This window comes from Agrobacterium sp. a22-2 (assembly GCF_012276985.1).
Classification (GTDB): Bacteria; Pseudomonadota; Alphaproteobacteria; order Rhizobiales; family Rhizobiaceae; genus Allorhizobium.
Genome location: NZ_JAAXMM010000016.1, coordinates 56,310 through 145,750 on the forward strand (window position 1 = coordinate 56,310; position 89,441 = coordinate 145,750).

Annotated in this window: 80 protein-coding genes and 9 pseudogenes (1 of these 89 only partly in view); 53 read left to right on the top strand and 36 right to left on the bottom strand. The window is 59.8% G+C overall.

The window, feature by feature from the left end:
* Both HFC70_RS21970 and HFC70_RS21975 read right to left on the bottom strand, forming a co-directional pair.
* A protein-coding gene (locus HFC70_RS21970; RefSeq protein WP_168475434.1) for a Ku protein crosses the window boundary here: on the bottom strand, positions 1–609 show its 5' portion. It extends 213 nt beyond the left edge of the window; 609 of the gene's 822 nt are visible here — the first part of the coding sequence; the start codon lies at positions 607–609; the stop codon falls past the left edge of the window.
* A gap of 3 nt (positions 610–612) precedes the next feature.
* Positions 613–1,500 (bottom strand): Ku protein, encoded by an 888-nt coding sequence (locus HFC70_RS21975; RefSeq protein ID WP_168475435.1) that lies wholly within the window; start codon positions 1,498–1,500, stop codon positions 613–615.
* Between the two features lie 216 nt (positions 1,501–1,716).
* Here HFC70_RS21975 and HFC70_RS21980 point away from each other — a divergent pair, with 216 nt between their 5' ends.
* From HFC70_RS21980 to HFC70_RS22025, 10 genes are all read left to right on the top strand, one after another.
* Entirely contained in the window at positions 1,717–2,025 is a 309-nt protein-coding gene (locus tag HFC70_RS21980; protein ID WP_168475503.1) for a hypothetical protein, read from the top strand.
* 58 nt (positions 2,026–2,083) lie between these two features.
* Positions 2,084–4,747: a DNA ligase D gene (gene ligD, locus HFC70_RS21985; protein WP_168475436.1), complete on the top strand. Its 2,664-nt coding sequence runs from the start codon at positions 2,084–2,086 to the stop codon at positions 4,745–4,747.
* A 26-nt stretch (positions 4,748–4,773) separates the two neighbouring features.
* Positions 4,774–5,694, top strand: coding sequence for a hypothetical protein (locus HFC70_RS21990; RefSeq protein WP_168475437.1), 921 nt, complete (start codon positions 4,774–4,776; stop codon positions 5,692–5,694).
* Positions 5,691–6,188: a DUF4334 domain-containing protein gene (locus tag HFC70_RS21995; protein WP_168475438.1), complete on the top strand. Its 498-nt coding sequence runs from the start codon at positions 5,691–5,693 to the stop codon at positions 6,186–6,188. Before HFC70_RS21990 ends, HFC70_RS21995 begins: the two co-directional genes overlap by 4 nt.
* 708 nt (positions 6,189–6,896) lie before the next feature.
* On the top strand, positions 6,897–7,955 hold the full coding sequence (locus tag HFC70_RS22000; protein ID WP_168475439.1) for a LacI family DNA-binding transcriptional regulator: 1,059 nt from the start codon (positions 6,897–6,899) through the stop codon (positions 7,953–7,955).
* 5 nt (positions 7,956–7,960) lie between these two features.
* Positions 7,961–9,562, top strand: coding sequence for an FAD-dependent oxidoreductase (locus tag HFC70_RS22005; RefSeq protein WP_168475504.1), 1,602 nt, complete (start codon positions 7,961–7,963; stop codon positions 9,560–9,562).
* A gap of 49 nt (positions 9,563–9,611) precedes the next feature.
* Positions 9,612–10,874 (top strand): sugar ABC transporter substrate-binding protein, encoded by a 1,263-nt coding sequence (locus HFC70_RS22010; protein ID WP_168475440.1) that lies wholly within the window; start codon positions 9,612–9,614, stop codon positions 10,872–10,874.
* A gap of 10 nt (positions 10,875–10,884) precedes the next feature.
* A complete protein-coding gene (locus HFC70_RS22015; RefSeq protein WP_168475441.1) occupies positions 10,885–11,820 on the top strand; it encodes a carbohydrate ABC transporter permease in 936 nt (311 codons plus the stop codon).
* Positions 11,810–12,652: a carbohydrate ABC transporter permease gene (locus HFC70_RS22020; protein ID WP_168475442.1), complete on the top strand. Its 843-nt coding sequence runs from the start codon at positions 11,810–11,812 to the stop codon at positions 12,650–12,652. Before HFC70_RS22015 ends, HFC70_RS22020 begins: the two co-directional genes overlap by 11 nt.
* A 16-nt stretch (positions 12,653–12,668) precedes the next feature.
* The gene (locus HFC70_RS22025) at positions 12,669–13,721 is read left to right on the top strand and encodes an ABC transporter ATP-binding protein (RefSeq protein ID WP_168475443.1); all 1,053 of its coding nucleotides are present in this window, start codon (positions 12,669–12,671) and stop codon (positions 13,719–13,721) included.
* A 455-nt stretch (positions 13,722–14,176) separates the two neighbouring features.
* Here the strand turns inward: HFC70_RS22025 and HFC70_RS22030 are convergent, their stop codons facing one another.
* Positions 14,177–15,073, bottom strand: a complete 897-nt coding sequence (locus HFC70_RS22030; RefSeq protein WP_246735908.1) for a LysR substrate-binding domain-containing protein — start codon at positions 15,071–15,073, stop codon at positions 14,177–14,179.
* Positions 15,074–15,243: 170 nt separating this feature from the next.
* On the opposite strand from HFC70_RS22030, the gene HFC70_RS22035 reads away from it, so the two are divergent.
* Genes HFC70_RS22035 through HFC70_RS22055 form a run of 5 tightly spaced genes read left to right on the top strand, consistent with a single transcriptional unit; the run spans position 15,244 to position 19,945 of the window.
* Entirely contained in the window at positions 15,244–16,254 is a 1,011-nt protein-coding gene (locus tag HFC70_RS22035; RefSeq protein ID WP_168475444.1) for a hydroxyacid dehydrogenase, read from the top strand.
* A 2-nt stretch (positions 16,255–16,256) separates the two neighbouring features.
* Positions 16,257–16,940 carry an RraA family protein gene (locus HFC70_RS22040; RefSeq protein WP_210259382.1) on the top strand — a complete coding sequence of 228 codons (684 nt, stop codon included), beginning with the start codon at positions 16,257–16,259 and terminating at the stop codon, positions 16,938–16,940.
* 50 nt (positions 16,941–16,990) lie between these two features.
* Positions 16,991–17,947, top strand: coding sequence for a tripartite tricarboxylate transporter substrate binding protein (locus tag HFC70_RS22045; RefSeq protein ID WP_168475446.1), 957 nt, complete (start codon positions 16,991–16,993; stop codon positions 17,945–17,947).
* Entirely contained in the window at positions 17,947–18,408 is a 462-nt protein-coding gene (locus HFC70_RS22050) for a tripartite tricarboxylate transporter TctB family protein (RefSeq protein WP_168475447.1), read from the top strand. Before HFC70_RS22045 ends, HFC70_RS22050 begins: the two co-directional genes overlap by 1 nt.
* Before the next feature lie 28 nt (positions 18,409–18,436).
* On the top strand, positions 18,437–19,945 hold the full coding sequence (locus HFC70_RS22055) for a tripartite tricarboxylate transporter permease (RefSeq protein WP_168475506.1): 1,509 nt from the start codon (positions 18,437–18,439) through the stop codon (positions 19,943–19,945).
* Positions 19,946–20,092: 147 nt separating this feature from the next.
* Here the strand turns inward: HFC70_RS22055 and HFC70_RS22060 are convergent.
* From HFC70_RS22060 to HFC70_RS22075, 4 genes and pseudogenes are all read right to left on the bottom strand, one after another.
* Positions 20,093–20,467 (bottom strand): annotated as a pseudogene (locus HFC70_RS22060) (transposase); the annotation flags it as partial.
* Between the two features lie 81 nt (positions 20,468–20,548).
* A pseudogene (locus tag HFC70_RS22065) lies at positions 20,549–20,970 on the bottom strand (Rrf2 family transcriptional regulator).
* A 315-nt stretch (positions 20,971–21,285) separates the two neighbouring features.
* Positions 21,286–22,395, bottom strand: coding sequence for a HAMP domain-containing sensor histidine kinase (locus HFC70_RS22070; protein ID WP_168475449.1), 1,110 nt, complete (start codon positions 22,393–22,395; stop codon positions 21,286–21,288).
* 16 nt (positions 22,396–22,411) lie between these two features.
* A complete protein-coding gene (locus tag HFC70_RS22075) occupies positions 22,412–23,110 on the bottom strand; it encodes a response regulator (protein WP_168475450.1) in 699 nt (232 codons plus the stop codon).
* 96 nt (positions 23,111–23,206) lie between these two features.
* On the opposite strand from HFC70_RS22075, the gene HFC70_RS22080 reads away from it, so the two are divergent.
* The 4 genes from HFC70_RS22080 (at position 23,207) to HFC70_RS22095 (ending at position 28,836) form a co-directional block, all read left to right on the top strand.
* Positions 23,207–23,962, top strand: coding sequence for a phosphatase PAP2 family protein (locus HFC70_RS22080; RefSeq protein ID WP_168475451.1), 756 nt, complete (start codon positions 23,207–23,209; stop codon positions 23,960–23,962).
* Positions 23,963–24,302: 340 nt separating this feature from the next.
* Positions 24,303–25,487, top strand: coding sequence for a glycosyltransferase family 2 protein (locus tag HFC70_RS22085; protein ID WP_368669780.1), 1,185 nt, complete (start codon positions 24,303–24,305; stop codon positions 25,485–25,487).
* 151 nt (positions 25,488–25,638) lie between these two features.
* A complete protein-coding gene (locus tag HFC70_RS22090) occupies positions 25,639–27,234 on the top strand; it encodes a glycosyltransferase family 39 protein (protein ID WP_168475452.1) in 1,596 nt (531 codons plus the stop codon).
* A 165-nt stretch (positions 27,235–27,399) separates the two neighbouring features.
* A complete protein-coding gene (locus HFC70_RS22095; RefSeq protein ID WP_168475453.1) occupies positions 27,400–28,836 on the top strand; it encodes a glycosyltransferase family 39 protein in 1,437 nt (478 codons plus the stop codon).
* 431 nt (positions 28,837–29,267) lie between these two features.
* On the opposite strand, the gene HFC70_RS26840 is transcribed toward HFC70_RS22095, so the two are convergent.
* On the bottom strand, positions 29,268–29,525 hold the full coding sequence (locus HFC70_RS26840) for a hypothetical protein (RefSeq protein WP_210259383.1): 258 nt from the start codon (positions 29,523–29,525) through the stop codon (positions 29,268–29,270).
* Positions 29,526–29,669: 144 nt separating this feature from the next.
* On the opposite strand from HFC70_RS26840, the pseudogene HFC70_RS22105 reads away from it, so the two are divergent.
* From HFC70_RS22105 to HFC70_RS22120, 4 genes and pseudogenes are all read left to right on the top strand, one after another.
* A pseudogene (locus tag HFC70_RS22105) lies at positions 29,670–30,161 on the top strand (IS3 family transposase); the annotation flags it as partial.
* Between the two features lie 41 nt (positions 30,162–30,202).
* A pseudogene (locus HFC70_RS22110) lies at positions 30,203–30,758 on the top strand (Tn3 family transposase); the annotation flags it as partial.
* Between the two features lie 465 nt (positions 30,759–31,223).
* Positions 31,224–32,669: an aldehyde dehydrogenase gene (locus HFC70_RS22115; protein WP_168475454.1), complete on the top strand. Its 1,446-nt coding sequence runs from the start codon at positions 31,224–31,226 to the stop codon at positions 32,667–32,669.
* An 81-nt stretch (positions 32,670–32,750) separates the two neighbouring features.
* Positions 32,751–34,460 carry a thiamine pyrophosphate-requiring protein gene (locus HFC70_RS22120; protein ID WP_168475455.1) on the top strand — a complete coding sequence of 570 codons (1,710 nt, stop codon included), beginning with the start codon at positions 32,751–32,753 and terminating at the stop codon, positions 34,458–34,460.
* A gap of 2 nt (positions 34,461–34,462) precedes the next feature.
* On the opposite strand, the gene HFC70_RS22125 is transcribed toward HFC70_RS22120, so the two are convergent.
* Positions 34,463–34,996 (bottom strand): MarR family winged helix-turn-helix transcriptional regulator, encoded by a 534-nt coding sequence (locus HFC70_RS22125; RefSeq protein WP_210259384.1) that lies wholly within the window; start codon positions 34,994–34,996, stop codon positions 34,463–34,465.
* 278 nt (positions 34,997–35,274) lie between these two features.
* Here HFC70_RS22125 and HFC70_RS22130 point away from each other — a divergent pair, with 278 nt between their 5' ends.
* The 10 genes and pseudogenes from HFC70_RS22130 to HFC70_RS22175 form a co-directional block, all read left to right on the top strand.
* Entirely contained in the window at positions 35,275–36,102 is an 828-nt protein-coding gene (locus tag HFC70_RS22130) for an ABC transporter ATP-binding protein (RefSeq protein ID WP_210259385.1), read from the top strand.
* The gene (locus tag HFC70_RS22135) at positions 36,099–36,929 is read left to right on the top strand and encodes an ABC transporter permease (protein ID WP_168475456.1); all 831 of its coding nucleotides are present in this window, start codon (positions 36,099–36,101) and stop codon (positions 36,927–36,929) included. The genes HFC70_RS22130 and HFC70_RS22135 overlap by 4 nt, the downstream gene beginning before the upstream one ends.
* 42 nt (positions 36,930–36,971) lie before the next feature.
* Positions 36,972–38,024 (top strand): ABC transporter substrate-binding protein, encoded by a 1,053-nt coding sequence (locus HFC70_RS22140; protein WP_168475457.1) that lies wholly within the window; start codon positions 36,972–36,974, stop codon positions 38,022–38,024.
* Positions 38,025–38,029: 5 nt separating this feature from the next.
* Entirely contained in the window at positions 38,030–39,328 is a 1,299-nt protein-coding gene (locus tag HFC70_RS22145) for a Xaa-Pro peptidase family protein (protein ID WP_246735913.1), read from the top strand.
* Positions 39,325–40,359, top strand: a complete 1,035-nt coding sequence (locus HFC70_RS22150) for a dioxygenase (RefSeq protein WP_210259386.1) — start codon at positions 39,325–39,327, stop codon at positions 40,357–40,359. Before HFC70_RS22145 ends, HFC70_RS22150 begins: the two co-directional genes overlap by 4 nt.
* Before the next feature lie 11 nt (positions 40,360–40,370).
* Entirely contained in the window at positions 40,371–41,123 is a 753-nt protein-coding gene (locus HFC70_RS22155; protein ID WP_168475459.1) for an SDR family NAD(P)-dependent oxidoreductase, read from the top strand.
* Entirely contained in the window at positions 41,123–42,001 is an 879-nt protein-coding gene (locus HFC70_RS22160) for a 3-keto-5-aminohexanoate cleavage protein (protein WP_168475460.1), read from the top strand. Before HFC70_RS22155 ends, HFC70_RS22160 begins: the two co-directional genes overlap by 1 nt.
* 15 nt (positions 42,002–42,016) lie before the next feature.
* Positions 42,017–43,027, top strand: a complete 1,011-nt coding sequence (locus HFC70_RS22165; RefSeq protein ID WP_168475461.1) for a zinc-binding alcohol dehydrogenase family protein — start codon at positions 42,017–42,019, stop codon at positions 43,025–43,027.
* 12 nt (positions 43,028–43,039) lie between these two features.
* Positions 43,040–43,372 carry a cupin domain-containing protein gene (locus HFC70_RS22170; RefSeq protein ID WP_168475462.1) on the top strand — a complete coding sequence of 111 codons (333 nt, stop codon included), beginning with the start codon at positions 43,040–43,042 and terminating at the stop codon, positions 43,370–43,372.
* A gap of 132 nt (positions 43,373–43,504) precedes the next feature.
* Positions 43,505–44,284, top strand: a pseudogene (locus tag HFC70_RS22175) (OB-fold nucleic acid binding domain-containing protein); the annotation flags it as partial.
* A 15-nt stretch (positions 44,285–44,299) separates the two neighbouring features.
* On the opposite strand, the gene HFC70_RS22180 reads toward HFC70_RS22175, so the two are convergent.
* Complete coding sequence (locus tag HFC70_RS22180; RefSeq protein WP_168475463.1) at positions 44,300–44,851, bottom strand: PIN domain-containing protein; 552 nt, start codon at positions 44,849–44,851, stop codon at positions 44,300–44,302.
* 75 nt (positions 44,852–44,926) lie between these two features.
* Between HFC70_RS22180 and HFC70_RS22185 the strand changes: the two genes are divergently transcribed.
* On the top strand, positions 44,927–45,421 hold the full coding sequence (locus HFC70_RS22185) for a helix-turn-helix domain-containing protein (RefSeq protein WP_210259387.1): 495 nt from the start codon (positions 44,927–44,929) through the stop codon (positions 45,419–45,421).
* 48 nt (positions 45,422–45,469) lie between these two features.
* On the opposite strand, the gene HFC70_RS22190 is transcribed toward HFC70_RS22185, so the two are convergent.
* Positions 45,470–46,519, bottom strand: coding sequence for a hypothetical protein (locus HFC70_RS22190; RefSeq protein WP_168475464.1), 1,050 nt, complete (start codon positions 46,517–46,519; stop codon positions 45,470–45,472).
* A 675-nt stretch (positions 46,520–47,194) separates the two neighbouring features.
* Here HFC70_RS22190 and HFC70_RS27070 point away from each other — a divergent pair.
* From HFC70_RS27070 to HFC70_RS22205, 4 genes and pseudogenes are all read left to right on the top strand, one after another.
* Positions 47,195–47,374 (top strand): annotated as a pseudogene (locus HFC70_RS27070) (hypothetical protein).
* Positions 47,375–47,551: 177 nt separating this feature from the next.
* Positions 47,552–48,505 (top strand): DUF3991 and toprim domain-containing protein, encoded by a 954-nt coding sequence (locus HFC70_RS22195; protein ID WP_168475465.1) that lies wholly within the window; start codon positions 47,552–47,554, stop codon positions 48,503–48,505.
* A 111-nt stretch (positions 48,506–48,616) separates the two neighbouring features.
* Positions 48,617–49,222, top strand: coding sequence for a DUF1419 domain-containing protein (locus HFC70_RS22200; RefSeq protein WP_168475466.1), 606 nt, complete (start codon positions 48,617–48,619; stop codon positions 49,220–49,222).
* Positions 49,223–49,321: 99 nt separating this feature from the next.
* Entirely contained in the window at positions 49,322–54,403 is a 5,082-nt protein-coding gene (locus tag HFC70_RS22205) for a helicase-related protein (RefSeq protein ID WP_168475467.1), read from the top strand.
* 210 nt (positions 54,404–54,613) lie between these two features.
* Here the strand turns inward: HFC70_RS22205 and HFC70_RS22210 are convergent, their stop codons facing one another.
* Both HFC70_RS22210 and HFC70_RS22215 read right to left on the bottom strand, forming a co-directional pair.
* Complete coding sequence (locus HFC70_RS22210) at positions 54,614–54,982, bottom strand: XRE family transcriptional regulator (RefSeq protein ID WP_210259388.1); 369 nt, start codon at positions 54,980–54,982, stop codon at positions 54,614–54,616.
* 4 nt (positions 54,983–54,986) lie between these two features.
* Entirely contained in the window at positions 54,987–55,358 is a 372-nt protein-coding gene (locus tag HFC70_RS22215) for a type II toxin-antitoxin system RelE/ParE family toxin (protein WP_070150050.1), read from the bottom strand.
* Positions 55,359–55,746: 388 nt separating this feature from the next.
* Between HFC70_RS22215 and HFC70_RS22220 the strand changes: the two genes are divergently transcribed.
* The 3 genes from HFC70_RS22220 (at position 55,747) to HFC70_RS22230 (ending at position 59,469) form a co-directional block, all read left to right on the top strand.
* Positions 55,747–57,462, top strand: a complete 1,716-nt coding sequence (locus HFC70_RS22220; RefSeq protein ID WP_168475469.1) for a ParB/RepB/Spo0J family partition protein — start codon at positions 55,747–55,749, stop codon at positions 57,460–57,462.
* Positions 57,463–57,543: 81 nt separating this feature from the next.
* Complete coding sequence (locus HFC70_RS22225; protein ID WP_168475470.1) at positions 57,544–58,194, top strand: hypothetical protein; 651 nt, start codon at positions 57,544–57,546, stop codon at positions 58,192–58,194.
* Between the two features lie 690 nt (positions 58,195–58,884).
* Positions 58,885–59,469 (top strand): hypothetical protein, encoded by a 585-nt coding sequence (locus tag HFC70_RS22230; protein ID WP_168475471.1) that lies wholly within the window; start codon positions 58,885–58,887, stop codon positions 59,467–59,469.
* A 308-nt stretch (positions 59,470–59,777) separates the two neighbouring features.
* On the opposite strand, the gene HFC70_RS22235 is transcribed toward HFC70_RS22230, so the two are convergent.
* The 3 genes from HFC70_RS22235 to HFC70_RS22245 form a co-directional block, all read right to left on the bottom strand.
* A complete protein-coding gene (locus tag HFC70_RS22235; RefSeq protein WP_168475472.1) occupies positions 59,778–60,446 on the bottom strand; it encodes an NAD(P)-dependent oxidoreductase in 669 nt (222 codons plus the stop codon).
* A 67-nt stretch (positions 60,447–60,513) separates the two neighbouring features.
* Positions 60,514–60,987, bottom strand: coding sequence for an SRPBCC family protein (locus HFC70_RS22240; protein WP_168475473.1), 474 nt, complete (start codon positions 60,985–60,987; stop codon positions 60,514–60,516).
* Between the two features lie 26 nt (positions 60,988–61,013).
* On the bottom strand, positions 61,014–61,883 hold the full coding sequence (locus HFC70_RS22245) for an SDR family oxidoreductase (protein ID WP_168475474.1): 870 nt from the start codon (positions 61,881–61,883) through the stop codon (positions 61,014–61,016).
* Between the two features lie 106 nt (positions 61,884–61,989).
* Here HFC70_RS22245 and HFC70_RS22250 point away from each other — a divergent pair, with 106 nt between their 5' ends.
* The gene (locus HFC70_RS22250; RefSeq protein WP_168475475.1) at positions 61,990–62,880 is read left to right on the top strand and encodes a LysR family transcriptional regulator; all 891 of its coding nucleotides are present in this window, start codon (positions 61,990–61,992) and stop codon (positions 62,878–62,880) included.
* 34 nt (positions 62,881–62,914) lie between these two features.
* Here the strand turns inward: HFC70_RS22250 and HFC70_RS22255 are convergent, their stop codons facing one another.
* The gene (locus tag HFC70_RS22255; RefSeq protein ID WP_168475476.1) at positions 62,915–63,814 is read right to left on the bottom strand and encodes an AraC family transcriptional regulator; all 900 of its coding nucleotides are present in this window, start codon (positions 63,812–63,814) and stop codon (positions 62,915–62,917) included.
* A gap of 48 nt (positions 63,815–63,862) precedes the next feature.
* Between HFC70_RS22255 and HFC70_RS22260 the strand changes: the two genes are divergently transcribed.
* The 3 genes from HFC70_RS22260 (at position 63,863) to HFC70_RS22270 (ending at position 66,449) form a co-directional block, all read left to right on the top strand.
* Positions 63,863–64,540, top strand: a complete 678-nt coding sequence (locus HFC70_RS22260; protein ID WP_368669785.1) for an SDR family NAD(P)-dependent oxidoreductase — start codon at positions 63,863–63,865, stop codon at positions 64,538–64,540.
* Positions 64,541–64,579: 39 nt separating this feature from the next.
* Complete coding sequence (locus HFC70_RS22265) at positions 64,580–65,524, top strand: dienelactone hydrolase (RefSeq protein WP_168475477.1); 945 nt, start codon at positions 64,580–64,582, stop codon at positions 65,522–65,524.
* 613 nt (positions 65,525–66,137) lie between these two features.
* Entirely contained in the window at positions 66,138–66,449 is a 312-nt protein-coding gene (locus HFC70_RS22270; protein ID WP_168475478.1) for a DUF736 domain-containing protein, read from the top strand.
* 43 nt (positions 66,450–66,492) lie between these two features.
* On the opposite strand, the pseudogene HFC70_RS22275 reads toward HFC70_RS22270, so the two are convergent.
* The 6 genes and pseudogenes from HFC70_RS22275 to traC all read right to left on the bottom strand — a co-directional run bounded on the left by HFC70_RS22275 (position 66,493) and on the right by traC (position 70,126).
* Positions 66,493–66,771: pseudogene (locus HFC70_RS22275) on the bottom strand (HU family DNA-binding protein).
* Between the two features lie 82 nt (positions 66,772–66,853).
* Positions 66,854–67,120 carry a WGR domain-containing protein gene (locus HFC70_RS22280; RefSeq protein WP_113552906.1) on the bottom strand — a complete coding sequence of 89 codons (267 nt, stop codon included), beginning with the start codon at positions 67,118–67,120 and terminating at the stop codon, positions 66,854–66,856.
* Positions 67,121–67,214: 94 nt separating this feature from the next.
* Positions 67,215–67,658 carry a thermonuclease family protein gene (locus HFC70_RS22285; protein WP_168475479.1) on the bottom strand — a complete coding sequence of 148 codons (444 nt, stop codon included), beginning with the start codon at positions 67,656–67,658 and terminating at the stop codon, positions 67,215–67,217.
* Positions 67,659–67,664: 6 nt separating this feature from the next.
* On the bottom strand, positions 67,665–69,623 hold the full coding sequence (gene traG, locus HFC70_RS22290) for a Ti-type conjugative transfer system protein TraG (protein ID WP_168475513.1): 1,959 nt from the start codon (positions 69,621–69,623) through the stop codon (positions 67,665–67,667).
* On the bottom strand, positions 69,610–69,825 hold the full coding sequence (traD, locus tag HFC70_RS22295; protein WP_168475480.1) for a type IV conjugative transfer system coupling protein TraD: 216 nt from the start codon (positions 69,823–69,825) through the stop codon (positions 69,610–69,612). Before traD ends, traG begins: the two co-directional genes overlap by 14 nt.
* 4 nt (positions 69,826–69,829) lie before the next feature.
* Positions 69,830–70,126 (bottom strand): conjugal transfer protein TraC, encoded by a 297-nt coding sequence (traC, locus tag HFC70_RS22300; protein ID WP_168475481.1) that lies wholly within the window; start codon positions 70,124–70,126, stop codon positions 69,830–69,832.
* 257 nt (positions 70,127–70,383) lie between these two features.
* On the opposite strand from traC, the gene traA reads away from it, so the two are divergent.
* From traA to HFC70_RS22325, 5 genes are all read left to right on the top strand, one after another.
* Positions 70,384–73,686: a Ti-type conjugative transfer relaxase TraA gene (traA, locus tag HFC70_RS22305; protein WP_168475482.1), complete on the top strand. Its 3,303-nt coding sequence runs from the start codon at positions 70,384–70,386 to the stop codon at positions 73,684–73,686.
* Positions 73,683–74,213 (top strand): conjugative transfer signal peptidase TraF, encoded by a 531-nt coding sequence (traF, locus tag HFC70_RS22310; RefSeq protein WP_168475483.1) that lies wholly within the window; start codon positions 73,683–73,685, stop codon positions 74,211–74,213. The genes traA and traF overlap by 4 nt, the downstream gene beginning before the upstream one ends.
* A gap of 16 nt (positions 74,214–74,229) precedes the next feature.
* Entirely contained in the window at positions 74,230–75,378 is a 1,149-nt protein-coding gene (locus tag HFC70_RS22315; RefSeq protein WP_368669789.1) for a conjugal transfer protein TraB, read from the top strand.
* A gap of 4 nt (positions 75,379–75,382) precedes the next feature.
* The gene (locus HFC70_RS22320) at positions 75,383–76,009 is read left to right on the top strand and encodes a TraH family protein (RefSeq protein ID WP_168475485.1); all 627 of its coding nucleotides are present in this window, start codon (positions 75,383–75,385) and stop codon (positions 76,007–76,009) included.
* Positions 76,010–76,316: 307 nt separating this feature from the next.
* Positions 76,317–76,625, top strand: coding sequence for a transcriptional repressor TraM (locus HFC70_RS22325; protein WP_168475486.1), 309 nt, complete (start codon positions 76,317–76,319; stop codon positions 76,623–76,625).
* Between the two features lie 9 nt (positions 76,626–76,634).
* Here HFC70_RS22325 and traR read toward each other — a convergent pair whose 3' ends face one another.
* Positions 76,635–77,339 carry a transcriptional regulator TraR gene (traR, locus tag HFC70_RS22330; RefSeq protein ID WP_168475487.1) on the bottom strand — a complete coding sequence of 235 codons (705 nt, stop codon included), beginning with the start codon at positions 77,337–77,339 and terminating at the stop codon, positions 76,635–76,637.
* Positions 77,340–77,571: 232 nt separating this feature from the next.
* Positions 77,572–78,486: an alpha/beta fold hydrolase gene (locus HFC70_RS22335; RefSeq protein ID WP_168475488.1), complete on the bottom strand. Its 915-nt coding sequence runs from the start codon at positions 78,484–78,486 to the stop codon at positions 77,572–77,574.
* A gap of 158 nt (positions 78,487–78,644) precedes the next feature.
* Between HFC70_RS22335 and HFC70_RS22340 the strand changes: the two genes are divergently transcribed.
* Positions 78,645–79,175 (top strand): TetR/AcrR family transcriptional regulator, encoded by a 531-nt coding sequence (locus tag HFC70_RS22340; protein ID WP_168475489.1) that lies wholly within the window; start codon positions 78,645–78,647, stop codon positions 79,173–79,175.
* Positions 79,176–79,254: 79 nt separating this feature from the next.
* Here the strand turns inward: HFC70_RS22340 and HFC70_RS22345 are convergent.
* A pseudogene (locus HFC70_RS22345) lies at positions 79,255–79,532 on the bottom strand (IS3 family transposase); the annotation flags it as partial.
* 4 nt (positions 79,533–79,536) lie between these two features.
* A pseudogene (locus tag HFC70_RS22350) lies at positions 79,537–80,029 on the bottom strand (IS30 family transposase); the annotation flags it as partial.
* A gap of 329 nt (positions 80,030–80,358) precedes the next feature.
* On the opposite strand from HFC70_RS22350, the gene HFC70_RS22355 reads away from it, so the two are divergent.
* Both HFC70_RS22355 and HFC70_RS22360 read left to right on the top strand, forming a co-directional pair.
* A complete protein-coding gene (locus HFC70_RS22355; RefSeq protein WP_168475490.1) occupies positions 80,359–81,204 on the top strand; it encodes an enoyl-CoA hydratase/isomerase family protein in 846 nt (281 codons plus the stop codon).
* A 419-nt stretch (positions 81,205–81,623) separates the two neighbouring features.
* A complete protein-coding gene (locus HFC70_RS22360) occupies positions 81,624–81,836 on the top strand; it encodes a transposase (protein WP_246735909.1) in 213 nt (70 codons plus the stop codon).
* 79 nt (positions 81,837–81,915) lie between these two features.
* On the opposite strand, the gene HFC70_RS27325 is transcribed toward HFC70_RS22360, so the two are convergent.
* The 9 genes from HFC70_RS27325 to HFC70_RS22400 all read right to left on the bottom strand — a co-directional run.
* Positions 81,916–82,062: a tannase/feruloyl esterase family alpha/beta hydrolase gene (locus HFC70_RS27325; protein ID WP_210259389.1), complete on the bottom strand. Its 147-nt coding sequence runs from the start codon at positions 82,060–82,062 to the stop codon at positions 81,916–81,918.
* Positions 82,031–82,807, bottom strand: a complete 777-nt coding sequence (locus tag HFC70_RS22365) for a tannase/feruloyl esterase family alpha/beta hydrolase (RefSeq protein WP_210259390.1) — start codon at positions 82,805–82,807, stop codon at positions 82,031–82,033. Before HFC70_RS22365 ends, HFC70_RS27325 begins: the two co-directional genes overlap by 32 nt.
* A gap of 192 nt (positions 82,808–82,999) precedes the next feature.
* Complete coding sequence (locus HFC70_RS22370; protein ID WP_168475491.1) at positions 83,000–83,935, bottom strand: 3-keto-5-aminohexanoate cleavage protein; 936 nt, start codon at positions 83,933–83,935, stop codon at positions 83,000–83,002.
* Positions 83,936–83,957: 22 nt separating this feature from the next.
* Positions 83,958–84,746 (bottom strand): SDR family oxidoreductase, encoded by a 789-nt coding sequence (locus tag HFC70_RS22375; protein ID WP_168475492.1) that lies wholly within the window; start codon positions 84,744–84,746, stop codon positions 83,958–83,960.
* A 39-nt stretch (positions 84,747–84,785) separates the two neighbouring features.
* On the bottom strand, positions 84,786–85,496 hold the full coding sequence (locus HFC70_RS22380) for an ABC transporter ATP-binding protein (RefSeq protein WP_168475493.1): 711 nt from the start codon (positions 85,494–85,496) through the stop codon (positions 84,786–84,788).
* A complete protein-coding gene (locus tag HFC70_RS22385) occupies positions 85,493–86,254 on the bottom strand; it encodes an ABC transporter ATP-binding protein (protein WP_168475494.1) in 762 nt (253 codons plus the stop codon). Before HFC70_RS22385 ends, HFC70_RS22380 begins: the two co-directional genes overlap by 4 nt.
* A gap of 1 nt (position 86,255) precedes the next feature.
* Positions 86,256–87,446 carry a branched-chain amino acid ABC transporter permease gene (locus tag HFC70_RS22390; RefSeq protein ID WP_246735910.1) on the bottom strand — a complete coding sequence of 397 codons (1,191 nt, stop codon included), beginning with the start codon at positions 87,444–87,446 and terminating at the stop codon, positions 86,256–86,258.
* 91 nt (positions 87,447–87,537) lie between these two features.
* Positions 87,538–88,479, bottom strand: coding sequence for a branched-chain amino acid ABC transporter permease (locus HFC70_RS22395; protein WP_168475496.1), 942 nt, complete (start codon positions 88,477–88,479; stop codon positions 87,538–87,540).
* Positions 88,480–88,551: 72 nt separating this feature from the next.
* Positions 88,552–89,441: ABC transporter substrate-binding protein (locus tag HFC70_RS22400; RefSeq protein WP_168475497.1), on the bottom strand; the 890-nt coding region annotated here is incomplete at its 5' end.

The window sequence follows — 89,441 nt, forward strand, 5'->3', positions numbered from 1 at the left end:
CCGTTTCTTGATGGCAGCTTCAATCGCTGACACGTTTTTGGCGTCCGACTTTTTGTCTATGCGGGTAAAATACTCGCTCTCCGGCCGCACTTCATCTCCGAAGCGAAGGGTCCACACGACGATGCCTTCGCCTCTCGGTTCGAGCACAACCGCTCGTTCACGGCGACCCAGCACGACACGGGAGATGCCAACGACGTCCTCGGCCTCCATGGCTTGCCGAATGACTGCGAAAGCTTCGTCGCCGATTTTGTCGTTTGCCGTGAGGTAGTACGGGGTTTCGAGATAAACCCACTCGATGCTGCCACGCGGCACGAATTTTTCGATGTCAATTGTGCGGACCGTCTCCAGCTCGACGGATTCCAGATCCTCGTCGGTCAGGAGCACATAATCGTTCTCGCCGCGCTCGTAGCCCTTTGCTTCATGCTCATCTTTCACAGGCTTGCCGGTCACGCGATCCACGTACTGGGAGACTACCCGGTTTCCGGTATCCTTGTTGAGTGTATGGAAGCGGACTTTTTCGGACTCAGATGTGGCCGAGGTCATTGCCACAGGGCAGGTGACGAGCGAGAGCTTGAGGTAGCCTCTCCAATATGGGCGACGCGGTGCCATCGATCAGCTCGCTTTCTTGCTTGCGGGTTTTGCCCGGCTCTTGGTGGACTTGGAAGCCGTGACCTTCTTGCCCGAGTTGGCATTGGCGGCCTTCGGCTTGCTTGCGGACGGCTTATCCATGCCAGCGCTCTCACGCAGCGCCTTGAGCAGGTCGTTCGGCTTGGAAACCTTGATGGGCTTCGGCTTCGGAAGGGTCTTGCCCTCCGCCTTCGCCTTCACCAGCGCAGCGAGGGCATCCTCGTAGCGATCGTCGAATTTCGCTGGGTCAAACTCGCCCTTCTTCGTGGTGATGATGTGTTTCGCCAGATCGAGCATCGCGGCTTCGACCTTTATCTTCGCCACGTCTTTGAATACTTCCTCGGAAGGCCGGACTTCATAATCATAGTTGAGGGTCGTCGCGATCATGCCTTTGCCATGTGCCCGGATCAGGACAGTTCGCATTCGGCGGAAGAGCACAGTGCGAGCTATTGCCGCGGCCCTGGTCTTGCTCAGGGCATCCCGGATGCTGGTGAAAGCGTCCTGATCGACATCGTCGACCGGTACCAGGTAGTAAGGCTTGTCGAAATAGACGTCATCGATCTTGCCGCATGGGATGAAAGCCTCGGCTTCCAGCATCTTGTCAGAGTCGGGAACGACCGCCGCGACCTCTTCAGGGTCGATCATGATGTAATCGCCGTTGCCGGTCTCGAAGCCCTTCACCTGTTGGTCGCGTTTCACGACCTCCTCGGACTCACTGTCTATGAACTCGCGTTTCAAGCGGTTTCCGGTGCTCTCGTTGATCATATGGAAGCTGATCCGCTCGGATGTCGAGGTTGCCGTGTAGAGGCCAACGGCAGAACTGATTTCACCAATCTTCAGGTGACCTTTCCACTGAGCGCGATGTGCTGCCATTTCCGTCCCTCCGAGTCCATGGCAGAGGAAACTAAAACGCCGCCTACTTGGTTCCGTCGCTTTCGTTGGACTGGATCATGTCATTCAGGGTGAAGGGTCAATGTGGCAGTTTCGACGCAATGTCCCGAAATACGTGTCGCCGAACAGGATGGAAGTGAAACCACTGGGGCGCCAGCAGCGTTTGAACAGGTGATGGAACAAAAAGGACAAGTTGACATGGCAGACGACAGCACAACGACAATACGAGCAACGTTCGAAATACGTGCGGCAGCTGACCTCGCCGTCGAACATCTTGTTCAGCAACACGGTATTTCCAGGCCCGACGTTATCATCCAGTCGGCGAGTGGTGAAAAAACCGCCGGCTCCAGGCCGTCCGGCGGCGATGCCTCGCGTGAAGACGGCGCTCGCCACGATGGGGCATTTGAAGGCGAGATCGAAGTCTCTGCGGATATCGCTGCCGATCAGGCCGCCGCCGTCCTACGAAGCTTCGGAGATGCCGGAGCGATCCGCGTGTCGGGCAAATAGCAGTTTACGGGGGCGCCTTGAATTCGGCCCCGTTTCTCTTGCGTTAGGATTATAAACCATGGCCGATAATCTTTCGACGTACCGCGACAAGCGCGATTTCAAAAAGACCGCCGAGCCCAGTGGAGAGTCGCGGGTCAGCGCGTCCAACCGTCGTCGATTTGTGATCCAGAAGCATGACGCGACGCGACTGCACTACGATCTTCGGCTGGAGCTGGACGGAGTGTTCAAGTCTTGGGCCGTGACGAGAGGTCCATCGCTCGATCCTGGCGATAAGCGCCTCGCGGTTGAAGTGGAAGATCATCCTCTCGACTACGGCGACTTCGAAGGCACCATCCCCAAAGGCCAGTACGGCGGCGGGACGATTATGCTGTGGGATCGGGGCTACTGGGAGCCGGAAGGAAAGAATACGCCGGAAGAGGCGCTCGCCAAGGGTGATTTCAAGTTCACGCTTGAGGGTGATCGCCTACATGGCAGTTTCGTGCTCGTCCGCATGCGGCATGATCGCGATGGCGGCAAACGCACCAATTGGCTGCTGATCAAGCATCATGACGACTATTCTGTCGAGGAGAACGGCGCAGCCGTGCTTGAGGAGAACGATACATCGGTGGCATCCGGCCGGACGATGGAGGCCATTGCTTCCGGCGAAGGCAAGAAGCCAAAACCGTTCATGCTGCAAGGCGGCGCGGTTGAAGCGGATGCCGTGTGGGACAGCGATCACGGTCTTGCCGCCGAAGAGCGCAAGGCCGGGTCAAAGACAGTCACCAAGTCAGCGAAGAAGCTCGCGGCCGCCAAACGCACGAAATCTTTGATGCCGTACTTTATCGCGCCGCAGCTTTGCGAGACCTTGGCGCGTCCGCCATCTGCAAATGGCTGGATCCATGAAATCAAGTTCGATGGCTATCGCATTCAGATGCGGGTCGAGAACGGTGAGGTTACCCTGAAGACCCGCAAGGGCCTGGATTGGACCGCAAAATGGCCCGCCATTGCTGCGTCGGCGTCCAAGCTTCCCGACTGCATTATCGATGGTGAGATTTGTGCCCTCGATGAAAACGGCGCTCCCGATTTTGCCGCCTTGCAGGCTTCGCTGTCGGAGGGCAAGACGGACGACATGATCTTTTTCGCCTTTGATCTTCTGTTCGTCGGCGACGAGGAGCTGCGCGAATTGCCGCTAACCGAGCGAAAGGACAGGCTCGCTGCACTCTTGTCCGACGCTGGCGACGATCCCAGGCTCCGCTTCGTTGAGCATTTCGAGACGGGCGGCGATGCGGTGCTGAAGTCTGCCTGCCGCCTGTCTCTGGAAGGTATCATCTCGAAACAGGCGGACGCTCCCTACCGGTCCGGGCGCACGGAGACCTGGGCGAAATCGAAATGCCGCGCAGGCCATGAAGTGGTCATCGGCGCCTATGCCACGACCAATGGAAAGTTCCGATCACTGCTGGTCGGCGTTAATCGCGGCAACCACTTCGTCTATGTTGGCCGCGTCGGCACAGGCTATGGCGCAAAGGTCGTCGAGACGCTCTTGCCGAAGCTGAAGGAAATGGAGGCCTCAAAATCACCGTTCACAGGCATCGATGCGCCGAAGAAATCATCCGACATCGTCTGGCTGAAACCGCAACTCGTCGCCGAGATTGAATTTGCCGGCTGGACGGGTGATGGCCAGGTTCGCCAGGCGGCATTCAAGGGCCTTCGAGAAGATAAGCCGGCCGAGGAGGTGGAAGCAGTGACGCCCGCCTCTCCGATCGCAAACGAGGTGCCCGATCCGGAGACCGCCAAGCCGCCACCCAAGCGTTTCCGCAAGGGTGCGAAGGCGGAAGTCATGGGCGTGATGATCTCCAGTCCGGACAAGCCACTTTGGCCGGATGCCGGCGACAACGAGCCGGTCACTAAGCTCGACCTGGCGCACTATCACGAAGCGGTTGGGCCTTGGCTGATCGACCATATCAAGGGGCGACCTTGCTCGATCATTCGCACCCCTGATGGAATTGGTGGTGAGCAGTTCTTCCAGCGTCATGCCATGCCGGGGACGTCGAACCTTCTGGAGCTCGTAACCGTCTTCGGCGACAAGAAGCCCTATCTGCAGATAGATCGTGTCGAGGGACTGGGTGCGATTGCTCAGATTGGCGGCGTCGAACTTCATCCGTGGAACTGCGAACCCAACCAACCGGAAGTACCGGGGCGACTGGTTTTCGACCTTGATCCTGGTCCGGATGTTGAATTCTCCACTGTCGTCAAGGCTGCACGAGAAATCCGTGACCGCCTCGAAGACCTGGGGCTTGTCAGCTTTTGCAAGACGACCGGCGGCAAGGGCCTGCATGTTGTCACGCCCTTGGCTGTGCCGAAGGGCAAGAAACTCAAGTGGGATGAGGCGAAAGGCTTTGCCCATGATGTTTGCCAAGATATGGTGCGCGACTATCCTGATCTCTACCTGATCAAGATGGCCAAGAACCAGCGCGAGGGCCGCATCTTCCTCGACTATTTGCGCAACGATCGCATGGCCACGGCGGTTGCGCCATTGTCACCGCGCGCACGTCCCGGAGCAACAGTCTCGATGCCGCTCAATTGGAGCCAGGTGAAAACAGATCTCGATCCCAAACGGTTCACGATCCGCACCGTGCCCGAGCTGTTGAAGAAGAGCACCGCCTGGCAGGATTACTGTGATGGGCAGAGGCCTCTGGAACAGGCGATCAAGCGGCTGGCCAAAACCCGAAAGACGGCGGTTTGAGCCAGTGGGTCGCAAGCAATGGAGCGATGGAACAAGAATCGACCAGCAATGTAGAGGCTGAGACACCCGTCGGCGCAACGACGGACCTACCTCATGATCGCATCACGGTACAACGGTTTCGCCAGTCGTTTCCCCGCGCCCGATGGAGCGATAGGCCGAACGCCTGGTTTGTGCCTGGGCGCACTGCCGGCAAGCGCATTGGACGCTGGCTCGCTCAGATGGAAGCAGAAGCCGATGCCTTTGCCGAGGAAAAGGGCATGGATGCTTTCGCGTTTGATCCGATCGAAAGCCGTTATTTGGAAGCTGCCGCGTCCGGTTTGCAACTCCGGACGCCCTATTCACGCACGGTCGTGACCGAAATCCGGGAAATCCCATTGGCGCGCTGGGATCAGGATCGCCGCCTGTGGACAGTCCCTTACCGGTCACTGGATGATTTACGCCAGCGATGGCTAGCGATCCAAGAGGCGGCCGAGCGTAACGAGCCCGACGTGCGAAAGGCGCGGCGTGAGGCGTTGAAAGGCACCGAGGAGGAGGTCGCCGCAAAGGGGATGGCACGCGAGCGCCGCCTGAAACGGTATCCAGTTCCCATCGATGACGTGCCCCCATTTGATCGTGCGATCGGTACGCATGCAGGCGTCGTTATCTTCACCGATACGCATGGCGAGCTGGCGGATCCGGACATTGCGACCACGTTCTATTTTCACCCGCCCTCAAGCGGGGAATACGTTTGGGCGGCTTGGCGGCCAGGCTCCCTTGAGGAATTGGTCACGACCTGGCCTGCTCGCACGCCGCCCGGCGAGCGGGAGATTGCTCGCGGCTGGTGGTTGCCGGATCTGGACGAACTGCGGCCTGCGCGGCAGAAAGCCAGATCGAAACGGCGCGCGCAGCAGCGACGGCAGGAAGATCAGGGTCGATTGGAGACCCCGTTGAGCGGGAATAGGCGATGAACGAGATGGAGAGATTTCAGGGGCTTCCGCCTGCGGAGCCCCGTGAGATGATTGGACTTTGGACTGGCCGGGGTATGCCGTCCGGCCACCCTCTGGACGGAGTGCTCGAGAACCTTGGCTGGTTTGGCAAACGGTTCTCGGCTCAGATGCGTGTCGATGCGCTGTTGTTCCGTGGAGGGGAAAACCGACTGGTTGCCATCGATCCGGCCTGGATCCCGCTCCGTCTTGCACTTCGTTTCCACAAGCTCGGAAGGACCCGAGCCGCAAGCAACCTCTTTTCCTATCTGCTGCGCAGGCTGAGAGCCAAGGGCCCGGTTGCGTCGTTGAAAGCCATGCAGTTTCACGGGGTGACAAGTGCTGCGATGGCCTATGATACCCAGCCCATCATCGATCATTTCCGCAAGGTCGACGATAATCGCGTCATGGGAGCTATGGTGATAGAAGGCGACGACCGCGTCTATTTTTTCGAACTCCAGCGCGTTGAAGAGATGTGAACCTATTCGGAAGGACCGGCCTGCTTAAGCCACACTGCTCATCGCACATGCGGGTTCGTTATTGCGCTTGCTGCTTGGGGCTATCCAACTGCGGATTTCGGGCGCGAGCAGATCGTTCCGTTCAGCAAAAGCGACAAAAACCGGTTAGTACGGCACGGACGCCGGAGCGCGGCCCTGCTTGCTGATGATCTGCGGCTCATGCCCTCAGTCTCAAAGGTGAGTTGGAGCTTGAGTTTACACCGACAATCAACAGGCAATGGCATTCTACATTGGGCTCGGATTTCAGGAGCTCTCACGCCGTCCCCGCGATGATGATGGCTACGCTTTCGAAAATGCCCACCTGCGCTTGATTGGCTAGCGTTGTAGGGCGGCGAGAACCGCCGCCCTCTTGGCTCTTCTGGAAATTGCGAGTGACTGCCGACCGTCCGCTTGCCACGCAATTCGACGTGTCGAGTTTGGCCCGGGATTGACAGGCTTCGTGCTCTTGCTGCTTTCCGGGACTGGAGCGTCAGACGCGATGCAAAGCAGGCGCTTTCCCAGCGCATCTCTATCGAACTTCAAACGTCCTTTCACTCCAAGCCGCGGTTGCTCGGTGCCGAACTTGGTCGCGTCGTTCATTTTTCTCTTGACAGAACAGGTCCATAAACTGCTAATGCGCATTAGCAGCTAATACGTATTAGCAGATTAGAGCCTTATGGAAACGGGAACGTGGCAGCAACCAAGCGTCTGACCCAGAACGATATCGCGAAGATCGCCGGCGTCAGCCAGGCCACCGTTTCGCTAGTGTTGAATGGTGCGCCGACGGCTCTCGCCCGAATTCCGGCGGAAACCCGGGAGCGTGTGCAGAAGGTCATCCGCACAACCGGTTATGTCGCTGATCCGATTGCGCGGCGCATGGCCAAGGGTCTCAACCGGATTTTGGGCGTTTTCACGTACGAGCCGGCTTTTCCCAGTGCCCAAGCGGATTTCTTCACGCCCTTCCTGCTCGGCATCGAGGAAGAGGCACAGCAGCAGAACTACGACCTGCTGCTTTTGACCAGCGCCGGCGTCGGCAACAACCGCAAGATCTTTTCAGAAGGCAACCGGCTACGCATTGCCGACGGTTGCCTTGTGCTCGGGCGCGAATTCGATCGCGCAGAGCTCGCCCGGCTGGTGGCCGAGGATTACCCATTTGTTGCGATCGGCCGACGTGAGGACGCTGGCGGACCCGTTCCTTACGTCGGCGGCGACTATGCAGCCGGCACCCGCGCGCTGGTCGAGAAGGCCTGTTCGCTGGGCCATTCGAAACTGGCCTATGTCGGACCGCAGGGTCCGGCGGAATCCGTTGCCGACCGCTGGCTCGGATACCAGGCGGCGCTATCGGCCACCGGTGCGGAACAGGCGTTGCATATCGCCACCGTCAACCGCCCCGCCGACGAGATTCTCGATACGATCCTGTCGGCAGGCGCGACGGCTGCCTTCTTCATCGAGTTGGCCGACGCCGTCCGGGTGGAGATCCTGGCGCGCGATCGTGGAATTTCGGTGCCCCGCGATCTGTCGATGATCGTGCTCGGCAGCCACATCCGCGCCGGACGCAGCGCCGTGCGCTTCACGTCCTATGAGATCCCGCGCGAGGAGATGGGGCGGCAGGCGACCGCCATGCTGGTGACCCGCATCGAAACCGGCGGCGCCGGCAGCCAGATCCTTCTTCCCTGCGAGCCCGTCGCGGGAGAGACACTGGGACCCTGTCCTTCAGATCCAGCAGAAACAACGGATGGTATGACGTGAAAGAGATGCGAGCAGATATTCTTGTCGTAGGTGGCGGTCTTGGCGGGGTCGCGGCAGCACTCGGTGCTGCGCGGGCCGGCAAACGCGTCATCATGACGGAAGAATACGACTGGATCGGCGGTCAGCTCACCAGCCAGGCCGTACCGTCCGACGAACATACCTGGGTCGAGCAGTTCGGCATCACCCGATCCTATCGCAAGCTGCGCCAGGGCGTGCGCCAGTATTACCGCGACCACTATCCGCTCACCGAAGGCGCCCGCGCCTGGGCTGATCTCAATCCCGGCGGCGGCTGGGTCAGCCGCATCTGTGCCGAGCCGCGCGTCAGCCTTGCCGTGATGGAAAGCATGCTCGCACCCTATCGCGGCGCTGACCGCCTGACGGTGCTGCAACCTTATCGGCCTGTGGCGGCTGACGTCGACGGCGATACCGTCCGTTCGATCACCGTTCGTCACCGCGACAGCGGCGCCGAGATCGTGATTTTCGCCGATTACATCCTCGATGCAACCGAGCTTGGGGATCTTTTGCCGATGACCGGCACCGAATATGCCAAGGGCTTCGAGGCCCAGACCGACACGGGTGAGCCTAGTGCCCCGGCAGAGGCGCAGCCGGACAACGTCCAAGCCGTGTCGATCTGCTTTGCCATCGACCACGTGGATGGCGACCAGACGATCGACAAGCCGGAAAACTACGACTACTGGAAACACTACCAGCCGCATTTTTGGGGTGGCCCGATGCTGGGCCTGACCGCCCCGCATCCGCGCACGCTGGAGCACACGACCCGCTCCTTTACGCCAAACCCCGACGACGATCCGCTTCTCGTCGATGCCGACCAGCGCAAGGGCGGCGGTGACGAGAACCTCTGGATCTTCCGGCGCATCGCCGCCCGCAAGAATTTTGCGCCCGGCTTCTACACGTCCGACGTCTGCCTCGTGAACTGGCCGATGATCGACTACATGGACGGCACGATCATCGACGTTTCCGAAGCGGAAAAGGCGCGGCACCTGAAGTCGGCTGCCGACCTGTCCTATTCGGTTTTCTACTGGCTGCAGACGGAAGCACCGCGCCTCGATGGCGGAGCGGGTTATCGCGGCCTGCGCCTGCGTGGCGATATCACCGGTACCGAGCACGGCCTTGCCATGGCGCCTTATGTGCGTGAAAGCCGGCGCATCATGCCGGTCACCCGCATCGTCGAACAGGATCTGTCCTTTACGGTGCGCGGCGAAAAGGGTGCGGTCCGCTACCGCGACAGCATCGGCATCGGCATGTACCGGATCGACCTGCACCCCTCGACTGGTGGCGACAACTATGTCGACGTACCGTCCTGCCCGTTCGAGATCCCGCTCGGCGCACTTCTGCCGCAACGGATGAAGAACCTGATCCCGGCCGGCAAGAACATTGGCACCACCCATATCACCAACGGCTGCTACCGCCTGCATCCGGTCGAATGGAATATCGGCGAAGTTGCCGGGATGCTGGCCGCCTTCAGTCTCGAAAAGGGCCTGACGCCGCATCAGGTGCAGGCCGACGACAAGCACCTTCACGACTTTCAGGCAGCACTGACCCGCGAGGGCATCGAGATCCGCTGGCCCGAGGTCGCGGCCTATTAAGCCACACTACCATCTGTAGCTCGAACCCATCTTTGGAGGAGGACTGGGAATGCCCTATCATCTGACGTTGAAATCGACTGTCTTTGCGCTCGGTCTTCTGGGACTGGGCGGCATTGCCCAGGCTCAGTACGCCGTGAACCTGCGGATGACCATCTGGAGTGCCAACGAGGCACATCTGAAGCTGTTCAACGACATCGCCGCCGGCTTCAAGAAAGAGCATCCGAACGTCACGGTGGCCTACGAGTCGCTGCCGTTCGATACCTACACGACGGCGCTGACCACCCAGATTGCCGGTGGCAACGCTCCCGACATGGCCTGGATCTTCGAGACCTCGGCCTACGACTTCGTCAAGTCGGGAGCGCTCTATCCGCTGTCCGACACGCTGAAGGCTGCCAAGGGCTATAATCTCGAGGAAGTCAGCGCCGGTGCGACCGAGCGCTGGACGCAGGATGGCGCGCTCTATGCCTATCCGTTCTCGACCTCGCCATTTGCGATGTTCGTCAACAACGACGTCATCAAGGCCGCCGGTGCAAAGACCCCGGCCGAGATGATCGCGAGCGGTGAGTGGACCTGGGATACCGCCATCGCCACCGCATCGGCTGTCGGCAAATCCGGCAAGGGTGGGCTGGTCGTGCGCGACTTCAACTACCAGAACTGGCAGTACCTGACGTCGGTCTGGAACGGCTGGGGTGCGTCGCCCTGGAGCGAGGACGGCAAGACCTGCAGCATGGCCGACAAGCCGATGGCGGACGCCCTGTCCTTCATCCACGACGCCATCTTCACGAAGAAGGCGATGCCGGGCCCTGGCGAGACCGTCGACTTCTTCGCCGGCAATGCGGCGATGACCATCACGCAGATCAGCCGCGCCTCGCTGCTGCCCAAGGACAAGCCGTTCTCCTGGGATCTCGTGCCGCTGCCGAAGGGGCCGGCCGGGGAATATGCGCTGATCGGCCAGGCCGGAATCGGCGTCATGCAGTCGGGCAAGAACGCCAAGACGGCGGCGGAGTTCGTCGCCTACATGACCAACCCGGAAAACTCGGCGAAACTCAGCCAGTTCTTTCCGTCGGCGCGCAAGTCGCTGCTGAATGCCGAGGTGCTGAAGAAGACCAATCCGCTGCTCAGCCAGGAGCAGATCGAAAAGGTCGTGATCAACGGCATTGCCACCGGCAAGGTCATGCCCGGTCATAGCGGCTTTGCCCAGATCCAGCAGATGGTGCGCTCGAACCTGGACGCCGTCTGGCGCCCGGAAGCGGACGTGCCCGGCTCGCTGCAGAAGATCTGCGGCCAGATCGGCCCGCTGCTGAAGCGCTGAGGAGATCGTCATGGCTGTCGCGCATCATCATCACGAAACGTCGAAGACCGGCGCACCGCTGCCGTTCTGGACGATTGCGCGGCGCGACAGCCTCGCCGGCTTCCTGTTCATCGCGCCGCAACTGATCGGCATCATCACCTTCGTGCTGGTGCCGCTCGGCCTGGTGTTCTGGTATTCGCTGCATGAGTGGAACGTGCTGGCCAACACGTTCACCTTCACCGGCAGCCAGAACTACCGGATGGTGCTTGAAGACACCAACCTTCTCGAGGTGCTTGGCGCCACGGCCATCTTCTCGGTCGGCCTCGTCGTGCTCAACATGTCGCTGGCGCTGCTGCTCGCCGTGCTGCTCAACCAGAAGCTCGCCGGCATCGCTGTCTTCCGCACGCTGTTCTTCTCGCCGGTCGTGGTCTCGCTGGTCGCCTGGACGATCGTCTGGGGTTTTCTGCTGCAGAAGAACGGCGGCATCAACGGCATGCTGCTGATGGTCGGCATCGAAGGCCCAAACTGGCTGCGCGAGGACGTAACCGCGATGATCTCGGTCATCGTCGTGCAGGTGTTCAAGAATGTCGGGCTCAACATGATCCTGTTTCTCGCCGCGCTGCAGGGCGTGCCGAAGGAGTTGTACGAAGCGGCCCGCATCGATGGTGCGCCGGCGTTCAAGCAGTTCCGCCGGATCACGCTGCCGCTGATCAGCCCGACCATTCTCTTGACCTCGATCATCACCATCGTCGGTTCGCTGCAGGTGTTCGCGCAGATCGCGGTGCTCACCCAAGGCGGCCCCGGCCTCTCGACCACGGTGCTCGTCTATTACCTCTACCAGCAGGCCTTCCAGTTCCACTATTTCGGCTACGACTCGACGCTCTCCATCCTGCTTTTCGTCATCGTCGCCGTCCTGACCTTTGCCCAGTGGCAGATGCGCAAGAGGATCGTGTTCTATGAAAACTGACCTTTCGCCGCGCCTTCGGGTGGCGCTCTACGGCCTGATGTGCGTGCTGCTCATCCCGTTCGTCTTTCCGACCTGGTGGATGGTGACATCGTCGATCAAGCCGATCAGCGACATCTTTGCCTTTCCGCCTCAACTGATCCCGAAGAACTACGACTGGACGACCTATTCGAAGGTCTTCGAGTTGCAGCCCTTCGTGCAGCAGTACTGGAATTCGGCCTATATCGCCGCTGTCGTCACGATCGGTACGATGGTCGTGTCGTCGATGGCCGGCTACGCCTTCGCGCGGATCAGATTTCCCTATGCCGACACGATCTTCATGATCGTTCTGCTCGGCCTCCTGATCCCTTCGGAGGTGACGATCGTGCCGCTGTTCCAGATGTTTTTGAAGGCCGGCATGGTCAACACCCACTGGCCGCTGATCCTGGTGCCGATCTTCGGCGCACCGAGCGTGTTCGCCACCTTCGTCATGCGGCAGTTCTTCGTTACGCTGCCGGCCGAACTGGAGGAGGCAGCCCGCGTCGATGGTCTCGACCGCTTCAAGATCTTCCGAAAGATCGCCCTGCCGTTGGCAAAGCCGGCGCTGGCCTCGGTGGCGATCTTCACCTTTCTGCACTCGTGGAACCTGTTCCTCGAACCGATCGTGTTCCTGTCGACTGCGGAAAAGTTCACCCTGCCGCAGGCGCTGACGCAGTACACCGATGCCTATGGTGGGCCGATGTGGAACATCCAGCTCGCCGCCGCGACGCTGACGGCGCTGCCCGTCCTCATCGTCTTCATCATCGCTCAGAAACAGTTCGTCGAAGGACTGGCGCATACCGGCCTGAAGGGCTGAACAACGGGATCCCATCATGGCTCAGGTCACCCTTTCCAATATCCGCAAGAGCTATGGCTCAGTCAACGTCATCCATGGTGTCGATCTTGGCATCAACGACGGCGAGTTCGTCGTGCTGGTCGGTCCGTCCGGCTGCGGCAAGTCCACTCTGCTGCGGATGATCGCCGGACTTGAGACCATCACCAGCGGCACGCTCGATATCGGCGGCCGCATCGTCAACGATCTCGATCCGAAGGATCGCGACATCGCCATGGTGTTCCAGAGCTACGCGCTCTATCCGCACATGACGGTGGCAACCAACATGGGCTTTTCGCTCGAGCATCGCGGCGGGAGCAAGGCAGAGATCGAGGAGCGGGTGAACTGGGCGGCCGGCATTCTTGGCCTCGAAGCCCTGCTCGACCGTTATCCGCGCCAGTTGTCCGGCGGACAGCGCCAGCGTGTGGCGATGGGCCGGGCGATCGTCCGCAATCCGCAGGTCTTTCTGTTCGACGAGCCGCTGTCCAACCTCGACGCCAAGCTGCGCGTCGTCATGCGCGGCGAGATCAAGTCGCTGCACCAGAAGCTGAAGACCACCACCGTCTACGTCACCCACGACCAGGTCGAGGCAATGACCATGGCCGACCGCATCGTCGTCCTAAACGGCGGAAGGGTGGAGCAGATCGGCGCGCCGCTCGATCTCTATGATCGCCCCGCCAACCGCTTCGTCGCCGGCTTCATCGGTTCGCCGTCGATGAATTTCCTCGAAGGATCGATCACCCCGGATGGCTTTGCCACAGGCGGCCTGACTGTGCCTTTGCCGGCCTCTGCGCAAAGCCGTGTCGGTCGTCCGGCGATCTTCGGCATCCGGCCCGAACACCTCCTGCTGGATCCTCAAGGCGTGCCGGCCGAAGTTCTGCTGGTCGAGCCGATGGGCGCCGAAACGCAGGTCACGATGCGGCTTGGCGACACACAGGTCATCGGCGTGTTTCGCGAGCGCGTGGCCCTGTCACCCGGTGCCGTTATCAAGGTGATGCCCGACGCTGCGGCCGTCCATCTGTTCGATGCGGATGGCGGTCAGCGCCTCGAATAGTCCAACGGACATCACGATACCCGGTCGAAGCACAACAGTCTGAGTTCACGTGCGCGAACAAGGATGAATCACGGGCAGAAGTCGCACTTCAAGGCAGAGCCGCGCCTTTTGACCTTGCCCCGCAGAACTAATCCATTTTGAAGTAAGCTCTGGCCCATTGAGAGGACCAGAGAATTAAGCGCAACCGTTTCACGGTCCAACAGATTATCGGCATGATGACGGAACACGAGGCAGGCACGCGGGTCTCTGAGTTATGCCGATCCGCTGCACTTTTCCGGTTCTCCTGAAGGTGTCGATGGTTCGAATCCCTTAAAGGCGACGACGTCCCGCCAGATTGACGCCATGGTTCAGTGGCCATGGTATGGCACGATTGTAAATCGCCGACTGTCGATTGTCAGCAAGGGCCATCCAACCTCGAACCGTACTGTCGGCGGATGGCTAATCGTCGAATACCCTTACCCGACCCTTGAGACGCCGTGGGATCCGCTAAGTTCGGCAAGGACTTCATGGAGCCGCGCGATGATCTCGCCGCGGGGAGAGAGCGTGCGCTCGACGATGCCGATCTGGCGCGTCACCTGCGGTTCGCCGAACGGAAACCGTCTTAGGTCCTGACCCTCTGGCTCTTCTAGCGCGACATGTGGCACCACCGAAATCCCAAGCCCGTGGCGCACGCATGTCACGATCGAGCCGATGGTGTCTATCTCGGCCACGTCGTTGGTGACCACGCCCATCCGGGAGATCTCGGTGTCAATCAGATTCGCCAGAGGCACCGAACTGCGGAAGCGAACGAACGGCAGGGTGGCAAGCATCTCTACCGGGTCTTTCACCTGCATGACTTTCGGCGCGATGATCAGCAGGGGCTCTTTCAGGAACGGACTCCACCGAAGCGCAGCCGGAAAGCCCGTGTGCTCTGCGACCACGGCGGCGTCGAGCCGGCCTGCCGCCACATCGGCGATCAGCTGACTTGAAAGCCCGACCCGCAGGTTGACCTTGAGCGCGGGATACTCCATCCGCATCTGTGAGATGGTACGCGGTAGCAGCCCAAGGCCACTGGTTCTGACGGTTCCCAGCATCAGAGTTCCAGCGATCCGGTCCCCCCTCAAGCTCGCCTTAGTGTCGGCTTCCAGGCGAAGGATGTCATGCGCCATTTCAATGGTTTGAAGGCCCTGTGGCGTCAGCTTTGGAGGCCGTGACGACCGATCGAAAAGGGCAACTCCCAGTTCCAGTTCCAATGCCTGAACCTGCTGGCTGACGGCGGATGCAGTCAGATGCACGACTTCTGCCGCCTTGGCGAAGGTGCCATGCGTTCCGATCGCAATCAGGGTCTTGAGTTGACGCGTATCCATTTTCATCCAGTTATCCTTAATCAAACAACCAGATTTATTCGCTTTTGTGAAGAGCTACTTTCGATTATCCCAAGAAGTGAGGAGTATCTGCGATCGCTGGGAGGCCGTCGTAGATCAAGCAAGTCCCTAGAAAAGCGAATACTGCCCATCGCGTGCGGTCGGGTCGGAGATGATGCATGCGCAACGTGATTGTTGTTACTGGGCCGGATCTTGATCCGAGCGCCGAAAAGCTGGTGGCGGCGCACGGCTTCGAGACCGTCCACACGCCCCCTTACGCAGAGAGTGCCGTCATCGCCGAGCTGCTGGCGCGAACCGGTGCGCAAGGCATCATCTCGCGCATGGGCCGGATCGACGGCACCGTGATGGATGCGGCACCGCACCTGCGGGTCATCTCGAAGCATGGCGTGGGGGTCGACAACATCGATCTTGCGGCAGCCGCAGCGCGCGGTATTCCTGTTTTGGTGGCGACAGGAGCCAATGCGGTCTCGGTCGCGGAACATGCCATCACCTTGCTGCTTGCAACAGTGAAGCGCGTGCTGCCGCTCGATGCAGGGCTGCGCGGTGGCCGCTGGGAAAAACCCGGCTTTCTTGGCCGTGAATTGGCGGGTGCCCGTATGGCGTTGATGGGAATGGGCGCCATCGCACAGGCGACGGGCCGAATGGGAAAGGGCTTGGGCCTCCAACTTTGCGGCTACGACCCCTACGCCTCCCAGACCGCGTTCGAGCAGCTGGGCGCGTCCCGATGCGACAGCTTTGATGCGCTGCTCGAACAGTCCGATATTCTCAGCCTGCATTGCCCGCTGACGGATCAGACCCGCGGAATCCTGAATGCAGATGCGATCGGGCGGATGCCGGCTGGAAGCTATGTGATCAATACTGCGCGGGGCGGGCTCATCGATGAGGCCGCGCTCGTCGCGGCGATCCGGTCGGGTCATCTGGCGGGGGCGGGGCTCGACACCTTCGCGGTCGAACCACCCGCGCCGGGTCACCCGTTTTTCGCAGAGCCCAATATCGTGATGACACCGCATATCGGCGGGGTCACACGCGAAGCTGGCGCTCGCGTCGGAGTCGAAGCCGTCCGCGGTCTCCTTCAAGTGCTTGGGGGCGAAGCCGTCGCTTCCGAGCGGATCGCCAATCGCGCTCTACTGGCAAATGCCGGCGCGCAAATTCCCAAAGCAGGAGAATGAGCATGGCCATCGGATTTCGGATCTGCAAGCGAGCGGCAATCGCGCCCATCGAGCTGGTGGAGGCATTCGCGAAGCTGCCGGTCGCCAATGTCTCTGATGCGATGCACAGGGTCACGGCTGCCGGCCCGTCGCTTCGCCCGATGCATGCCTTCGGCGGAATGGCCGGCGTTGCACTGACTGTGCGCTGCCGCCCAGGAGACAACCTGATGCTGCACAAGGCCATCGACATGGCTCAGCCGGGGGATGTTATCGTCTGTGATGCGGGCGGTGATCTTACCAATTCGCTGATGGGCGAGCTGATGCTGGCTTATGCCGTCAAGCGCCGGGTTGCCGGCTTTGTCCTGAACGGCGCGATCCGCGATCTGGATGCGATCAGGAAGGTGAATCTTCCAATTTTTGCAGCCGGCGTCACCCATCGCGGCCCCTACAAGGATGGCCCCGGAGAGATCAATGTGGCCATCAGCCTTGGAGGGATGGTGATCGAGCCCGGAGATATCGTGATCGGTGACGCGGACGGGGTACTTTCCGTTCCGTTGGCCGGCGCGGAAGAAATCCTGAAGAAAACGCAGGCGAAGCAGTCGGCAGAGATGGCACAGATGACTGCCATTGAGGCGGGTACCAACGACCGGTCTTGGGTTGACGCGACCTTGCGCCGACTGGGTTGCGAGATCCCGGAGGGGGTTTGAACGGAGGAGCCGCCACGGCATGGTGCCGGGCAGTAGAGGAGGAGAAACCAATGACACTTGTAAGATCCGTTGTGCTGGCCGCAGCTGTGTCGGCAATCACAACCGGGGCCGCCCTGGCTGACTGGCCCGCCGACCGCCCGATAGAGATGATCGTCGCCTTCGCCCCCGGCGGCGGCACCGACATCATGCTGCGCGTGCTTGCCCCATTCCTGGAGGCCGACCTCGGCGCCACCATCGCAGTAATGAACAAGCCCGGCGCCTCGGGGGAGATTGCCTATAGCGGGTTATCGCAGGCGGACGCGGACGGCTACACCGTCTCGTCGCTCAACACGCCGGGCTTCCTGACCATGCAGTTGCAACGCAAGCTGAAATACGATCCCGCCACCCTGTGCCCCATTGCCCGTATTGTTGAGGATCCGGGTACGTTCGTCGTGCAGGCGAAGTCGGAGATCAAGACGCTTGAAGACCTTGTCGCCAAGGCCAAGGAGGCGCCCGGTGCAATCTCGGTCGCGACGACGGGTGTCGGCACCGATGAACACATGGCACTTCTTCAGCTGGAAAAGGCGACAGGCATCGACCTCACCGCCGTGCCGTTCGAGGGAGCCAATGAGGCCAAGACCGCTCTGCTGGGTGGACATGTGCAGGTCATCGGCCTGAACGTGGGTGAAGCGATGTCGAGCGATCCCGCATCGTTCCATGTTCTGGGGCAGTTCGCGGAGAAACGCTCCACGCTTGCGCCGGATCTTCCGACAGCGACGGAACAGGGCTTTGATGTGATCATGTCCTCGGAACGTGGACTTGCAGCGCGCTGTGACGTGCCCGAGGAGATCCGGGCGAAGCTGTCCGCGTCGGTCGAAAAGGCCTTGGTCAACCCGGAGTTCCTTAAGGCCGCCGAGCAACAGGACCTGCCGCTGTCCTATCTGTCCGGCGCCGACTGGGCGGCTGAAATGCCGGCCCGGCTGGCGCGCTTCGAAGAGATCTTCAAGCTGGTCGAGGCTGGAAAGTGATGCCCCGCCCGAGCATGCCGTTACGCGGTGACCGGCCCGACCTGCTGACGGCGCTGATCTTCCTGGGGCTCGGCATGCTCGGGCTGGCCATGTCCCGCGAGTTGGAGGCAGGAACGCTTGCACAGATGGGCCCCGGGTTTCTTCCTCGGGTGGTTTGTGTGCTGCTAATCTTCGTGGGGCTGGCCGTTGGCTTGCCCGCCCTCCGCCGGCCCGCGATCTTGCTGGAATCGGTGAAGGCCCGGCCATTGCTGATCATCCTCGTCGCCATCATAGGCTTCGGCCTGGCCGTAACCCATCTGGGCTTTGTACTTGCCGCCTTGTGGTTGGTTGTTGTGGGATCGCTGGCAGATCCGGGTGGCAAATGGTGGCAGACACTGGCGCTGGCATTCGGCCTTGCCGCATTCGGTGCAGTGGTCTTCGTCTACGGCCTGGGCGTGCAGGTGCCACTCTGGGCGTTCTGATGCCCGTCAAGATCCCGGGGAGGGACCAATGACTTTTGTTGATTTGCTGATGCTTGGCTTTTCCGAAGCCATGACTCCTACGAACCTGGGCTTCTGCCTTTTGGGAGCACTGCTGGGTACGCTGATCGGCGTACTGCCCGGAATTGGGCCGACGGCCACCATTGCGGTGCTGTTGCCGATCACTTTCTTCCTGCCGCCCCTTGCCGGCATCATCATGTTGGCGGGTATCTACTACGGCGCGCAATACGGCGGTTCGACCACGGCAATCCTTGTGAACCTGCCCGGAGAAGCCTCTGCCGTCGTCACAACCCTCGACGGCTACAAGATGGCCCAGCAAGGCCGCGCCGGCGCCGCATTGGCAGTTGCAGCGTTGGGTTCATTTTTTGCAGGAACAATGGCGACACTTGCCATCGCCATCGCCGGACCGACGCTGTCGAATTTCGCCCTGAAGTTTGGCCCGGCAGAGTATGTGTCGCTAATGGTCTTCGGCCTTCTGGCGGCAACCATCCTTGCCAGCGGCCCAGTTCTCAAAGCGATCGGCATGATCCTGATCGGGCTTTTGCTGGGCATGGTCGGCACTGACCGGGCGACTGGCGACGACCGGCTTACCTTTGGCGCCATCGAGCTGTTCGACGGCATTGATTTCATCGTGATCGCGATCGGCCTGTTCGGCTTCGCGGAAATCATCGGCAACCTGGAGCGGACAGGGGCCGAAGGTGTGAAGCTGGCGCCTTTGACCCGGCTCTGGCCAACACGCGAGGACTTCCGCAACTCCTGGGGTGCGGTATTGCGCGGAACCGGGCTCGGCACCTTGCTGGGCCTGCTGCCGGGTGGCGGAGCGACGCTCGCCTCGTTCAGCGCCTACTCGATGGAGAAGAAGCTTTCGCGTCACCCGGAGAGGTTCGGAACTGGCGTGGTGGAAGGGGTCGCCGCACCGGAAGCGGCAAACAACGCCGCGGCGCAATCCTCGTTCATTCCGCTTCTAACCCTCGGTATTCCGTCCAACAACATGATGGCGATGATGCTGAGCGCCTTCATGATCCATGGCATCACCCCCGGACCGACAATCCTGAATACGCAGCCCGAGATCTTCTGGGGGCTTGTCGCCTCGATGTGGATCGGCAACCTGCTGCTGGTCGTCATCAACCTGCCGCTGATCGGGATCTGGGTGAAGCTGCTGACGGTGCCATATCGACTGCTTTATCCTGCGATCCTGCTGTTCTGCTGCATCGGCGTCTACAGCATGAACAACCGGGTCTTTGACGTGGTGCTGGCGGCCGGTTTCGGACTTCTGGGCTACATCTTTCGCAAGGCGAGATGCGAGCCAGGGCCTTTGCTGCTCGGCTTCGTTCTGGGACCGCTGCTGGAGGCCAACCTGCGCCGGACCCTGCTGATAACTCAGGGTGACCCGTCGATCTTTGTCGAACGGCCCATCAGCCTGACCATGCTGGTCGCGACGGTGGTGCTTCTGGCGCTGATGATGCTGCCGTCATTCCGGACAACCCGCGAAGAGGCGTTCAAGGAAGAGGAGGTCTAGGCCCGCGCATCTGCCGTGAGGTGGAGATGCTATCCAGCAGTAATATGCTCGTTGCCCATACTAACCTTTGGAGGAGGAGACCCATATGAAGATGAACAATATATTCGGCACACTCGCCTTTCTTGCCGCATCTAGAGCACGTCCGCTTTATTCGGGGTCATATCCGCATGATTTGAAGTAGTTTTCGCATTCTTGCGGTTCGAACAGTGTGACGATCTGGCCGACCGTATTCCATAAACCCTCCACTGTTCGCTCAGCTTTGGCGCGCAATAGAGCCTTCAGCTTGGCGAACGCCTTCTCGATGGGGTTGAAGTCCGGGCTGTAGGGAGGAAGGTAGAGCAACCGGCATTCCGCACCTTCGATTGCGTGACGCACTCCCTCCGCCTTGTGTGCGGGTAGGTTGTCCATGATGACGATGTCGCCCGGTGCCAAGGTTGGAATGAGAACCTGTTCGACATAGGCCTGGAACGCGACTCCGTTCATCGCTCCGTCGAGGACCATGGGCGCGGTCATGCCGGATAAGGGGTCAACATTCCGCGCCGATTGACAGATTGAAAAAGTGGTTGACCACGCGCATCCTGGCCGCCGGGCGAAATGAAGGGGCTACTGCTTTGACGCCGCCGCCATTTCTGCAATCTGCGCAAGCGTTACCGAGCCGTATTCTGATTGCACCTGGCTCTCCGCGACCGCAAACGCTTCCTCAAGAACGAAATTGGATGCCCGTTCCACCGGACATCCAGGATGATCACGAGAGGTTGGGGCTCGGAGTATGGAATCCCCGCTTAGAGCTTGATGGATCTCTAAGACAGTTATCTGCTCCAGCGGCCTGACCAGCTTCCAACCTCCGCCCCGCCCGCCTTCTGAAGCAACGATTCCCTGTGCACGAAGCTCTCCAAGGGTGCGACGAACGACGACCGGATTTGTGTTCAACATCTGCGCGATGCGCTCGGACGTCTCTTTGCCCCCTAACAGGCCCATGTGACCAAGACATGAAGCATTCTCGGAAGCCGCCCATTCGCCTTCATAGCAATCCTTTCCGCAACAATTATGGTTACGCTAATTTGACTTTTGCCTCTTTGTGTAACAGTTTTCGTTACGATATGGAAGAATTTCAGCGGGTCCGTTGCCTGTCCCTTGCGGCTAGTGCGACCGAACCCCTTCCTTCCTCATAGTATGCTGGTCACTCAGAGAGGCTCCAATGAACGAGGCAACACCTCACCTTTATGGGGTGCATGTTCTACCGGAAGCCGGTCATTGGCTTCAGCAAGAACGGCCAAGTCAGGTGTCGAAATTGCTGGTCGACTTCATCCGGCAGCTCTGAGCCATTCTGGTTCCGTCACCTAAAAGGTAATCTTGGCGTAGGCGCCTCCGTCAGGATTGTTTCCGACTTCGAGCCGCGCATTGTGCCCTTCCGCAATTGCCTTAACCACCGAAAGGCCAAGGCCCGAGCCACTTTGACCACGACCGTTCAGCCTCTCGCTTCTCCAGAACATGTCGAACGATGAATGCTCGACATAGTCCGGTAGTCCTGGCCCTTGATCTCGAACCGATAGGAATGGCTGCCCAACTTCATTTAAGCCCGTTTGAACATCGATTGGACCGCAATCACCCGCATACTTACGTGCGTTTTCAAGTAGAACCAGCAGGGCCTGGCGAAAACGGTCGGGATCGATCTTTGCCGGTGCCGGCTGGAGGGATGTTCGGAATTGAACGGCGTCGCCTGTGGAAGCCTGAAACAAGGTCACCGTTCCTAAGACATGCGATGCCAAGTCTGTTGTCGTGGTTGCTCTAACAAAATCGGACGTGCCTGCCAACGAAAGCGTGTTCAGTTGATCTACCAGGCGGGACATGCCCTGTGCTTGCACTAGCAGGGCTCGCAATTGTCTTTCGTTGGTGGGAATGACACCGTCGGACATTCCCTGGAGATTACCCTGCAACACAGTGAGTGGTGTTCGCAGTTCATGGGCCACCGCACGAGTGTTGAATTTCAAGCGTGTTTCCAATGCGTACAGCTCGCTCGCCATGCTGTTGATCGTGATGGCGAGCGCTTCCACCTCTCTGGTTGCCCCGGGCTCTACAGTCACTTGAAAGTCGCCCTGCCGGATCTTTTCCGCCGCCGCAGTCAGGCGGGTCAGTGGCGCTACGATCCTATGCGCCAAAATCACCCCGATCGCACACGTTAAAACAATCAGTGCGAAGCCGAAATACAGAACACCCTCGACAGGCGAGGCCTCGGTTGCTTCGTCCAATTCAGGAAACAGGGGCGCGAGGGCCGCAAGCGCATTCGGGTCGGGGATCTCGCCAGCGTTGAGGCTCATCCACGCCGATTGCGCATCTCTGGGGAGCCTGTCTAGGGCCGATACTTCAGCGTGATCGATATACCAATCAACTGTGACATAAAGCACTGCTATCGTTACAACCTGAATGACAGAGGTCAATGCTGCTGTCATTGTGGAGAGGGTTGGCCTAGGCACCGGTCGACCTCGCAAAACGATACCCGATACCGCGAACGGTGGTTATATACCCTTCCTGGCCACGCTCTGTGAGCTTGCGCCGCAGATTAGCGATATGTGTGTCGATGGTCCTGTCAAGCGCGTCGCTCTCGGGTAAACATGCGTCCAGTAAAGACGCTCTCTCGAAGGTTTTGTAGGGCGATCTTAACAGACACACCAAAAGGCGGAATTCGGTTGCCGTTAGCGGCAGTTCAACCCGTCCTTTTTCCGTTGAAGCAACCGCGATGTGCGAATCCAGCTGGACTTCGATCTCGTCGTGTCGGATCACCTCGGTCGCGGCGACGCCCCTGGTTCGTTTCAATACGGCGCCGACCCGCGCCACGACTTCCTGTGGGTTGAATGGTTTCGTGACGTAGTCGTCAGCGCCGAGCTTCAGACCGAGCAATTTGTCCGTGCTGTCATCCATCGCTGACAAGAATATCACCGGCACGGCGGAGTTGGCTCGAACCTTTGTCAGAAGATCGAACCCATCGATGTCTGGCAGGCCGATGTCAAGCACGATCAGGTCCGGCTGTAGTCGTTGTACTTGCGTGAGAGCTGAAAGGCCTGTTGATGCTTTGGTCGTCCTGTAGCCAGCCCTCGCTAAATATCTTTCCAAGAGGGACGCTATATCATCGTCGTCCTCGACCACCAGCACGAGAGATGAAATCATAACATTGCCTTCTGATTTTGACGTCCCCTCCCGCAGCTCTCCGTCAAATCTTGACAATCGGGCGGGAGAAAGTGGCCCTCAACGAGGAGCCACCTAATGAGCATAACTGACCTCAACCCTAGTCAAAAAGCAATTGCCAAAATCGGCAACGACAAAGAGCGCGATTTGCTTCCGCAGGCGCTTGGCCTTCTAGGTTTCGCCTCTCTGATCTTTGCAGCGATGCCAGAACTCGACCTTATGGTAAGCCGTTTTTTTTGGGAGCCAGCGGCTGGCTTCGTGGCAATTGACAACAGCTTTCTGATCGCATTTCGTGACGCCAACAGGCTTTTGCCTTGGGTGGTCATTGGAGTTGCGCTTCCGCTGTTAATCCCAAATCCATTCCTCAAATACCTGAGATATCCGCCTGCACCGCACAAGCTGCTTTTCTTACTCACGTTTTTTGCAACCGGTCCGGGACTTGGCGTCCATCTGATCAAGATCCTGGTTGGCAGAGCGCGACCAAAAGCACTTGAAGATTTTGGCGGTAGCGCAGTCTTTACGCCTCCGTGGGAGCTTACCGACCAGTGCGTAAGGAATTGCTCCTTCATCTCGGGAGAAGCGGCAAGCGCCTTCGCGCTCCTCACACTGGTTGTATTTATCAGGCCCAAATATACTGCACTTTTTCTTTGCGCAGTTGGCATTGTCGCTGCAGGATTCTCATTCAACAGAGTCGTGTTCGGCGCCCACTTCTTGTCAGATGTGGTTATCTCTTGGAGCCTGATGTTCGTTTTGGCGGTGCTACTGTGGCGGTTGTTCTCACGAAGTGCGCCGCAGATCGATGCTTTGTTCGGCAGTCGAAACCGCCCGGTCTAGGGTTACGGCTGGCCGGTACCAAGGCAAAGCGCGGATTGGTCCCTTCGTGCCGGCTGCCCATCCACCACCTGATCGGCAAGAGCGCAGCCCCAGATGTTCTGATGCTAGCCATGTCCAAGAGGCAGCGGGCGCTGATGCTAGGCACCAAATTCCCGGCAGTGATCGCCACGCTTCCGAACTCCTCACGGGTAGAGGCCGACCATGGCCCAAGCCCTCAGAAAATGGGCGGATGCCGAAATCAGGAACGCGCCATGACCGTCATCCGACCAAGAGCCGCCCGCTCAAAATCGGTCCTTACCCTGCTTCTCGATCGAGAGAACGCCAAGCGCGGTACCGAGGCGTGCGGACATCGCTGATTAATTTTGAAAGAAGTATTTCGGAAATGATGCAAACTGTACGTCTATTGGAGCCGCCGGACCATCGAGCATGTGATGCTCCATGCATCCCCCCTGAGCTTTCCGTCATCGTACCAACATTCAACGAAGCACCCAATGTAGAATTGGTTGTCGGAGAACTCGCCAGATCATTACACGAAGTCGATTGGGAGGTCATATTTGTGGATGACGATAGTCCCGATGGTACCGCTGATGCGGTGCGGGACATCGCCCAACACGACGGGCGCGTGCGCTGCCTTCGCCGGATCGGGAGGCGCGGTCTTGCTGGTGCCTCGATTGAGGGCATGCTAGCGTCTTCGGCCTCGGTTGTGGCTATCATGGATGGCGATATGCAGCATGACGCCTCGCTGCTGCCGGAGATGCTTCGCCGTATCCGGGAAGGCGATGATCTCGTGATAGCGAGCCGGTACCTGAAGGCCGGCGGGGCCGCTGACGGGTTCTCGCGCACACGTTTGGGCGGGAGCCGCATAGCGACACGTCTCGCCCAAAGGCTCCTCCACATCGAAGTCACCGACCCCATGAGCGGCTTTTTTGCCATACGTCGTGCAGCGTTTGAAGATCTTGCGCCACGTCTTTCAAGCCAAGGCTTCAAGATCCTGATGGACATTCTTGCATCGACGCCAAAGCCACTGCGGACAAGCGAAATACCGTTGCTTTTCCGCGCGCGGCAGCACGGGGTCTCGAAGCTCGACAATCTGGTGACTGCGGAATATCTCAGCTTGCTGCTGGCCAAATCTACGGGAGACTTGCTCTCGCTCCGCTTCGTGATGTTTGCACTTATTGGTGGATCAGGTGTTGTCGTTCATCTGGTAGCGCTGAAGACAGCGCTCATGTTTGGCTGGACGTTTTCGCTAGCACAGATGACGGCTGCATATGTGGCGATGACCGGCAACTTCTTCCTCAACAATATACTGACTTATCGCGACCGCAGGCTCAAGGGCTGGCGGCTCGTATCCGGCCTGGCGTCGTTTTGGCTCGTGTGCAGCATTGGTGTCATCGCCAACGTGGGTGCCGGGCAACTCATCCACGACCAGGCTTCCACGTGGTGGCTGGCGGGGCTCGCAGGTGCGGGTTTGGGAGCCGTGTTCAATTACGTTGCGACCTCAATGTTCACATGGCGTGCGCGTTAGCGGCCGCATGGGAGCGCTCCGTGTCACACCAGCCCACCCTAAGAACGACCCGACTTTTCTTTTGCTTCGTCAATCACGCTGCTGATTTCAGACCGCGCAGTCGACCAAGACCGGCGCGTCCACCAGCACCCACTTGCCACACGAGAAACAATTGTTCGCCTTTAAGTCACAAGTTTCAGATCACAGCACGAAGACGTTCCGCGCTGCCGCATTGGTCATAATAGCCGGAACGCTTTTTCGGATTTTACTGGCGTCGGTCATCGATCCCGGAGTCGACGAGGCGTATGCGATTGCGGTTGGCACGCAATGGCAGCTCTCCTGGTTCGACCATCCGCCAATGGCTTTCTGGTGGGTAAAGGCGATGCGGGAAATCGCCAGGCCGTTCTTCGGCCAAGACGTGCCGGTGCTGGTGCTGCGGCTCCCTTTTGTGATCGCATTTACGATGACCAGTGTGGTGATGTTCAGTCTCACCAGTCGCCTGTGGGGACCAAGAGCCGGACTGTGGATGGTCCTAGCACTGACGCTGGCACCATTCTTCTCGGTCTCCGCGGGATCCTGGGTGGTGCCGGACGGCCCACTGCTTCTGTTCCTTTCTCTGACGGCTTGGCTGATGGAGCGGATCCTGTTTTCCCGAGATGCGCCGGAGAGAGAACGCTGCCTTTGGCTTGCTGCGGGACTGACGCTCGGGCTCGCCGGTCTTTCCAAATATCACGCCGCGATTTTTGCCATGGGCGCGGCGCTGTTCATCATCGGGACACCACACCGCCGTCACCTTACGAGGCCAGCACCGTGGCTCGCGGTTCTGATCGCTGGAATGGTGGCATCGCCGGTGTTTATCTGGAACGTACAGCATGATTGGGTTGCATTTGTTTTCCAGTCATCGCGCGGCGTCGGTTCGGACGGTCCGGACTGGTCCGGGTTCGCTCGCTCCGTCTTCGGGCAAGCGGCCTATCTTGGGCCATGGACGCTGGTCGGTGCGCTTGCGGCAAGCAGCTTGGTGCTTCGCGCAAGCGCTATCCGTTGTGGACCGGCCGGGTTCCTGGCAGCGCTCGGCCTGCCGACCATTCTCTTGTTCACTGCAGTTCCGCTCTGGGGCGGTGATGCGCTGCCGCATTGGCAGATGCCGGGATGGCTCTTCTTGCTTCCGATACTCGGCCACTCCATTGCCACTCTCGAGGCTTGGCGTCACAGTGCCGCTCGCGCTGCCAGAAGTTTTGCGTTCGCAGCGGGAGCAGTCCTTGCGGTGGGAATCCTGGCCGTATTAGTGATCCGATATACGCCTCCGTCTCAAGCCGAAACCGCCCGACTGGGTCTAAACGCATTCTTGGAGGAATCGGTGACTTGGCGAGGCCTCGCCGACAACCTGATCGAGCGCGGTCTGCTCCCCAGCTCGACAACTGTTACAACTCCACCTGAGCGCCCGTTGGTGGTTGCCTTCAATTGGGTGGACGCTTCGCGTCTCGCCGAGGCGCTTGGGGCGCGCGCAAGCGTACGCGTGTTTGGCGGAGACCCCCGCGGTTTCGCGTTTCTGGCGGACCACGCAGCCTGGACTGGCCGTGATGTTTTGATCATCGGCCGCCCCGATGTCTTTGATCGCGGCCTCCGGACAGTCCGTCCACTTTTCACTCGGATCGATCGCCAAGCTCCCGTTGCGGTCGAGATTGGGGGTGAAACCTTATTCGACGCACAAGTCGCGATTGGTCGAAACCTCATATCTTTCTATCCGCTGCCTTACCCCCGACGTTAGAGGCGAAGATCGGGAAGCGCGCTTGCCCATCCAAACTCCCGATGAGTGGACGTGAACCGTCTACGGATGTGAGGGAAGGGCGGAGTGCTTGCGGGCAGCAGACACTCGATATTCCATCGTCGTTCGCCTTGGCAACCGGTGCTCCTCAAGAAAGTTTGCTCCACGATGCGGCGTTCCGTATTCTTCGTTTCTGTTGCCTTTCTGGCTGTTCACCTGGGCATAGCCGCCTCGGTACCCCTCTTCGATGATGAAGCCTACTATGCGCTGTGGGCGCGAGATCTGGCGCTTGGCTATTATGATCATCCGCCAATGATCGCCTACATGATCCGCTCGGGTACCAATCTCTTCGGTGAAACCGCCTTCGGTATCCGACTGGTTCCGGTGATCTGTTTCGGCGCAGCGGGATACCTCGTGGGCGACATCGCGCGAATGTTAGGCGGCAGATCGGTGCTGCCGGTGCTGGCCACAACGCTCTACAACCTCAACCTGATAGTCTTTGCAATAGGCAGCTTCGCCACCCCAGACACGCCCTCTACCTTGTTCTGGGTAGCCGCACTTTGGGCGGCCTGCCGAGCGGTCAACCTGTCTGCAGACAGTCGATATGCAATGCTATTGTGGGTCGGCACGGGTCTTCTTGTTGGCTTCGGTGGCCTGTCGAAGTTTACAAATGCTTTCCTGGCGATCGGATTGCTCGCCTATCTGTTTGTTACCGCAAAGGGCCGTGCTTACCTGCTCACACGTCTGCCCTATGTGGCAATGGCAGTGGCAGTTCTGCCACTTCTTCCCTATCTTCTTTGGAACCTGCAAAACGATTGGCTCGGCTTGCAACGCCAAGGCGCGCGCCTCATCGCCTCCAGCTTCTCGACCCGATATGTGGGGGAATATGCGGCGCTGCTTCTCCTGGCACCAAGCCCATTGGTCACCTGGTTCGCCTTCAGAGCTATAAAGACGCCCCCAAGGCACAGCGCGCTGCTGGTATGGAGCTCCGTTCCGCTCCTCCTCTATTTCTCGTATCACGCGATGCATGCGCAAGTTCAGGCCAATTGGGTCGTGCCGCTGCAGGCGCCGGTTGCCATAATAGCGGCCTTTGGACTCGCTCAGGTTCAGTCGCTGCGGCTTTGGATAGGGATCACGATTGCAACTGCATTCTTGATAAGTTTCGGTTCATTTGCTGTCGTTTTTAATCCGTTCACCCCAATCGGTACCGCGGACAATCCACCAAACCAGACCCGAGGATGGTCGGCGACCGAAGATGCCATCACCAAGCGGTTGGAAGAGAGCGGCGCAACATGGATCGCCACCACGGACTATGCTCGCACCGGATCGCTCGCGCTTCGGTTTCCACAAATCCCAGTGTGGTCGGTCAGGGACCTGCAGCGCTATGGCTTTCGTGGGACGTTTCCAGCGGTATTGTGCACAGCCCCCGGCCTTCTCATCGAGCGAGCAAGACGATCGGAACACGCCTCTGACCTAGCCGAAAGCCTCTTTGAAGCGGTCCATACCACCCATGCCGCCGTTCGAACTCAAGACGGTGTTATACTGATGACCTATCGTCTAACCTCCGTATCTCAAGTCAAATCGCCCGATTGGTGCGGGAACTAACGCAATAGCGAGGGTGCATTCCCAGCCGGTTCAGCCCCTTCGCTACGCTTTGTGAACGCGCTGAAATCCTTAAGTCGTCTGTTCTTTTGTTCGTCCTCTGGTGGGCTCTTGGATCGTGCTCCGATGCGCAGTGTCGTTAACGGGGGCATGGGGCTCGGCGCAACTCTCAAATCGAGGTCCGGAACTTGTCGTACAGATCGGTCGCGGGTTCGCAGGCAGGTGCGAGGCATTGAAGCGCACCAATCGTCTTGAGGGCCGGTTTGCTTCGTCGGCATTCATCGAGTGCACCGATGTGAAGCGGCTTTCCGGTACAGAGCCAAAAGCCTTCCGCGACGTACTGGTGGCATCAATCAGCTAGAGCACGGAAGAACAGGACGGCGAGACTGGCTCAGGAGGCCAGTCTCAATTTTTCCGTTACGCCGAGCTTCAGCTTAGGGATGGCGGATGGTCGGAAAGAGGACCCAGCCGAGGCGGGTTTCGAGAAGGTGCCACAGGCCCTTCTTCGAAAACATCATGACGACGATGGCGACCGAGCCAAGGACGATCATATAACCCGCCCCGAAACCGGAGAGCATTTCTCGCAGGACGAAATAGATCAGCGTTCCGAGACCCTGTCGGAAAAGCGCTACACCGGCTTGTCTCAAGCCCCAAAGCGCAATTCCGGTGGCGCAATCCGGAGGAAAACCCATACATCTTCCGGATTGAAGACCGCAGTACTGTCACGTCGCACTACCATGACGTTGCTATGGCCATGGGCCAAGCTTGAACGGAGAGCCGTATGCGCTGAAAGGTGCACGTACGGTTCGGGGAGGAGAAGCGCATCTGCGCTTCTTACTCCACTCGCCACCTGGCAGGGTTTCGTCTACGTGGCCTTTGTCATCGACGCTTTCGCTCGTCGCATCGTCGGCTGGCGGGCGAGCCGGACAGCACATGCAAGCTTCGTCCTCGACGCACTGGAGCAGGCACTTCATGATCGGCGTCCCGCTCATGGAGGCGGCCTAGTGCATCACTCGGATCGCGGCGTTCAATACGTGTCCATTCGGTATTCCGAGCGATTGGCAGAAGCTGGCATCGAGCCGTCTGTCGGAAGCGTCGGCGACAGTTACGACAACGCCCTCGCCGAAACGATCAACGGACTCTACAAAGCCGAAGTCATTCATCGGCGTGGACCATGGCGCAGCTTCGAGGCCGTGGAGTTCGCCACCTTGGAATGGGTCGATTGGTTCAATCATCGACGGCTTCTGGAGCCTATCGGGAATATGCCGCCAGCCGAAGCCGAGGACCGGTATTACGCCATGCTGGACGAACCAGCCATGGCCGCATAACTTAAACGACACGGCCTCCGGCAAACCCGGTGCGGTTCACTCTCATTCTCGACCATTGGGACGATCTGCTCCATCTCGCGGCGTCGATCACGACGCGGTCCGTGGTGCCGTCTACGATCCTGAAGAGGCTGTCTGCGTCTCCGAGGGAAAGCCATCTCGCGAGGGCGCTCCGCGAACTCGGTCGGATTGAGCGTTCGCTCTTCATGATCGAATGGTACTCAAGCCCGACACTACGGCGGAGATGCCAAGCCGGTCTCAACAAAGGCGAGGCCGCCCATAAGCTTAAGCGCGCTGTCTTTTTCCACGAGCGAGGCGAGATCCGTGATCGGTCGTTCGAAAGCCAGGCGTTCCGCGCCTCAGGGCTCAATCTCGTGGTCAGTGCGAATCGTGCACTGGAACACGGTCTATCTTGATCGCGCGGTCACACAGCTGAAACGAGCTGGACGAGACATTCCTGATACTCTGTTGAAGCACATCTCGCCGCTGAGTTGGGAACATATCAACCTTACCGGCATCTACACCTGGGATGCGGAACATCAGATGCCCAACGGATTCCGAGCGCTCCGCCCTCCAGCTGGGCTGCGGCGGGTCGCATAAGTTCTCATTTCGTTCACCCTTAGCGTACGATTTTGCACTGCTCTTGTTCCGACCCCTCATTGCGGCTCCTAACAACCGCATCATGGCACTTCACGCGCCGCGGGAGCAGGCCGTCCACCTCATCAAGCCCCATGAAAGTGATTAGTTGATCGGTGTCGCGGATTTCATCGTGGCCAGCGGCAATGACCGCACTGCAGCCCGGACATGTGACTGCTCCGTCCGACGGAGATTTACGCAGAAAACCCCTTGCTAACCGGGCCGTTCCATATCTGCGTTCGAGCCCAATCTGGTTCACATCTTGGAAGCCTGAATCTCAAGCCGACCTTCAGAACCTCTTATATCGTCTGCAATCTTCAATTCAAATTATAGTTTGATGCAAAACTAGATTGCGCGTCCGATCGTGTTCGGCTAGCTTATCCATAAGGAGCCCGGTGCAGGCAAATCGCAGGGAGGACGGAGTAACGTATGGACATTCAACTTTTAATCGATAACGAAGACCAAGCTGCTGCTGACGGAACGACATTTGAACGTCGCGACCCGGTTACCGGAGAGGTGGCGAGCCGGTCAGCGGCGGGCGGGGTCGCAGACGCGAATGCCGCGGTGGATGCAGCTGCGGCGGCTTTTCCAGGATGGGCCGCGACCGGCCCAGGCCAGAGACGCGCCTTGTTGCTCAAGGCGGCGGATGTCATGGAGAGCAAGGCACCGGAATTTATCCGTCTGATGATGACGGAGACCGGCTCCACCGCGCCCTGGGGCGGCTTCAATGCCATGTTTGCCGCCGGTATCCTGCGAGAAGCGGCATCTATGACGACGCAGATCGCCGGGGAGATCATACCGTCCGACAAACCAGGCAACATGTCGTTTGCCTTGCGCCAGCCGGCTGGTGTATGCGTCGGCATTGCCCCTTGGAACGCGCCTGTCATCCTCGGTACCCGCGCTATCGCCATGCCGCTGGCCTGCGGCAATACCGTCGTTTTGAAAGCGTCTGAGATGTGTCCGGGCGTTCATCGCCTCATCGGACACGTCATGCGGGAAGCCGGCCTACCGAAAGGCGTCGTCAGTATCTTGACTAACGCACCCGCCGACGCGCCGAAGGTCGTGCAGGCGCTGGTGGAACATCACGCTGTGAAGCGCATCAATTTCACGGGCTCCACCAGAGTGGGCAAGATCATTGCGGAAATGGCGGCGCGCCACCTGAAGCCGGTGCTGCTCGAACTCGGCGGCAAGGCGCCGCTCATCGTGCTGGACGACGCCGACCTCGATGCTGCGGTCAATGCCACCATTTTCGGGGCGTTCATGAACCAGGGACAGATCTGCATGTCGACGGAACGCATCATCGTCGATGAAAAGGTGGCCGATGTGTTCGTGGAAAAACTGGCAGCAAGAGCACGCGCTCTGCCGGCCGGAGATCCACGAGGGCATGTGGTGCTCGGCTCGCTCGTCACGGTCGAGGCGGCCGAACGCGTCGAGAGCATGGTCAACGATGCGGTTTCCAAGGGCGGGCACCTGATCGCGGGCTTCGAACGTCACGGCGCGATCATGAGCGCCACGTTGATCGACGGCGTGACGCCGGAGATGCGCATTTATAGCGAGGAGTCGTTCGGGCCGGCGAAAAGTATCATCCGCGTGAAGGGGGACGACGAAGCGATCCGGGTGGCCAACGATACCGAATACGGGCTGTCGTCCTCCGTTTTCAGCCGCGATATCGGTCGCGCCATGGCCGTGGCACGCCGCGTCGAAGCCGGTATTTGTCATATCAACGGTCCGACCGTTCACGACGAGGCTCAGATGCCGTTCGGCGGCGTGAAAGGGTCTGGCTACGGGCGGTTCGGCGGCAAGGCGGCCATCGCGGAATTCACAGATTTGCGCTGGATCACGATCGAAGATCCGGACCAGCACTATCCATTTTAAATCGAAGGTCGCACGCGATCGTTTGGCAGGCCGGAAGACCCCTTCCGGCTGCGATGGCCGCTGGCAGTTTCAGGGTAAAGCATGGCGAACGGAACACATACACTCACCGCCGGCGGGGCAATTCTCGCGCGTCTCAAAGCACTCGGTGTCGATTACATCTTTGCCAATTCAGGCACGGATTTTCCCCCGATTATCGAAGGTCTGGCCGAAGCCGCGGCGCGCAACATACCCCTCCCGCGTGCCGTTGTCGTGCCGCATGAGAGTGCGGCCATGGGGCTCGCTTACGGTTATTATCTCGCCAGCGGGCGCGCTCAGGCCGTGATGGCCCATACGAATGTCGGCCTGGCAAACTGTGCCATGGGCGCAATCAATGCCGCTACCGAACATGTGCCGATCCTGCTTTTTTCCGGACGTACACCGCTTGCGGAGAAAGACCGGCTTGGAGCCCGCACCGTGCCGATCGGGTGGGGTCAGGAAATGCGTGACCAGACCGCGCTTGTGCGGGAGGCGACAAAATGGGACTGCGATCTCAGTTTCCCCGAGCAGGCGATGGACACCGTTGATCGTGCCCATGCCATAGCCAATTCTACCCCGCGCGGGCCGGTCTATGTCAGCCTTGCACGGGAGATATTGTGCGAGCCCTGTCCGTCTGACGGCCTTGATTTGCCTCCGCTCATGGTTCCGGCGGTCGCCGCGCCACGCTTGTCGGACCTCGAGCACGTCGCCATGCTCCTGGCCGAAGCCAAGCGTCCCCTTATTATAGCGCAACGTGGAACTCAGTCCGAGGAAGGGTTTGCAGCGCTGGAGGAGATGGCACGTGAATGGGCCATTCCCGTCTGCCAATATTGGGCCATACAGCTGGCGGTGGCAACCGACCATCCTATGGCCGTAGGGGTCGATCCGGCACCGTGGTTGGCCAATGCCGACTTGGTGCTCGTCATCGATTGCCTGGCACCATGGTCGCCGGACATCCATCAGCCCGTGCCTGGCTGCAAGGTTGTCCATATCGGCCAGGATCCGCTTTATAGCCGTTTTCCGACCCGCCATTTTCCGTCGACCGCCAATCTTGTTGGAGATGTTGGCGATACGCTTGTCGCGCTCAACCAGGCGGCAAAGCACTATCTGCCCGGGTCGGAAGCTGCGCGGAAGATTCGACGCGATGTCGTTGCCGCGGCCGCGCAAGCCCGCAGGCAAGAGGTCCGTCGCGAGGCCGGGTCCGGAGATGGCGATGCGGTCTCGAAGGCATTTGTCAGTCTCTGCCTCAGCCGGGCTCTGGCAGGTCGCAAAGCATCCATCCTTTCTGAACTTGGCGTACCGCTGGAGCCGCTCGACATCAGCCACTATGGTGCCTGGTTCCAGGAGCCGCATTCCGGCGGTCTTGGCTGGTCGTTTCCCACAGGCTTGGGCATGAAGCTCGCGGATCCGGACCGGCTGGTCATCGCGACCATGGGGGACGGATCCTATATGTTTTCCAATCCGGTCGCCTGCCATCAGGTTGCAGAGGCGCTTGAAATCCCGCTTCTCGTCCTTGTGTTGAACAACAGTTCATGGGGAGCCGTGCGACAATCCGTGCTCGGCATTTACCCTGATGGGTTCGCAGCCAGATCCAACGACATGCCGCTCGTTTCGCTGGCGCCTTCGCCCGATTTCTGCCAGGTCGCAGCTGCGAGCCGCGCCTGGACGGCACGGGTTCAACATGGACGCGATCTGCATGCAACTCTGGCAAAAGCGATTGATCACGTGTTGACCAGGAAAACCCAGGCTCTCGTCGAAATCAGGATAGCACCCTGATCCTAATCATCATCGTCGGACTTCACGTCGGCGGCTGAAAGAGCTGCCGTCAACTTGCGCAGCCATGCGATCATCTGAACTTTATCAGGCCCCATGATCGCATCCAACTCGGCTTCGTGGTCACGGGCGTGCCTTGTGAGGTCCTCGAGCAGCATCTGGCCTTTTTCGGTCAAATGCAGTGTGCTGCTGCGAAGATCAGTCGGAACAGACCGTCTGTCTATGAATTCATTGCGGTGCAAATCGCTGAGAGCAGCCGTCAGCGTCGACTTGTCACGTCCGCTTGCAATTGAGAGCTGCTTTTGCGTGACCCCCGGATTATTGCCGATGATCGTCAGGATCGCGTAACGCTGGGGTCTCACCTGAAGCTCATCGACCTTTCGCGCAAACATGCGAAACGATGCCTCCTGAGCCAAGCGCAAGTGGAAGCCGAGAAAACTATCCAGAATACCCATATCAAGCGCTTCCGGCGGATTTGCCGGCTGGGCCTTTCGGTATTTGCGGGGCCTCGAAGGCTTGTTTTCCCTGGGTTTACGCATCGAACTCTTCAAATGTTGGAAAATTGGGATTTAGCATGCTGTCGACAAGCGGCAAACCGCTTGTGATCGATATTTTTCGTCCGGTGATGTTTTCTTTCAATTGCTCCCGCGCCGACCGTTAGGCCGAACTGCGATCCCTTGCAGCGGGCAAAATCACGAACGGTACTGTCAGAGTTCAAATCGTCAACAAACTAGTTGACAGCCAAACTAAATTCACTAAGCTTCTATAAAGGCTGACAATAGTGGCCTGGCAACATGCTTAGGAGGAGAAGCCTTTGTTGCATTCAGATACCCAGGGAATCGCTCCTGACGGAAGCGATTTCGCGATAGAAGCGCGCAATGCGATGAAGGTCTTTGGCGGTACGGTTACCGCCTTCAGCGATCTCGATCTCTCTGTCCGCAAACAGGAAATTCTTTGCATTGTCGGCCCGTCAGGCTGTGGCAAGACAACATTGCTGCGCGCCATAGCCGGCCTTACTTCGCTCAGTTCCGGTACATTGTCGGTGCAGGGCACTCGCGTACAGGGACCTCCCAAGGGGGTTGCCATGGTCTTCCAGCATTTCGGGCTCTTGCCGTGGAAGACTGTGTACGAAAATGCGGCGTTCGGTCTTAAGATCAATGGCGGCAGCAAGGCGGAAATTGCAGAGCGCGTTGAGTACTACCTGAACATTGTCGGCCTCAACGGCTTCGAAGCAAGTTACCCCTATCAGCTTTCCGGGGGTATGCAGCAGCGGGTTGGCCTTGTTCGCGCGCTTGCGATGAATCCATCCGTTCTTCTCATGGACGAGCCGTTTGCCGCACTTGATGCGCAAACACGGGAGATCCTACAGGAGGAACTGGTAAGCCTCATGCAGCGGCCGGAAGAGCGCAAGACAATGGTCTTCATCACTCATTCGATCGATGAAGCCATCATCATGGGTGATCGTATCGCTGTTATGAGTGCCAGGCCGGGCCGCATTCGCGAAATGATCGACGTGCCATTTGCTTGGCCTCGCGATATCGACGCGATCCGTTCCGATCCGGCTTTTGCCGAATTGCGTTTGCATCTGTGGCACCAATTGCGTGGACCGCTTTCACGTACCACTGCACCCCGAGAGGTCGCATGATCATTGTCAGGAATTCGAATGTGAGCGCCAATGGCTCTATTGGTGCCATCCGCGGCCTGCTTGCCAGCCGCATGATGCAGACAGCGGCGATCCGCGCCGTTTCCCTCATAACGATATTGATCATTTGGCAGGTCATTGGCCGAAGCGTCGATCCCGTACTTTTTACAACCCCGGTTGCCGTCGCTAAAGCGGCGGTGACAATGATCGGGAGCGGAGAACTATGGACCTATCTGGCGCCAAGCCTTCTTGTGCTTGCCTATGGCATGGCGCTGGCATGCATAATCGGAATTGCTGCGGGCTTGCTGCTTGCGCGCTACTGGATGTTCGATGTCGCGATTAGTCCGCTTTTAACATTCCTGTACTCGATCCCAACCGTCGCGCTGGTGCCACTGATCGTGATGTGGGTGGGCTTTGATACGGGTGCCAAGGTCGTGATCTTATTCCTCTTCGCTTTCTTTCCGGTGGCGATCAACACGTATCAGGGCGTTCGAGGCGTCGATTCGAAGCTCCTTGAAGTCGGCCAGGCTTTCCGCTGCTCCGAAAGACAGCTGTGGACGAACATCATTCTACCCGCCGCCTTGCCGTTTATCATGACGGGCTTGCGTCTTGCCCTTGGTCGCGGCCTGATCGGCATGGTCCTTGCCGATCTTTATACGGCCATATCCGGCATTGGATATCTTATCGTCCGGACGGCCAATACTTACCAGATCGACCGGATGTTCGTACCGGTTGTCCTGCTTGGTTTTCTAGGGGTCAGCCTTACGTGGCTCCTGCGCATCATCGAGGCTCGCGTTGCACCATGGGCCGCTCGAAAAGACAATGACTGACAGATTCTGAACAGCAAATCGATTTCCTGGGGAGGAGAATCCATGAGACACGTAGAACAGAAAGTTCGCTACATCGGACTTGTGAGTGTCGTTTTTCTGGCAGCCTGTGTTGCCACGACAAAGGGTGCCTGGGCCGAAGAGGCAAATTGTCCCAACGGCCTACGAAAAGTGAACGTTGGCGTCGGCGTCACCCCGCCGAACGTGGTCCACACCACGCCTTATATCGCCAAGGAGCTCGGTCTGTTTGCCAAACATTGTATCGATGCCAATATCATTCAATTCGATGGCGGTGGTGCGGGCACGGCAACCACTGCGGTAGCCCAGGGCACAGCCATTGGCAGCCTGCCCGAGGCGCCAATTGCCCAGGGAATTCGCGCCAAGCAGATTTGGGGTTTCCTGCCCCGCGCACCTCAGTCTTACACCGTTGTGGAAAAAATCAAAACCTTCGCCGATCTCAAGGGCAACAGGCTATCGGCAGCCGGCGGTACAGGCGGATTCAACTGGTTGATGGGCCGCGAAGTATTAAAAAAGGCGGGCCTGACGCTCAACGACGCGACCTTCGTTTCGCAAGGTACTGCCGGGCGCCTACCCGGATTGCTAACGGACCAGATTGATGGCGTCGTGTTGCATCCTGAAGACCTTTACATCGCGCAAAAGTCGAAACCAGGCGTCCATGTTCTCACCTCGCTGAGAGAGCTTTTGCCTAATATGGCCTTCAACAGCTATGGGGCGTCTACCGAGTGGATAGCGCGTGACCGCACCCTGCTGCGCGATACGATCGCCAGTATGATTGAAGCAAATCGCCTTATTTACACCGAGAAGGACAAGGTCGTTCCGATCATGGTCAAGGCGACCGAGAAGTCGAAGGAAGCCGTAGAATTCGCGTATGATTTCCTCACAGCGAATTGCATTTGGGCGGTGAATACAGGCTTCAACAAAGCGCATACAGAATGGTCGATCGACAATGCGATTGCCAATGGCGACATTTCTCCGGACAAAAAGCCATCCTTTGATCAAGTCGTCGATCTGGCGTTCGCGAATGAGGCGGTCGCCGCGGCGGGCGGACCTGTCACCATCGGCTCTTGCAAGGATTGAGGAAGATGAACGCAATCATAACGCCTCACGCCGGAAACTGGGAAGAGGTTCGCCATCGCCTCGACCAGAATGCCGCTTTCAACCGCATGCGTGGCACGCCCTACTATCGCGATGCGATCTACGAACAGTTTTCTGCGGCGGAATACAAGCGACGTTATGATGCCCTCAGAGCCAAAATGCGCGAAATGGGGCTGCAAGCGGCGATAGTACCCGGCGGCCCCAGCCATTGGAGCTGGGGTGGAGGAATGCTTTGGCTCACGGGCCATTGGGAATGGCATGCGCTGGCCTGCTACGTCCTGGTGCCACTCGAGGGAGAGGCGACACTCGTCTATTCCATGGGCGGCACGCATTGCGAGGCAACGCGCCGGGAAGTCGCTGCCGCAATTACCGACGTGCGCGGCAGCCGTGGCGGCAAATACGCCGAAGTGATGATCGAGCGGCTGAAAGAACTCGGGCTCGAACGCGCTCGCGTCGGCTTGCTTGAAGTTGATCCGCGACATCAAGATCATATGCCCTGGAACCAGGTTGAAACGCTGAAAAAAGGCCTTCCACACGCCGAAATCGTCATGACGCACGGCATCATGCACGAGCTCCTCTCGGTGCATAGCACGGAAGAGCTGGATTGCGTGCGTCAGGCCGGCAAACTCGTGCAGGCCGCGATGGAAGCGCTCGTCGAGCGGGCGCGACCAGGCATTCCAGAATACAAATTGCGAGCGGCGGCAGGTGCTGCCATTCTCGAAGGCGGCGGCGATATCGATTTCCTGATCATCGGGTCAACCCCGATGGCAGACCCGGCAATGGTGTTTGGCAATCCGCGCCCATCGCAGCGTGTACTGCAGCATGGCGATATCATCAACATGGAGCTCGCGGCATCCTATCGTGGATATACTGCGCAGATCGGATCTCCTGTCTGCATCGGCCAGCCGCCTGTCGAAGTGTCACGCTTCTGGAACGAGATTGCGAAGCCGGGCTTCGAGCTTATGGCAGCGACGCTGAAGCCCGGCGCCAATATCGAGGACATTCGCAAGGCAGGTGAATTTTTCCGGGAGAATGGCGTTCAATCTCGGCCGATCCATGCACACGGCATCGATCTCGTTTCCGATGGCCCGCATATATTCAAGGAACATGCGCATGCCGAACCTTTCGAACAGGTGCTTCGTCCGGGAATGGTGATTATGCCGGAGCCTAACCCGATCACGCCCGACGGTCTCCTCGGCATGTTTGTCGGACATACGTATATCATCACGCAAGATGGTGCCGAATGCGTCGATGATTTCCCGCTGGATTTGATTGTCGCAGAATGAACCTGCTCCGGCAGGTCAAGGAACGCGTGCTGCGTGATCTACGCAGCCGTCAGTTTTCGTGCGCGTCTGAGAAAAAAACACCTGCGGAATTGCGCAACAACAACGATGGATTTGATCGCATGAAACATAGTTTGATCTCCAAGGAAGATGAAGTCACGCCCACCGTAATTGCCGCGATGGAAAGGACGGACAATCCCCGCCTCAAGCAGATCATGGCGTCGGCGGTGACGCATCTTCATCACTTCATCCGGGAAACGCGGCCCACCGAAGAAGAATTTGAGGCGGCTCTTCGCTGGATTGCGGCCCTTGGCCACTCCACGAATGACACTAACAACGAGGTCGTTCTCGCAGCGGACGTTCTCGGCGCATCGACGCTGATCGATCTTATCAACAACGATGGAATGCAAGGCGAAACCATGTCCGCCCTGCTTGGTCCTTTCTACCGCGGCCATGCGCCCGACTGCAAAAACGGAGACTGTATCGCCCGTTTGAATACGCCGGGCTCCCCACTTTTTTTCAGCGGCAAGGTGATCAGCGCCGACGGTACGCCGATTGTTGGTGCAAAGCTCGATGTCTGGCAGGCCTCGCCTGTCGGTCTCTACGAAAATCAGGACGCCGAACAACCGGATTTCAATCTTCGCGGCGTTTTTCGCACAGATGATAAGGGTGAATTCAGTTTCACATCGGTCAAACCGGCAGGATATCCAGTGCCTACCGACGGGCCTGTCGGAGACTTGCTTCGCGCTCAGAACCGCGCTCCCATGAGGCCCGCGCATATCCACTTCATCGTTTCGGCGCCTGGCCATAAAACGCTAGTTACGCAGATTTTCGCAGACACGCCGGAGGCTTTGGCAAGCGATGTCGTATTCGGCGCCAAAACGCAGATTGTCGGCGATTTTGTCCAACATTTGCAGGGTGATCCCGCCTATCCGGAGGCGACGCCCCTATTTTTCGTCTGCGAGTACACATTCAAGCTCACCCGCGGCGTTCCGACCTTCCCTGTTCCGCCGATCACCGGCAAAAAGATTTAGGAACATAACGGATGTCTTCTTCCCTTAAACTTACCGGAAAAGTTGCCGTTGTCACGGGCGGGTCTGGCGGCATCGGTAGCGAGACCTGCAAGCTTTTGGCCGCAGAAGGAGCGACTGTCGTCGTCGGCTATCGATCCGGCCAGGAGCGTGCGCAAGCCATTGCCGCCGCATTGCACCGCACGGACCACACGGCCTTCCCTGTTGCGATCGAGGATACGACGTCGATCACGTCTTTCCGCGATGCCGTCCTGAAGCGATATGGCAGGATCGACATTCTGGTCAATGCGGCGGGCATCACAAAGCCGGTGCCGCATGCGGACCTCGACGCGCTGACCGACGAGTTGATCGACCAGATATTCGTCAATAACTGGCGCGGCGTCTTCGCCACCATTCGGGCCTTTGCACCGGCGCTCAAAGCGACGGGGAACGGGCTTATCGTCAATATCTCGTCGATTGCCGGCTTTACCGGCATCGGCTCGAATGTCGCCTATTGTGGAGCGAAAGCAGGTATCGACATTATGACAAGCTCGTTGGGCCGAGCACTGGCGCCGGACATCCGGGTGCTCGCAGTGTCGCCCGGCGCTGTCGATACCCAATTCGTTCCCGGACGAGGCAAGGAGTTCAACGAGAAGACAGCAGCGGCGACGCCGCTCAAACGGATCACTTCGCCTCTCGATGTTGCCGAAGCCATCGTAGCTTGTGCGACCCACCTCAAATTTTCGACTGGCACCAGGATTGTCGTCGATGGCGGGAGGCACCTCTGATGCAGCCTAAAGTCATCATCACCTGTGCGGTCACCGGAAACCTGACGACGCGGGAAAACCATCCGGGCCTTCCGGTCACACCGGAGGAAATCGCGAGTTCCTGCCTTGAAGCGGCCGATGCCGGCGCCGCCATCGTTCATATTCATGTGCGCGATACAGAGACGGGAAAGCCTTCGATGGAACTGGAGCATTATCGCGAGGTGGTGGAGCGTATCCGCGCCAAGAACAACGCGATCATCCTGAATATCACAACGGGTCCCGGCGGCCGCTATCATCCCAGCGACGACAATCCTGCTGTCGCCGGACCTCGTACCACCCTGATGCGGCCCGAAAGGCGTGTCGAACATATCGTTGCACTCAAGCCCGATATCGCCACGCTCGATCTCAACACCATGACCTTTGGCAACGAAGTGGTGATCAATACGCCGGGGAACATCAGGATCATGGCCGACATCATCAATGCGGCCGGCTCCAAGCCCGAGCTTGAAGTGTTCGATACGGGTCACATTGTGCTTGCTCAGGATCTGCTGACGGCGGGCGTACTGAGCTCACCCGCCATGTTCACCATCGTCACGGGTGTCAAGTATGGCTTTCCATCGTCGCCCGATGTCATGGCAACCGCGGCGCGGAGGCTGCCGTCCGATGCCGTATGGACGGGTTTCGGCGTCGGCCGCATGTCCTTTCCAATGGCGGTCCAGTCCTACCTGCTGGGCGGTCATGTCCGCGTGGGGCTTGAGGACAATTCCTATATTTCGAAAGGGCTGCTCGCCAAAGGCAATGGCGAACTGGTCGAACGGGCGCGCGATCTCATCGAGAAGCTTGGCGCCCAGATCGCCGAACCAGGCGAGGCACGGAAAATTCTTGGATTGAAAAGCTGATCGGGAGATAGATTTATGGATACGCAAACTGCACAAAAGGCTGGGAAAGCTCTGTGGCTCACGCAGAAGTCCCCCGATCTCGATAATCTCCAGATCGACGTCATCGATGTCGACGTGCCGCGTCCGGGTCCGGGTCCGGGTCAGGTCCTGGTCGAAATCGTTGCAGCAGGCGTCAACCCGAGTGACGTGAAGGCTTCCCTCGGCCATATGCCGCACGCTATCTGGCCGCGTACACCGGGCCGGGATTTCGGCGGCATCGTCCGGGAAGGGCCGGCCTCACTGGTCGGGCTTGAAGTCTGGGGCGGCGGCGGTGAACTCGGCATCAGCCAAAATGGAAGCCACGCACGATGGATGGTGCTGGACCAAAAGGCCGTGCGTGCCAAGCCGGAGAACCTGACGATGGAGGAAGCCGGCTCCATCGGTGTTCCGTTCATCACGGCTTTCGAAGGCCTGCAAGAAGCGGGCGGCGTACAGCCGACCGACGTGGTTCTGGTTTGCGGCGCGAACGGGAAAGTCGGTCAAGCGGCGATACAGCTTGCGACGATGGCCGGCGCCAATGTCTTCGCCGTCGAATACAATACCGGCACATTCATCGGCCATGCCAACAGTCCGATCGAGATGCTGAATGGCCAGACACAGGATGTCGCCTCCATCATTCGTGAGAAAACCGGAGGCCATGGCGCTGACATCGTGTTCAACACGGTCGGGAGTCCTTACTTCGAGGTGGCCAACAAGACGATGGCGAAATATGCCCGGCAGATTTTTATCTCCACCTTCGACCGTGCCGTACCCTTTGACATCTTCAATTTTTTCCGAGGCTGTCACAAATACATCGGTATCGACACACTCGCGCTCTCTTCCGTCGATGGTGCAAGGATTTTCGACAAGCTGAAACCGAAATTCGAAGACGGAAAACTAAAGCCTTTTCCCATCAATCCGGCCACCTGCTATAGCCTCGCCGACGCTTCAAAGGCGTATGCCTCAGTCCTGCGGGGCACTTCCGATCGCGTGCTTTTTAAACCTTGAGGGGGCTCCTTCATGCAAGTGATGCGCTATTGTGAGGCAAAGCCCTATCAAGCTCCAGAACACTACGGCATGCACTGTCTCCGCTTGCAGGGAAAGGAGGCAACGCAAACTGATTCCATCTGGATTGGCCTGTCTCATCTTCTCCCGGGAGGTCACACGTCGATGAAGGACGCAAGTGTGGAGAAAATCTATGTCGTGATCGACGGCGAGGTCACGGTCGAGACGGCAAGCGGGTCTGTCACGCTCAAATTCATGGATTCTTGCAGATTGGCTCCCGGAGAAGCCCGGGCGCTTGTCAACCGCACAAACGCGCCCGCTTCGATCTTACTGGTCATGCCTCAATAGCCCCGCGTTGGGGTTTGTCGCAGACTTTCAGCGAGGTGAGAATGACCCAGCGTGTAGCTGTTCTTATGCTTCGTTAACCATTTGCAGTTCCAAGAGGCGTGTAACCAAAGTAAGCTCCCGGCGAGGGTCACCTTGTGGCGGCGAGCCGGCGTGTCGTCGGCTTCCCTGGTCAAGCTTGCCGAGGCCGATGCGTTCCGGCCGGCTCTCAAACTTGAACGACGCGATGCGCGCTGGGCAATCAAGGCCTTGCGCGACCAACCGCTTCCGCTGTTTGCCGCAGCCGCCGATCGCGAGCGGGCGGTAATTGCGGAACAGCAAGAACCGGACGTGACGTTACGGCAAATGACCGAGGGCGCCAATGTCGTCGAGGACTACGGGCATACGGGGGTCACTCTGCGCGCCCACCCGATCAGTTTCCTGCGGGAGGATCTCGCCCGCCGAAAGATCGTCACCTGCGGCGAGGCGACATCGGCGCGCGACGGACGATGGTTGATGACCGCTGGCCTTGTCCTCGTCCGGCAGAAGCCCGGCAGTGCCAAGGGCGTGATGTTCATGACCATCGAGGATGAGACAGGCGTTGCCAATATCGTCGTCTGGCCGAGCCTGTTTGAATAACAGCGCCGTGTCGTGCTCGGATCTGCGATGATGGCGATCAACGGCAAAATCCAGCGCGAAGGCGGCGTCGTGCATCTGGTGGCGCAACGGATGTTCGATCTGACCGGTGATCTGGCGAGCCTCGGCGAGCGGGACACTTTCAGGGTGCCGACAGGACGGGGCGACGAGTTCGCGCATGGTTCACCGGGAAGTCCGGATAGTCGCGAGCGGCCGCCGATGGGCGTCAAGGCGCGAGAAATTTACATACCCGACCTGCATATCGATACGCTGAAGGTGAAAAGCCGGAATTTTCAGTGAACCGCGTATGAGCGGTTATTTAGCTTTTGTGCTTAAAATGGACAATGTCTTTGCGGCAAATTCGGGCGCAATCCCTGACAGCCTTTCCATCAATTCCACGACGGACAAAGTTGGTCGACGATAGCCTGCGGCCTGTGCGACGAGCGCCCCCAGGAGCCTGTCCGCCCCCTTACTCAACAGGGAGACAAGAAAATCGTCGGGTGTCATGGCGACGATGCCGGACGGAAGATCGCTGAAGTCTCGGATGTTCGATGTGACGATGATGCTAGCCCCGATCGCTGCAGCTGCTGCGGCCACGTGCCGATCCTTGGGGTGGTTCCGCATCGCCGGCTCCAGTGGTTCCCAGCCTTCGACATTCGCTTCGGGGAACGCCTCCTCCATAACGGCGCGCAATAACCCCGCTCTGGCGGGCTCCATTCCATAATCGCTGATAAGGTTGCGCGTGACTTCGTCCAGGATTCGCGACGACCAATGCGCGCGATAGCAGTCTGCCGCAGCTACGCGCAATAATGTATCGCGCAACATCATCGGGAATAGGACGTCGGCATCGAGGACGGCGATTGGCATAGGCACTCATCAAGATTCCCCCGATCATTCGGGGAGGTAGTTGCGTTTATAGCGTTTATACGCCATATTACCGGCATGGCCGTATCACATCGCACATCGTCAGACAAAAAACCCTCGAAGACTTCGAAAGCCGTTCCTGCACTCGAGCGGTCAGCCGCGGCCCGTGTCGCATCGCTGTTGGTTTCCCGTTCCGCAAAGCAGCATGGAACGTTTCAGGTAATCAATGCCGATGGCGAACGCCTGGACCTGCCAGATGCGCTGACCGACATCATGTATCGTGCCGCCGAACTCCTCGCGGACGGAAGACCTGTAACGGTTTTGCCCGACGAAGAGATGCTGTCAACGCAGGCGGCGGCCGATATTCTCAACGTATCGAGGCAATATCTCGTGCGTTTGGTCGATACCGGCGAGCTTGCTGGTGAAAAAGTGGGAAGTCACCGGCGTTTGAGAGCCGTGGATGTCGCAGCGTTCAAGGCTGTGCGTGACGCCAAGCGAACATCGGCGCTGGATCGGTTGAGTTCATTGAGCGAAGACGCTGGCGGCTATGAGCTCGAAATCAAGCAGCGCTGAAGGAGCTGTATAGCGCGCCGGGCTCGAATGCGCGGGTGCGCCACTTGTTCAATGATCTCTCAGAAGGGAGCCGAGCGTCGACTTGCACGTTTTTGTTCCCTCATCAAATACGGCGGACCTGTCACATCGCGTGTAGGCCGCCAGGGCGTAGCTCAACGCTTCCTCGTCCCATTCTTTGAAGATGCGCAACTCGTCGCTGCCCGGAATCAGGCCTGAATATGACTCAACATGCATTTGCTCCACCTGCATGAACTCATCATTCTCGGATGTGATATAAAAATGCGTCGCATCCCTCAGTGTGGCTTTGTAGTGAACACGAGCCGCCAGTTCGCTGAATTGGGCGCCGCTAACAGCGGATCCGGAGAGCGCGTAAGGCCCTCCTGGGCCAGCGTGCATTTGAAGCCCGCCGTCGCTAACAAATATCACCCCAAGCCGGCCGGCTCTGATCGCTACGGACTGTCCGAAAATATTTGTCGAGAGGTCGAACTCTTGATCTCCTCCGGTATCGGCGACCTCGTAAAAATACAGTGAAAAAGGCAAGTCCCCGTGGAGGCATCGGAATGTGGTGGGTTTTCGCGCGCTTTGGAGTACGAAATGGCAGTGCTGCAGTTCCTCGATGAATTGCGCAGGAACCATCGGCCCACTATCTGGTCGCTTGCGATCAAGTAAGAGGCCGGTCTCTTTCACGAGAAAGCCGATCAGGATTTTAGACAACCATCGGCCAAGGAGTAGTTTTTCGTCCTGAGTCTCTACTGTGCCACGCTCAATAATGGGCTGCACGGCGTTTTCAATCTGGGAGAGGAAACCGTTGTTGCAAGCTTCGCAACACGGAACAGTCAGATTTCGATATGGAATAAGTGTCCCATTCAGCAGGGTAAGACGCTCATTGAAGAGATTGAACTTATGCTGAAGCCATTTGGGAATCACGTGTTCGCCGGCGCCTGTGCTGGGGGGGCCGCCGCACGCAAAGCACATTCTTTGTGAAATGCTGTTTTCCGACACGGCCCTTGCCGATAGCTCGAGTATTCTCATTTTTCTCGTTTTCGGTTGGGTTTTCAACGGTTCACGCCGGGCCTGGCGATCATGGAAGAATCTCATTCGTCCCAACCCAGAATACCAAGCCACCGCTGCCTTGGACACCCGGCCATCAGGCTGCAAGCCAACGCCGACTCCGAAGGCCTGCCGGCTTCAGTCGCTTCCCTTGCGGACCGTTTCCACAATCAGGTAATTCTGAGGAAGCGCGTGGAGTAATTCAGCCCCAGGTTTCGTCAATTGAAGCCAGGATGTGTTGTTCCTAATCCTTGCACATAGGCGGGACTTGGCTTTCCTGAGTGTGGCGTCACCCTCTGGGACCGGGCTGTTGGCTGCGCTGAAGCCTTCAATTTAAAGTCTTCACCCTTCGGGCCGCCATCCCTGACGCGTACGTCGATCAGGGTCTGTCCAGCAACACGTAACGTAACATCAAGGTTCCCTTCCCAGCAGGCCGACGCCGCGCAGTTCCATCCCTGAGTTAGAGCCGAATCGGCAGGTTGCTTGATCAGGAAGTGGCCGTGCAAGTTAGCCCGAACGCAATCCGCTCCAACCATTGGCGTTGCCAACCCAGCTCTCTTGTCTGGCATCCCTAATCCAGTCCCGTCCTTGGGCAGTCAACCCGCAAGGGGTTCGCAGCTACTGCGACCTCTCTGGCTGCGCCGCCGAGGTGACCGCGGCCGGGTCCGGATCGAACGGGCGCCATCGAGCGGGGATTGGCCCCGCCAACGGATGGAGCCTCACATGTCGGATCTCAGCCTCGCACAGAACCACGCTTTCGATCTTGCCCGGACCCTGATGGTCCCGGTCACCCTCTTCGAAATCGATGGCGAGATCGGCGTCATGCTTTCCGCCTGATATGACGGCGATGAGGACGCCATCATCAATATCTATGATCCCTTTGCCTACGGATCGGCTCATTGAGCCGATCACCCCTTCGGGGGAGCGCGTGCCGCTTGCGCTGATGCGCGCGCAAGGGAGGCTTCGCCGCGAGCTTGTCCCGGCAGATCTGCACATTGCGAACCGCGCCCTTGCGCGCTTCCATCTTCGCGGCCTTGGGCGCTGACAGCCGAAGGAGTCAGAAAAGCTAAAGGAGGCGATATGGAAAAGAAGGACATCGAGGAGCTGCGTACCCGGGTGGGCTGCGCAGCCGTGCTTGAGCATGACGGATTCGCAATAGACAGGAAAGAGAGCACGCGCCGAGCGGTCAAATTCCGACGCGACGACGACATCATCATCGTCATCCACGACGACAGGGGCTGGTTCGACGCCCGTTCGGACGCCAAGGGCGATGTGTTTGCGCTCGCAAGCTATCTCCATGGGATCGGCTTTGCCGAGACCCTGGCGGCGGTCGGCGATCTTGTCGCGTTTCAGCCCACCGAGCCGGCCTGGGAGAAACCACTCCATCAAAAGGAGACGGTGGCTTCGATCGCTGACCGCTGGAACCATAGAAAGCGGCCGTGGCGAGCATCGGCGACATGGAGCTATCTTCGACAGAGCCGCGCGCTGCCGTGGCAGGTCATCTCCGCAGCGATCGAGGCGGACGTTCTTCGCGAAGGGCCATATGGCTCGATGTGGGCAAAGCATGTCGATGAGGCTGGCGCCGTTATCGGCTGGGAGGAGCGCGGTCCGGACTGGCGCGGGTTTTCAACCGGCGGCGCCAAGGCGCTCTTCCGGTTTGGAATGAACGACGCTCGTCGGATCTGTGTGACGGAGGCGGCAATCGACGCGCTAAGCCTGGCAGCGATCGAGCAGACACGATCCGACACGCTTTATGTCAGCACAGGTGGCGGCTGGTCGCCGTTGACCGCGCTCGCGCTGGAAAACTTAGCGTCCGGGGAGGGCGCGTGGCTTGTGGCCGCGACCGACAACAATGTCCAGGGTGAGGTTTTTGCCGATCGTCTGCGCCAGATGGCGGACAGCGTCGGCTGCGATTTCTCGCGGCTGAGGCCGCGATGTGAAGACTGGAATGAGGAAGTGAAGGAGAGGAGGGAGAGAGGAGAGCTGCCGCATACGCGGCCAGCCGCATCAAGGGTGAAGCTGCCGCCCGCCTGACGGCGGCCCTTGACCCGCTGCCCGCGAGGCGCCGGCTGAGGAGGGGTGATCAAAGGACTGAACAGAGAGGTCGATCAGGCTTCGCTTCAGTCGCACCCCAAGGAGCCGCAGATGTTTAATCCTCCCACCATCCGCAAAGTATTCGAAGGTGTGGCCAGCCGCCACGAAATGTACGCCCTGTTCAACCGCCACAGCCAGTCGCCATTCGACGATGACCGTATTTCCGGCAGGCGCTATGTCGGCGAATGGTTCGAAATTACAGAAGCCGACCACGATCATATGTTCGAAATCCTGCTGCCGCTGTTTTACCGCGGCGACATGTTCGCCATGCGGGAGTTTCTGGCCGCCAGCGTCACCAGCGTGTTCTTTGCATTGATGATCGACGATCGGTCTCGCTGGTTTCACGGCTATTGCGACCTGGGCGATCGTCAGTCGCCAGACCGGATGCGCGGCGAGATCATCGCACGGGAATCCCGCCCAGTCCGCGCCATGAACCGACAGGAAAAGCTCGATCATATCTGGAGCGCGACCGGTCCGGATTTTCGTGGCTATGCCGACGGTCGCTTTCCAGCCGATCTGCGCAATCGCCGGATCGTGCTCGTCTATCCCTCAGCACACGGCAAGATCTGGAAGCTGCTCGACGATCTGACCGACAAGGAGATCGCCGCCAAGCTGCCAGTACAATTCCGTCTTCTGCCGGAAACCATCGCTGCCTGACGGCGGCCTTCATTACCAAACCTCCACCATCCGCAGCCTGGCAACTCCGCTTCTTCCCGCGAGCGTGCCTCGGCGCGCCCACTCACAGGAGTTTTTCCAATGGCGCATGACGATCCTTTCACCATCGACCTGTTCGGCAATACATCTCTCGCATCCGGCTTCGATCTCGGGGTGCCGGGTTTCGCAGCAGATTTCGGGACCGATATTGACCCCCGGCCCTTGACACCGGCACCAGCCGCTCCGGTCCGCAAGGAACCGAAGCCCAAAGCGCAGATGCGGACGAAGGTCGATTTCCGACTGGAGGGTTCACGCGGTCTCGCCAAATCTTGGCGCGACCGGGCACGAGACAATATCGCCGCCATCCTGCTTGCAAACGAGATCGAGCGTCATGGTCTGGCGGCCCGACCTGACCAGCAGGCCAGGTTGATCAAGTTCACCGGTTTCGGCGCGTCGGACTTGGCCAACGGCATATTCCGCCGTCCGGGCGAAGAAGCGTTTCGCAAAGGCTGGGAAGAACTCGGTGGCAATCTTCAAAGCGCCGTTGTGGCGGCCGACTACGCGTCTCTGGCGCGCTGCACCCAATATGCCCACTTCACACCGGAGTTTATCGTTCGTGCTATCTGGTCGGGCCTGGTCCAGATCGGATTCAAGGGCGGACGGATCCTGGAGCCGGGTGTTGGCACGGGCATGTTTCCGGCGCTGATGCCGGAGACGCTCTCGACGGTGAGCCATGTCACCGGCGTCGAGCTCGATCCGGTGACAGCCCGCATTGTCCGGTTGCTGCAACCACGGGCCAAGATCATCACAAGTGATTTCTCGCGGACGGAGTTGCCTGCGCATTTCGATCTGGCGATTGGTAACCCGCCGTTTTCGGATCGGACAGTGAAAAGCGACCCGGCTTTCCGTTCCCTCGGTTTCCGGCTGCATGACTATTTCATCGCCAAGTCCATCGACGGCCTAAAGCCCGGCGGGCTTGCTGCTTTCGTGACCTCATCCGGCACAATGGACAAGGCGGACGTCCGTGCACGCGAACATATCGCTGGCATGGCCGATCTTGTTGGAGCAATCCGCCTGCCCGAAGGCAGTTTTCGGGCTGACGCCGGCACGGATGTCGTGGTCGATATCCTCTTCTTCCGGAAGCGCCGCGCCGACGAGCAGGCTGGGGACGACAGATGGGTCGATCTCGCGGATGTTGGGTTGGAGGGCGCGCGCGATAGCGTCCGCGTCAACAGGTGGTTCGCCGATCATTCCGACATGGTGCTGGGCCGCCATGTCATCACCTCAGGTCCGTTTGGCGAAGCCTATACATGCCTCCCTTTTGACAATGACCTCGAAACGATCTTGAACTCCGCAATCAGTCAGCTGCCCGCCGATATCTATGACGGTAAAGCTTCCACAATCGACTTCGCCCCTGAGGACGAAGTCGCGGAAGCCGTGGCAGAGTGCCCGGATGATCCAAAGGTTCGCGAAGGCAGCTATTTCATCGGCAAGGCCACGACGCTGATGCAGGTGGTGGACGGGGTCGCTGTCCCGGTCGAGGTCAGGAAGGGCCGCAGCACCGATGGCATCTTCGCCAAGCATGCCCTGATCATCCGCAAACTAATCCCGATCCGCGATGCGGTGCGGCTCATTCTCAAGCTTCAGGAGCGCGATCAGCCCTGGACCCGGGCGCAGGTCTCATTGCGCATCGCCTGGTCGAGCTTCGTGCGCGAATTCGGCCCGATCAACTCCACGTCCGTCTCGACATCGGAGGATCCGGAAACCGGTGAAGTCAGGGAGACCCATCGCCGGCCGAACCTGGCGCCGTTCCTCGGCGATCCCGATTGCTGGCTGGTCGCCTCCATCGAAGATTATGATCTGGAGGCCAACACCGCCAAGCCCGGGCCGATCTTTACCGAGCGCGTCATCGCGCCGCCGGCGGCACCTGTGATCACCTCGGCGTCGGATGCGCTCGCGGTAGTGCTTAACGAGCGCGGCCATGTCGATCCTGATCATATTGCTGAGCTTTTGCACCGTGATGTAGGTGATATCGTCGGCGAGCTGGGGGAGGCAATCTTCCGCGATCCATCCGACGGCTCGTGGCAGATGGCTGATGCTTATCTGTCCGGCGCAGTCCGCTCGAAGCTCGCGGTCGCCCGCGCGGCCGCGGACCTCGACCTCGCCTTTGAACGCAATGTTGCGGCGCTGGAGCGCGTCCAACCTGCCGATCTCCGGCCGTCGGATATCACCGCACGTCTCGGTGCCCCGTGGATCCCGGCCGATGACGTTGTCGCCTTCGTCAAAGAGACGATGGACACCGCGATTTCCATCCATCATCTGCCGGAACTGGCGACCTGGACGGTTAATGCCCGTCAGCTGGAATGGTCGGCGGCCGGTACCACCGAGTGGGGCACGCACCGTCGTCATGCCGGCCAGCTTCTGTCTGACGCGTTGAATTCGTCCGTACCCCAGATCTTCGACACGATCCGCGACGGCGAAACCGAGCGCCGGGTGTTGAATACCGTTGAGACGGAGGCCGCCAAGGAAAAACTCGCCAAGATCAAGATGGCCTTCCAGTCGTGGATCTGGGCCGATCCATATCGCACCGATCGGTTGGCGCGTGTCTATAACGACACCTTCAACAACATCGCGCCGCGATCCTTCAACGGCGATCATCTCCAGCTCCCCGGCGCCTCTGGCGCCTTTTCTTTGTACGGGCACCAGAAGCGGGGCATCTGGAGGATCATCTCCGCCGGTGCGACTTATCTCGCTCACGCCGTCGGCGCCGGCAAGACGCTGACCATGGCGGCCGCCATCATGGAGCAGCGGCGTCTGGGCCTGATCGCCAAGGCGATGCTGGTCGTGCCCGGCCATTGCCTGGCGCAGGCCGCCCGCGAGTTTCTGGCGCTCTATCCCAACGCACGGATCCTGGTTGCCGACGAGACCAACTTCGTCAGGGAAAAGCGCCATCGATTCCTGTCGCGGGCAGCGACCGCCACCTGGGACGCCATCATCATCACCCATTCGGCCTTTCGGTTCATCTCCGTGCCCTCATCGTTCGAGGCCCAGATGATCCAGGACGAGTTGGAGCTATACGAGGATATGCTGGTCAAGGTTGATAGCCAGGATCGGCTGTCGCGCAAGCGCATCGAGCGCATGAAGGAAGGTCACAAGGAACGGCTTGAAGCGCTCGCCGCCCGTAAGGATGATCTACTGACCATCTCCGAGTTGGGCGTCGACCAGATCATCGTCGACGAGGCGCAGGAATTCCGCAAGCTGTCCTTCGCCACCAACATGTCGACGCTGCGCGGTGTCGATCCGAACGGTTCGCAGCGGGCCTGGGACCTGTTCGTCAAATCCCGCTTTATCGAGACGAAGAACCCCAGGAGGGCGCTGGTGCTGGCCTCGGGCACACCGATCACCAACACGCTCGGCGAGATGTTCTCCGTCCAACGGATGATGGACAGCCAAGCATTGTCGGAACGTGGTCTGCACGAATTTGACGCCTGGGCATCGACCTTCGGCGATACCTCGACCGAACTCGAACTGCAGCCGTCGGGTAAATACAAGCCGGTCACGCGCTTCAGCCAGTTCGTCAACGTCCCGGAACTGATTGCCATGTTCCGCTCGTTTGCCGATGTCGTGCTGCCAGCTGATCTCAGGACCTATGTGAAGGTCCCTGAAGTCTCCGGTGGCAAGCGCCAGATCGTCACCGCCGAGCCAACCGCTGCTTTCAAGGCGTACCAGAAGCAACTTGATATCAGGATCAAGGCGATCGAGATGCGCGATGGTCCGCCAAAGCCCGGTGACGACATTTTGCTCTCGGTCATCACCGACGGCCGGCATGCCGCGATTGATCTTCGGCTGGTCGATCAGGCCATGGGCAACGAGGCCGCCAACAAGCTGAATGCACTCGTCATCAATGCCCACCGGATCTGGCAGGAAACGGGAGAGGCGGAGTATCGTCGCAAGGACGGCAAGCCGTTCGACCGGCTGGGCGCCGGCCAGTTGATCTTCTCCGATCTCGGCACGATCAATGTCGAAGCATCCCGCGGGTTTTCCGCATACAGATGGATCCGCGATGAGCTCGTCCGCCTTGGCGTGCCGGCTTCCGAAATCGCTTTCATGCAGGATTACAAGAAGTCGGATGCCAAGCAGCGGCTGTTCAACGACTTCAATGCCGGAAAAGTCCGCGTCCTGATCGGATCGTCCGAGACGATGGGCACCGGCGTCAATGTCCAGGCTCGGCTGAAGGCCCTGCATCACCTCGATGTTCCGTGGCTCCCATCGCAGATCGAGCAGCGTGAGGGCCGCATCATTCGCCAGGGTAACCAGCATGACGAGGTCGACGTGTTTGCCTACGCGACGCTCGGCAGCCTCGACGCCACCATGTGGCAGAACAACGAGCGCAAGGCTCGGTTCATTGCGGCGGCGCTGTCCGGCGATACCAGCGTCCGCCGGCTAGAGGATATGGGCGAGGGGCAGGCAAACCAGTTTGCGATGGCCAAGGCCATCGCCTCTGGCGACGAGCGGCTGATGCAGAAGGCCGGGCTGGAGGCCGAGATCGCCCGTCTCGATCGGCTGCGGGCCGCCCATATCGACGATCAGCATGCGATCCGGCGCCAGATCCGCGATGCCGAACGGGATATCGAGTTTTCCAGCCGCCGGATCGAGGATGTGGGAAAGGACATCAAACGTCTGGTCCCAACCCTTGGCGACGCATTCACGATGCAGGTCGGAAGTGCCGAATTTGACGAGCGAAAGCTCGCGGGCCGCGCGCTGATGAAGGAGATTCTCACGCTGGTTCAGCTTCAGCAGGAGAATGAGGTCATCATTGCCACGATCGGCGGCTTCGATCTCGCCTATCACGGCGAACGGTTCGGTAAGGATGGCTACCGCTACGAGACACTCCTTCAACGCACAGGTGGCGACTACGAGATCGACCTGGCCGTAACAACGACGCCGATCGGTGCCATCTCCCGGATCGAGCATGCGCTTGGCGGATTTGAACAGGAACGCGAGAACCACCGGATCCGGCTGGTCGATGCGAAACGTCGGCTCACCTCCTACACGCCACGTCTGGGGGAAAGCTTCTCATTCGAGGCGGAGCTCGAACTCAAGCTGAGCCAACTGGACGGGATCGAAAGGGATCTGGCGGCAACAGCCGATGAACCAGAGGAGGATCACCAGGAAGCCGCGTAAACGACGGCATACCTGTGGTCACTTGAAACGGCGGTGCTCGATACACATTTATCGGTCATCACCCGTTTCGATGGTTTCCTGCAGTGGCAATTGCCGCGCGTTCGAAGCTGTCCGGGTTAGAAAGGGCGCTCCCCGAAAGGGTCGAGCGCCCTTTCGTTTTCAAGTGCGCGAGCACTTTCTGCCATCGGACCTATATTTTTTATCAGCCTGTCAGGCTGCGGAGCGGTGCTTTTTGGCACGAGATCTTGCCGGGTTTTCTTTTGTGACGGGCCCGGCATCATCATCGAACAAGGAAGACAGGACGACCGGATGCCGGTCCGGAAAACGAGCCACGAGTTCCAGGGTGCCGCCCATGGCCCCGACATAACTGCGCAACGTGGACAGAAGCAGATCGCTCCGCTTCTCCAGGCGCGAAATATTTTCCTGTTTTACACCGAGCGTTTCGGCCATACGGACCTGGGTGAGGTCTCGCGCCTTGCGCAGATCCTGGAGCGTCCGGTATTCCTCAAGCCGCTCGTTGCCCAGCTGTTCGAGCCGTTCGCGACGTTCTGCAGGAAGGCCCTGAAGGACGTCATCCAATGATCTAGCCATTCTTTTTCTCCTTCATTGCGTCGAGGTGCTGTGTCAATCGCTGATCAGCTTTTGCGATCAGCACTTTGTAGAACCGCGTCTGACTGCCGCCCGATTTGTCGCCTGCCACTAGGAGGATTGCCCGGCGCTCGGGATCGAACGCATAAGCCAGTCGCCAGACGCCGTCTGCAGCCTTGAACCTTAATTCCTTCATATTCGCGTGTGCCGATCCCTTGAGCGTATCGGCGTAGGGACGACCAAGTTGTGGACCGTAAGCTTTCAAGAGCGGCAGTGCCGCGAAGATTTCGTCCTGCACCTCTTCCGGCAGTGCTGAAAACTCCGGGTCGAACTCGTCGTGGAGCAGAACTGCCCATTCCTTCGTCATAATATGATCTCAGAGTTATATGCTGTCAAGGTTATATCGTTGGGTGATTCTGTTTGGGCATCCAAGTTCAATATCCTACAGCGCCTGGTGCGAAATGGCCAATCGAGGTCGAGCAGATCTAAGGCGAGAGTAGAACGAGAAGGGGAAAGAACGGGATAGGAAACCGGTTCGCAAGGACGGTCCAACGGCTGCCGGTTCCCTCAATCGCGCCGGTCGCCGAGACCTGGCCAGCTCGTCTCGCAAGGCAGGCGTGCCTCGCTTGCCCGCAAGCCAGGTCTGCTCCGGCGCAATTGCAGCCGCCGGCCCCTCCTGCGGCTCGGGAGATGTCTTCGAAAAGAAGATGAGAGGGCAAGGACAGTCCGTCCGCCCGAAACCTGGAGATTATCCCATGCAGTTGATTACAGCCGACCCGCGCAGCCTGAAGGACAATCCCGACCGGTCACGCCAGTCGAAATCCTCACCCCAGTCCGACGCGTTGTTGTGTGCATCGATCCGCGCCATCGGCGTCGTGCAGCCACCCATCGTCAAACTCGATCCGGAGGGCGGCAACAGCTACGTCATCGTCTTCGGCCATCGGCGTGCAGCACAAGCCATCGCTGCGGATCTCTCGGAAATCCCGCTTCTGCTGGCCGATCCCTCCGACGATCTTGGCGCCATGCAGTCGTTCGCGGAGAACATCGCCCGCGAACCGCTGAACCCTGTCGACCAATGGCGCGCCATCGAGCGGCTCGTGGCGCTTGGATGGACCGAGGAGTCGATCGCCATGGCGCTGGCGCTCCCCAGCCGGCAGATCCGAAAGCTGCGGCTTCTGGCCAATATCCTGCCCGCCATGCTCGACCAGATGGCGCGTGGCGATATGCCGAACGAGCAGCAGCTGCGCACGATCGCCGCTGCCGGCCAGGACGAGCAGGCCGAAGTGTGGAAAAAGTATAAGCCGAAGAAGCAGGACCCGCAGGTCTCGTGGTGGGAGGTCGCCCGCGCGCTGACCACGACCCGGATGCTGGCCAAACATGCAAGCTTCGGTGAAGATCTGGCACAGGCTTACGGCATCACCTGGGTCGAGGACCTCTTTGCACCCGCCGATGAAGACAGCCGTTACACCACTGATGTGGAGGCGTTCCTCGGCGCCCAGCAAGAGTGGCTCTCCAACAACCTGCCCAAGCGCGGCTCGGTCATCGAGGCTAATGAATATGGTCAGGCCAAACTTCCGGCAAAGGCGCAACAGGTCTACGGCAAACCGGGCAAGGGCGACCTGACCGGATGGTACATCAATGCGCGCGACGGTTCGGTTCAGTCGGTTGCCTATCGCGTGCCCGACGTGAAGAAGCCCAAGCTGGTCAAGGATGCCGATGGTGTCGAAACCGTCGTCGATGAGGTCGAGGCACCGAGAGCGCGGCCCGACGTGACCCAGAAGGGTCTCGACATGATCGGCGACTTGCGCACCGATGCATTGCACGAGGCGCTTGCCCGGGCGCCGATCGAGGACGACACGCTGATGGCTTTGCTCATTTTGGCCTTTACCGGCACGAATGTCACGGTCGCCAGCGGCGCATCGGACAATCCCTACGGTCATGCCAAATGCGCACTGCATGCTGCCCGGCTGATCAGTGAGGACGGCAAGCTGTCCTTTGATCGAGAGACACTGGTGCAGGCTGCGCGCTCGGTGCTGATCGAAGTCCTTTCGCTTCGGCGCAATCGCTCCGATAGCGGCCTGATCGCCCGCATTGCCGGGGATGCGATCGGCGCCGATCAATTCCTGCCCAATATGGCGACCGAAGACTTCCTCTCATGCCTGTCGCGCAACGCGCTGGAGGCTGCGGCGGAAACAGCAGGCGTGCCCGGCCGGATCAAGGTGAAGGATACGCGTGTGGCTCTGGTCGAGCATTTTGCCGAGGGAAAACTGGTGCATCCGGCAGCGCTGCTCGCGCCATCCGCTGAGGAGGTGCGATCGTGGGTCGGACGCTACACCAGCGTCGACAGCGGATTGGAGGATGCTGACGACGTTCCCGATACGCTTGAAGATCAGCTCTCTGGTCGTGACATTGTGGACCATTCTGCGGCCGAGGAAGAGGCGGACGAAGGTTTCCGCGAGGCTGCCGAATAGCACCAGGCATCAGGATCTGAACCAACGCCGCTGGCTCACGCTGGCGGCGTTTCTGTTTCGAGCAATCAGAAGGAGTTTGTCATGGCAGAGATCCATGATGACATGGCCACAGAAAAAGCAGTGCATCAGGCTGAACTAAGGGCATTGGACCGGCCGACGATACAAGCAGGAGCGTCGACGCCTTGGGGCACGGCACAGGTCTCGCGACGATATGCCGACGGTATCGTTCTGCATTCGACCGCCGGCCATGGTGGTTTCCATCTCGCCGAGAATGCCAATACCATCGTCCATGCCCTCTATCGTAATGACACCGAATTTTACGAAGAGGATTGTGAATGGGCGAAGGTTGCCCATGCTTTCCCGGATCTATTCACGACCTATGAACGTCGGTTGGCCGATCGGACGCTTCGCGACTATTTTCCTGATGCCTACGAGCGCGTCACGGGCGCAATACTGAACGGCAGTCAGTCTCACATGCGGGACAGGCAGGAATTCGAGAGTCGCCATCGCAACGACTGGGTGGTGATCGCAGCCCTCAATTCCGATCATCAGCCTGGCTTTGTCGAGTGCATCGCGACGCTGGGCGGGATCCGGGGCGAGACCGGCGAACGACGGTTCCTGGTTCCACGCTCCGACTACGTGATCGGCCGGCATGGCTTCGTCATCGATCCACTGAAGCAAAGGCCATATGACGGTCCGTCCAGCTTCGTGACCTGGGCGGCGCAGCGATGACAGTCGCGTCCACTGACACCGACGCTCCCCGAAGTCATGTGAACGATGTCAGCGCTTTCTATCAAGGCATCTGGGCACCGCAGCAGGATTGCCGCTCTTGGCGGGCAAAGCTTACACGACGAACGAAGGCGCGGTGGAAATGCAAAGCGCGGCATGGCCGCCCACCGATTACAGCGTGCATATCAACGGAGCGGGGTGAGAGCGGAAAGCTCGGCCATGGTAAGGGTGCGGTAAAGCGTTGATCGAAGCGCGGAAGCCATGGGACGGGGCAACCGGCTTGCACAGGAGTGTGCTGGGACCGAGATTTGTCAGTTCCCTCCGTGGACAACGCGGCGTTGCCACGGTCGGATCAGGATGGCGATTGCATCATGCTGTCGTGGACCAGATCGTCGGCCGGCGCAGCACCTCGGTTTTGCTACGGTCTGACATGGGCGCGTCCCGGTCAAAGGCCGTGTGCCACGCCGCGTTGCGGCAGGATCATCGCCGCGTCGCAAGGCAGGCCCGCGTCTGTCGCAGTCCGCTTAAAGGCGGGCAGCACCATCCGCAAACCATCCTCGCTCCTCCTGGCAATGCCCTGACCTTGGGCCGGGCCGCTGGCGCCCATGTCCTTTTGCCCGCACCCGAGGGGCTGAGCCGGACGACAACCGGCACCCCGGGCTTCGCTGAAACTCGCTCATAAAGGATCCGATCATGGCACCGCTCAACCGCTCCACCCAGAAGAACCGTCCCGCAAAATCCCAACGCGCCCCCACACTCGAAATGGTCAGGCTCGCCTGCCCCGACGCCACCCAGGCACTGCGCATATCCGAAAGCTTCGGTCTCGCCCTCATCGACAGCGACGGGATCCGCGATCTCCACCGCGGCCAGTTGATCGAAAGCGCCGGTGCCCTCAAGGATGGCCTCGCCGAAAAAGCCATGCAGATCCATATGCAGCGTATCGTCGGATCGTTCGTCGGCTCCGCCTACGGCGCCGGGCAATTCTACAGCCGCGCGGTCACAGAAGCCCGCGACCTGACCACGAAGCTCTCCAATGATACCAGGGACGAGGACCTCGAGGGCCCGGTAGGCTTTGACAGCCGCGCCCAGCGCAAGCGTGAATTCGCGGCTGACATGGGCCTGCAGGCCCATGTGCTCCGCATGGCAGCCGAAGGCGCCGTGGCTGCATACGAGGACATCACAGGCGAAACCTGGAAGCCATATGAGCGCACGGTTGAACAGCCCAGCAACTCCGTCGATCAAAAGGCCGCAACCGCTCAGATGGCAGCATTCGAATAGGACGATCGCGGGGCTTCGGCCCCGCCTTTCTCCAGCACCCGAAACGCCGATGCGACATGGTTCGGAACAAGAAAAAAGGGCCGACGGAAAACCGCGGCCCATAAACTGTGAAGGTCATGGACCTCCAGAGGGGAACAGCTGCTGCGGCGGAACTGGGAAGAAACCGCCATGTGCATCAGCTGAAGTCTGTATGCCCGAATTTTCATCGCGTTGCACCCATTTTTTGTGCAGTGCAGCTATGCGTTTGTGGGCTGAAGGGACGGAACCCCGTATTCCGGCATCTTTTCGGTGCGCTGTTCGGGCGAACACTACCAGGTGATCAACGGCGACTTGCGCAGCCACTGATCCGTGGTGACCTGATCCAGCACGAAGGTCGCAACGTTTTCGCGCGAGATGGAGCCCCCGCGGAACTGGCTTAAATCCGTGAGCGTCTGGATTGTGTCGTGACGAGGCTTGTTGTTGAGAACGGTGGGACGGACGATGGTCCAATCGAGTCCGCTGTCCCTGATGATGGCTTCCTGCCTGTTTTTATCGGCGTAGACCTTTCGCAGGAGCAGAGGGAAGATCAGGTTGTCGAAGAGGAAGCCGGCGTGCCCTGCGCTGTCACCAGCGCCCATGCCGGTGATCGCGACGAGACGCGAAACGTGCTCCGCCTTCATGGCGCTGACAATTGCTCGGGTTGCAGTCGAAAGAAGCGTGACTTCGCGAAATGGGCTGGCTGGTGTGCCGAGCGCGCTGATCACGGCGTCCCGGCCTTTGACGGCTTGGCGCAGCACCTGTTCGTCTCGTGCATCTCCGACTACGAGCTTTGCTCCGTTGAGATCCGTGGCTTTCTCCGATGAGCGCGCCAGGACGGTGACATCGTAACCGTGGGCCAGCGCCTGGCTAACGATGTGGCGGCCGGTTGGCCCGGTTGCGCCGAGGATCAGGATCTTCGGCGCAACGGCGAGTGTTGTGTCGATCGTGGACGTGGTCATTGTCGTGCTCCTCTTGAAAGGCAGGGCGCCTCTCAGGAGGTAGCCCGGGTTTGGTTGTGATCGGTAATCAGAGCCTGCCCTCTGCGAGCAGTTCTCGGGTCCGCTTCAGCGTCGACAGGAGGGCCGTCTTGTAGCTCTTGTCACTGTCGAACTGCGTCTGCTCGGCCTGTTCTTCCGAGCCGTTCGGCGGCTTGCCGCGCAGGCCGAGGTAGCAGTAGAACTTCAGCTGCAGTGCACCGGCTTCGTCCTCGAACAGTTCATTGATGATGGCGCCCTCGCGTGGGCCGCCTGCCTGGAAGAAGGTGACCTTGCTCTGTGGCTCGAGGGTGATGATTTCCCTGATGTCGGAACCGGCAATGGTGGCTTCGCGCACGAAATGCGTCGCGGCTTCCTCGACGACGTCACAGCGGGTGCAGAGGCCGGGCGGGAGAAAGAGGCGCGCATCGCGCGCCTTCAGCTCCAGGCCCTTCCAGGCCTGCTCCCGGGTGAGTTTTGTTTCGCCTTCCGGATTCACCGGAACGGTTGCGGTCGAATAGATCATGACGATCGTCCTTGTTCGAAATTGCCTCAAGCCGCGGTCGCGGTTTCCGAGGCGAAGTCGCGATAGGAGCGCAGCGGACGGCCGAGAAGCGTCGTCAGGCGCTCGACGTCGCCACCCTCGGACAGCATGCCGTCGGTCAAGAAGCGCTCGCCCATCATGCGCATGTCGTAGGCCATCCACGGCGGCATGAACTGCTTGAGGTTCTGCTCGAAGGCAGCCGTATCGCCACCGCCATAGTTGATCTGACGGCCAAGAACGTCCGACCAAATGGCAGCAATGTCAGTCCCGGTAAGGGTGTCTGGACCGACCAGGTTGATGCGAGTGATCGGCAGCGGCTGTGCGGCCCGTTCGCGTCGCAGCAGTTCAATTGCAGCAATCTCCGCGATATCGCGGACGTCGATCATGGCAAGGCCCTTGGTCCCGACGGGCATCGGGTAGACGCCATAGCCAGTGATGACGTCCTTGATCGTCAGATCGTTCTGGATGAAATAGGCCGGGCGCAGGATCGTGGCGTTCATGCCCATCTGCTCGATCATCCGTTCGACGCCAAACTTGCCGGCAAAGTGCGGTACGTTCACGTAGATGTCCGGGTGGATCACAGACAGGTAAACGATCCGCTCAACGCCCGCAGAGCGGGCGACATTGAGGGCGATCAAAGCCTGGGTAAACTCGTCTGGTGCGACAGCGTTCAGCAGGAAGAGCGTCGAGACACCGTCGAAGGCAGTGCGCAGCGAGTCGACGTCGAGAAAGTCACCTTTCACGACGGCAACGCCTGCCGGGAAATTGGCCTTGGAGGGCTCGCGGACGAGCGCGCGGACATCGGCGCCGCGATCGACGAGGTGCTGAATGACTTGGCTGCCGATATTGCCGGTGGCGCCGGTTACGAGAATGGTCATGGGATTTTCTCCGGGTTGGGATTGCTTGACACCCGGAATATGGCTGGTTCATTGTTAAACCAATAGACTGTTAAATTAGACAGTTCGTCTCACAGGTGGAACGATTATGGATCTCGTCGCTCTTGCCGATTTCAACCTTGTCGCGCGTCACGGTGGTTTCGGCAAAGCGTCGCGGGCGTCCGGCCGTCCCAAAGCGACCTTGTCCCGACGGGTGACGGAACTGGAGGCTGCCCTTCAGCTTCGGCTGTTTGAACGTGGCGCGCGCAACCTGAAACTCACCGAGGAAGGACGCGCCCTTCATGAGCGGACAGCCGCTCTGCTGACGGAGCTCGACGAAACGGCGGCCACCATCGCGGCGGGCGGGAATAAGCCGCGCGGCAGGTTACGGATCAGCGCGCCGCTGCTGTTTTCGCAGACCGCCATGGGTCGGATCGCGGCGGGTTTTGCAGTCAAATATCCGGACGTGCGGTTGGAGGTCACCACAGAGGACCGAGCCGTAGACATGATCGAGGAAGGCTATGATCTCGTCATCCGGGTCAATCCCGACCCGGACGAAAGTCTTGTCGGCCGAGTCTTTCTGCATGATCGCCTCGTCGTCGTGGCAAGCCCCGACCTTCCCCGCCCAGTGGCAGATCACTCGGCGCCAGGTGTCGTACGCGGGGCCGGCGATCAGCAGACCTGGAACGTCGTGACGTCAGAAGGACCCGCGACGATCGGGATCGAGCCCATCCTCGCCTTGTCGTCACTCATCATGGTTCGAGATGCCGTGCGCATTGGCGTAGGCGCTGCTCGTATGCCGATTTCGCTGGTGAGTCACGATCTGGCCGACGGCACTTTGCTGCACTGGGGCGATATCGAGGGCTCCGAGATTGCGCTGTGGGCGCTTTACCCGTCGCGGCGTCTGCTCAGCGCGCGGGTATCTGCCTTCCTGGATTTTCTGAAACAGGCTTTTCCCAACGGAACGCCCGATGAACTGGCGGCCTACATCGGCAGGTGACGGACCGCCTGTTCCACATTTTGCACTGCCAGCATTACCCAGCAGTGTTTACCCGCGAATAAGCGCCGGGCGGCATTCCTACATGCCGACTGAACGCGACGCTGAAGGCGCTTGCCGAGCCATAGCCGACCCGTTGTGCGATCTCGGCTGTGGCAACATCCTTGCGAAGGAATTCCTTCGCCAGCGCCATACGCCAGCCGGTCGTGTATTCCATCGGGGCCACGCCAACCTCCCTCCGGAAACGATCGAAGAAGGTTGAACGGGACATGGCGGCATCCCGCGCGAGTGTTTCCACCGTCATGCTGCGACCCGGATCTGCGTGAATCCGGCGCAAGGTCGGTGCCAGCAACGGATCGGCCATTCCGCGCAGGAGACCGGGCGGGGCCGCCGCACTTGCTGTTGATCGCAACGCTTCGATCAACAGCACCTCCAACAACCGGTGAAGCACCATCTCACGGGCGGTACGGTCGGCTCTCGTTTCGTCGTTTATCATCCGGACAAGCATCATCAGCCGCTCTTCGCCTCGAACATGGATGATCTCCGGTAGCAACGAGACGAGAAGAGCCTCGTCATCCGAGCCAAAGGCACAATGTCCAACCATCGCCTTGATTTCGGCGGGAGCCTCCGGGTCTCCGAGCCGGAAGACACCCGGGCTGGTCTCAAGACGCTGGGCAAGCGCTCCGCGCGGCGGCGGTTCCAGGCTGCTCATCGTGAACGAGAAGATTTCCGGAACCAGAACAAAGTCGCCGGCGGTCAAAAGCATCGGCTCACGACCGATGATCGTCATCCGGCAATGGCCATCGACCACGGCGCAATAAAAGGGGCTTCCAAGTTCCGTGCGCTCGACGAGCCACTGACCGCCACCCGTCACGAGCTTTGAGATCGACGGCCTTGGCTTGAGCAGGGAAACGACTTCGGCAATTGGATCGCTCATGGCTTCGGTCTCGCCATCGCGCAAACATTTGTGACGGCAGGATGGGACGTGGTCGCGACCATGCGTATTCCGCAGACCGATCTGATACCCAAAAGCGAAAAGCTCAAGATCCTGGCGCTGGACGTGACCAACGCGGATAGCATCACGAAGGCGGTCGAAGCGGCCGGACCGATCGATGCTCTGGTCAACAACGCCGGCGTCGGCATGCTCAATGTGCTGGAAGGCGCGGAGATGCCGAAAATCCGCGAACTGTTCGAGACGAACGTGTTCGGCGCGATGGCGATGACCAAAGCCGTTCTTCCGCAAATGCGCATCCGTCGGTCAGGCGTTATCGTCAACGTCAGCTCCAGCGTCACCATCAAGCCGCTGCCCGCACTCTCAGTCTACAGCGCCAGCAAGGCAGCGCTGAACGCTTTCACCGAAAGTCTCGCTCTTGAAGCGGCTCTCTTTGGCGTCCGCGCCAAACTTGTTCTGCCGGGTTCGGCGCCGACGACCGGGTTCGGCAAAAATGCCGTCGCCCGTATGGGAATGGATATCCCCGAGCCGTATAGCGCATTCGTCCACGACTACCTGACAACGCTGCGTTCCGGCACAGAATTCACGACGCCGGATGATGTCGCAGAGGCAGTCTGGCGCGCGGTGACGGAGCTTGACGCGCCGATGAAAACGCCCGCCGGCGGGGATGCGCAAACCTGGTTCCGCGAGGCAGGCCACTCGCTGGCCTGAAGACGATCACCCGGACATCAATGCTTAAGGATCCCGACCATGAACAATCTGATCGATCTTGCCAAATATATCCCCACGCCTGAAGCCATGCTCACTGTGGCCTATACCCCAATCCGGTTGCCGATGCCCGGCCGCCAACCGCTGGAACTGCGCCTGACCGCACCTGCGACCGGTGGCGACCTTCCTATCGTGCTGCTGTCGCATGGGTTCGGCCCGTCCAACTATATTCCGTCGAAAGACGGTTACGCCCCACTGGCCCAATTTTGGGCGGAGAGGGGTTTCGCTGTGATCCAGCCGACGCATGCGAGTTCGCGTGTCGGTGGCTTGCCTTCGGATGTACCCGGCGCGCCGTTCTTCTGGCGCGAGCGCGTCGAGGAGATAAAGGCTATTCTCGACCAACTGTCGGAGGTTGAACGGCAGGCACCCTCCGTTGCTGGCCGGATGGATCATTCCCGCATTGGCGCCGCCGGTCATTCCTTCGGCGGGCACACGGTCGGGCTCCTTTTAGGCGCGCAGCTGAATGGCGAGGATTTCTCCGATCCACGCATCTCGGCGGGTATCCTGCTGGCTTCGCCCGGCCGCGGCGGAAAGGACATGACCGATGAGAACGCCGCACGGTTTCCGTTCTTTGACGTTAATTTCTCGACGATGACGACACGCAGCCTTGTCGTCTGCGGTGATGCGGACGATCCGCATTTCACAACCCGTGGCCCTGAATGGCATGCGGACGCGTTTCACGATGGGCCGGGCGCAGAGGCCCTGTTGATGTTGCACGGCGTCGGACACGGGCTTGGCGGGATCGCCGGGCTTGACGCAAAGGAAACCGAGATCGAGGCACCCGACGCGCTGGAAGCTTTGAGGCGTCTGACGCTCGCCTGGCTTCAGACGACGCTGCGAGCGGATGAAGGTGCATGGCCCAGAGCATGCCTCGCACTCGAGGGTAAAGCCGCGCCGCTTGCGGATGTCACGCAAAGCCAGCACTAAATTCGGTGAAGTCGATTGGCGGCCAGGTTGCTCCTCGCGACCCGGCCGTTCGTGGTTTTAAGGAACGGGTTGACCGGCGGAAAGCATCGCGCGGCTCGAAGCCCTGGTTGGTCTTCCGGCCGGGGCGTGGTCCGGCTGAATCTGCGAGTGGGGAGTGAGCACGCCTCAGTCTTGTCATCCAGGAATGGCACCAGAACCGACTACCTGAGGAAGCAATGCACCGTTCCCGGCAACCTCCCACATGCAGTCGTTGGCTTCGACCACTCGATCGGGGCTTGTGGGCGTTATGCACCCATTTCCATTGGTCACCACCCGATGATGCCATTGCCGTACCCCTTGATCTGCCAGCTGGCACGTCCACTGCGGTCTCGATGGGGCATGTCTGACCAAAGACCGCCTCGCGGTGCTCGGCTCGATCGGCATCCGCAACGGCCGGCTCGTTTTCTTCCCCTGTGCGCTGAAGCACCCATTCCTCGCGAGACAAGAAAGCCTCTCCCTGGCCGTCCTCCACTCCGTTTCGGCCTTTCAGGTGCAGGCCGATCGTCCCCGGTCCTATCGACTGCCATCGAGGCCGCGATGGACGCGGCCCGAACAACCGAAAAGGATTACGACAATGGCAACCATCGGCTCTTTCACCGCTTCCGGCAACGGCTTCTCCGGCACCATCAAGACCCTCAACCTCAACGTCAAGGCAACTATCCGCGGCGTCGAGCGCACTTCCGAAAAGGGCCCGGACTACCGCATCCTCGCCGGGGCTACGGTCGAATTCGGAGCAGCCTGGAAGAAGACCTCGAACGAAGGCCGCGACTATCTCTCGGTCAAGCTCGACGACCCGAGCTTCCCGGCTCCAATCTACGCGACGCTGATCGAGGTCGAAGGCGAAGAAGGCCTCTCCCTCATCTGGTCCCGGTCCAACCGGGACTGATACTGGATGCCCCGCCGTAAGGCGGGGCTCTCCACGTCAAGGATCACTTGTTCAGTGCATCTTTGAGCGCCTTGGCAGGCGCGAAGGTCAGCTTCTTCGAAGCGGCAACCGTCATTTTTTCTCCGGTCGCAGGATTGCGACCCTCGCGCTCAGGCGATGCCTTCACCTTGAATTTTCCGAAGCCGGGGATCGAGGTTTCAGCGTCGGAGGCTGCTGCATCGGCAATGGGCCTGGAACACCGCCTCTACGATACCTTTGGCCTGGACCTTCGTCAGGCCATTGTCGGCTGCAATCTTGTCGGCGATTCATTGGTGGTGGTCATGGGATTCCTCGCATCTTCTAACAAAGATAAAATCCGTGTCAGCTCCTGACTGGATTGTCATCGGTGACGATGGGGGCGAGGATCAGATCCGCTGGATGTCCACAGGTCCTTTTGGCCGATAACCCCGTTTGCGCTTCTCGCAAAGGACGTCGAGGAACAGGTTGATGGCCTGGCTCTCATTGTCGAACAGATGCACCATCTGCTGTCCGCGCGTTCCAATTCGACCCCAGGCGCGCACAAGCGAAACCTCGCCGAACAATGTCGGCTGAACAGCAAGGGCGTAGAACCGCGCCATGTTCTTTTCCGGCGCGATACGCTCGATATAGAGGTGGTAGGGCTGCGTGATCATGCCCACAGAGTCGCGCGTTCGGACTCTGCCGTCCAATGACAGTTTTGAATCGGATGGGCATTATCGATTCACAACGCTGATCCGTGCATCCGTTTCATTCGCACCAACTCTGTCGTGATCCTTCCCACTTCCGAGCCAAGCCTTCGGCGACGAGAATATCGCCGACCGATCGCCGATCGCAGTAGACGATCCTGAGCTTCCGGCCGAAGCGGTCTTCATCTCTGGCGCCAATCTTGAACGAGAGCGGACCCGAATTGAGGATGTCGAGCAGACGCTGTTTCGCCGCGAGGCCACGCTCGCGTTCACGCTGGCATCGCGGCGGGCTTAGCTCCGCCGTGTCGATGTCGGCAATCCGGATCTTTTCACCTCGAAACCAGAAGGTATCGCCGTCCACCACGCGGGTGATCCTTTGGCCGCTGCCGCAAACAGGAAAGGCATCGTTCGCGCTGTTTGGCTGCTGGGCTGACGCTTCAGACGCGAGGGTGCCGATGGCTAAGGCGGATAGGCTGGTGATGGCCGTAAAAAGTCTCAATGTCATGGCTCCTCAGTTTCTGTCGTCGGAGGCCTTGTAGCTCTTCACCCCTTCCGTGGCTCGGCTGTGAAACCGGTTTTCCCCGACGGATCCGCTCATATCCTTGCGTCGAAACCAGATGGCGCGCCCGCAGCGCAGCGGTGCATTGCCTGCAGTAAAGACGATCTGCTCGTCGCCGCGCATGCGCATCACTTCATGCGGCAGGATCAGCGGACGGCGGGTCAATTGCTTCGACCGCGAGCGTGAGGATCCTTTCATTCCGGAAGAGCGGTTTGTCTGGTCCACCTCGACCGTGGTGTCGCCGCAGCGCTTCGAAATATACTCGGCTGTCTCGGGGTCATTGATTGCCGCAAACGAAATCCAGGATGCAGACTCGAACCATTTGGAGCTGGCATCACGGCCGCCATAGGCTTCGCGCATCTGGCCGATCGACTGGAAGATCAGCGTCAGGCTGATGCCGTACTTGCGCCCGGCGTCCCGAGCCGTCTCGAGGATGCGGAGATAGCCAAGGCGCGCCACCTCATCGAGAAGGAACAGGGTGCGGCCCGCGACCTCGCCGTTGCGATTATAGCTCGCATTGAGGAACGAGCCGATCACCACCCGTGCCAGTCCCGGATGTGCCTCCAGAACCTTCAGATCAAGGGCGATGAAGATGTCTGTGACGCCGGCCGCGAGTTCGTCGGTCGAGAAACTGTCGCCTGACACGAGGGCGGCATAGTTCGTATAGGAGAGCCAGTGCGTCTCCTTGACCGCATTGGCGTAAACGCCGCTGAACGTTTCCGGCGTCATGTTGACGAACACGGCGACGTTCTCGCGGACAAAGGTGGATTCCGACTGCTCGTAAATCCGCGTCAGCCGCTCGCGAAGTTTCGGCTCAGGCTCCGAGAGGTTGGCCCGGACACGGCGCAACGTCCGGTCCTTTTCGTCGGTATAGCCGGACAAGCAGACGTCGGCGATCAGCGCGGTCAAGAGCTGCATGGCCGACGCGCGGAAGAAGTCGTCGCGGGCCGAGGCCGCGCGTGCGTTGTCAGTCATGATCCATGTCGCCACAGCGACGATATCCTCTTCTTTGGTGCCACCGAAGCGGCCGATCCAGTCGAGGGCATTGAATCCGGTCGCAGGGTTGCCGGGATCGAGCACGATCACCTTGCGGCCAGCTTTTCGCCGGTGATCAATCACCATCGGCGCGACCTCGCTCGAGGGATCGAGCACAACGAGCCCGCCGCCCCACATGAGCGCGGTCGGAATCGTCACCGACGTCGTCTTGAAACCGCCCGACCCGGCAAAGACGATGCCGTGCGACGAGCCGAATGAGCCGTCAAAGCAGAGCAGTGGCGACTTGCCGCCGGCACCCCAACTCTGCGGATTGTCAGTGCGGAACGCCATCGCCGCGACACTGTCACGATCGACCCGGTATCGCTCGCCGACGACGATGCCGCCCACATCGGAAAACAGTTTCCCGGCCTCCTGCATGCTCATCCAGTTGGCATCACCATGCACGGCCCGTTTTCCGCCGATCCGCGTTGGGCCGGACTGGGCAAACGCGGCATTGCCTTTGATCGCAACGCGCACAGCGAACACCCCGCCAATCAATGCGGCGCTTGTGCCGACCCCTGTCGCGGGATCGGCATAGGCGAGAACCGATTTCCCCGCCGGCACGCTGCTGGCGATGCCTGCAAGTCGGATTGCTTCCCGGGCGACTGCGATGGCAATGACCACGGCGTTTCCGGCAAGCACACTCAGCGCGGCTGCCTTGATGTTCGCCGACCCGTTCGCGGCGAACAGCGCGATGACGCCGATTGCGGCAGCCGCGACATAGGGTAGGGCGAGACCCGCGCGGCCGAGGAAAAGCTTCGCCTGTGCGCTGGTCCCCAACGCCGCCAGCTTGTGCTCCATGCCTGTTGTCCCGGCCATTGCGGCCAACATAATGAGCGCCGGTAGAATCCCGAGAAGCAGCCTATTCGCTGTCATTGCCAAAGGCCTCCGCGCCGAGAGCAGTCAGGCGCAAGCGCTCTGCTTCGTCGCCTTTGATCCGCTTTCCGGCTTCGATAAGCAGGCCGAGAAGCAGCGCTCGCTTCTCGTAGCGCAAGCCCGCCTTCACGATCAGGCCACCGAGCTCAATCTTCTCGCGGGTGTCCTTCTTGCGCGATTCCGTCGATATCCCCTTCGCCATCCGCTCAAGCCTCGCTAGGCCCGCCCGCACCCGAGCCAGCCGACTGCGTCGCGGACGGCTCACTACTGGTCCTGCTGTCCCCTGCACTTTTCTTTCCCGCCGCTCTTGTCTTTGCCGCTCGAAACATTTCGGCAATCTCTTCGAAAGCCGCTTGAAGCTCGGTTTCCTCGATTTCGATCTCACCAATGCCGGCTTTCAGCGCGATCCGCCCGATGCGTTCGGCCTCCCGTGTTTCGGCCGCTCTCAACTGGTCCTGCAATCTGGCGATTTCTTCCCTGATTTTGGATGATGGCTTCTTCATTCCGGACGATCTCCTCGAGGTCCTTGGCGTTGCTGTTGCGACGCCAAGAATCCCCCGGATGCTCGACAAAGGGAATCTGCAGATCTGCAGATCGGCAAAGCCGATGCTTTCGTGGATGATCCCGCCGTTCCGAAGGAGCGGTTCCAAGGGCGCAATTATACGTCGCTGGCGCGACGAGTTTGCATCAGGCCCTGGCGGGGGCCAGGCTGGACCGCCGCTCCCGACGACCAAGGTTTAACTTCGGGAATTTCATCGCCGTGGCCATCGCCCATTTCTCAGCCAGTATTGTCAGCCGTGGAGACGGTCGCAGCGCCGTGCTTTCTGCGGCCTACCGGCATTGTGCGAAGATGGAATACGAGCGCGAGGCCCGCACGATCGATTACACCCGCAAACAGGGCCTGCTGCACGAGGAGTTTGTGCTTCCCACTGACGCCCCGAAATGGGCGCGGGCAATGAGTGCTGACTGTTCAGTCTCGGGAGCGGTCGAAAACTTCTGGAATAAGGTCGAGGCGTTCGAGAAGCGCTCCGATGCTCAACTCGCCCGGGACCTGACCATCGCGCTTCCACTGGAGCTCACTCCGATGCAGAGCATCGCGCTGGTCAGGGATTTCGTGGAAAAGCACATCCTCGCCAAGGGCATGGTCGCCGACTGGGTCTATCACGACAATCCCGGCAATCCGCACATCCACCTGATGACGACATTGCGCCCGCTGACCGAGGATGGTTTCGGGGCAAAGAAGGTTGCGGTTATTGGCGAGGACGGTCAGCCGGTCCGTACGAAATCCGGCAAGATCGTCTACGAGCTCTGGGCAGGTTCGACGGAGGATTTCAACAAGCTGCGAGACGGTTGGTTCGAGCGGCAAAACCACCACCTGGCCTTGCGCGGGATAGATCTCCGCATCGATGGCCGCTCCTACGAGAAGCAGGGGATCGAGCTGGAGCCGACCATCCATCTCGGTGTCGGTGCAAAGGCGATCGAGCGCAAGGCGGAAAGCCGGGGCGTGCGTCCGGAGCTTGAGCGGATTGAGCTGAACGGGCAGCGCCGCAGCGAGAATGCCCGCCGTATTCTTCGCAATCCCGGTATCGTGCTTGACCTGATCACCCGTGAGAAGAGCGTTTTCGATGATCGCGACATTGCCAGGGTGCTGCATCGCTATATCGGCGATCCCGGTATCTTCCAACAGGTGCTGGCGCGCATTCTCCAAAATCCCGAGACGATGCGTCTGCAGCGCGACACAATCGAGTTCGCGACCGGACAAAGGCTGCCGGCGCGATACACGACGCGGGAGCTGATCCGGCTCGAAGCGGAGATGGCTCGCCGGTCGCTTTGGCTGTCCGAGCGGGAAACGCATGGTGTTTCCAAGACGGTGCTGGAGGCGACCTTCGCGCGCCACGCCCTGCTGTCGGATGAGCAGCGGGCCGCGATCGAGCATGTGGCCGGTTCCGCGCGCATTGCAGCGGTCGTAGGGCGTGCCGGGGCCGGAAAGACCACGATGATGAAGGCGGCGCGCGAGGCATGGGAGCTGGCTGGATATCGTGTTGTCGGTGCTGCGCTCGCGGGGAAGGCGGCCGAAGGGCTTGAGAAGGAAGCGGGGATCCAGAGCCGCACGCTGGCGTCGTGGGAACTACGCTGGAGACAGAACCGCGACGCACTCGACGCCAGAACGGTTTTTGTCATGGACGAGGCCGGCATGGTGGCCTCCAGGCAGATGGCTGGTTTCGTCGAAGCGGCGGTCAGCTCCGGCGCCAAGCTCGTGCTTGTTGGTGATCCCGAGCAGCTCCAGCCAATCGAAGCGGGTGCTGCGTTTCGCGCCATTGCCGATCGCGTTGGCTACGCCGAACTCGAAACAATCTATCGCCAGCGCGAGGACTGGATGCGCAAGGCCTCGCTCGATCTGGCCCGTGGCCGCGTCGGCGAAGCCCTCGCCGTCTACCGTTCCGAGGGCAGGGTGCTTGGCTCGGAGCTGAAGGCTCAGGCCGTCGAACATCTGATCGCTGACTGGAACCGTGATTACGATCCGAAGAAATCCATGTTGATGCTGGCGCACCTGCGCCGCGACGTCCGCCTGCTCAATGTCTTGGCGCGTGAAAAGCTGGTCGAGAGCGGCATTCTCAGTGAAGGCCATGCCTTCAGGACCGCAGATGGCGTTCGCCATTTCGATACGGGCGACCAGATCGTCTTCCTGAAAAACGAGGGTTCGCTTGGCGTCAAGAATGGCATGATCGGCCGTGTCGTCGAGGCAGCAGCGAACCGGATTTCGGTCGTCGTCGGGGAGGGCGATCAGCGGCGTCAGGTGTCGGTCGAGCAGCGCTTCTACAACAATCTCGATCACGGCTATGCCACGACGATCCACAAGAGCCAGGGTGCGACGGTCGACCGGGTGAAGGTGCTGGCAAGCCTCTCGCTTGATCGTCATCTCACCTATGTCGCGATGAGCCGCCACCGCGAGGATCTGGCAGTCTATTATGGCAGCCGTTCCTTCGCCAAAGCCGGTGGTCTGACGAAAATCCTGTCTCGCAGGAATGCCAAGGAGACCACGCTCGATTACGAGCGCGGCACGCTCTACCGACCCGCACTCGCCTTTGCCGAAAACCATGGCCTGCACATCGTCCAGGTCGCCCGAACCCTGCTGCGGGACCGGCTCGACTGGACGCTGCGCCAGACCTCGAGACTTGCCGATCTTGCCGTCCGCCTTCGATCAGCTGGCGAACGCCTCGGCCTGTTGCAAACCGTAAAAACTCAAACGATCAAGGAGACCCGCCCGATGGTGTCAGGCGTAAAACTGTTCCCGGTCCCACTGAGCGACGCCGTCGATCGGAAGGTCGCCGACGATCCCGCTGTGAAGAAGCAATGGGAGGAGGTCTCGACCCGCTTCCGCTATGTCTTCGCCGATCCCGAAACCGCCTTCCGGGCGATAAACTTCGATGCGGTCCTCGCCGACAAACAGGTGGCGTTGCTGACACTCGACAAGCTTGCGGCCGCGCCCGCGTCGGTCGGCCTGCTTAAAGGCAAGACCGGCATCCTGGCCAGCCAGTCTGACCGAGAAGACCGCCGGGTTTCGGAACTCAACGTTCCTGCACTGAAGCGCGATATCGAGACCTACCTTCGGATCCGCGAGGTCGCCGTGCAGCGGATCGAGGGTGAGGAGAAGACGATGCGCGAACGGGTGTCGATCGACATCCCGGCACTGTCGCCGGCGGCTCGATCCGTGCTGGATCGGGTGCGCGACGCGATCGACCGCAACGATCTTCCCACTGCTGCGGCATACGCACTCAGCAACCGCGAGTCCAAGGTTGAGATCGATAGTCTCAACAAGGCTGTGACCGAGCGCTTCGGCGAGCGCACGCTGCTAGCAAATTCCGCCCGCAATCCCGACGGCCAGCTGTTCGACAAACTCTCAGAGGGGCTGGCACCTCAGGAGAAGGCGCGGCTAAAAGAAGCCTGGCCGGTGATGCGCACAGCCCAGCAGCTCGCGGCCCATGAACGCACAGTGGCAACGCTGAGCCAAGCCGAGGATCTGAACCTCGCTCAGCGTCAGACGCCGGTGATCAAGCAATGAGCAGGCGAGGGGCGATCGTCTTCGTCACCACTGCCGGGAGCCTCGTGGTGGCTCTTGCAGGGATCGCTCTTGTCGGCGGCATCAGGCTGAACCTGACGCCGAGCGAACCACTTGGAATCTGGCGCATCGAGCCTTTGAGCCGAGCCCCCCTCATCGGCGATCTTGTGTTCATCTGCCCTCCGCCTACGCCGCCGTTCCAGGAGGCATGGCAGCGCGGTTATCTCCGGCGCGGATTATGTGCCGGCGGTTTTGCGCCCCTCATCAAGACCGTCGTAGCGCTTCCTAGCCAGCGCGTCGCCATCGGCGACACCGTCGAGATCGACGGCGCTGTTCTCGGCGCGTCCCGCATCCGCGAGAACGACGGGCAGGGCCGTCCGATCATCCCCTATTCCGGCGGCGTCGTGCCGCCGGATCACCTGTTTCTTCACTCATCCTTTGCGAGCTCCTATGACTCCAGATATTTTGGGCCGATCCCGACCAGCGGGCTCCTCGGACGGGCCGACCCGATCCTTACCTTCGATCCCTAACCGCTTGCGCGGACCGATCCTGATCGGTCTGTCGATCACAGTGGGTACGATCGCCTGGAGCGGAAACATGATGACCCTTCCGGTCGCCATGCTCTTTCCGCTGCTATGGGCTACGTCGCCAAAACGGCTGGTCGCGACTGCCGTGTCGGCCAGCTATTTCTTGGCCGCTTCGCGCGGCTTGCCGCAGGGTGTCGCGAACTTCTATGCCGCCGATCTCTGGCCAGGCCTTCTGCTATGGGCGATTGCGTCCGCGAGCTTTACCCTGGTGCATGCCATTCTCTGGACAAATCAACCGGGAAAGAGGCGGGCAGTGCGGTATGTGATCGCTGCGGTGCTCATGGCTCTGCCGCCGTTCGGGATTGCCGGATGGGCGCATCCATTGACGTCGGCGGGCATCCTGTTTCCAGGATGGGGATGGGTTGGCCTCGGCGCGACCGCGATCCTGTTGGTCGTCATGACCGGTCGAAGGTGGCAAATCGCGGTCGCAGTCTTGGGAGGACTTTACGTCTGGTCCGCCACGGACCGGACGCAGCCAAAGGTACCCGAAAGTTGGAAAGGGGTCGACCTCGCGCTCGGGCAAAATCTCGGGCGTGACGGCTCAATAAGCTATCAACGTGATCTGATCGCAGAAGTCCGTTCGAAGGGCGGAGAGGCCCGTTTTGTGGTGTTGCCTGAGAGCGCGATAGGCTTCTGGACGCCAACCGTGGCGCGTCTCTGGCAAGATGGCTTGCGGGAATCTGGCGTTACAGTGATCGCCGGCGCCGTTGTCATCGATGCGGCCGGCTACGACAATGTCTTGGTGGCTATCTCGGGCGCTCAGGCCCGTATCCTCTATCGCGAGCGCATGCCGGTTCCGGTTTCTATGTGGCAGCCGTGGCGGGCATGGATGGGTGAGGGTGGCGGCGCGCACGCTCTCTTTTTTACCAACCCTGTCGTCGAGGTTGCTGGCATGAGGATCGCACCGCTGATCTGCTACGAGCAGCTGATCCTTTGGCCAATCCTGCAGTCGATGCTTCACGCTCCCGACATCATCGTGGCGACCGGCAATGGCTGGTGGACCTCCGGAACGTCGATCATTGCCATCCAGGAGGGAAGCGCTTTCGCATGGTCGCGGCTGTTCGCCGTGCCGATCGTCACGGCCTTTAATCAGAACCCAAAGGAATAACCGGATGATCGATGCAGCCCTTATTCAGCAATGCGCCGACAAGGCTTTGAAGCCTGAGATCGTCGAGATGTTCATCGAGCGAGCAGGGTCGCAGGATCCTCTGGCGGTGACGGTTCGCTCCGGAAACCGTGTCGTGCTCGTGCCGAAACCCACGGCGCCGGACGAGGCGCTTGCACTGATCCGGGATAACCTCGGCCGCAATACCGTGCGTGTCGGTATCACGCAGTATCCTGCGGGGCTCGGCATAATGGAGGCAGGGCAATTGAAGCCCGATCTAGTCGACGCCTGTGAAAACATCCGCATGGGTACGGCACTGTTCGCCAAGGTCTATCGGATCGTCACCAAGTGGTATGGAAACCCGACAGCGAAAGATGTTCTGCCGCAGGTCTTTGACGACGCGATCATCGCCTGGCAGACGGGGTATTTCGAGGGGGTAGCGGTTTTTCGTGCTGAGGATCCGGGTGACGTGAAGCTTGCTCAGCCGGAGCCGGTCAGGCGCGATGGTGTTGATGCACAAGACGGCCCTCTTGAGAATAGAGCCGAATCCGCAGTGCCAGCCGAAGCTGTTGCATCCGATGCGAACAAAGCGGGGATCCGGATCGACCTGACCGGAATTGGAGGGAGGCATTGAAGTATCTGCAGATCTGCAAAGTGATTGTTTTTCCATTGCTCTAGCGAAAACAGCATCAGCCCTTTATAAGGCGGGTAGGGCAGTACGCGCTGTCCTGGGGTGTGGAAACCCTTCCTAGCGGTTGGCGCCGGCCGATACGGCGCCAGAATCCTCTGACCAATTGGCCGGGGGCCTGTGACGTATGTCCAGGCGCCTCGGTGCTAAAGGTCTCAGGACTGTCTAGGACGGTTTCCAACCCCCGGCTTGGGATCAGGGATTAGCGTTTGCGGGGGCGAACCGCAGACAATTTCTCAGGGTTGGATCACCAATGGATTTGAAAGATTCAGCAGTGTCGGACACATGTGAACTGCGCCCGGTGATTGGGCTCACGCGCGGACTGCCAAGCTCAGACATCGAGACGTTGGCGGTGAATGCCATCCGGCTTCACAGGCAGCTCGTGGAGAAGGCAGATCAACTGTTCCAGGCATTGCCGGACGACTACAAGACCGGAACAGCCACCGGGGGCGCGCGGCATCTCGAATACATCGAGGCGATGATCGAGATGCATGCACAGATGAGCGCGGTGAACACGCTGGTCGGGCTTCTGGGTTACATTCCGAAAGTCTCGGTCAACTGATGTCGCCGCTCAGATAAGTCCGGCGCGGATGGCGAGCGCGACGAGATGCGGCATCGTATGGATGCGGAGACGTTTTCTCGTCTCTTCGAGCTTGCTCTTCACGGAATTGTATTTGACCCCTTCCAGATCTGCCGTTTCCTCCATGGTTTTGCCAACGGCAATCCATTGAAGATAGGCGGCTTCCTTGGGGTCGAGCCAGGCCGGATGCTGTTCTGTCTGGGTCAGTGGCAGAAAGCACATGCGGGTATGGAGTTGCCCAACGGCGGCGGCAGCCGACACCGCGTCAATATCGCGCTCAAGGTCGATCACCGTCTTCTCCGATGCCAACGTGAACATCGAAATCGACCCGTTTGCTGCCTTGATGGGAATGGTAACGCCGGACCGGATTCCGAAGTCGGCGGCCTGGACATAGAAGGCTCGCTCCGCTTTGGAGAGGCGAGGCCTTTCCTGGTCTGCACTCCAGGTAAACGCCTGTTTCAAGGACTTTGAGCGTTTGACGACTGGATCGACAGCCTCAAAGTTTCGCTGGAAGTAGGTCGAACGCCATTCGGGATGATAGTTGGACGCGGCGATCGTATGGCCGGGCCGGATATAAAGATAAGCGTATCCGCTAAAGCCGGCATGGTCGGTGAAATCTTCGAGGGCTTGCTTGAGGATGCTCTCGTCGCCTTGCGTTGCAGCGAGATCGGTCAGCTTATCCAGCCAGTCTTGCATGTGTCACTCCGTTTCTGGTGGTCAGGTGGAACAGGTCACGAGAGCCCCTCGACGTTTATTACTTTATCGACCCGATAGGCAACCCTAGATTGCATAATATGACTTATGGAACTGATTGTCTCGATCAGGGAGGATCTGGTCACCACCAGCGTTATTTGTGACATCTCCTTTCTTCGCGTTCTCATACGCCAAGAGCCTTAAACACGAGAAGCCCCAATGTGCAGCACACGTTCTACGCTGCAACCAGCTTCTCGAGTTCGCTGTTGAAACGTTGCGGCTCCTCGTAGAACGGCGAATGGCCAGAATTAGGATATTCGGAGAAGACAGCGCGAGGATTGATGCTCAACATCCGGGTCGACATTTCGCGCTTTGTCAAAGCATCTTTCCCGCCATAGGTAACAAGCATCACCTCAGGTTTTGCAAACGCGTCGTCTAGGCCGTCGCTGGAAATTGCTACAACGCCTTTGTGCAACTCCGGTGGCACCATGCCATTGAACACGAGCATTCGCCGTAAGGCCTCTTCGGGTGGCTGGATTGCGAAGCAGGAGACGAGAAAATCCGCAACGGCGCCAGACCGAACAGAAAGGTCTGGATCGGCGAGAAGGGGGGCGTATTTAAGTGATTTGGCTCCAAGCAAATCGGCCGACAGTTTGGTGACTGCATCGACCAGATTAACACCGGCTATGTTTTCCGCGCCATAGCGAACCAAGTAGCGTCCGATTACCAGCCCACCCAGAGACCAACCAACAAGAAGCGGGCGCCTCAATTTCGTGGCCTCGATCACGGCCTGGATATCATCTGCCCACCGATCTCCATCGGAATACGCGCTCGGGCTCAGCGGCTTGTCAGAGTCTCCATGCCCACGCAGATCAAAGGTAACCACCCGGAAACGGTCCGCGAGATCGCCGTTGACCTGCAGATCCCAGCTTAGGCGGCTTTGCCCCAAGCCATGAATGAACAAAATTTCAGGATGGGCGGGATCGCCGTAACTGCGGACAGCGAGATTCAGCCCATCGGGGGTGCGCGCAATGAGACCCTCGCTCATGGAACCCCTATCAGGTGTGCCAAGCCGCGCCGACGTCGCGATGAAACCAGATGTGACGAGAGTGGCAGAGGCGCCGAGCAGCGTGCGGCGGGATATCGTCATGTGATGACCCTTAAGTTCTATAGTGATCAATAAATAACCCCTATAAAGCTTGACTGAGGCAGTCAAGCGGTTAATTAGTGATCGCTATGAATCACCTTATAAAGTCACGCGGGGGGCGACCCCGAGAATTTGATCGAGAGCAGGCTCTCGAAGTTGCGATGCGGCTTTTCTGGAAATATGGTTACGAGGGCGTGTCCATCTCGGATCTTACGAAAGCGCTAGAGATCGCTCCCCCAAGTCTCTACGCTGCTTTTGGCTGCAAGGCTGATCTCTTCAAAGAGGTACTTCAAAAATATCAGGATCTACCTGGTAGATCTGATCCTCTGATTGGATTCGAGGAAGAGCAGTCCCTGGAAGATGCTGTGAGACATATGCTGCAAGCTAGCATCAAGGCCGTTGTTGACCCGGAATGGGAACGCGGCTGTATGATCTCAAGTGGCCTGGTGACTTGTCACCCGGAGAACACGGTGCTGCAAGCAAACGTACAGGATCGGCGTGCGGCATTCCGTTCAATGTTGGAATGCAAATTGCGGCGGTGGTGCTCAGAAGATGAGGCTGCCTCTTTTGCCCGTTATCTTATCGCGCTGACTCAAGGGATTTCCATCCAAGCACGGGATGGAGCCACCGAAGACGAATTGCTAGCTATTACTGACGCGATCTTTCACCAGAAACTCTTCCAGCGCCCCTAGGCGGCAGTTTTGAATCAACTTTGTCCCGCTCAAACAGCATCGACGAATTTGGCCTGCTGCCGGTATTTCGGACATTGAGTTAAGCTAATCCCACCTTTGTTTCAAAGTCATTGGGGCTGAGATAGCCCAGTGTCGAGTGGCGTCGTTTTGGGTTGTAAAAGCGCTCGATGTAATCGAATACATCGGTTCTGGCATCATTGCGCGTCCGATAGACCTTAGGGCTGTCCTTTCCGTTTTGGGCGATGAGAAGAAGCTTTCCATCGCGGCATTGTCCCAGACATTTCCAGAGCGGCTCATCGAGCAGGTGATGCCATGGTCCGTCATGAGACGCTGGAACTGTTCGCTCGTGTATTGGGCAGATTCAAGCGGTCGTCGCAACAGGGTCTTTTCTACCTCGCTAGAAATCGGTCGAGGACTTCAGCAGGTGTCTTCCAGCCGAGTGTTTTGCGCGGTCTGGTATTGAGGGAGTGGGCGACAGCGTCCAGTTCTGTATTTGTATGACGGCTCAGATCCGTGCCTTTGGGAAAGTACTGGCGCAACAAACCATTCGTGTTCTCGTTGGAGCCACGTTGCCATGGGCTTTGCGGATCGCAGAAGTAGACCGCCAAGCCGGTGTCGATGCGCAGCTTGGCATGCTGGGCCATTTCCGCTCCCTAATCCCATGTGAGCGACTGACGCAACTGCTCTGGAAGCTTTGCCATCGAGCGAACAATTGCTTTGCGAACTGCTTCCGCGTCATGTCCCGCGAGCACGGGTCCGTTCTTCACCCATGGATCCTGCTGATGCCCTTCCATGCGGGGGAGGTGTAGGAGCATTGTGAAGCGTGAACTCCGCTCGACAAGGGTGCCGATGGCGCAGCAAGGCGGCAGGTGATGCTGACTATCGAGCAGCGACCACACAAAGGCCCGAACAATCGCACGGAAATCTCGACGCCTTATCCAGTAGGTAATGCCCCCGCAATGTTTTCGTTTCATCGTCTCCTTGGAACCGCCGCCGCGGCTTTCCGTCGATCTGGAACAGGAATGAACCCTATGAGCCAATACAATCGCCAGACATGGAGAAAGCGGATTGCCGCCTTCGCATGGGCCGCAACATGTGTGATAAATCCCTCGGCCGTTTTTGTGGCTGAACTCGAAGCAACCGAGGCCGCACTTCGAAATTGGTACCTTGGGAGGCTGTTGCCATGACATGGGATCCTGCCAAGGAATGGGCGGGCTATGTCCCCCCGGTGCCGTTCGAGAACTATTCGGAGCGGTATGCAGATTTTTTCAGGATGAACCGGCAGGATGGTGTCATCGAGTTGCGCATGCATACCGATGATGGCCCATACAGGCACTCCTCCGCCGCCCACAACGCATGGACGCGGTTATGGCAGGATGTCGGCAATGATCCCGAAAACCATGTGCTCATCATCACCGGCACGGGCGACAAGTGGATGACTGGTGACCCGAAAGGGCTCAATCCTAAGCCGGCGTCCGATCTGGAACCCGATCACATCTTTCAGCGGATGATCGATGGGTGGAAGCACATCGAAAGCTTCATCTACAGCATCGACATTCCGACGATCGCAGCAGTCAACGGTCCGGGCGTCCACACGGAGTTCGCGATGCTCTGCGATGTCACGCTGGCCGCGCCCGACGCGGATTTCATGGACCCGCACTTCTGGCTGGGCAGTCCACCCGGGGATGGCCAAGGGATGGCATTGCAGGCGTTGATGGGGCAGAAGCGGGCCGCGTATCATATCTATGCCGCAAAGCCTATTCCGGCACTGAAAGCGCTCGAACTCGGCATCGTCAGCGACATCTTCGCGCGCGGGGAACTTCTTGAGAAGGCCAGGGACCTTGCCCATTTCATCATGAAGCGGCCGCGCTACGCGCGATGGGCGACCCACAACATCCTCTCGCGGCACTGGAAAAAGGTGCTCGCCGAAGACTTCGGCTTCCACATGGCGCACCAGATGCTGGCAAACGTGGCGAGCAAATCGCTCGTTCCCGATCCCGAGTTGTTGAAGTCCCGCAATCCCTTCTGAGCCGGCCTCGATACCAGTTCGGACCGGCGCCCAGCGACCCCGATTGCAAAAGTCGAGCCTGGCCGGCTTTCCAGGAGTTATCACTATGAAGAATGAGAAACGCAATGGGCCTGACCGGACCGCTAAAGCCCCGCAAGGCAAGCATCTTCCGCTAAGCCGCAGGGGTTTTCTGGTAGCCGCGCTGTCGACGGCGGTGGTATCTGGCGGCAACTTGGCCCATACCGGCGACAGTCCAAGGCTGCGAGGACAGTCAGCGGTACCACACGCATGGGAATACGCCTACGTTTACGCCTATGAATAAAGCTTTGCGTATGGCTGCTTTTGTCTACTTTCAATTATCCACATCGTCTGCCGGCCTATTGGGCCCTTTGAATCGGCCGGGGTTCCGTCTGTGATGCCGAACCACGGAGGTGTCACAGATGCGGGACGAGACGAGCGAGAGTGCCTGGCAGGAAGAAGAGTTTTCTGCGGCCGCCCTTCCCGACAAACGCTTGGCACGCCGGCTACGGCGGTTGCTGGGTCAGACGTCGGCCGCGCCGGGCGGGCCAATACCGGCGGCCCGCGGCGACTGGGCGGCGACGAAGGCCGTCTATCGCTTCTTCGACAAGGCACGTGTGGCCCCGGCAAACTGACACATGATCCTCTCGTAGCTTGCAAAGGCCTCAACGGCCTGATGCTTAAGAGCGAGCTCGCCAGCGAGAATGTATGCCCCTACAAGGGCAAGGCTTTCTCGACGACCTTGCGTTCTGCCGGGGTGATGCACTCTTTTCGCTCGGTGCCCGCTTCGCAAGTGATCTTGGACAGATCGAGGGAGCATCGGCGCGGATCATCGATCACGCCGTCTTCGCGGCCGTCCATGCCATCGCACTAGCGCATGACTTCCGCACCGATGAGGTCGACCTTGTCGGCTTTGAGAATCGGCTTTCCGTCGGGGCCGGTGTTGGCCTGTACCTGTCAGGCAAGGCCCGGACCGGCAAGACCGGTCTCGTTCAGCGCCGGAGATGATGCCCTGGAACATTTTCGGATAACGCAAGGCCGCCAAGTTGGCCATGCGTCCGCCGGTGGAGCACCTCTGGAAGATCGCTTGGCCTGTGGGTTTCCCATAAAAGGCCTCGATCATGACCTGCGCCACGCGCTTGGTTTCGCCGATGAAGCGCCAGCCCCAGTCGCGCTCGGCATTGACGTTGCCGTCAGCCCAGTCGCCTTTGATGACATTCAGACCGTGGTGGCCACTGTCGGAGGTAGCGGTCGCATAGCCTCGCTGGAGCCCCGGACCCATGGCGTTGACGAAGCAGCTACGGCCGCTGATGCTGCCGCAGAAGCCGTCGCATCCAACTTGGTAGTACCTGCCGTTCCAGCCCTCGAGCGGCAGGCGCACCTCGATGGAAATGGCCGGGAGCGCGGTGGCGCGCACCTCGCAATAGGCCGGCGTCTCACCAGCATCGATGGCGGGCGCAGAGGTGACATAGCTCGCGTCAAACACTGCATCTCGAAGCGCGGTGCATTTCGCGTGCGGTTGGTCCTCAGCGAGCGCCGACGTCCCCAATAGGCCACCAACGCCAATCAGCGCCAATTTGGCGCCGCCGGAAAATAGAGTCTGCATGCTCTCCCTCCATGTTGATGGGCGCGCGGCGCGGATCCTCCTCCGTCGCCGCATTTCCGGGTGTGGCTCTGCCGCTGCGCCGCAATGTCTGCGCGGCGTTCGTCCTCCTTCGCTGATCGTCTGCCCGCCGAAGCGGAATTGATGGTGATGAAATTACCGATCTGGGTTCCGTGCGCCTTTTGGATCGCAGGATTAGAAATTCACCTGATCGCCGCCCTTCAGCGCTAGCATGGAGCGCGCTTCACTTGGTGTGGCGATTTCCAGTCCCAAACCTTCCAGCACTTGACGGATTCGGCGTACCTGCGCGGCGTTGGATTCCGCCAACCGTCCGGGGCCGTCCCACAGCGAATCCTCCAACCCCACCCGTACGTTGCCGCCCATGGCGGCGGCCATCGTGAGGATGGGAAGCTGATGGCGTCCGGCGCCCAGGACCGACCAGACGTAACTGTCACCGAATAAGCGGTCGGCGGTACGCTTCATGTGAGAGACGTCGTCGGGATGGGTGCCGATCCCGCCCAAAATTCCAAAGACGGTCTGTATAAAGAGAGGCCCTTCGACCAGTCTGCGATCGCGAAAGTGGGCCAGGCTGTAGAGATGGCTGGTGTCGTAGCATTCGAACTCGAACCGTGTGCCATTACAGCCGCAATGCTCGAGAATGCGCTCGATGTCCTTGAACGTATTCTTGAAAACCGTGTCGCGGGTCTTTTCGAGATAGTCCGGCTCCCAGTCATGCCGGAATTTTTCATAGCGGCCGAGCATCGGATAAAGGCCGAAATTCATCGATCCCATGTTGAGCGAAGCCACCTCCGGTTCAAACTTTAGGGCCGGCTGCAGGCGTTCCTCGACCGTCATCGTCGGGCTGCCGCCGGTAGTCAGGTTCAGCACGGCGTCGGTGGACTGCTTGATGCGTGGCAGGAAGGCCGCGAAAGCGTCAGGGTCCTGGGTCGGTCGGCCGTCCTGCGGATGGCGGGCATGCAGGTGGAGGATCGACGCTCCCGCCTCGGCCGCTTCGATGGCCTGTTCGGCGATCTGGTCGGCGGTTACGGGCAGATAGGGAGACATGCTGGGGGTATGGATGCCGCCGGTGACGGCACAGGTGACGATAACCTTGCGGGGTGATTTGGCCATGCTGCTGTTGCTTTCCTTGTACTCAGATGTTTTCGACATTGCCGCAGACACTGATGGCCTGGCCCGAGATGTTGGCACCCCCGGGCGAGGCCAGGAACAGCGCGGTGGCCGCGATGTCCTCGGGCTCGACCATGCGGCGCAGCGAGATGTTGGTGAGGTATTGCGCCTCCATGTCCGCATAGCTGAGGCCCGAGGCCTCGGCACGCTCGCGGATGACGGCCTCGATGCGCGCGCCGCGCACGACACCCGGCAAGATTGCGTTGACGCGGATCCCATCGGGACCCATTTCCTTTGCAAGACTTTGGGTCAATCCGACGATGCCCCATTTCGAGGCGGCATAGGGTGTCCGGAGCGCATAACCCAACCGGCCCGCAACCGACGAAATGTTGAGGATCACGCCGGCGTCACTGGCGCGCAGGAGCGCGGCCGCGCGGCGCACCACCAGGAACTGCCCCATCAGGTCGACGTCGAGGGTACGGCGGATATCCTCGACCGACAGTTCGTCTATTGCGCCCGTCGGTCCCGCTATTCCGGCATTGTTGACCAGGACGTCGAGGCCGCCGAGCCGTTCGGAGGCCGTATGGATGAGGGTGTCGACCTCGGCCTCGTCGGAGACGTCGGCACTCAGCGTCGAGACAGCGGGATGCACCGCCGCAAATTCTGCCAGGGCCTGCTGGTCGATGTCGCAGATCAGCACTCTCGCCTGCGCTTCGAGGAAGGCCCGGGCAATGGCGGCGCCGATGCCCGATGCGCCGGCGGTGACAAGAACCCGCAGGCCGGGGCGAGGCAGCATCCGTTCAATCATGTTCATAGGCATTCCAGTCGAGATGGTTTCGAAGCCCGTGTCACGTCAAGCGACCTCGAGCCAGTTTCGGCGTATGTCGGGATGGGCCTCAAGTTCGGCAGGTGTCCCGCGGAAGACCAGTTCGCCATGGCCCATGACCATCACCTGCTGTGCGACCTTGAGGGCGATGGTCAGCTTTTGCTCGACCAGCACGACCGCGACGCCGCGGCGGCCGATATCGAGGATGACCTCCATCACTACCTCGACGATGCGGGGGGCGAGGCCCTCGGTCGGTTCGTCGATCAGCAGCACACGGGGATTGCCCAGCAGCGAGCGGCAGATGGTCAGCATCTGCTGCTCGCCACCCGATAGATATCCGGCGCGGATGGCGCGCCGTTCTCTCAGGCGGGGAAAATAGTCATACATCTCGTCGACGGACCAGCGATGCGTGCCGGGTCCGCCCTGCTGCATGCCCATGGCGAGATTCTCCTCGACCGTCAGGTTCGGGAACACCAGGCGTTCTTCGGGAACGTAGCCGATTCCCTGCCGGCAGATGCAGTAGGGTCGCTGCCCGGCAAGAGAGCGTCCGTCCAGCATCACCGTCCCGGCGGTAGGCGGCACGAGGCCCATCATCGCCTTCAGAAGCGTCGACCGGCCCGAACCGTTGCGCCCGAGCAGCGAGACGATTGCCGCTTCCGGCACCTCCATGTCGATGCCGTGCAGGATGTGGCTCTTGCCGTAATGAGCGTGCAGGCCCTTCACTTCTAGCAAGCTCATAAGGCCTCCTCGCCCAGATAGGCTTCCTGGACCTCGCGGTTTGCGCTAATGCGATCCGGCGTGTCGGTCGCGATGATGTCTCCATAGACCAGCACGGACACCTGGTCGCAGAGGCTGAAGACAACGTCCATGTCGTGTTCGACCATGAGCAGCGTCTTGCCTTCGGTGACCGTACGGATCAGGTCAATTGCCTTTTCGGTTTCCTCGCGGGACATGCCGGCCGTTGGCTCGTCCAGCAGGATCACCTCGGCCCCCGTAGTCAGGGTCATGCCGATCTCCAGCGCTCGTTGTTCGGAATAGGTCAAATCGCCGGCGAGATCGTCGCCGCGCGCCTCCAATCCGACGCGGGCCAGGACTTCGGCGGTCTCATCGTTGATCTCGCGCATGCCTGAAACGGGGCGGAACAGGCCGTATCGCACCCCGTGACGGGCAAGCACGCCGATGCGCAGGTTCTCGAAAACGCTGAGCCGATGGAAGATGTTGGTGATCTGGAAGGAACGCGCCAGTCCTGCCCGGTTGATCAGATGCGGCGAGAGACCTGCGATGCTCTTTCCGTTCAGAAAGATCTCGCCGGAAGACGGCGCGAACATGCCCGAGATCAGGTTGAAGAGCGTCGACTTGCCGGCGCCGTTGGGGCCGATGACCGCGTGGCGCTCCCCGGCACGGATGTCGAGGTCCAGACCCTTGATCACCTCGATCGGTCCGAAGGACTTCATCACGCTGGCAAGCCGCAGTGCCGGCTGTTCTGTCACTGTCATTTCACACCTCCTGGCAGGGCAGAGTTGGCGTCCGTGTCATGGCTTTTGCCTTGCTGTCCCAGATTGTGCTGATCCGCCGGCGGGCACGGGTGAGGATCGTTCCGCCTCCCAGCAGCAAGGCAGCCGGAAGCAACGATGTGACGATGCCGGTCGGGTTCCAGCTGAAGCCGAAGAGTTCGTAAGAAGGGAGCGAGGCACCGGCATTCCGCCTCATCATCGCGTATTCCTCGCCGAAGACGACAGCCACGGTCTCGGTCACCAGCACCACCCCGGCAGCGATCAGCAGTCCACCTGCCAGCGCCAGCAGGTAGTGGCCTGACAGTTGGCTCCAGTCGAGCTGCCGGCGGTTGCGGATGTGATGCTGCAGGACACCGCCGATGCCGGTGGGTGCGTAGAGCATGACCAGCACGAAGATCAGGCCCTGGTAGAAGACCCACGACCGCGTGACGTCCGAAACCAGGAAGGAGAAAAGCGTAAAGGCGGCAGCGCCGATCACCGGGCCGAAGAACACGGTCGAGCCGCCGACAAAGGTCTGCAGTACCACTTGAGCGGAAACACCGCTGGCAAACAACGAGTAGTTCGCCGTCTCGTTCGAGATCGCTTGCAGCGAGCCTGCGACCGCAGTCAGCATGGCGGACACGGTAAAGATGATCACCTTGGCGGTGCGCGCGCTATAGCCCAGAAAGCACACGCGCTGTTCGTTGTCGCGCAGTGCCAGTGTCAGCCGCCCAAACGGCGTGCGCGTATAGGCCCACAACCCGAGTCCGCAGATCAGGACCCATGCCAGCGTCAGGTAATAGACCTCAAGCATCGAGCCGAAAATGATCCCGTTCCAGGGCATCCGCATTGACGATATACCGGATTCGCCTCCAAAAAAACCCTGCAACTGCGGCGCCAGCGAATGGAATAGCTCAGCGACCGCCAATGTCACCAGGGCGAAGTAGACACCCGAACGCATGGTCGTGAAGTATCCCGCGATCAGGCCGATCAAGAGGCCTATCGCCGCACCGGCCAAGGGCACGAGCGGTGTCGGGAAGGGAAGCCCACCCTCGATTGCTCGCATCAGATGCAGCGCCGCGAAGGCACCCACTCCGAAATAGGCAGCGTGTCCGAAGGAAAGCAGACCGGCCTGGCCGATGAGCAAATTGAACGCCAGCGCAAAGAGGCTTGCGATCAGCACGTTGGCGAGCATGTTTTGCCATCCGAGGCCCAGGAAAGGCGGAACGGCGACCAGTAGCACCAGCAGGACGGCGGAAATAATTACGTTACGCATGGATCCCATCTCAGTTGCGCTCGCCGATGAGGCCTGCCGGCCGCACCAGCAGCACGATTAGCATGAGTGCGAAGGGGATTGTGGCGCTGATCGAGGACAGCTTCAGCGTCATCAGTCCGCCAATCGAACGGGCCCAGTCTCCGAGGCCGACATGACTGAGCATGCTGGCCAGCGACCAGTCGATGCCGACCGCGAAGGAGGAGAAGAGGCCGATGAGCAGCGAGGCCAGCAGCGATCCCTTCAGCGATCCGAGACCGCCGACGACAACGACGACGAACACGATGACGCCGAGTTCCAATCCCATGTTCGGGTTGGTCGGATAAAATGCCCCTGCCACGGCGCCGGCCAATCCCGCCAAGGCTGCGCCGGTGCCGAACACGAACATGAACACCATTGGAATATTATGCCCCAGCGCGTCGGCCATGGCGGGCAGCCGCTCGGCGGCGCGCACGACGATACCGGTGCGGGTCCGCGTCAGCAGCAGCCAGAGCGCCGTGAACATCACCACGGCCACGCTGCCAATGAAGATGCGATAGAAGGGATAGTCGGCACCGAAGATCTGGAAAGCGGAAAACCGCATCTCGCTCGGCATCTGGTAGTTGACCGGGAAGTCGCCGAAGAAGAGCTTGATCAACTCCTCTATCATCAGCGCCAGACCGAAGGTCAGCAGAAGCTCGTGGGCGTGGCCATGGGCATGGACCCGCGGCAGGAGAAAGCGCTCCACCGCCATGCCGACAAGGCCCACGAAGATGGGAGCCACCAGGATCCCGGCCCAGAAGCCGAAGATCGACGAGACGGCATAGGCGACATAGGCGCCCAGCATATAGAACGAGGCATGGGCGAAGTTCAGTACCCCCATCATGCCGAAGATGAGCGTCAAGCCGGCCGAGACCATGAACAGCAATAGGCCGTAGGTCACGCCGTTCAGCGTGGAGATGATCGCGAATTCCATGGTTGATCCTGATGGTAACGGTAGGAGTGGTCCAGCCGGCAAAGGCGCTGGCCGGACCGCGCACTGCGACGGTTACTCTTGGGGCCGTTCCATCTTGCAGCTATCCTGCACCGGATAGATCGCCTGGTCTCCGGCAATGACCTTGACGGTCGCAAAGCCCATATTGGTGCCATCGGCCGGATATTTCGGATTTTCGACGACCTTCGAGACGACAACCGGACGGATTGTCTGATGGTCGTCCTTGCGGACGGAAATCGGGCCGAGGGGTGATTCATAGGTCGTGTTTTCGAGCGCCAGTGCGATCTTGGTCACACCGATGTCGCCGCCGCCGAAATCGACCTTACCCAGCGCCTGCTGCAGGGCGCCAAGCGCAAATGTGGAATGCCCTTCGACAAAGATGGGATAGTGGCCGGTCGACTTCTTGTAGGTCTCGGCGAACTGGCCGTTGGTGGCGGCATTGTCATAATTGTTGGCGATATAGTGGCCCAGGGCGGTTTTGCCGGCATTGGCGATGTTGCCGGGTTGATCCAGGAAGGCCGTCGCAAAGGTCACGTCAAGCCCCGCATCGCCCACGGCCTTCATCAGCAACAGCAGGTCGTTGGACCAGTTGCCGGTGAAAACGGTGTCGGCGGCGGCGGCCTTGATCCGCGCGACGAACGGCGCGAAGTCCTGGATCTTGTTCACGTCGTGCAACACTTCGTCAACGACGGTATAGCCACCAGTTTCTGCCGCAGCGGCGACGGCCGCCTGCATGTCCTGACCCCAGGAGTAGTTCTGGTTGATCGAGTAGACTTTCTTGCCCAGTTCACCCGCCTCTTTCATCGCGCTGACCATCGCATTCACCCGCATCGGCGCGGTTGCCGTGTAGCGAAAATGGTAGAACTGGCACTTCTGGCCCGTAAGCTCCATCGCATCGCCGCCCAGGTTGATGAAAATCACCTCTTGGCCTGGGTTGCGCAGAT

Bases quoted from the DNA above. Each gene is read 5' to 3' on its own strand.
- HFC70_RS21975 (WP_168475435.1), bottom strand. From the start codon at position 1,500: ATGGCAGCACATCGCGCTCAGTGGAAAGGTCACCTGAAGATTGGTGAA.
- HFC70_RS21980 (WP_168475503.1), top strand. From the start codon at position 1,717: ATGGCAGACGACAGCACAACGACAATACGAGCAACGTTCGAAATACGT.
- ligD (WP_168475436.1), top strand. From the start codon at position 2,084: ATGGCCGATAATCTTTCGACGTACCGCGACAAGCGCGATTTCAAAAAG.
- HFC70_RS21990 (WP_168475437.1), top strand. From the start codon at position 4,774: ATGGAACAAGAATCGACCAGCAATGTAGAGGCTGAGACACCCGTCGGC.
- HFC70_RS21995 (WP_168475438.1), top strand. From the start codon at position 5,691: ATGAACGAGATGGAGAGATTTCAGGGGCTTCCGCCTGCGGAGCCCCGT.
- HFC70_RS22005 (WP_168475504.1), top strand. From the start codon at position 7,961: ATGCGAGCAGATATTCTTGTCGTAGGTGGCGGTCTTGGCGGGGTCGCG.
- HFC70_RS22010 (WP_168475440.1), top strand. From the start codon at position 9,612: ATGCCCTATCATCTGACGTTGAAATCGACTGTCTTTGCGCTCGGTCTT.
- HFC70_RS22015 (WP_168475441.1), top strand. From the start codon at position 10,885: ATGGCTGTCGCGCATCATCATCACGAAACGTCGAAGACCGGCGCACCG.
- HFC70_RS22020 (WP_168475442.1), top strand. From the start codon at position 11,810: ATGAAAACTGACCTTTCGCCGCGCCTTCGGGTGGCGCTCTACGGCCTG.
- HFC70_RS22025 (WP_168475443.1), top strand. From the start codon at position 12,669: ATGGCTCAGGTCACCCTTTCCAATATCCGCAAGAGCTATGGCTCAGTC.
- HFC70_RS22030 (WP_246735908.1), bottom strand. From the start codon at position 15,073: ATGAAAATGGATACGCGTCAACTCAAGACCCTGATTGCGATCGGAACG.
- HFC70_RS22035 (WP_168475444.1), top strand. From the start codon at position 15,244: ATGCGCAACGTGATTGTTGTTACTGGGCCGGATCTTGATCCGAGCGCC.
- HFC70_RS22040 (WP_210259382.1), top strand. From the start codon at position 16,257: ATGGCCATCGGATTTCGGATCTGCAAGCGAGCGGCAATCGCGCCCATC.
- HFC70_RS22045 (WP_168475446.1), top strand. From the start codon at position 16,991: ATGACACTTGTAAGATCCGTTGTGCTGGCCGCAGCTGTGTCGGCAATC.
- HFC70_RS22050 (WP_168475447.1), top strand. From the start codon at position 17,947: ATGCCCCGCCCGAGCATGCCGTTACGCGGTGACCGGCCCGACCTGCTG.
- HFC70_RS22055 (WP_168475506.1), top strand. From the start codon at position 18,437: ATGACTTTTGTTGATTTGCTGATGCTTGGCTTTTCCGAAGCCATGACT.
- HFC70_RS22070 (WP_168475449.1), bottom strand. From the start codon at position 22,395: ATGACAGCAGCATTGACCTCTGTCATTCAGGTTGTAACGATAGCAGTG.
- HFC70_RS22075 (WP_168475450.1), bottom strand. From the start codon at position 23,110: ATGATTTCATCTCTCGTGCTGGTGGTCGAGGACGACGATGATATAGCG.
- HFC70_RS22080 (WP_168475451.1), top strand. From the start codon at position 23,207: ATGAGCATAACTGACCTCAACCCTAGTCAAAAAGCAATTGCCAAAATC.
- HFC70_RS22095 (WP_168475453.1), top strand. From the start codon at position 27,400: ATGCGGCGTTCCGTATTCTTCGTTTCTGTTGCCTTTCTGGCTGTTCAC.
- HFC70_RS26840 (WP_210259383.1), bottom strand. From the start codon at position 29,525: ATGGGTTTTCCTCCGGATTGCGCCACCGGAATTGCGCTTTGGGGCTTG.
- HFC70_RS22115 (WP_168475454.1), top strand. From the start codon at position 31,224: ATGGACATTCAACTTTTAATCGATAACGAAGACCAAGCTGCTGCTGAC.
- HFC70_RS22120 (WP_168475455.1), top strand. From the start codon at position 32,751: ATGGCGAACGGAACACATACACTCACCGCCGGCGGGGCAATTCTCGCG.
- HFC70_RS22125 (WP_210259384.1), bottom strand. From the start codon at position 34,996: ATGCGTAAACCCAGGGAAAACAAGCCTTCGAGGCCCCGCAAATACCGA.
- HFC70_RS22135 (WP_168475456.1), top strand. From the start codon at position 36,099: ATGATCATTGTCAGGAATTCGAATGTGAGCGCCAATGGCTCTATTGGT.
- HFC70_RS22140 (WP_168475457.1), top strand. From the start codon at position 36,972: ATGAGACACGTAGAACAGAAAGTTCGCTACATCGGACTTGTGAGTGTC.
- HFC70_RS22145 (WP_246735913.1), top strand. From the start codon at position 38,030: ATGAACGCAATCATAACGCCTCACGCCGGAAACTGGGAAGAGGTTCGC.
- HFC70_RS22150 (WP_210259386.1), top strand. From the start codon at position 39,325: ATGAACCTGCTCCGGCAGGTCAAGGAACGCGTGCTGCGTGATCTACGC.
- HFC70_RS22155 (WP_168475459.1), top strand. From the start codon at position 40,371: ATGTCTTCTTCCCTTAAACTTACCGGAAAAGTTGCCGTTGTCACGGGC.
- HFC70_RS22160 (WP_168475460.1), top strand. From the start codon at position 41,123: ATGCAGCCTAAAGTCATCATCACCTGTGCGGTCACCGGAAACCTGACG.
- HFC70_RS22165 (WP_168475461.1), top strand. From the start codon at position 42,017: ATGGATACGCAAACTGCACAAAAGGCTGGGAAAGCTCTGTGGCTCACG.
- HFC70_RS22170 (WP_168475462.1), top strand. From the start codon at position 43,040: ATGCAAGTGATGCGCTATTGTGAGGCAAAGCCCTATCAAGCTCCAGAA.
- HFC70_RS22180 (WP_168475463.1), bottom strand. From the start codon at position 44,851: ATGCCAATCGCCGTCCTCGATGCCGACGTCCTATTCCCGATGATGTTG.
- HFC70_RS22185 (WP_210259387.1), top strand. From the start codon at position 44,927: ATGGCCGTATCACATCGCACATCGTCAGACAAAAAACCCTCGAAGACT.
- HFC70_RS22190 (WP_168475464.1), bottom strand. From the start codon at position 46,519: ATGAGATTCTTCCATGATCGCCAGGCCCGGCGTGAACCGTTGAAAACC.
- HFC70_RS22195 (WP_168475465.1), top strand. From the start codon at position 47,552: ATGGAAAAGAAGGACATCGAGGAGCTGCGTACCCGGGTGGGCTGCGCA.
- HFC70_RS22200 (WP_168475466.1), top strand. From the start codon at position 48,617: ATGTTTAATCCTCCCACCATCCGCAAAGTATTCGAAGGTGTGGCCAGC.
- HFC70_RS22205 (WP_168475467.1), top strand. From the start codon at position 49,322: ATGGCGCATGACGATCCTTTCACCATCGACCTGTTCGGCAATACATCT.
- HFC70_RS22215 (WP_070150050.1), bottom strand. From the start codon at position 55,358: ATGACGAAGGAATGGGCAGTTCTGCTCCACGACGAGTTCGACCCGGAG.
- HFC70_RS22220 (WP_168475469.1), top strand. From the start codon at position 55,747: ATGCAGTTGATTACAGCCGACCCGCGCAGCCTGAAGGACAATCCCGAC.
- HFC70_RS22225 (WP_168475470.1), top strand. From the start codon at position 57,544: ATGGCAGAGATCCATGATGACATGGCCACAGAAAAAGCAGTGCATCAG.
- HFC70_RS22230 (WP_168475471.1), top strand. From the start codon at position 58,885: ATGGCACCGCTCAACCGCTCCACCCAGAAGAACCGTCCCGCAAAATCC.
- HFC70_RS22235 (WP_168475472.1), bottom strand. From the start codon at position 60,446: ATGACCACGTCCACGATCGACACAACACTCGCCGTTGCGCCGAAGATC.
- HFC70_RS22240 (WP_168475473.1), bottom strand. From the start codon at position 60,987: ATGATCTATTCGACCGCAACCGTTCCGGTGAATCCGGAAGGCGAAACA.
- HFC70_RS22245 (WP_168475474.1), bottom strand. From the start codon at position 61,883: ATGACCATTCTCGTAACCGGCGCCACCGGCAATATCGGCAGCCAAGTC.
- HFC70_RS22250 (WP_168475475.1), top strand. From the start codon at position 61,990: ATGGATCTCGTCGCTCTTGCCGATTTCAACCTTGTCGCGCGTCACGGT.
- HFC70_RS22255 (WP_168475476.1), bottom strand. From the start codon at position 63,814: ATGAGCGATCCAATTGCCGAAGTCGTTTCCCTGCTCAAGCCAAGGCCG.
- HFC70_RS22265 (WP_168475477.1), top strand. From the start codon at position 64,580: ATGAACAATCTGATCGATCTTGCCAAATATATCCCCACGCCTGAAGCC.
- HFC70_RS22270 (WP_168475478.1), top strand. From the start codon at position 66,138: ATGGCAACCATCGGCTCTTTCACCGCTTCCGGCAACGGCTTCTCCGGC.
- HFC70_RS22280 (WP_113552906.1), bottom strand. From the start codon at position 67,120: ATGATCACGCAGCCCTACCACCTCTATATCGAGCGTATCGCGCCGGAA.
- HFC70_RS22285 (WP_168475479.1), bottom strand. From the start codon at position 67,658: ATGACATTGAGACTTTTTACGGCCATCACCAGCCTATCCGCCTTAGCC.
- traG (WP_168475513.1), bottom strand. From the start codon at position 69,623: ATGACAGCGAATAGGCTGCTTCTCGGGATTCTACCGGCGCTCATTATG.
- traD (WP_168475480.1), bottom strand. From the start codon at position 69,825: ATGGCGAAGGGGATATCGACGGAATCGCGCAAGAAGGACACCCGCGAG.
- traC (WP_168475481.1), bottom strand. From the start codon at position 70,126: ATGAAGAAGCCATCATCCAAAATCAGGGAAGAAATCGCCAGATTGCAG.
- traF (WP_168475483.1), top strand. From the start codon at position 73,683: ATGAGCAGGCGAGGGGCGATCGTCTTCGTCACCACTGCCGGGAGCCTC.
- HFC70_RS22320 (WP_168475485.1), top strand. From the start codon at position 75,383: ATGATCGATGCAGCCCTTATTCAGCAATGCGCCGACAAGGCTTTGAAG.
- HFC70_RS22325 (WP_168475486.1), top strand. From the start codon at position 76,317: ATGGATTTGAAAGATTCAGCAGTGTCGGACACATGTGAACTGCGCCCG.
- traR (WP_168475487.1), bottom strand. From the start codon at position 77,339: ATGCAAGACTGGCTGGATAAGCTGACCGATCTCGCTGCAACGCAAGGC.
- HFC70_RS22335 (WP_168475488.1), bottom strand. From the start codon at position 78,486: ATGACGATATCCCGCCGCACGCTGCTCGGCGCCTCTGCCACTCTCGTC.
- HFC70_RS22340 (WP_168475489.1), top strand. From the start codon at position 78,645: ATGCGGCTTTTCTGGAAATATGGTTACGAGGGCGTGTCCATCTCGGAT.
- HFC70_RS22355 (WP_168475490.1), top strand. From the start codon at position 80,359: ATGACATGGGATCCTGCCAAGGAATGGGCGGGCTATGTCCCCCCGGTG.
- HFC70_RS22360 (WP_246735909.1), top strand. From the start codon at position 81,624: ATGCGGGACGAGACGAGCGAGAGTGCCTGGCAGGAAGAAGAGTTTTCT.
- HFC70_RS27325 (WP_210259389.1), bottom strand. From the start codon at position 82,062: ATGGACGGCCGCGAAGACGGCGTGATCGATGATCCGCGCCGATGCTCC.
- HFC70_RS22365 (WP_210259390.1), bottom strand. From the start codon at position 82,807: ATGCAGACTCTATTTTCCGGCGGCGCCAAATTGGCGCTGATTGGCGTT.
- HFC70_RS22370 (WP_168475491.1), bottom strand. From the start codon at position 83,935: ATGGCCAAATCACCCCGCAAGGTTATCGTCACCTGTGCCGTCACCGGC.
- HFC70_RS22375 (WP_168475492.1), bottom strand. From the start codon at position 84,746: ATGAACATGATTGAACGGATGCTGCCTCGCCCCGGCCTGCGGGTTCTT.
- HFC70_RS22380 (WP_168475493.1), bottom strand. From the start codon at position 85,496: ATGAGCTTGCTAGAAGTGAAGGGCCTGCACGCTCATTACGGCAAGAGC.
- HFC70_RS22385 (WP_168475494.1), bottom strand. From the start codon at position 86,254: ATGACAGTGACAGAACAGCCGGCACTGCGGCTTGCCAGCGTGATGAAG.
- HFC70_RS22390 (WP_246735910.1), bottom strand. From the start codon at position 87,446: ATGCTCGCCAACGTGCTGATCGCAAGCCTCTTTGCGCTGGCGTTCAAT.
- HFC70_RS22395 (WP_168475496.1), bottom strand. From the start codon at position 88,479: ATGGAATTCGCGATCATCTCCACGCTGAACGGCGTGACCTACGGCCTA.